Genomic DNA, 115,343 nt, shown 5'->3' on the forward strand with positions numbered 1-115,343 from the left:
ATCGGTGTTACTGATGCCAATGATTTTGAAATACCGGTTTTGGCATCTAAAGTAACATTAGTACATGGTGAAATTATAGAAAATGACATTGTTACCAACCGCCCTGCCCCTGTTATACCTCAGGCAGAGTTTATAAAAGATGGTGTATTTCTTGCCATCGTAACAGATCAGCACAGTAATTCTGTAGCACACTTTCATATCGTAAATGAAACGTCTTTCCAATTACTTGTTAGTTTAACTACTGAAAAAGGTGGAAATTTTAAAGGTGAGTTCGCAAACATTTTGGCTCCTCATTCAGCTAAAAAAATCTATTCAGATCAACTTGGCGACATACAGATCTGGCCTAAGTTTAATATTGAAGTGTTGTTTCATACAACAGCTAATGTTGAACCTAAACCTCCTATCGTTATAAATAGAAGCATAAAAGGCAAGGATCTTTCTGTTGCTAAAGAAGATATTAGTTTGCTGAAGCAAAAAGGATGGTTAATTCGTCTCGATGAGCCTGAACCATTAATTGATGCTCAAAAGCTGAAAGAAAGTTTTTTCAAAAGCCACTAAATAAAAGTAGCTGCGTCATGCTGCAGCACAAACCGTCATCTCGACGATAGGAAAGATTCTTGAATGAATATAACCAAGAGATCTCTCCTATCGTCGAGATGACGGCCGCTTTAAAAACAACCCATTATTAGTTTTTCTTCCATTTATTATTATCGTTATTCACATCGGGCAATAGATTCTCCGGATCCAAAACAACCGACACTACCTCTTCAGTTGTAGGGTAAGGTACGGTCCATACATTATTCCGCATCCAAACATCAACCGGGATTTTTACACGGTCAGTTTTACCACTTTTGGTTTTAATCTCCAAAATAATCGGCATTGGCATTTTTTCCAGATTGGCAACAACTATGTTATACCCTCTGGCCTCATCCCTGTTAGATTCTGTTACGCTAACAATAGCCTGATCCATTTTCCAGTTTTCAAGAAACCATCCTCTCCAGAACCACGAAAGGTCTTCTCCTGCACCATTTTCGATAGAACGGAAAAAATCATCTGGCATTGGGTGCTTAAAAGCCCAATGATCTATGTATTGTCTAAAAGCATAATCAAAACGATCCGCCCCTAGTATTACGTTTCTCAATATATTCAATCCCTGAGCGGGTTTATAGTATAAATTCCCTCCAATATTACGTTCTCTCATAGCATCGGGGCTCAGCATTATATATTCTACTTCCGGACTTTGCTGCTTGTCGGCAATCTTATGCATATCATCAGGAGTTTTTTTGTACTCGCCATTATTAAATGCAGCCGATGAAATTCCATTAATAAAAGTATTAAAGCCTTCGTCCATCCAGCCATATTTACGCTCATTACTGCCCACAATCATAGGAAACCAAGTATGCCCAAATTCATGATCTATAACTCCCCAGGCACTCCCTTTTTTGGCTTTCCAGCCACAAAAAACAATTCCCGGATATTCCATCCCCCCAACATTACTGGCAACATTTACAGCCATAGGGTACGGATATTCAAACCATTTATCGGAATAATGCTCTATTGATGTTTTAACATATTCAACCGCTCTGCCATAACCATCGCTGCCGTTACTTTCAACAGGATGAGCAGAAACAGCCAGTGCTTTCTTGCCACTTGGCAAATTGATACGTGCAGCATCCAAAACAAATGCTTTTGACGATCCCCAGGCAACATCCCTGGCATTTTTAATTTTAAATTTCCAGGTGAGTTTATCTTTAGCAGGGCGGGATTTTGGATCCTTAACTTCAGATTCAGATCTTATAGATATTGTTTTATCGCTAGCCTTTGCTTCATTCCATCGTTGTAATTGCACAGGCGTAAAAACCTCTTGTGGATTCAACAACTCACCAGATCCCATAACAATATGATTTGCTGGCGCGGTTACAGCGAAATCAAAATCACCATACTCGCAATAGAACTCCCCTGCTCCCCAATAAGGTAAGGTATTCCATCCTAGAACATCATCATACACACACATGCGAGGGAACCACTGCGCTATCGCGAATATTTCACCATTTTTAGTTGTTAAATGCCCCATACGATCAGATCCATTAATGGGAATAACGAAAGAGAAATTCATTTTTATTGTTACTACATCTCCTGCAGCAGCCATTGGTTCGGCTAGTCGTATTTGCATACGGGTATCTTCTATCAAAGAGGTAAACTTAACTTCTTTCTGTTTTTGCAATACAGTTAAGCCTTCTATTTTATATCCGCCGTTTAGCTTTTCACCTCTGGCCCCATACCTACTTCCTGCAGCGATAAGTGCATTTCCTCTAGAATCCGGTGCAAATAGATTTTGGTCAAGCTGTAGCCATAAATAAGGTAATTTATCTGGGCTATTATTTTTATACGTAATAGTAACGGTACCAGTTATTTTATTATTTCCTTCATCCAAATCTGCAGTAATAGAATAATCGGCATGATTCTGCCAGTATTTTGGCCCCGGATAACCACTTGCTGATCTGTATTCATTTCCATTTTTAGTATAAAAAAGTGGACTAAATGCAGCATGTGCATCGTAATTACCAGCATTTGGATCTGTTTGCTGCGCTACTGTAGTCAAAGCAAATGCGCACAACAATACCACTAGTATGGTTGACTTGTAAGACATATAAAAGTTTAAGTTTATAGATTTGGAAATAAAGGTATAAAATCCAACCTATCCCCTGGTAATGTAACGACTTTATTAATTTTTCTTTAACCTTGGTACCTGAGGTGGTTTTCTTTGAGATGGAGGCAATTTTAGCCACTTATGGTAGGCCTGAACAGTATAATATTTATAGTCGAATGGCCTGTTGCTTTGCACTGTTGCAACAGGTGGCCTGTACATGGTCATAAAATCTTTTAATTCCTGACCCTTTAACTTTACCAGATCTGAAACATAGGCTTCAGTAAAAACACTTTTTATCTCATTTTCGTATTGATCCTTCTCTTCCAGATCCTTTACTTTGGCCTGCTGCTCTTTATACTTGCCATATCCCAAATTTAGCTTAAGGCCACCAGCTCTTGAAACATTAGGTTTACCTTTATAATCATCCGCCTCAACCCTTTTAAATTCTTTAGCCTCAGGATCCGGAGCTAAAATTGTAGGATTTATTTTTGCACTTAAGATCTTTACCTCCTTTAAACTGGTTGAACTGCCAGGAAGGAATACTGTTTTTGGAGAAAGGTTGGTAAGATAAAGTGTGTCTTTATGATAACCATTTAAAGAAAACTCCAATACATCCCCAATCTTAGCTGCAAGCGAAAAATTACCCGAGGCTTTCGTTTTTGTGCTTTGGTTATTATTAAAATTCTTAACATTTACCTCCTGAAGCGGCAAAGTCTTTATCTCAAAATCATAAACAGTTCCCGAAACAACATCTTGCGCCCAAAGTGATAGAGGAGCCATTAAAATCAATGCAAACAAAAGTTTCTTAAGCATATTCAAATATAACGCTGTTTAAGTGTCACGTTAACTATTTAACAAACATTAACAGCAAAATGTTCCTTTATTAAGATGATTTTTTCGAAATACTATTTTAAAGCGTTTTGGTAATTTTCTTCACTAAAGCTAATTAAAATGGGCTTTCCATCAACTTCTATTATTGGACGTTTAATGGCACTAGTATAAATCATTAAAACTTTAATAGCACTTTCTTTACTGTTTACCTCTTGTTGTTCCTCGGTACTTAGTTTTTTCCAGGTAGTACCTTTTTTGTTAAGTACATTCTCCCAACCAAATGTATCACACCAGGTATTTAGTTTTTCGGCACTGATTCCCTTTTTTTTAAAGTCATGAAATTCAGGTTTAAATCCATTTTCAGTTAACCAGGTCATGGCTTTTTTAACAGTATTGCAATTTGGTATTCCGTATACGATCATAATGGCAAACTTAAAAAAAAGATTTCAAATCATAATTCGTCACATTTTTTAAAGGTTTCATCACATTTTAAATTTTGTAACCCATAGTCGTTGTACTATTGCATCAACAAAGTGTATTGAAAATTAAAAAATATTAATCAACAGCAAATGAAATTATCAGAACTAACGAAGGTTGAATTTTGGATAGCTACCAGCCTTTATGGGTTTGCCATCCTTTTACTGGTTTCAAATTCGGGAGACAGCACTCCAAGTCACCTGGAGTATTTAGCCAAAGGTGCCAATATGCAGTATTCATATGTTTCGAATTATCTTATTCCGGAACTGTTCCGTTTTTCAATACTATATTTTAGTTTTCTCTTATTGAATTTCTGCATTATACCTGCTCTTTTTAAACCAAATAACAGAGCCTTGTCGCTGGTTATTTTAGTAGGCCTGTTTCTGGGGATCGGATTAATCACCAGCATCACCTATACCTATAGCAAGGTATATATGTTCCCCGATTTCAATAGCACTCAGGATGCCTACAACCACTTCTTTTTTAAAGGATTTACGTACTCTGCATGGTTGATATTAGTCATTACCATCTATGTAGCTCTTAAAAAACTGATTGTTAGTATTAAGGAAAATGAAAACACAGGTAATGATCCGTATAACCGTACTAAGTTAGAGGCAGTTTTCGGAGCAGCATTTTGGTTTGTGGGCCTGTTGTTACTAATAGCTACATCATCGCCGTTTGAGGTTATAGTATGCTGGACACTTGTGATTTGTTCAACAATAGCTCTTGTTATCTTTTCATTATACTATCTTATCCCCCAGGTCAAAGAATCTGGAAAGCGCTTTTGGAACTACTTCTGGAAGATATTTTTCATTACCATCGCATCTTGTCTGCCACTTGCGCTTATTGCACTAATGTTTAGCAACCATGCCGAAATGGCTGGTGTTGTAATAGCCTTCCATATCCCTACCCAACTCATTATAAGCGCACCTCTATCTTGGTATATTTATAAAAAAAGGAATGATTCTAACATAGAGCTTAACAGCTTAAAAACTGAACTTGGAAAGTCTGATGCGAGCTTAAGTTTCCTGCGGTCGCAAATTAATCCACACTTTTTATTTAATGCACTAAACACGTTGTACGGAACTGCTTTGCAAGAAAAAGCCGAACGTACCGGCGAGGGTATTCAGAAATTAGGCGATATGATGCGGTTTATGCTTCAGGAAAACCTACAAGACAAAATTTCCCTGACCAGAGATGTGGATTACCTTAATAACTACATTGCTTTGCAGAAGTTAAGAACTTCCCGTTCAGCTTCGATTTCAATAGAAACTCAAATTGAAGAGCAACTAAACAGTCAGCAGATTGCTCCCATGTTACTCATCCCTTTTGTAGAAAATGCCTTTAAACATGGGGTTAGTTTACAGCATCCATCGCATATAAAAATCACATTGCAGACCAAAGAGAACACCCTGTATTTTGATGTAAATAACAGCATCCACATTAAACCGGATAATGACCCCGAGAAACTTAAAAGTGGTATCGGCTTACAAAATGTAAAACAAAGGCTTGCACTGCTGTATCCTAGGAAGCATGAATTGATCATTAGGGAAAGTGCCAATGAGTTTTTTATTCATTTAACACTACAATTATAATAATTACATCAAGGCAAACTTATTAAAGATGTGTTATATTGTGCCAACAAAAGCTCTACTATTAGATAACAAATGATATTAAAAAATGCTGGCAATAGCAATTGATGATGAACCGATAGCACTGGATATAATAGAATCGCATGCGTCTAAAGTTCCGTTTATTGAACTCAAAGCTACATTTGTAAATGCTTTTGAGGCTATCTCCTATCTGCAAAACAATAAAATCGATTTAATTTTTCTAGATATAAAGATGCCCGATATTAGTGGCATTGATTTTTTGAATAGCCTAACGAATCCTCCAATGGTTATTTTTACAACCGCATATTCTGAACATGCGGTTAAGGGTTTTGAACTAGACGCTGTAGATTATTTATTAAAGCCATTTTCACTTGCCCGCTTTTTAAAAGGATGCAACAAAGCTCAAGAATTCTATAATCTTAGAAATAAGACAGAAAATGAAGAGCAACCTGCTGCCATTTTTATTAAAGACGGCTATGAGCAAATAAAGGTACAAATTGAAGACATATTATATATAGAGGCTTCGGGTAACTATACCCTTATTCACCTTGCAAACAAGCCACTTCTTAGTACTCGGATCCCTATAAGTGAAATGCTCCTGTTGCTTCCTGCAAAATCATTTATTAGAACACACCGCGCTTTTATAGTTTCAAAGGACAAGATTAGTAAGTATGATCGCACTCAAATCTGGATTGGCGAGCAAATTATCCCAATTGGGGTAACTTATAATCAATGTTTAAGGGAATTACATTAAATTTATCTTACAATAGTTAGTCAACTTGTCTTAACAAGTACTATCATTGTATTTATTTTTTAAGAGCTTCAATATTTATTAACTTAATATATGTTTAAATTATCTTTTAAACAACAAGTGTTAACAGGATTTGCTGTATCCTTGTTATTTGTTTTGGTATCAGCAATCACATCCTATCTAAGTATTGATAAGCTAAATCAAGATACAAAATGGCAGAGCCATACTTACGATGTGATCAATCTGATAAAAGACGTCGAGTTTCAGGTTTTAAACTCAGAAACCAGCATCAGGGGGTTTGTTTTGTCTGGCGACAAACAATACCTTAAGCCTTACGATGCCAATGCATCAAAGATTCTACCTACAATAGCCGAATTAAAGAGGTTAACAAATGACAACGCTGAGCAACAGATCAGAATTGATTCTCTAAACCAATATGCACACGCTAAAACTGAAGAGATGAAAGGGGTGCTTAGCGCTTATGAATCAAATGGGAAAGAAGCTGCCGTATCCCGTGTAATGGCAGGGCTAGGCCAGCTTTATAAAACTCAAATCTTAAAAACAGGCAACAAAATAATTGAAACCGAGCTTAACCTCCTTGCCAAAAGAAAAGCCGCCATTGTAAATAGCAGCAAGCAAAGCGAAGGAGTGGTTATGATAAGTGCGGTAGTCATTTTTTGTTTAATCTTGTTTCTATTCTCCTATATTAGAAGAACTTTTGACCAGCAAAAACTAACAGAAAATCACATCAGAGACTCTAATATAGAACTGGAACGGATTTCGGCTGAAAACGAACAAAAAAACTGGTTGCTATCTGGCGCAACAGCTGTAAATGAGGCTATGCGTGGAGAGCAGGGGGCTGATGAGCTATGCACAAAAATAATAACCTCAATATGTAATTATATACATGCACCTGTTGGTTCAGTATTTCTGGTTAATCGTTCAAAAAAAACCATCAAATTTATTGGTGGTTATGCATTTGAAAATACAAAAGGAACCATAAAGGAATATCAATTTGGTGAAGGATTGGTTGGACAGGCAGCTCTTGAGCAGCAATCCAAACTGCTTAACAAAGTTCCTTCAGATTATATAAAGATTCAATCGGGGTTAGGCAGCACCCTTCCAAGCCATATCTTTCTGCTTCCAATACTATTCGAAAACGAAACGCTAGCGGTAATAGAGTTAGGTTTAAATAAAGAACCAGATTCATCTACGCTAGTGTTTTTAAACACAATTGCCGAAAGCATTGGTGTAGGAATAAACAGTGCAGTAGCACGTGTTAAATTAAGGGCCTTGTTTGAACAAACTCAACAGCAGGCCGAAGAGTTGGAAAGTCAGCAGGAAGAGCTTCGCACAACAAATGAAGAACTGGTGTATAAATCAGAACAGCTACAGGCATCAGAAGAAGAACTTAGGGTACAACAAGAGGAACTGCGCCAAACCAATGCCGAACTGGAAGAAAAAGCTCAATTGCTTGAAGAACGTAATATTCTAGTAAACCAGGCCCGGGAAGCAATGAGCTTAAAGGCTGAAGAGCTGGAAGTTTCAAGCAAATACAAATCTGAGTTTTTGGCCAATATGAGTCACGAGTTAAGAACTCCTTTGAATAGCATATTGATTCTGGCAAGAATATTAAAAGAGAACAGACCTGAAAATTTAAACGAAGATCAGATTAAATATGCAGGGGTTATACATAATGCGGGCTCCGACCTGTTAACGCTTATTAACGACATTCTTGATCTTTCGAAAATTGAATCAGGCAAAATAGATCTGACAATAGAACACGTCTCGCCTAAGGCCATTCAACAAGATATGGATGCATTGTTTAGCGAATTGGCCAGAAGTAAGAAAATCACTTTTAAAACCACTCTTGAACAAAACTTACCCGAATCTATATTTACTGATCAGGCAAGGCTGGAACAAATTGTGAAGAACCTCCTTTCAAATGCCTTTAAATTTACTCCAGAGCATGGAGAGATATCTTTAAATCTAAGCAGTGCGGCAAAAGGGACGAAGTTCTACTCTGAGCAGTTGAGAAACTTAAATAAGAATATAATAGCTATAACGGTAAAGGATTCTGGAATTGGAATACCGGAAGATAAGCAGAAGCTAATATTTGAGGCATTCCAACAGGCCGATGGATCGACAAGCAGAAAATATGGTGGCACGGGCTTGGGCTTATCTATTAGCAAGGAACTTGCATATATACTTGGAGGCGAAATTCAGGTAATAAGTGATCCTGGTTTAGGAAGCACCTTCACACTTTTTATCCCTGAGGAAAATACCTCAAATAATCCGAAAGAGATAATTAACCAAATAAATGAAGAGGCTAAAATTATTCCTTTAATTCCTGAGCCTGTACTACTTCCAGTCAAGAACGGCACAGTTCAAACATTACTAATAGTGGAAGATGACGTTGTCTTTGCAGACGTACTGAATGATTACGCTATAGAAAAGGGTTTTAAACCTCTTCTTGCTCATAGTGGAGATGTTGGATTGGAAATGGCTATATCTGAACTTCCAGATGCTATTGTTTTGGATATTATGCTGCCCGTTATGGACGGATGGACAATACTTAAAAAGCTAAAAGAAAACCCCAAAACAAAACATATCCCTGTACACATGATGTCGGCAGGTAATGAAAAGGAAAGTAAGGCAAAAAAAGAAGGCGCAATAGGCTTCCTCAAAAAACCTATTGAAAAGGATAGACTTGACGAGGCGTTTGAACTATTAAGTTCAGCGTACATAAAATATAATTTTAATACAGTCTTAGTAATTGAAGACCAGGAGCTTCATAGTAAAGTTTTAACCCAGCAGCTTACCGATAAAGGTGTTGATGTAAAACAAGCCTTTACAGGTAAAGAGGCATTAGCCCTGCTGGAAGAACATACATTTGATTGTATTATCCTCGACCTAAAGCTTCCAGATATTTCCGGATTCGATCTGCTGGATACGATTAAATCGCAACCGGCCCTTGCCCACGTGCCTGTAATCATAAATACAGCGATGGAATTAAGCGATGAAAAAATGGCTCATATCATGAGATATACAGAAGCCATGGTTCTGAAATCAAACAAATCAAATGACAGATTAATTGATGAGGTCAGTCTTTTCATGAACAAGCTTAAACAAAGCGACCGATCCACGATTCAAACACAAAATAAAAGTAAGGGCCTATCCACTATTGAAAAAGCATTAAAAGACAAAACCATTCTAATTACCGATGATGATATGCGTAATATTTTTGCTCTTTCCAGTGCCTTGCAACTCTACGATATAAATATTGTAATTGCAAACAACGGAAGAGAGGCGCTTGAACGATTGGCCGAGAACGAACAGATTGATTTGGTTCTAATGGATATTATGATGCCCGAAATGGATGGATACGAAGCGATGAAAGCAATTAGAAGCGAGAAGCGCTTTTCGAAACTTCCAATTATTGCTTTAACAGCAAAAGCCATGAAAAATGATAGGGAGAAATGTATTGAGGCGGGTGCCAATGATTACATATCTAAACCGGTAGATATGGATAAACTGCTATCAATGCTAAGAGTTTGGTTAAGCTAATATGGATCAATCATCAGACACAATAACGTACGAGCAACTAGCCGATCTGGTAGATTTTATCAGAAATGTTCATGGTTTTGATTTTGGAGATTATTCTGCTGCTTCTCTAAAAAGAAGGGTTACCAGAATTATGCAACTTCAAAGGCTATCGCTGTTTGACTTGCGCATATTATTAACAAATGATCCTGATTATTTTGAGAATTTTTTAGTTGAAGTGACGGTAAACGTAACTGAAATGTTTAGGGATCCTTTATTTTTCAAATCAGTAGCTACTAATGTAATTCCTTATTTAAGATCTTATCAAAGAATCAAAGTTTGGAATGCTGGATGCTCTACCGGAGAAGAACTTTATTCTTACGCCATACTTTTCTCTGAAGAAAACTTGTACGAACGATGCTTTTTTTATGGGACAGACATCAATGTAGATGTCCTGGAATATGCCCGGAATGGAATCTATGATTTGCAAAAAATGAAGCAATATTCTGAAAACTTCCATAAAACCGGCACAATACATACACTGTCTGATTATTATACGGCAAAATATGATGCTGCAAAAATTAATCATTCTTTAAAGAAAAATGTGCTATTCTCTGTTCATAATTTGGCTTCTGATGGGGTATTCAACGAATTTCAAGTAATATCCTGCCGGAATGTACTTATCTACTTTAATACAGACTTACAAAAAAGAGTAATTGAATTATTTTACAATAGTTTAGCTAATTTTGGCTTTTTATGTTTAGGATCCAAGGAAACACTAAGAAGCACTGAAATAGGCAGATTTAAAATCATAGACAAAAAAAACAACATTTACCAGAAAATAGGTTAACATTAACACTCAGATAAGATAAAACATGGAGAAGATTAATATATTGATTGTTGATGACAGGCCTGAAAACATAATAGCGCTTGAGGCACTGCTACAGAGAAATGATATTAATATAATTAGTACCACAAACCCAAATGAAGCACTTAGAATTTCCTGGGAAATGGATATTGCAATTGCTTTGGTTGATGTTCAAATGCCAGAAATGGATGGATTTGAACTTGTTGAAATACTAAAAAGTAATCCTCGAACAAAAGACATATTAATCATATTTGTAACAGCAATTTCTAAAGAAACAAAATATGCGGTAAAAGGATTAAATTCCGGCGCTGTTGACTATTTATATAAACCATTAGATCCGTTTATCACTTCAGCTAAAGTTGATTCTTTTATACAATTTATAAGAAACCAACGTGAGATAAAAACAAAGAACAAAGAACTGGAAGCTTATCAAAAGGAACTTATAAAAGCTAAAGAAGAAGCTGAGCAGGGCAAAAGAATAAAAGAAAATTTTCTTGCCAATATGAGCCATGAAATCCGCACTCCTATAAACGGGATCATTGGTCTTGCCCATCTGCTGGAAAGAACCACTTTAACCGAGGAACAAAGAGAGATGATTTCATTACTTGAAATATCTTCTAGTTCATTGTTGGGCGTTATTAATGACATATTGGATTTATCAAAAATTGAGGCTGGCAAATTTAGAATTAATAGAACTCCAACTGATATCCAAAACGTTTGCAATTCAGTTATTAATCTTTTACGTATAAGGGCAAAAGAGAAGAAACTGAATTTAGAAATGGAATTAGCCCCTGAACTTCCAGTCCATGTACTTGCAGATTCATTGCGTTTAAACCAGATTTTAATGAATCTGATAGGTAATGCAATTAAATTTACATCTCAAGGCAGTGTTACATTAAGGGTAGAAATTCTTAATAGCAAAGGGAATAATATTCAGGTTAAATTTTCTGTAATTGATACAGGCATTGGAATAGCTTCGGAAAACATTGAGAAAATATTCGAGACGTTTGAACAGGCCGATGAGCAAACTACGGTAAAGTTTGGCGGCACAGGTTTGGGGTTATCTATAGTAAAAAACCTTGCCAAACTCAAAGGCGGCTACCTTGAAGTATTTAGTGAAGAAAATAAAGGAAGCACATTCTGTTTTACAAACTGGTACGAAATTGTAAAAGAAACACTACCCATTCAGAAAGTAGCTAAAGAAAATTTCACTCCTTTCGATAATGTCAAAATTCTTGTAGCAGAAGATAATCCAATCAATAAATTTCTTATTGTGAAGATATTAAAGGATTGGATGATTGATGCAGACGTTGTAGAAAACGGGAAAGATGCAATAAACAAGCTAAAAGAGAATCATTATGACCTTATCTTGATGGATACCTTTATGCCTGTTTTAAATGGCTTAGACGCAATCAGGATGATTAGAAATGGTTATGCCAAAGGGAAAGAAAACATCCCAATAATTACATTTTCGGCTGCAGTTATGGAAACGGATACTAAAACTGCTATGGATGCGGGGGCAAATGATGTAATAAGCAAACCCTTTGAACTTGCCACCCTACATGAGAAAATAACCAAATATACTACAGTTACTTATTAAAGGCTGTCATAGTTTTTGCCGGGCCAATGGTTACAAAGCTTTTAATTAGTTCTACGCTTGTATCTATCAGTGCTGGCAATTCCGGCTGCTCTTCTTTATAAAAGTTTGAAAGGACATAATCGGCTTGTCTACCTTTGGGAAAATCATCACCAATCCCAAAGCGTAAACGAGGATATCCTTGTCCACCGCACAAACCTTCAATACTTCTTAAGCCATTGTGTCCTGCGCTGCTACCCTGCATCTTTAATCGCAGCTTGCCAAGTGGCAAGGCAAGATCATCTACAATAACCAGAACATTTTCTAAGGGGATACGCAGCTCCTGCATCCAATAATTTACTGCCTTACCACTTAAATTCATAAAAGTAGTTGGCTTTATTACGTGTAGCTTCTTGCCTTTAAACGAAACTTCAGAATAATAGGCAAGCCGTAAATTAGAAAAAGTACCACCCAGCTGCTTAACTAACTCATCAGCTATATTAAATCCAATATTATGCCTTGTATAAGCATATTCAGGTCCTATATTTCCTAAACCAACTATTAAGTATTTCATTGCTGCAAAGATAATAGTTTACGCGACATGCATTTTCTGTAATTCTATTTTCACAAAAAAAGCAGCACTAATTATCTTAGTGCTGCTTTTTATATTTAGCTAATTCGAATTATTTCTTGTTAGCTTCTTGCTCTGCTTGTTTTAATGCTCTTGACATACCTACAGAAACGATAGTATCTTCAGGAGTGTTAGTAATAACGTATGCGCCTTTTTGAAGGTCACGAACACGGAATAAATTACCCACTTCTAATTTCGCAATACTTACTTCAACTGTTTGAGGCATATCTTTAGGCAATGCTTTAACACGAAGTTTACGTAATTTTTGAACTAGTTTACCACCCATTTTAACACCTGGAGAAGTTCCGGTTAATTTAACAGGGATTTCCATTAGAATTTCTTTGTCATCAAATAACTGAAGAAAATCTACGTGTAATAATAAATCAGTTAATGGGTGAAATTGTAATTCTTTGATAATAGCTTTGATTTTCTTACCACCTAAGGTAATCTCAACAAAGTTAGCTTCTGGTGTATAAATAGCATCCTTTAATTCAGTTGTTACTACAGCAAAATGTGCTTGTTCTTTACCACCATACAATACTGCAGGAACTTTGCCTTCATAGCGAAGCTCTTTAGCATCGCGTTTCCCTACGTTCTCTCTTGGAGAACCGCTAATTGCGATTGTTTTCATTTTTTTGTTTTTTAAATGTTTTGAAACCTTAACGGCTTCATTATATATAGTTATTAATATTAAACGTTAAAAAGATCACTAATTGATCCATGCTCATTCACATTAGCAATTGCTTTTGCAAACAATGGAGCTGTTGAAAGCACTCTTATTTTTGGGCTATCTTGTTTCAAAGGAATCGTATCTGTTACAATCAATTCGGTTAGCATCGAATTTTCAACAGTTTCATATGCCTTGCCTGATAATACCGGATGTGTACAAACCGCTCTTACACTTTTCGCACCCTTTTCCATAATTAAAGCTGCAGCCTTAGCTAATGTACCTGCAGTATCACAAATATCATCAATAAGCACCACATCTAACCCTACTACGTCTCCAATTATAGACATAGATTCTATTTCATTAGCACGCTTACGGCGCTTATCGCAAATCACTACCTCAGCATTAAAGAACTTAGCAAAAGTACGCGCACGGTAAGATCCACCCATATCTGGTGATGCTATGGTTAAGTTTTCAAGCCCTAAACTCTTTATGTAAGGAACAAAAATTACTGAACCATCAAGGTGATCAACCGGAATATCAAAAAATCCCTGAATCTGAGCTGCATGTAAGTCCATGGTCATGATCCTGTGGATACCTGCAGATTTTAAAAGATTTGCTACTAATTTAGCTCCGATTGCAACCCTTGGTTTATCTTTCCTATCTTGTCTGGCTAATCCATAATAAGGAACAACCGCAGTTATATAATGTGCAGATGCTCTTTTTGCAGCATCAATCATTAATAACAGTTCCATTAAATTATCAGAAGGCTGATAGGTAGATTGGATAAGAAATACATCACACCCCCTTACAGTTTCATCATAAGAAGGCTGAAACTCACCATCGCTAAACTTGCTTAAGGTTACATTACCAAGAGGCTTGCCGTAACTTTCGGCAATTTTATGTGCTAAATCTTTAGTACCGGTTCCGGCAAAAAGTTTAACTGGGTTAAATTGCAATGGCATTATTGAAAAGTTTCAATACTGGTTAAAAAAAATCGGATTGCGGTTTAATTCACAATCCGAATATTGTTTAGTTGTCCGACCTGGATTCGAACCAAGACAAACGGTACCAAAAACCGTTGTACTACCCTTATACTATCGGACAATCTTCCATTAAAAAGGTTGCTTTGAAATGGAATGCAAATCTACGCACATTTTTCAATTTTGCAAGGGGCAAATAAAAAAAATATAAAATATTTTATATCAAATAGCCCACCCTGCTTATTACTCCCAATAAATCAATCAGTTAATCTAATCATATTTTTATAATTATTTTTTCACTACATGAACGTTACTTAAATAATGTATACAGAATACAGCATATACTAAGGAATAAAGCCATGTTTTAATCTAATCGTACATTTTTACAATAACTGAATTCATACAATATCGTCTATATTATAAGTAGTGATTATCTTAAGCAGGAACGTTAAATTTGTTAAACACAGCTTTAGATTATACGATTATCAATCTTATTCTTTATTTTCGGACGCAATTAATTGCCTTTACATTAGTAACTACTTGATAACGAAATGAATTATTCAAAAATCAATAACATTACCGGTTGGTTCTGTTTTGCCATTGCTACCTTAACCTATATTTTAACTCTAGAGCCCTCTGTTAGTTTTTGGGACTGTGGCGAATTCATAGCTTCTGCTCTAAAAATGCAGGTGGTGCATCAACCAGGAGCGCCTTTATTTTTAATGATCCAGAGATTCTTCTCTTTACTTGCTCTTGGCGATGTTACTAAAGTAGCATATTTCATGAACGTGGGTTCTGCAGTTGCAAGTGGTGCTACTATATTATTTTTGTTCTGGACAATTACTGCCCTAGCCAAAAAGATCTTAATAAAAGATAAAGAAGAGATTTCTAAAGCCAACCTAATCTCTATTATGGGAGCTGGTGTTGTTGGAGCCCTTGCTTATACATTCTCTGATAGCTTCTGGTTTTCGGCAGTTGAATCTGAAGTATATGCGCTATCTTCACTATTTACAGCTATAGTTTTCTGGGCTATATTAAAATGGGAAGCACATGCCGACGAACCTCGTGCTGACAGGTGGTTGTTATTTATCGCCTACATTATGGGGCTTTCAATAGGCATCCACTTACTAAACTTGCTAACCATACCTGCAATTGCTTTTGTTTATTACTTTAGGAAAACTAAAAAAGCTACTACTTCAGGTATTGTAAAAACGGGATTAATTGGCATTCTAATTTTAGCCTTTATACAATACGGCATCATTCAATACCTGGTTTCTTTCGGTGCTTATTTTGACTTGTTCTTTGTAAACACCTTAGGTTTTGGTTTTGGGTCGGGTGTTATTTTCTTTGCAATATTATTAATAGGTGGTATTGTTTGGGGTATTAGATATTCGATAAAACACCAAAAGAAGATCCTCAACCTTGCGCTATTATCTACAGTATTAATCATATTCGGATATGGCTCTTTTGCAATGATCATTATTCGTGCGAAGGCAGATCCTAATCTAAATAATAGTGATCCCGATAATGCTTTTTCATTTCTGGGATACCTTAACAGGGAACAATATGGCGATAGACCATTACTATTTGGGCCTAACTATAACTCACAAAAGGTTGATATTAAACAGGGTAAAACCCTATACAGAAAAGGTGCTGAAAAATATGAAGTAGCTGGAAGAAAAACTGATTACGAGTACGACAGAACTACCCCTTTTCCGAGAATGTATAGTGATGATGCGCGACATATAGGTTATTATAAGGATATGATGGGCTTTGATGATACCCATTTCCCTAATCTTATAGATAATATTGGATTCTTTTTTGGCTATCAGACCGGCCAGATGTACATGAGATACTTTATGTGGAACTTTGTTGGTCGTCAAAATGACGATCAGGGACAAGGAAGTTTGTACGAAGGTCAATGGTTAAGTGGGATTAAACCGATAGATGCTGCTCGCCTGGGCGATCAAACTCACCTCCCTCCAACTATAACCGACAATAATGCATACAATAGATTCTTCTTTTTGCCGCTTATATTAGGACTGCTGGGAGCAATATGGCATTTCCAACGTAATCAAAAAGATGCAGGTATAATAGCCTTGTTATTCTTCTTTACTGGTATGGCTATTGTATTGTATCTTAATCAAAAGCCTATGGAGCCAAGGGAGCGGGATTACGCCTATGCCGGATCCTTTTATGCCTTTGCTATATGGATAGGTCTGGGAGCATTGGCTTTAAAAGAGTGGCTATTTAAGAAGGTCACCCCTGCTACAGGTGCTGTTCTGGCAACAGTTGTTGGATTGTTTGCTGCACCCGTAATTATGGCGGCACAAGGATGGGATGATCATGATCGTTCTACTAAGCTTGTTGCTCATGATATAGCGGTTGATTATTTAGAGTCTTGTGCACCAAATGCAATTCTATTTACCTACGGTGATAATGATACCTATCCGCTTTGGTACATACAGGAAGTTGAAAATGTTAGACCAGATATCCGTCTGGTAAACCTAAGCTTATTTGATACTGATTGGTATATAAATGGAATGAAGCGTAAGCAAAATGAATCTGAGCCATTGCCGATAAGCATGAAAGAATCTCAATATGTACAAGGCAATAGAGATGTAATGTATTATCAGGATTATAAAATTGCAGGTTCAATTGAACTGAGTAAGATTTTTGAAGTATTAACTTCTGATAATGATGAAGATAAACTTCCCTTAAATGACGGTACAAAAGAAAACTTTATCCCAACCAAAAATTTTAAACTTACTGTAAACCGTGCTGACGTCATTAAAAACGGGGTAGTTAATGCCGCAGACTCAGCTAAAATTGTTCCTGCTCTTGAATGGAAATTTAATAAGAACTACGTTACTAAAGGTACTTTAGCAATGTTTGACATCCTTGTTCACAATAACTGGAAAAGACCAATTTATTTTGCCAGTACAGTGCCTTCAGAGCAATACAATGGCCTGGACAACTATTTATATAACGAAGGGCTTGCGATACGACTAATGCCTTTAAAAATAGATAGCGCCGCTGGAAAAAGCGATTTGGTAAATACGCCTGTTCTATACAATAACCTGATGAATAAATTCAAATGGGGCAATGTAAAGAATGCGCGTTATCTTGACACGCAATCATCAGACGATATCTCTATTTTTACAAGCATGTTTAATAATGCTATTACCGGTCTTGTTAAAGAAGGAAAAATTGAAGATGCTAAAAAAGTTGCGAACCGTTATTTCGAAGTAATGCCTGATAAGTTCTATGGTATGCGTTCTATGATGGGGGCATATTTTATGGCTGAGAATCTGTATACTTTGAATGACAGCAAGAGAGCCAATGCTCTAATCGAAAAATCTGCAGCCTATATACAAAAGGAACTTACTTACCTTGCCGATGTATCTAAGAGCAAAAACAAATTTATTGGCGGACAGAACGTACAACTTGGTATGTCGTTCCTAAATCAAATGGCAAAAATAACTGAGGCAAATAAGGAGACTAAATTAAGTCAGAGTTTGACAAAACAATTCAATGAATTAGAAGGAAGGTTTTCACAATATTTTGCACAACAATAAGAGGTAAGCTCTCATTCTGCTCCCCGGCTGCATTAATTTGGCTCAGAAAAAGAGCCAAATGAACGCTAGGTCGGTTCACAGAAAACTCGCTTACTACCAAACAAAAACAAATCAGGAATGAGTGCTGATTAATTAGCCAGATCCCTTTCCAAAATTTAGAAAATTATTAAAAAACATAACAGAAAAAGGCCCCGATAAAATTTCGGGGCCTTTTTCTGTTATTACAAATTTAATTATATAATCCTTTGATTATTTTAGGCGGTAGGAAGCGAGTTTTCTGTGAACCGACCTAGCGTTCATTTGGCTCTTTTTCTGAGCCAAATTAATGCAGCCGGGGAGCAGAATGCGAGCTTACCCTTCTACAACAACTCCCATTGTGCAGAATTTATCAATCCTAGTGGCAATCATCTTCTCAGTTTTCTCCTTAGTAAGCGTTTTCAAATCATCGAGAATCTGCTTTTTAATAGTTCCAGCCATTTGTTCTGGGTTTTGATGTGCACCACCAAGTGGTTCTTTTATAATACCATCGATAAGTTTGTTTTCGAACATATCATCAGAAGTCAGCTTTAAACATTCTGCGGCTCTTTCTTTATAATCCCAGCTTCTCCATAGAATTGAAGAACAAGATTCCGGAGAGATTACCGAATACCAGGTATGCTCTAACATATACACTTTATCTCCAATACCAATACCCAAAGCTCCCCCAGAGGCACCTTCACCAACAACAAAACAAAGGATTGGTACTTTTAGCACAGACATCTCTAATAAGTTTCTGGCAATTGCCTCTCCCTGTCCGCGCTCTTCAGCCTCAAGCCCAGGATATGCACCCATCGTATCTATAAAAGAAATAACAGGTTTGTTGAACTTCTCAGCCAGTCTCATTAGGCGAAGTGCTTTTCTGTAGCCTTCAGGATTAGCCATTCCGAAATTACGGTATTGACGCTCTTTTGTGTTTTTCCCTTTCTGATGGCCGATAATCATCACCGTTTTACCATCAATAGTAGCAAATCCACCAATAATTGCTTTGTCGTCTCCTACAGTCCTGTCGCCATGCATTTCAATAAAATCATCGCAGATCATGCTGATGTAATCTAAAGTCTGAGGCCTTTCCGGATGACGAGACATTTGAACTTTTTGCCAGCCTGTTAAATGGCTGTAAAGTGTCTTCTGCGTTTGTTCCAATTTTTCTTCAAGCTCTGCCAAGGTAGCAGACATGTCTACTTTTGTCTTATCAGCAACCTGTTTAACCTTTTCAATTTGCTGAACAAGTTCAGCTAAAGGTTTTTCAAAATCAAATGATGTTTTTATCTGTTCCATAAGCGGGCTGTAAAAATAGGTATTTTATTTTACCTGTTCAACTCCTTTTTATTGTAGATACAAGTTTACGGTAAGTTTATAATCAGGTCAACCTTTATGTTATAAATCTGTACTTACATGTTTAATAACCTTTGGATCAGTAATCAGAAAATTAGCCAACCCTCCGATAATTAATGAAGTGCCTGCAAGTAACATGGCATTAATGGCTTCCTTACCAAAAATTAAATGATAAAGAAAATTTAACCCTCCAGTTGCCGCTATAATTTGTGGAATAACAATAAACATATTAAAGATCCCCATATACATCCCCATTTTCTTTGCATGTATCGCACTTGAAAGCATCGCATAAGGCATAGAAAGTATACTACCCCACGAAATTCCGATTAATATAAAAGAATAAATCAGATATTCCGGATCACGAATAAAGTACATCGAGATAAACCCAATGCCACCTGCAAGCAAGCTAATCATATGAATATATTTTCTATTGATATCCCGCTTTGCCGCATATAGTGTTAATATTAAGGCAAAAGCCATCGATGATAAGCCATACATCCCCATATAAGAACCTACAAGATCAGCCGCATTGTTATATGCCTTACTGGCATCAGCAAACAGTGCTTTTGATGCAACATTACTCATATTATAGGCTTGTTCCATAGGCAATGGTGCTTTAAAAACATGATCAGTTAATGCGGGCGTAGCCAAACTCCACATAGCAAAAAAAGCGAACCAGCTAAAGAACTGTATTATTCCAAGAAGTGCCATAGTTTTTGGCATATTGGATATACTTTGAAAAATTTCCTTAACTCCGTTTAAAAGTCCCCTACTCTCATGGTTTGACTTCTTTAGTTCTGCGAGATCTTCCGGAGGATATTCTGAGGTCGTAAAAATGGTGTATAATATTGATAAGAGAAAGACTGCTCCTCCTATAGCAAATGCTATTTTAATTGAAAGAGGAACTATGCCAGGATCAGCAACATTTGATACACCTAATTTATTCACTAACCAAGGTAAATTACTAGCGATCCATGTGCCTACCCCGATAATTAAAGTTTGCATTACAAAACCGTAAGACCGTTGAGATTCAGGCAACTTATCGGCTACAAGGGCTCTAAAAGGCTCCATACTTATATTTATAGATGCATCCAGAACCCACAAACATCCCGCTGCAACCCAAAGTACAGGTGAATGTGGTAAAAAGAATAAGGTTAAGGTGCTTAAAATGGCTCCTATTAGAAAGAAAGGTTTCCTGCGTCCCCACGTTGGGTGCCATGTCCTGTCGCTTAAATAACCAATTATTGGCTGCACAAGTAAACCTGTTAGCGGCGCAGCTACCCAAAGCATCGGAATTTCGCCTTCGCTTGCCCCCAGGGTTTGGAAAATTCTTGACATGAACCCACCTTGTAATGCAAATCCAAATTGTATTCCTAAAAATCCAAAGCTCATATTGAAGATATTCCAAAAGGATAATCTTGGTTTAGCTAGTTTAATGCTACTCTTTTCCATATTAAAATTCAATCATTTGTGCAGATGAAGACATAACTTTAACTCTTATCATACCACTGTTCCATTATAAGAAATCACCTTTTCACCTTTGGGAATACTATATAATTCATTGAATATAAGCACTTCAAGGGTTTGCCCTGAATTGTTGGTGATGATAATTTGGCGTATAGTTATCTTTATTTTTAATTGTACTCCTCTAAAACCAATGGTAAACGAAAAAGAATCCCACTGTTTAGGTAAAAACGGACTGAACTTTAGTTGATTGTTTCTTACACGCATTCCTGCAAATCCTTCAACAATACTCATCCAGGTACCTGCCATAGAAGTGATGTGCAGGCCGTCTTCTGTATCATTATTATAATCATCCAAGTCCAAACGCGCTGTACGTAAGTAAAATTCATAAGCTCGTTGCTCGTCGTTAAGTTTTGCTGCTAATATGCTATGCACACAGGGTGAGAGCGAGCTTTCATGAACAGTTCTGCTTTCATAAAAATCGAAGTTCTTCCTTAAGGTTTCCAATTCATAATCATCTTCAAAGAAATACATTCCCTGTAGCACATCCGCCTGTTTAATGAAACCCGATCGTAATATTCTATCCCAACTCCATTTTTGATTAAGAGGCCGTTCTTCCGCCGCCAAGTCCTTAACCAGAATCTGCTCCTTATCCATAAAACCATCCTGTTGTAAAAATACTCCTGTATTTTCATCATAAGGATAATACATATTGGTAACTATTTTGGTCCAGTCGGCAAACTCCAGCTCCGCATTCAGATTTGCATTTAATATTACGTTCTGGTATTGCTCAGGGTATTTTTCCTTCACTATTTCCGCCACTTCAACAGTATATTTCAGGCACCACGCTGCTAGTGTATTGGTATACCAGTTGTTATTAACGTTATTCTCGTATTCGTTTGGCCCAGTTACCCCCAGCATTACATACTTATTCTTTTCTGTACTCCAATTAACCCTTTGTTTCCAAAAACGAGCAATGCCAATCAAAACTTCTAATCCATATTCACTTAAGTAACTTTCATCACCAGTATAACGGACATAGTTAAATATGGCAAATGCTATGGCTCCATTTCTATGAATTTCTTCGAAAGTTATCTCCCATTCATTGTGGCACTCTTCTCCGTTCATTGTTACCATCGGATATAGGGCGGCCCCATCTTTAAAACCAAGCTTTGATGCGTTTTCAATTGCCTTTTGAAGATGTTTATAGCGATATACCAATAAGTTTTTAGCTACTTCCTGAGGAGCTGTTGATAAATAGAAAGGAATACAATAGGCTTCGGTATCCCAATAAGTTGAGCCACCATACTTTTCTCCCGTAAACCCTTTAGGTCCGATATTTAACCTTGCATCTTTACCCGTATAAGTTTGATTTAATTGAAATATGTTAAATCTAATTGCTTGCTGAGCAGCAACATCACCAGCAATGACAATATCGCTTTCCTGCCATTTAACTGCCCACGCATCTGAGTGTTCTTTCAGCAACTGTTCAAAACCCTTGGCAGAAGCTTGATCGATTACTTGTTTTGATCTTTCAATTAGCACCTGCTTCTCGTGATTCTCGGAAGTTAGATTGGATACAATTTTATAAACATCAATCACATCGCCCTGCTTAACATTTACCTTAACTGTTTGGCCAAGGTATTTTTCACTCATAACCGGACTTAAGCTTACACTTTCATTATTTATCAGTATGGTTGATCTTGCACTCGTGCAAACATCAAAATCAGTTTTTTTTGTTTTTAGTAATAAATAATCGGTATTCTTATCCTGCTCTTTACTTACCTCATTCCAGAACTTTTCATCATAATTGGAGTCTTCATTCTTTACATCTCCATCAATAAAAGAAGTAACAGATAATACAATGTTTTCAAAGTTTAGTGGCACCAATTGATAATGTAATGCTCCCACTTCATCATCTATAATACTGCAAAATCGTTTGGCAATAACTTTAACAGCTTTCCCATTTTTATTTTCGGCAATAAATGAGCGTGTAAGATACCCCTCCTTCATATTTAATACACGTTTGAAGGCTGTAACCTTACAGTTATTGAGGTCAAGGGTCTCATCCCCAATCCTAATATCAATACCTACCCAGTTTGTGGCATTAAGAACTTTAGCAAAATATTCAGGATAGCCATTTTTCCACCATCCAACACGGGTTTTATCTGGATAATAGATTCCTGCCACATAATTTCCCTGAAGGGTTTCTCCTGAATAAGCTTCCTCAAAATTAGCACGCTGTCCCATCCGACCATTGCCGATGCTAAAAATGCTTTCTGATATTTTATTTAAATGTGGATCAAAGCCTTCCTCTATAATATTCCATTCATCTGGTTTTATATAATTCTTCATCGTCTATTCTTCTCTGGTAGTTAATGTTAATTGGCCTTATGCATTTTCAAATTAATTATTCCTTAGGGCAAGGATTTTACCAAGTGTAATCTCTGACAAGTCTTTTGCTATTAAGTGCGTTTCTTTCAGATGTTCTTCATCACCTATTCCAATAACTTTCATATTTCCAGCAAGTGCAGCCATTACCCCTGCTTGCGCATCTTCAAATACAACACAGTTTTCAGGTTCTGTATTTAACATTTCTGCCGCTTTCAAAAAAACTTCTGGATCTGGTTTGGAGGTTGTTACTGAATTACCATCCACAATTGCATCAAAGAAATGTGCAAGATTGGTACGCTGTAAAATAATAGATGAGTTTTTACTTGCCGATCCTAAAGCGATTTTTATACCTGAAGATTTTAATTCGGTTAATAATGTTAAAGAACCAGGCAGCACCTCATCTGTTGTCATTTTATTGATCATAGCTACATACCATGAATTTTTGAGACTTGCTAATTCTTCTTTTTCTTCAGCAGATTTCTGCATACCACCCCAATCCAAAATCATTTCTAATGAACGCATTCTGTTTACTCCTTTTAATTGCTCATTTTGCAATTGAGTAAAATCAAAGCCCAATGAATTGGCCAGCTGTTTCCATGCTTTATAATGATAAACTGCTGTATCTACCAATACTCCATCAAGATCGAATATGCAGGCTATTTGTTGTGTATGTTGCATCTAGTTTAATTCTAAAACAAGTGTTGTTTTTGCGGGAACTGAAATGGTTTTAATACTGCCTAATTTTTCTTTTGTGAGGACATTAGTGGCAGAAGTAAACTTTGAGAGACGCTGCTCAAAACGAGAGGTATCTAACTCTTTTACTTTATCTTCCGTGTTAACAACAATCATGACATCTTTTTTACCAACTTCAGTATATCTGAAATAAGTGTACAATCCATCTTCAGGTACAAATTGCATTAACTTACCTGTTTGCAATGCTATACTCCCTTTTCTATAGTTGGCAAGAATACTGATATGATTCCATGCTTCATTTTCCTGAACCGTGCGACCGTTCTTTGTAAATTTATCAGTCTTATCTCCCTCCCATCCACCTGGAAAATCAGAGCGCACCAATCCATCAGGGTTAGAAAAGTTTTTCATTAGTATTTCTGTGCCATAATAGATTTGAGGTATTCCGCGCATGGTTAATAAAATAGACATACCTGTTTTGAATTTATTAAGGTCTTCACCAACCATAGAATAAAACCTACTCATATCATGATTGTCAAGGAAGACTACATTCTGGTCTGCATCCTTATAAAGGAAGTCTTGAGCAATGGTGGTGTAAAGCCTAAAGATCCCATCAGTCCATCCCGACTTCCCATTCAAGGCTTCATAAATTGCATTTTTGATAACCGCATCGGTTATTCCTGGCAATTCGGTATCAAAGCCTGGCCTTACGGTGCTTCCCCCAGTAAAAAAAGCTTGAGCTGCAACAGAATTCACAAGCGTTTCACCAAAAATAGATAGGGTCGGGAATTCGGCCTTTAGTTTTTTAGCCCAATCTCTCATATATTCAGGTTCATTATACGGATAAGTATCTAATCTTAATCCATCAATACCTGCATATTCAATCCACCAGATGTGATTTTGAGTAATGTAATTTTGAACGTATAGGTTTTTCTGATTGAAATCTGGCATTGAAGGCACGAACCACCCGTCAAGCATTTTTTTCTTATCTGTTTCAGAAGCATGCGGATCCATTACAGGCTCATCACGATAGCTGGTTTGTGTATAAGTCGGCCATTGATTAACCCAATCTTTCATTGGCATATCATTATAGAACCAATGACCGGTTCCCATATGGTTATGCACAACATCCTTAATCACCTTTAGCCCTTTTTCGTGTGCTTTATTAACATATGTTTTGTAAAGCTCTAAGGTGCCATAGCGCGGATCAATTTTATAATGATCGGTAGCAGCATAGCCATGATATGAAGCAAGTGGCATATCATTTTCAATTTCCGGTGTCATCCAGATGGTGGTAATACCGAGGTCTTTTAAATAATCGAGTTTACCAATTAATCCTTGCAGGTCACCACCATGACGGTAATACATCGAATCGCGATTCAACTTAGTTTCGCGCATGCCCTTTATTACATCATTAGATTTATCACCATTTGCAAAACGGTCTGGCATTAACAGATAAATAAGATCTTTACTTGTTACTCCCTGAATTCGGGACGAAGATTGTTCTTTGTTTTTAAGTTCGTAAACATATTGCAGCTTCTTTTTGCCATTTTTATTAAATACAATCGGGAATTTACCTGCCTTAGCTTCTGCGGATATTTCAAGATCAAGGAAAAGATAATTTGGGTTTTCAACTTTATGAATTTCTGCAAGTTTCACTCCAGGATAGTTGATCTCTGCCTCTAAAGCAGCTATCTCAGTGCCATGTACAAGAAGTTGTAACTTGGGATTGTACATTCCAACCCACCAAAACATAGGTTCAACACGTTCTAGCTTTTGGGCATTAACCCTTGTCGTTAATAAGACTAGAAACAATAGAATAAATGATTTCCTCATTTTTTAAGTTTAATCGGTTATAAAAAATATGAGATTAGGCGATATATACCCCGCAAAGATTGAGCATTGCGGGGTAATATCTATATATGAAAGTTAGTTTTTAACCAGGGTATACTTCAAATTGTTTACGTCGAATGTAACGGTATAACTACCTCCCGAAGTAACTTTAATATTGCCTCCATTAAAAACTGCAGTTCCACCACTACCGCCATAGTTCACATCCCATTTATGATCTTGCCTGAATTTCATTTCACCAATTTTTAAATCAGCTGTAACTGTCCAAACGCCATGGGCATAGGCCATATCTGTATCTCCATCCCATCCTTTTGGTGTTGCATCTCCAATAAGTGCAAACACTATTGGAGTAATTTCTATTTGATTTTTGTTTAAATCAACAAAAAGCTGAAATGCACCTGCAGCAGGAGCTTTAAAATTATCACCTGCAGTCGGACTTATTTTACCACCCCCCGCATCTCCATAAGCAATATCCCATTTTTTAGCTGGCGTAATTTTAAATTCAAGATTACCCGGAGTAAATCCAATTACGCCCTTAAATTCACCATTCCCTGTAGGAGAAATTAGGCTGTCTGCTGTTTGTGGATTCCAGCCCTGATATGCACCAGGAACATAAATCCATGTAGTTAACGGGAACGGTCGTGCACTAAGTGTTAATGCATTACTGTAAACCGGCGCTACAGCACTGGAAATTGACGACTTAATCCTCATTTCTATTTCTGAATTTTCAGTAAATGATAAATTCAGTGCCAGCAACAAATTATTAAAATCAACACCCTTAAATACTTTAGAGAGTGCATTTGCTTCTAAGGCAACTTCTTTAGGTGTTTTAAAGTCCGTCCCTTTAACTGCCAATTGAAGCACATTTGTAATACCAGCCTGATATCCGAATGATGCATTAGTTAAATCAAGTGTAATTACATCGGTATTTAGCTTAGCCTTATCCAATACCAATGTAGATACAGATGACTTTAAAGTTCCCGGGGTACCCGAGGAGGCAACTACCTTTGTTTCCTCTTTTTTACAAGACCAAAGCCCTATGGTTATTAAACCTAAAGCAATGGATTTTATGATTAGTGATTTCATCTCAATAATTCTTCTTTATGTTAAATTAATAACCTGCGTTTTGGACTAAATTTGTATTAGCAATAAGATCTGCAGATGGTATCGGGAACAAATTCCTTGTATCAGATACTCCGGTACCAGCTTTAGCACCACCTTTAAATGGCCATACATACGAAGCATTTGTATATTTACCATAACGGATTAAATCTGTTCGACGAAAACCTTCCCAATACAACTCCCTGGCTCTTTCATCCAAGAAAAAAGGAATTGATAGAGAGGCCACATTTCCGGAAGTGTTACCATAAGCACGTTCACGTAGGTTATTTACATAAGTAAGGGCCTGAGCTGCATTACCGCCAGAGCCTCCTCTGGTAACAGCTTCGCTATAAATCAAATATTGTTCAGCCAGGCGGAATAATGGAAAATCAAGAGAAGAAAACTTGCCCTCAATCGAAGGAGCTGGAACCCCTGCTGAGTTTACATTTCTAAATTTAGTAACTCTTAAACCATCAGAGAAAACACCCATTTCATCGTTGGCAAGCTTTGTTCCAAAGAACATCGCTCTTTTATCAGTGTTACCGCTGTAATCTCCAAAAATCAGAGGAAGGGGGTTCTTAGTACGGTTGCCCGCCCACCCACCGGTTGGCACACCAAAAGAAGCCGGATTCATATCTCCATTGATAGCTGCGTTGATAAGATATGTTGTTCCTCCATCATTCTGAGTATGAATGCCATCATAATTAATGGTTAGAATTAATTCATTTTTACTTGTAACGTTATTATCTGTTAGAAATAGGTTTTTATAAGTACTGGCAAGAGAATAACCGCCATTAATAACTTTACTCGAATAGGTAATTGCTTCTGTGTATTTTGCCGTGCCGGTGTATATTTCTGCATTTAGATATAGCCTTGCCAATAGGGCCCAATCAGCACCTTTATCAGCTCTGCCGTATTCATTCGTTTGGGCATCAGCAAGATCAGATTCAATTGCTTTTAGTTCTGATTCAACATAATTAAACAAGTCTGTACGCTTGATTTGTTTAGGCGGAACTTTACCAATAACATCGTTTTCAGTTATAAACGGAGGATTCCCAAAACCATCTAATAATACCCAATACTGAAATGCTCTTAAGAATCGGGCTTCGGCGCGGTATTTCTGAATAGCCGTAGCATCAGCCCCTGAAATCCCTCTTGATGAAAGTTTCTCTGGTGTACTTTCACGAAGGAATTCATTACAAACAGTAATCTGATAAATACTGCGTGAATATAACCCTCTTAAAAATGTAGTTTCTGAAGTCCAGGTCATCTGATTCAAATCAGGAATTCCAGTATCATTCCAAGAACAAATTGCTTCATCTGAAGTTAGCTCTTGCGACATCCAGAACAATCTTAAAAAATCGGTAAAACCAGGATTCAGGCCACCTATATCACTTTCAGCAGTTGCGCCACTTGAATGGGTTAAGGCATAGCTTGCATACAATTTCACCAATTCTTGCTTATAACCTGCCGGTGTTGAATAAACGCTGGACGCTATTTGATCATTGGTGGGTGTTAAGTTCAAATCACTCTTCTTACATGAAGAAACAGACAGCCATACAATGGTTGAAACTGCTAATACTTTATATAAATTTTTCATTCTATTTCTCTAATTAAAAACCAACATTAAAACCTAAAGTATATGTTCTTGGTCGTGGATACAGGTTATAATCAATCCCTAGAATTGATTCCGGATCCAGGCCTTTATACTTTGTAACTACGAATACGTTCTGACAATTAGCCGATATACGCAAAGTCATATTATTACTTTTGGATATTCTTCCTGCGTCGAAAGCAATCCCGGCATTATCCATCTTTAAAAAAGATGCATTTTTTATATAATAATCACTTAGGTACTGGTTATTAGTAAAGTTTGTATTATAGATATCGGTAGTGGCATTGTTTATCAAACCTGTAGGGCTTAGGATATTTCTTTTAACACCAAAATTTGAAGAAACATTATCATAGATGTAATTGCCTAGATTAGCTCTTAGAACTGTGCTTAAAGTCCATTTTTTGTAATTGAAAGAAGTATTAAAACCAAATGTGAATTTAGGATCAGGTGCTTTGTAGAAATACTGGTCACCCGTATTAATAATACCATCTCCATTTAAATCTGCATAAACACCCTCCAGTGGTTTATCATTTGAGTCGTAAACTTGTTTATACACATAAAAAGAACCCGGAATCTGGTTGATTGCATTGTATTTTAGGTTTATTCCTGTACCACCTGTGATACCACCCGCATCAATTATAAACTTAGGGTCAGGGTTTAGAGAAAGATTGGTTACCTTTCTTTTATTGTAGGCAGCATTTACTCCAAAATCCCAGTTGGCATTTTCACCTTTGATTACCGAAAAGTTCAAATTAACCTCTGCTCCTCTTACATCCATATTACCAACATTGGTTAACAACCTGTTGTTAAAATTGGTTCCAGAAGGAATATCAACAGTCGATAATAGATCTTTTGTTTTTTTATAATAAACATCAATCCCACCATAAATGCGTCCATCAAAGAAACCGTAGTCTAAACCAGCGTTATAGGTTGTAGTGGTTTCCCATCTTAAATCAGGATCGTAAGCTGCTGGTGTATAATAGTCGTAAAGAGTATCTCCAATCTGGTATTGTCCTTGCCCGGTATTTGAATAGTACTTTGACAAATAATTATAGTTACCAATTCCATCTTTATTTCCGGTTTCTCCATAACTTAATCTCAATTTCAAGTCAGACAAAACTTTACTGTCTTTAAGAAAATCCTCGCCAATTATTCTCCAGGTAAAACCTACAGAAGGGAAATAACCCCAGCGATTTTCTTCTGCAAATCTCGAGGAACCATCGGCACGCATAGTTGCTGATAGAATATATTTATCTGCAAGGGTGTATACAAACCTGCCATAATATGAAAGCAATTTTTCACGCTCTACTGCAAACGGGAAAGTTGGCGTTGATATAACTTCTCCGGTACCTTTGTAACTAGCAAAGTTATATGTAGTAGATGAGTTGTCATAATATCCATAACCTGCAGTTACATCGAACTTGCTTTTAATACTTTCGACATATTTGGCATAATTTAAATAGAACTCCGAAACTTTATTTCTTTGAGTGCCTACTGATCGTGTAAATGAGCCTTGTGTGGCTGCACTCTGAGCTGCATATATTGGCACACGAACGGTTCCATAACCTTTTGAAACATCATAGCCTAAATTAAGGTTAGCGTGTAATTCAGGTAAAAAATGAAAAGAGTAATCAAATTGCGCGTTACCAAAGCTTCTCTCAGTTTTTCCGTTATTATCTTTTAATCTGATCAATCCAACTGGATTTCTTGGCGCATTCGGATTAGGAACATCCCCCTGAATCCATTCAAAATAGTTACCGTACTTATTCTCTGCATAAACTGATTGGGTAGGATCAAATTGGATAGCATTTTGTATCGCATCCTGATTTGCAAAATGAGCTTCTGTTAATGATCCTTTTAAATTCAGGTCAATTTTCAGGTGGTCACCAAATAACTTTGGTGAAATTCCGAACCCACCAGTAGCGCGTTTTAATCTGTCTGTTATTAGCAATCCTTTTTGGTCTAAATAGCCCCCAGAAACCCTATATGGCACTCCATGGAAAGCTCCAGAAAGACTTAAATTATTATCTGTTGTGAATGAATTATTATAGATTTCATCTTGCCAATCCGTATTGGAATTCCCTAGCAAAGCTTTAAATGTATGATCAGGATTGTCATCATATTTAACATCTGGATTATCATTAACAACTGTTCTTATCTGATCGGCAGAAAGTACTCCTACTTTTTTTGCAATAGTTGCATATGAATTATTTGTGCTGAAATTAATTACCGGCGTACCTGCAGAACCCTTTTTAGTAGTGATCAAAACTACTCCATTAGAAGCCCTTGATCCATAAATTGCCGTTGCATTTGCATCTTTTAGTACAGTAAAGCTTTCAATCTCATTTGGGTTTATTAACGCAAGTGGACTTGGAGCATTACCAATAGTATTACCACTTAATGGCACCCCATCAATTACAATAAGGGGGTCATTACTTGCATTAAGAGATGCCCCCCCTCTAATCCTAATAACACTTCCAGCACCGGGTGCCCCACCATTTGAGGTAATGTTTACACCCGAAACCTTGCCTTGGATTAACTGCTCTGGGGTAGTAATTGCTCCTTTCTGGAAATCTTTGGCACTAACAGTGGTAATTGATCCTGTTAGGTTCTTCTTCTCCGAAGTACCATAACCGATTACAACCACTTCGCTAAGATTTTGAGCGTCTGGCTTTAAATTAAAATCTACATTCGTGTTTCCGCTGATAGTAACCTGCTGATTAAGGGTCTCATAACCTATGTAGGTAACAGTAACAATTACAACACCATTCTTTAGCCCACCTAGCTGAAAAATTCCAGTGGCCGGAGTAGTGGTACTTTTATTTAAACTTTTGATCTGTATTGATGCTCCTGGCAAAGGCAATCCAGTTTCATCGAGCACTTTTCCAGTTAGTGAACTGGTTTGTGCATTTGCTGCAAAAACAGCTAGTGTTAAAAGCACCAGAAGACAGTGCTTCGTAAGGTAAAATACTTTCATATTTGGGCTCGTTTTTTAGTGTAATATTTGGTTAATGTTAACAGTATGTAACAGTTATGGTAAATTTACAAGCGCACTTGACAAATCAAAATTTTATATCATATTTTTTTTTAACACCATATTTTATACTTCAAAACAATAAAAATAGCTTTATAAATTTGCAAGCTAATTTTCCATAAAACAACCTAAAAAATTAATAATTATTTGATTATAAATAATTTACAAATTAAAATAAAGCTATTTAGTGTATATTTTACACTTACATATTTTTGATCATTTCTTCGGGAACGTTACCGGGAACGTTCCCGAAATTTTCAACATATTTTACTGCCGCTCCTTATGATTTGGAATGAAATTCTGCGTGAAATCAGAAAATCGCCATTTTTTTTTGAAAAAAAAAAGCAAAATAGACCATAAAAAGCAGCTCTGTTTTTTCGTTAAAAAGTATCGTTTTTTGGATGCTGGATCGTTACTCTTTTTATTCAGGTTTTACCTCAGATTTCGGTCGATCTTCTCTTGATTAGTTTTGAATTAAGGACGATCTTTTCATTTGGATTTACCGAGGATGGATCTTCTAGCATTTTAAACAAAAGCAAGGCTGCTTCGACACCAATTTTTGTAGCCGGCTGTGTAACTGTTGTTAATGAAGGGTTCAATAAAGGAGCAATCTCCAAACTAGAAAAGCCTATTACTTTGAGCTCCTCAGGAACAGAAATTTTTAAATCATAACAAGCGTAATAGGTTGCAAATGCAAGGCGCTCAACGGAAGTAAAAACACCGTCGGGTTTTAACTGTGTAAGTACCTTTTTCAAAATCACATTATTTTTTGGGTAGCTGTTTGTACAATCAATTATAAGGTCTTCATCGTAAGGTATCTTATATTTTACTAATGCATCTATATATCCCTGCATCCTAAATTTACCTATAGAAAGGTTTTTATTGATAACCAGATAAGCTATACGGGTACATCCTTGCTTAATCAAATGTTGGGTAGCAGAAAAACTACTGTCATAATCATTAGTAATTACTCTGGGTGTAATAATATCTTCGTAAACACGATCAAAGAAAACAAGAGGTAAACGTTTTTGCGTAAGCTCATTTAAATAATTATGGTCATTAGCCTCACCTGAAACAGACATTATAATTCCATCTGCCCTCCCATTATGTAAATGTCTGATAAAAGATACTTCTTTTTGGTAATCGTCATCTGTAGCATAGATCAGAATGTGGTAGCCCTTTTCTCTTGCTACACGCTCTATTCCATGTATAGCCTGAGAGAAAAAGTTATTTGCCATCTCAGGAACAATTACTGCAATAGTTCTGCTTCGCTGCTCTCTTAAATTGCTGGCATGGTGATTAGGCTGATAATTTAGCTCCTTTGCCATCGTTAATATCCGCTCTTTCGTCTCTTTACTAATATCGCTATTATCTCTAAAAGCTCTTGAAACTGTTGAAGTTGATAAATTTAGTGCCTTAGCTAATTGCTTTATATTAACGTTATCCATCCAATTTTAATGATTTATATAGAATCACTAATTCACGGTAAATATAGATGAAAATCTAAACTCATAGTATTAACGTAATTAAATAATATAACGTTTACACCATGTCTGCATATTTATGGTACATTAGCTGAATATCATAGGGATATAGACAATATTAAGAAGAGGGAGAACAATTCATGACGAAAAAGGTCAAGTTTACTAATGCCAATAAATCTGCATTTTATGCAACTGTACGTTCAAGAGTTGATGCTTACTTTACTGAAAACAATGTTTCTACCTATGCAAATGGACAAATGTGGTTTAAGGCTTATTTTTTTCTTACAGGTCTTGTAGGTACTTATTTATTAATTCTTACCGCTAGTTTAAGCCTCCCTATTATGCTTTTACTAGCTATTATTTTAGGTATGTTTGGTGCTTTTGTCGGGTTTAATGTTTGTCATGATGCCATCCACAAGGCACTTTCACCTCACTTGGCAGTTAATAAAATCTTCAGTTTTGTTTTTAATCTAATTGGTGCAAGCCCATATGTTTGGAATATATGCCACAATATTGTACATCATACCTATACCAATATTGCAGGACATGATGAAGATATTGATGTGGCGCCAGGTCTAATTCGTTTTTCAGATGCTGAAACTGTTAATAGAGTTCAGCGTTATCAACATTTTTATGCATTTGTACTTTACAGCTTTGCTATGCTATCTTGGGTATTTAGAAAGGACTATAAAAAATTCTTTCAAAAGAAAATAGGTGAGCATGTTTTAACACACCCAAAAATTGAATATTTTAAGCTTTTTTTTTACAAAGGAATCTATTATTTCCTATTTATAGTCCTACCGTTAATAATACTTGACGTCACCTGGTGGCAATTTCTAATTGGGTTTTTAGCAATGCAATTTTCACAGGGACTTGTATTAGGCCTTGTTTTTCAATTAGCGCATGTGGTTGAAGGCACAAGCTTTCCAAATCCGGATACCCATGGCAATATTGAAGAGGCCTGGGCTGAGCATCAAATGAGAACAACAGCCAACTTTGCAACAGACAGTAAATTAACTAGCTTTCTATGCGGAGGATTAAATAGACAAATAGAACACCATCTTTTTCCTAAAGTATGCCATATACATTATCCTGCCATTGGTGGGATTGTTAAGGAAACCGCAGCAGAATTTGGATTACCTTACATCGAAAGTTCCACTTTTGGCGCAGCATTGGTATCCCATTACAAGACACTTCGCAAATTGGGAAAAGAAACTTATGCTGAAAACAAATACATTAATAAATCTTCCTGCTTATTTACACGGAAAGTGTCTGCAGCATATCTATAGCATACTTTAATGTGGCTATATCGTAACCTTTAGTTTTAAATAAGTGGGAATCGTCATTCCGAAGCAAATTCAGAATGACGATATTATCCTATAGTAAGTATACCTTAAACAGTTATTTCTTTCTTATACTCAGTTCCAAAACGATCCTTAACTACCACTCTAACCCTTTTTACAGATGGTTTAAAATGAGCAACAAATAAGTGATCAGTCTGGTTTGGTTCAACAAACTTTCTCGGATTCGGCAATTCAGGTCCCTTGTAAAGTTCAATTGCCATAGGATCAAGGCCCAATTGATGCTCCATTAAGCCTAGAGTCTCTCCATCAAGATAATAACTTACAGTCCATTGAGGATCCCAATTCCACACATTCACAATCAATCGCATCTGATCTGTAAGTTTATCCACATACAATCGCATTTGTTCGTTTCTATCTTCTCCGGTAGCTTTATAATACCACTTTAACTGATTCCCTTCAACATTGTATACCCCATACCCCCTGGGTGTTCCGTCTCCACAGATCGGGCCAGTCCACCATGCTCCGCATACCGCTCCATGATTATGTTCAAAGATGCCATTGGAAATGTTATTAGCATTCACATGGGTGTGCCCAGACATAATGTGTACATTATCATATTCTTTTAAAAGAGCATAAAAATCAGTATTATTTTTCACTTGGTTATAAACCGGTATATGGAGGTTGATAATTAACAAACTGTCTTTAGATACCTGTTTAAGATCTTTCTCTAACCAGTTGAGCTGATCTTCTGTTATGAAACCATCGTATTCCCTCTCATTGCCCAGATAACGCACATCGTCCAGTACAACGTAATGTGCCTGTCCCCGATTAAATGAATAATAGGTTGGCCCATACATTTCCTTGAAGGTTTTATCCGAAGTTTCATCTCCTCCCATACGGTAATCCATATCATGGTTTCCTAGTGCCTGAAAAAACGGAATGTTCATCTGGCTCACCGCTTCATTATAATTTTTGAACAGTGTAAGATCGTCCCATACCAGATCACCTACACCGATGCCATGAACTAGGGTATCTTTTGGAAAAGACGCAATCAGCTGCTGAACATCAGGCACAGTAGTGTTCATCATCTGCGCCACATCCTTTTTATTCTTAACCTGAGGATCTGCCCAAATGATAAAAGTATGTTTATCATCTTTTACCTTTAGCGGTTGCAACACGAAATCATATTCATTTTTGCTGCCCAACTTCTCATATTGTCTGGCAACATTATAATCAGTTTTAAATTCATATCCTGAAGGGGTACTCATAAAGATACTGCTGGCTCTTTCATGAGGTGTAATCGAATAATTTCCACTTGAATCTGTAAGCACCACCGAAAATCCATCAGAAACAGCAACATTAGCAATTCCCTTCTTTCCCGAACTTACTTTGCCGCTTATAGTTTTATTTCGCTTTAAATTATCAAAAGCGCTTGATTTTAGTGTAATAAAGGCACAGCCCGTAATTAAGCCAAAGCTTTGTATAAAGGATCTTCTATTCATCTTCTATTTCAATCATTATAATTCAATTGGCTATTTATTTGATTACTGTAGATGGATAACCTTCAGGATTTTCTTCCGAGGGTCCTGGAAACACTCCTTCAATTTCACTAAGTGCTGAAGTTTTAGTTAATTCTATTGCAACCTGACGTCTTGCTTTCATCCATTTTCCTAATGCAACATCATAGATACCCCCTAACTTATTAAAGTAACCCTTATCGGCTTCAGTATAAATAAAATTCATCGTGTTTGTGCCACTGAGGTAAAAAGGAGTAGGTTTCAGATTATCTGACAAAACATCTACCTTATCATATAGGTCAGTATTGGCTACACGATAGCCCAAACCGGTTTCTGCATTGTATAAACTCCCTCCTGAACCAATAAACACAACATCTACAGGATCTGTATTCACGTCGATTTCTGTACCTTCAAAAATAGCAAAGCCTGAGGCATTGCCACTATTAGCAAATAAACCAGTGGTTTTTAGTCCGAAACCATCACCATCACTTTTTGTATAATCAAACGCCCGGATCCACTTACTACTGCTCATAGATGTAGACCCCGATCCATTGATCATTTTGCCGGCACCGCCTACATAAAAAAACTCTCCCTTGTTTACAGTTCCTGAGGTTAGGTTGAATTTAAATGTTCTTGAATTTCCAGTTGTAGCGCGACTACCAGTTGCCCAGCCTAAAGTTGGGAAGCCTGTTGGGTTCGTTGCACCGGCATTATTCGTAACAACTACAGAATAAGGTGTTACTGAAAAATCAATAAATTTAGTCGCCTTAAATTGCATATATTCATAATTTCCATCTCCACCTTTAACATCGGCCATGTAACCGGTAATAATCACCGGTGCAACCTCTGGCACTGAACTTAATGCTTTAACATCTTTTAAGGTACGTATCCGATGCTCAGGAGTAAGTTTTCCATTCACATCTTGTTTATTGAAAACAATACCGTAATAAACTGCATTAAAATTAAGATTCCCTGCATTGGCAAATGTCGCCGTAGCCTCGGTATGCAAGGTAATGTTATCAAAGCCATCATTAATAGGTTTATCCCCAGCATATGTTGCAGTGCTTTCTACTGCCGGGTCAAAACTTGCCTTTACAATAGCTACAAATGTACTTTCATAATCATTTGGATTTTCTTTGATTTTGCTACTCGCTACTCTGTTTTTTGGAATTGGCCTACCAGTTGCAATTTTCGTTATCGCACTAGAACTCACCCCGGTAATTTGCAATATACCATCTAAGCGTTTAAGCACACTACCAGCAATATTTATCTGGACCGAATCTCCAGGTGCATACTCTGCAGCTGCTGCTCCTATGGGTATAGAAATACCTCGTACCAAGCCTAGGCGTCTGTATTGTTCTATCACTAAAAGCCCCGAAGGTAGGTTATGTCCGGAGTGATCCGAAATCACAATCCCTTCTACACTTGTTGATCCAAACATATTATCTGCATTAAGGGTAAGATCTACTCCCTTATATAGATTTCTAAGATCATATATAGGAAGGTAAGAACTAACTGTTCCGCCCGGATAATTCTCTTTTTTGCATGCTAACCAGCCCAGGGTTACCGCGAGTAAAATGATGCTGTTAAATATTATTTTCTTCATGTGAGTATCTTCGATTTTTAGCTGGTCTATGGTTTTTGCCACCATACATTAGTAAATATTTCGTCTTGTCCTTGTGCAGCCACGGCAGCCTGATAATTGGTTGGATTAGCCGATTGCACATACACCGGATAAGTCATTCTGGCTGGCATTACACCTCCATTTTTCAATCCTGGTCCTTTAGGTAATACCGGATGACCTGTACGACGATATTCAAACCATTGTTGCATATCTACCAAAAACAAAGCATAATATTTTTGGATATGGATCTGCTCCATTTTTTCATCTTCCGATAGGCCGGCATTCCAGTCTATATCCGCCTCAGTTACATATTTTTTAAAAACAGCTGTCGATGGATCTGCGACGAATGTAGGTACCCAATAATTAATTGCATTAGCTATTCCTTTATTATAATAGGTCTCCGCAGATCCGCTGACCCATCCTTTCAATGCCGCTTCTGATAAGATAAATTGCAATTCAGCATAGTTCATTATTATTCCCGCTAATGGCGATTGTTGCAACGACCTTGCCCCTGCAGCCTTACCGCCTACTTCTTGATCGCTCGAGTAAAAATACGAGCGTTTAACAGCCCCGGCACCTATAGAATAACCACTTGGTACACCCGACATACCAGACCCTGTAGGGTTAATACCCAAACGGCAAACACTGTTATCACCATACGTAGAAATATCAACACGTGGATCCTGCCAATCACGAAGCCTGTTAATAAAGAAGCTGCACATAGCAGGGGTTCTGAAATCTTGAACCCTAATGCCGTTTACATAAGGGTTTACATAAGCACCTACTCCCGCTTCTCCTGTCCATTTTAATACCGCAGACTCGTTATTATTACTCATAATTGGGTATTTAGCTGCGTTAGTATCTACAATCTCCTTTATCTTAGCTATACTAGTAGGCGCAACATCAGCTTTTCCCGAAACACGGAGCAAAAGTCTTAGATATAGTGAATTTCCAAACTTGCGCCATTTGTCTATGTTTCCGTTATATACCGGATCACTTAAATTTTCAATTGAAGTGTTTTTAGCAAGCAAAATGTTAGCCTCCTCAAGTTTCTTAAACAGATCTAGGTAAATATCCTTTTGCTTATCAAAAGCAGGTTCAACAATACCATTTCTTCCTTCTCCTGCTTGTGCATAAGGTACATCGCCATAAGTATCTGTAAGCATTGAAAATACCCATACCTGACAAATAAGTGAGATACCCTGATATGATGGATTTAAATTCTCAGGTTCGCCTGCCAGATTGTATATGTCTTTAAAGTTGTTTATCTGTATGTACCAGCTATTCCATAGGTAGTCAGACCAGGTACGTCCAAATTCATACCGCATTACGGTAGCATCCCCATCACTTATGCTCACAGTCACCTGCATTAACTCGTTATTAAAATTACGATTGCGTATCATGTTTGCGCTCAAAGTATTCACAAGTGACGGTGCAAGAAGCTTTTCAGGTATAGTATTGATAATGTTAATAGGATCTGTATTTATCCCTTCAAAGTCTTTATCGCATGACGAAAGGGTAATAGTCGATAACAACAACAAACCTCCAAAAACTTTATATATGATATTTTTCATTTTTTAATAATTAAATTCCAACAACTAAATTAAATCCAAAAGTTCTGGTTGATGGAAATTGCCCAATCTCAAAACCCGTCACAATATCTGATCCGCTAAGGGTACCAAACTCCGGATCAAACATCGGCCATGGCGACCAAATAAATAGGTTACGACCATAAATACCCAATGTTACCGAGGATAATCCTGTATTTACTAACCATTTCGGATGAAATGAGTAGTTAAGGCTGGCTTCTCTGAATTTAATAAAATCTGTACTGAAAGTGCTACCCTCTGCATTCTCTGACCCCATGTGCGAACGATAATAATCATCAATATCATAAGCAATTACATCATTTGGCCGATAAGTCCCATCAGGATTCTGAATTACTCCTTTACCAATAATACCACTATACCTACCAGGAAGAGTACTGGCTAATTTGCCTTGCTCCACCATTTTATAGTTTAGCAAAGAATGCCCTACTGCACCTACCTGTGCATCAAATAGCACATTTAAACTAAATCTTTTGTAATTAAAATTATTACCAAAACTAAATTTAAATTTAGGTGTCGTATTTCCAATATAAACTACATCAGAAGTAATCTTTGCATTACCTGTTACCGGGTCATATACGATCTGCCCATCTGGCGAACGCACGTATCCTCTTCCGTAAAGGTCACCCATACTTCCACCAACCTTTGCTACAATCTGTCCCCCGGCAATCGGGCCGGTCCTTAGAATAATAGAACTGTCAGGCAAGGAAACAATTTTATTCCTATTCGCAGCAAAAGTCATATAGGTACTCCACATAAATCCACTCCGGTGTTTTATTGGAATAGCATTAAGTGCCACCTCAATACCCGAATTATTGATTTGTCCGGCGTTGATAATAGCAGTATTGTATCCCGAAGAACGGTCTACTGTACGGGTTAGGATCTGATTTTTAGTATTGCCTGCATAATATGCCACATCTAATCCCAAACGGTCACCAAAAAACCGCAAATCTGTTCCGAACTCATAAGTTGTGGTTTTTAACGGTTTCAAATTCGGATTGGGTAATGTTGATGGATTTACAAGGGCGCTATCAGGATATGTTCCGTTTGATGCCAGCGAGTAGGTATATGAAGTTCGGTAAGGTGTAGTACCTCCGCTACCCACTTGCGAAACCGACGCTCTTAACTTCGCCAGACTCACAGCTTTAGGCAATTTAAAGTAATCAGATAAAGAGAAGCTTAAGCTAGCTGAAGGATAGAAAAAGCCAACATTATCTGTCCTGTTTGGTGTGGCAAGTACACTGCTCCAATCCTTACGACCAGTGATATCCAGGTAAAGATAGTTCTTATAGCTTGTAGACAATACTCCGTAAAAGCTGTTAATTCTATACCTGCTGGTATCTGGGATTGAAACCAAGGGATACAAGTTATTTTCAAGGGTATATTCACCAGGTATCTTAAGTCCATCAGCTCTAAGATCTGTTTTGTTATATTTATTTCTTAACTGGCTCCCACCTACAGTTGCAATCATTTTCACATCCTTACTGATATTTTTATCGTACTTCAGTAAAAAATCTATATTGGTTTCCTGACCATAGATCTTCTGCTCACGATACGATCCAGTTGGAAGCCTGCTTCCCGCATCATATGGACGTTCCTGAGCACGACGCTCCGATGCCAAGTCCATTGTTGTACGCAACTGAAGGCTTAATTCATTCGTAAATTGATAACTCGCCTGCACGTTTCCAGTTAAACCATTACGACCACTTCTGTTGATGAATTCATGCGATATCGCATAAGGATTTTCAGGAAAACTGCTGAATGGATATTCAATTAACTTATTTTCGCTGCCATTAACCCAGTAGTTCTTTAACCAGTTCAGGTCCGCGCTTGGCTGCCAGAAAATGAACCAATACATTAAAGATTGGTTCCCATAACCATTACCTGGCAAATTATCACTAAACCTATTGTTGTAATTGACCTTGGCAGATATATTTAATTTAGATGTAATTTTTGAATTCAAAGACAAGGCTACTGAAGTTCGCTCCATGCCAGTTTCAGGAACAATCCAAGTATTATTCTGATTAGTAATAGATAACCGGGCTGCAGTATTTTTATAAGCACCATCCAGCGTCAATGAATTGGTTAAATTGGTACCTGTCTGGAAAAAATCACGTATCTGATTTTTGTATGGAACCCATGGTGTTCTTATTAATCCTTGTGTTTGAGTAACCGGATCATATTGATAGAACATCTGGCCATCAAAACGCGGTCCATATGCAGAGCTTGTACCACTGGTGCTTGCACCATCAGAGCTCGCTCCATAAGAATAATGAGCTGCACCATCAAGTCCCTGCCCATATTCGTATTGCAGATCAGGCCAACGATTTGGCGATTCTACCGAACCGTTAGAGGTAAATTTAATCCCTAGTCTTTTTTTCTTACTATTTCCAGATTTTGTGGTAATAATGATGGCACCATTTGCACCCCGCTGACCATACAAGGCTGCTGCGCCCGGGCCTTTTAATACCGTTACACTCTCTATGTCTTCAGGGTTAATGTCATTTACACTACTTCCATAATCCGCTGGCATGTTATCGCTTCCTGTCCCATAAACAGCGTCAGATGCGTTTGCTGTTCGCCTGCCCCCACTATTATTAATTACAACCCCATCAAGTACAATTAGGGCCTCGTTATCTCCTGTAAGATTATTTTCGCCACGAAGAATAATTTTATTGGAACCCGCCGGACCTCCGTTTGACCGTACCAGGTTTAATCCAGCAACTTTACCCGACAAAGCATCACTCCAGTTTGAAGAAACAGCATCAGTCAATTGATTACTGTCAATCTTAGTAACTGCATAACCTAAAGATTTCTCTTCTCTTTTGATTCCTAAAGCAGTAACTACAACTTCCGACAAATCATTTGAAGATGGCTTTAATGTTGCGTTTAAAGTAGTTAGGGAATTCGCTTTAATCGCAACGCTCTGTGCAATAAATTTTTCATAAGAAATAAAGCTTATTTCAACTGAATAAATACCCGGAGCAACGTTTAGGGCATATTTACCATCATCTTCTGTCTGTCCTACTACCCCGCCTACTATTCGTATAACAGCTCCCGGAAGTGCAGCGCCTGATTCATCAACCACCTTACCTGTTAGCTTTCCATTAGTTTGAGGCTTAGGTATGATAAGTATATTACTGGCACTGGATTGTTTGAAAGTAAAGGATGTACCATTTAGAAGAACGTTTAAAGTTTCTTTTACAGAACGATTTGCTTTATTGATCCTCACAATACGCTGATCATTTAATTGCGTATTGCTGTAGTTTATAGATAATCCACTTAATTTCTCCACTTGCAAGAAAGCATCTTTTAGTGTAATTCCTTGGGCTTCGAAGAAGATAGTCCTATCTATATTTGTTTGCGCCTGGGCTTTAAATATGCTGAACGAAAATTGTAAAAGCACCAGTATGGTCAACAACCATAACTTTTTCATATATTTACTTTGTTTATACTTATTTATTCTTGAGTTTAAATTTTGACTTGAATGCCTGGAATTGTTACCAGCAATTCCGGGCTATCTTTACTATACTTCAGGTAGATCTAATTCATAGTTTTTCCTCCTTTTTGATTAGCACGATATATATAAATGTTCCCGTTTTTCTTAGTATAAGTTAGGCCAGATAATACCATTAACTCGTCCATAACATTATTCAAAGGCATGTTTTTAAACTTCGCAGTTACCCTGGTATTTCCAATACCAGAATCAATAAACTCAATCCTAACACCGTAACGATGCTCCAACGATGACATAACTTCATGTATGGGTACACCATAAAAAACAAAGTGATTTTTGATCCATGAACTTACGTCTGTAGCTTCTGTGGCGTCAAAAGCATAAAGCCCGGTTATTGTGTTGATTTCAATCTGTTCATTAGGGGTCAGGTATCTAACTAAATGACTCTTTCCCTCAATGGTATTCATCACGCCCACTTTCCCACTATTTACTGTTACCGTCACTTTATGATCAGAAGCAAATGCCTTTATATTAAAAGAAGTTCCTAGTACAACTGTTGAAATCTCACCACTTTGTATAACAAAGGGCCTTCTGCGGTGCTTTACATCAAAAAATGCCTCTCCGTCCAATGAAACCGATCGCTTGTTGCCATTAAAATTCTTTCTATATTTTATTTTACTCCCCCCTGCGAGATAAATCACCGAACTATCTGGTAAAAGAATCTTAGACTGCTGACCTTCAGGATTGATAATCTCAGTATACTCTACTGCAGTACTTTCTTTATAAGAAGTGTGTTTATACCACCATAAAGACATGGAACCGACAATTAATATCGATGCAGCGTAAGCTAACCAATGTATTTTTCGGCCAACATTAACAATGTTACCTTTTTCTTCCTTTTGAATATGGATACTGATGAGCTTCCAACTAGTTGGCTCTATCTCATCAGCTTTTTTAAAGTAAGATTTTGAAGCTTCTAATATTTGCATGGTTTCCCTGAACTGCTCCTGATGATTTGGATGCAGTTCAAGCCACTCATGCAATTCGGTTAGCTCCTCATCACTGATTGTTTTTTCAAAATATGCAATTATTAACTGATAGCTATTGTCTTCCATTATACCTGTCTCTAAAATGAAAGACAGATTTTAAGCGCACAGTTACGTAGCGAAGTATATTAAAGTTATGTTAATAAATGATTAACCCCGGGAAGTAAGGTTAGTAGAATCCTTTAGCATTCTTCTTAATTCTTTTATTGATTGATATAGAGTGGTTTCTACCGTTCTTATAGAAATACCCAATACCTCTGAAATTTTCCTTTTATCAACCTGATCAATCCTGCTCATTAGCAAGATCTCCCTTTGTCTTTCAGGCAGTTTATCAATCAAACGTAGTATCTTGCTTACCGACTCCGTGCCAGACAGTATTCGAAAAGGCGTGTGGGTGTCCTCAAAAATGTGATTTTGAAAAGAAATATCTTCAATGGAATCAACCGGATCCTTTTTCTTCTGATTATAGTTTATAGAGAGGTTCCTTGCTGAAGTAAAAAGATAATTTTTAATGTTCAGGATAGAGCTATCACTTCGTCCGTCCCAAATTTTAATGAACAAGTCGGCAATGATCTCTTCTGCTGCTTCATAATCTTTAGTATAGACAGCACAAAAATGACATAATGGTTTATAATACCTATTAAAAAGAGTTTCAAGGGCTACCGAATCATTTTTTCTCAAAAGATCGGTCAATTCTTCATCTGTAAGTTTTAGATACATCCCTGGTTCTTCATTTTGCAAACAAAATTAAAGATGTAATGTTAGCCTAATGTTAAATAATCACTACTCACAGTGCCATCCAAATAGGGAATTTATTTTGAATGTGCTACTAAAGCAAATTTGGATAGTCAGAAATGATCCCATCAACATTTAAAAGTTTTAGTTTGGCAATATCCTCTTTAGTGTTAGCAGTCCAGGGAATCACCTTGATATTTGCAGCATGACATTTCTGTACAAGATCTTTATCAACTAATCTATATTCAGGGCTTAGGATAAATGGATTAAATCCAAGTTCTGCAATATTTTCCTCAAAAGTTTTCTTATTTGCTATCAGGTAAGAGGTTTTTATCTTTGGATATTTTTGATGCAAAATCTGCAGAGTTCTCTTATCAAAAGATTGAATAACTACATAGCTAGATATTCCCTTATTCTCTATCACGTCCATTAATAACTTTACAAATTTCTCGGGTTCAGGGTTTGAGATGTTATCACCCGCAGGACTGCATTTGGTTTCAATGTTATAGAACATTTGTTTTTTCCCCTTTGAATACTGTTGAACAGAATCAACCAAATCTGCTAACCGAGGGATATAAGATTTGATCTTTTTTTGTTCAGGGAAACCTGTATGCGGCTTGGTCCCCAAATCAAATACTTTAATCAAATCATAATCCATTTGATATACAACATACTTTTTCGAATCTGCCGAAGGTATTTCCTTACCTTCAGGAGTTAGCATAAACCCTGGGCTTAAATAATCGTCGTGAGTTACCACAACTTCACCATCTTTAGTTATATGCGTATCCATTTCTAAGGTTGTAACCCCAATATCTATAGCATTATGCATTGCAATAATTGTATTCTCAGGCATTAAGCCTCTGCCACCTCTATGTGCTTCAGTGCTAAATGCGGGAAATTCAGAAATTTTGTCAGAGCTGTTATTTTTGATGGTTTTACATCCAAGCAAGCACAGTAATGCTAAAGAGCTCATACAAATTATATTCTTCATTTTATCTATTTTAAAATGTTAAGGACCTCAGCAAATTTATTAATAAAGCAATTAAGCCTCTGTTAAGTATTCATTAAGCCAGAGCCCACTTTACATATTAAGATTCAATCTCACTCAATAAATATTGTTTCACCAGATTTTTGAACTCTAGGATCTGAGTTTCCACCCATTGCGTATCTCTTCCTAATTCTTTAGCCATCAAGCTGGCCACCTCTGGGGCAAGCAGTAACGCGCCTTTTGCATCAAGAAACAACAGCCGCATTCTACGAGAAAGTACATCCTCTATAGAGCGTGCCATTTCATTCCTCACCATCCAGATCACTTCTGCTTTTACGTAATCGTATCCCTTATATACAGGAACATTTAATTCTGGTTCATCTACCATCAGCGTCCTTATCCCTTCCGCATCTGCGCCATAAATCCCTAAAGCACCTTCATCAATTCCCGGAAGATAACCGTGAATCTTAACGCCTTCAGTAATACATTTGGCCGCCGGCAGCTTACCAAGCTCAATAGCCTTATTTACCACATCCATAGCCATTCTCCGATAAGTAGTCCATTTACCCCCGGTTATGGTAACGAGCCCCGATTTACTGATTATAAGCTTATGGCTTCTGGATATTTCCTTTGTACTATTGGTGTTTTTGCCTGGAGCGGCTAAAGGACGTAATCCGGCAAATGCAGCCAGCACATCAGACCGAGATGGTACCTTTTTCAGATATTTACCTGCCGTACTTAATATAAAATCAATTTCCTCGTCCAGTGGTTTAGGCTCCAAACTGTGCTCATCCAATGGCGTGTCTGTAGTACCTACAAGCACTTTCCCATGCCATGGAACAGCAAACAACACACGTCCGTCTGATGTCTTTGGAATCATTAAGGCGCTACTGCCTTGCAGAAACGACTTGTCGAGCACCACATGAGCACCCTGACTTGGTCGCACTATTGGATTACCAGAAGGCACATCCATCTTTAAAATCTCATCAACAAACACACCGGTAGCATTCACCACCACCTTAGCTTTTAACGAATAAGATTTCCTGCTTTCAAGATCAGTGAACGAAACGCCATTAACCAATTCCCCTTCCTTCACCAAACCAGTTACCTTCATGTAGTTAAGGAGAACACCTCCATACTCCGCAGTAGTCTGAGCCAAATTTAAAGCTAACCTTGCATCATCAAACTGACCGTCACTGTAACCAATACCTCCAATTAACCCATCCCGTTTTAAACCAGGAATTGCCTGCAAAACCTTATCAACAGATAGAAATGATGATTTTTTAAACCCACTTTTACCAGCAAGCAAGTCATAAAATTTTAATCCAACTAAATATTTGTATTTAGAAATCCATGAATAACATGGTATAATAAAATCCTGATCTTTCACCAAATGAGCAGCATTCTTTAAAAGCAGGCCGCGTTCATGCAGGGCCTCGTAAACTAAGGCAATATCACCTTGAGCCAAGTACCTCACACCGCCGTGGACTAACTTCGTGCTTCTGCTTGATGTTCCCTTTGCAAAATCAGACTGTTCCAAAAGCAAAGTACTGTATCCTCTGGAGGCTGCATCCAGAGCAGTTCCCAATCCCGTTGCGCCCCCACCTATAATGATAACATCCCAATCGCTTTTCCTATCAATGCGTTCAATAAATGCTGCTCTATTAAAAATCATTTCGTTTATTTTCTATTTAAGCCGCTATTATTTCATAAACTTTCGTTTAAACACACAATAACAACAAAACGAAACTAAACATAATTATTTTATAATGAAAACAAAATAATTAAAAAATTCAGACAACTATTTCTATTGCTTAGCTAACTTTACAGTTGAAAAATATCATTATATTAATAGCTCTTTATATTTTAGCTCTAATGATTAACATTGCAGAAAGACACCAATATATTTTAAATAAGATTCAAATAAACGGATCCCTCGATGTTCAAAGCTTATGCAAAGAACTCGATGTTTCGTCTGTTACAATACGGAAGGATCTGAAACTACTTGAAGATAAAAGTCTTCTTTTTAGAACCCATGGAGGGGCAACCTTAAACAATCCGTATACAGTAGATAAACCTGTAAATGAAAAAGAGCATCTTCAATCTGCAGAAAAAATCAGAATCGGAACACGCGCTGCCGAACTCATAGAAGATAACGATTCTATCATTATAGCATCTGGCACTACTGTCCTTGCACTAGCCAGATGCATTAAACCAAAAGGTTCATTAACGGTAATTACCTCAGCATTAAATGTTGCCCTTGAGCTTGTTCATCATTCAAACATAGAAGTAATTCAGCTGGGTGGATTACTAAGAAAAAGCTCATCATCCGTTACAGGCCCTTATTCTGATAATGTATTAGGAAATGTATTTTGCAGCAAATTGTTTTTAGGTGTTGATGGAATAGACCTGGAGTTTGGCCTAACTACAACAAACGCTTTTGAAGCTCACTTAAACCGACAAATGATAGATTCATCTCAAAAAATAATTGTCCTTGCCGATTCAACCAAATTTGGCAAACGTGGCTTCGGCAGAATATGCGGCATCGAAGAAGTAGATCATATCATTACTGACAGCGGTGTGTCCGAGCACACCATAAAATCAATTGAGAGTATGGGAATTAAAATATCAATAATTTAAAACACCTAATTTAAAGTTCACAATAGGTTAATATAGCTGATGTACATTTACTATATACATCATCCATATGAACAGCGTTTTCAAATTCTTTATCCCGCCCGACAAAAAATTCCAGCCCTTATTTGAGCAATCAGGCAAAAATCTGATCAGTATTTCCGAAACACTTTTACTCGCCCTTAGCACCAATGATCTTGATCAGCGGAATAAGCACATCAAAAAAATTGAACAGCTGGAGCGTAACGGAAATAAAATAAGGCATGCCGTTTTTCTAGGTTTAAGCAAAAGCATGATCACCCCATTCAGTAGGGAAGATATTCATACCCTGATTAGTGCGCTTTATGATATTGCAGACCATATCCGGGCCGCAGCCATTAGCATAGAAATGTTCAATATTCTTCAGCTCGATAAAACAATGATCAAGCTCGCCAACCTGCTCACAGAAATGTGCAGAGACCTCGATAGCGCCCTTAAAGAGCTAAGGAACTTCAAGAATAAAACCATTATATCAGATGTTTGTTTGAGGATATACAAAGGTGAAAGTAAAGCAGATCAGCTATGCAACCTTGCAGTCGCAGGCCTCTTTAAAACCGAATCCAACCCAATAGAGCTCATCAAGCAGAAAGAGCTATTGCAGACATTAGAAATGGCGACGGATAAGTGTGATGACGCCGCCAACGCCCTTGAAGCTATTCTCGTAAAAAACTCTTAACTGCTATCTTACTACCATCTCCATTCACCGGCAATCTTTAGTGGAACTTCCAGATTATTCTGTTTCAAGAACCCTTTTAGTTCATCGTCAGTTTGTTTTTTAACGGGTAATGCAGGAGTATTTGCAAGACCATACACCAGCATAGCACTAAAACGTACCGTATTTTTCAATTGCTGCTCATCAACTAACTTAAAAACGTCTCCATCCGAATGATAGAAAGGCCCCGAATTATTAGGTAACTCGCCTCCTGTTCCTCCACCAATAGGAATCCCCTGTAGCATAAAAGGCTGATGATCACTATGTAACCATGCTCCAGAATAAAATAAGTTTTTAAATCCTGTATCAATCTTAGTAATCTGGCTGCCCCACGAAGAAAATAGATCCTTCATCTCAACTCTGCTGGTGGCAAATCCTTTCGGATTATTGGTCATGTCGTAATTCAACATAAATTTTACCTGATCAAGCGTATTTAAATGCCTTGCAGCTTCAACGTAGGCTTTTGAGCCCAGCAACCCTTGTTCCTCTCCCATAAACAGCACGAACTCAATTGTTCTTTTATTTTCTAGCTTTAGTGCTTTGTACGTTCTGGCCATGTCTATCACCGCGAAAGAACCTATACCATTGTCAATTGCGCCTGTAGCCAAATCCCAACTATCAAGGTGACCGCCAACAACAATTTTCTCTCCCAATGTATCTGTACCTTTTAAAGTAGCTATTACATTTCTGGCTTTAATTATACCAGAGAAATTGGTCATATCTATGCTTGCAAACTGTTTCTGGTTTTTTAGTTTTTCCTTAATACGCATCCCATTTTCAAAACCAATGCAAACAGCAGGTATCGGAATTAATTTTCCCGTTACAGAGGCTGTACCGGTAAGCAATACACCCCCTTTTACGCCATTAATAATGATAATTCCAGCAGCGCCGTACTTTGTAGCAATAGCCGTTTTTTCTGAACGATGAAGCGATGGAGTACCTTCGGGAGACCCAGGAAGCACACCTAAAAATACCAATGCTATTTTCCCCTTCACTTTGCCCGAGTCCTGTTTATAATCTTCTTCAAGACCGTTGCCTAAATCAACCAGCTCCGCCTTTACATTTGCTTTTACAGGGGAATGAGCAAGGGTTACCGATGTTATTGTAATTAGGCTGTCTGCCGAATCACCAACTTTAGTTTCATTGGTTAAGCGGCTCCAGCTTTCTACTTCAAACCCTTGGAATTTTACATCATAGCCATAAGATTTCAACAATTTATAGGCGTACTCTTCGGCCTTCGCGCCGTTAGCAGATCCTGTTAACCTGTGCCCTATTGATTCAGTGGCATTTTTTAAATTTATATACGCTTTAGATCCACTCTGAACTTCTTTATTGATTTTATCGAAAGCGGATCCAAAATCATCCTGCGCCTGAACTTTAATAAAGGCACAAAAAACAAGTAAAAAGAGAGAAATTCTCATAAAGGATATTTATAGTTTATGATAATATCATAACAGAAAAAAACGAAAATTATTTCTTACGCTCGGTAGTGTATCTTACCAGTTGCTCCAATCCGGTCCGTGCCTCGCCAGGCTCAAAGCTGTGCAGAATATCGAAAGCTTCCTGCTGATACTGCATCATTTTCTGATTGGCATAATGTACGCCGTCTTTTGCATTTACAAAATCGATAATCTCCTGAATTTTCACAGGATCATCCTGATGGTTCTTTACAAGACTAACGATTCGTTTCTTTTCAGCTTTTTCAGCCCGGTTTAAAGCGTAGATCAAAGGCAGTGTAACCTTTTTTTCCTTGATGTCTATTCCTAGCGGCTTTCCAACATCATCAGTTCCAAAATCAAAAGTATCGTCCTTAATCTGAAAAGCTATTCCAACCTTCTCACCAAATAGCCTCATCTTTTCTATGGTCTCATCATCAGCACCTGCAGAAGCTGCTCCACAAGCGCAACATGAAGCGATTAAAGATGCCGTCTTCTGTCTGATAACATCAAAATACAACGCCTCACTGATATCCATGCGCCTTACCTTCTCAATCTGCAGCAACTCACCCTCACTCATCTGTTTTACCGCCTCAGATACTATTTGCAGCAATCGGAACTCACCATTATTTACTGATAGCAATAAACCCTTAGCCAGCAAATAATCGCCAACTAATACGGCTATTTTATTTTTCCATAATGCATTAATAGAAAAGAACCCTCTTCTTTCATAAGCATTGTCAACTACATCATCATGAACCAGTGTGGCAGTATGAAGTAACTCTACTAATGCAGCCCCACGATGAGTAGATTCGATAATACCACCACAAAGTTTTGCAGCAAAAAAAACGAACATCGGACGGATCTGCTTACCCTTTCTTTTTACAATATAATGGGTAATACGGTCTAATAATGGAGCATCGCTATGCATCGAGTCTTTGAATTTTTCTTCGAAGACATCAATATCTTTTACTATTGGTAATTTTATCTGATCTATTCCAGGCATTCAGGTAAAAAATGTGTGTGCAAACATAAATTAAATTCCTTTAAAACCGTACTTTTAGTAAAAAGTTTAAGGTGAAAATAACATTAATAGTACTATCCTCTCTGCTAGCCCTGGCAATTGTGGTCTATCTGTTAGGCCCAAAACCTCAGCATCCACTTTATTCAACAAATCTCCCCGCAATTCCCCCAGTTGATAAACTCGAAGATTATGTTAAAAGTATAGAAAGTCGACATAAAATAAAACCAAATAATGAAGCTGAAATTGTTTGGGCTGATAATGCTGTCCATCAGCAAACGGAGTATGCAGTAGTCTATTTACATGGCTACTCGGCTTCAAAAGAAGAAGGAAATCCCGTTCATATAAATCTTGCTAAAAAAATAAAAGCAAATCTTTATCTCTCCCGACTAGCAGATCATGGTGTAGACACCGTTTCGGCAATGGAATACTCAACTGCCGATCGTTTATGGGAAAGCGCCAAACAAGCTCTTGAAATAGGAAAAAGATTAGGTAAAAAAGTGATTCTTGTTGGCACCTCTACTGGTGGTACACTGGCATTAAAGCTTGCAGCCACTTATCCGGATATTTATAGCGTTATTCTAATTTCGCCTAATGTGGCAATTAACGATAAGCTTGCTTTTCTTGCCAATAACCCATGGGGATTAGAAATGTCGAGATTGGTAATTGGCGGGAAAGAAAAAATAGTAGAAGGCAAGTCTGAAGAATATAAAAAGTACTGGTATACCCAGTATCGTCTGGAATCTGTGGTACAACTGGAAGAGCTGGTTGAAACAAGCATGACCGAAGAAACTTTTAACAAGATTAAACAACCACTATTACTTTTATACTACTATAAAAATGAGCAGGAACAGGATCCTGTCGTAAAGGTCGATGCGATGTTAAAAATGTATGATGAATTAGGAACACCAGCCAGCTTAAAAGCCAAGGTAGCCATCCCTAACGGAGGAAGTCATGTTCTTGGCTCTCATATTACTTCCAAAGATATTGAAAGTGTACAGAGGGCTATTGACAACTTCATTACAAATACTTTAAAGATCAAAACAAACTAAAATCTCAGTCTTTCATGGCTTTAGATGGGCAGGCAAAATCTGTCCGCTTCAACCCGGTAGATTTGATGGCTCCATATCCTCCTGCAATATCCACAACATGATCAACCCCTCTCGCTTTTAGTATAGATGCCGCTATCATAGAACGGTAGCCACCGGCGCAATGAATATAATAGGTTTGCTTAGTATCAATTTCCTTTGTCCATTCATTAATATAATCCAAAGGACGGGCCAGCGTATTCTCTAAATGCTCTGCTTCATATTCTCCTGGCTTCCTTACATCAAGGGCGTTCACATCAGGATCCGCATTTACGATATCTTCAAACGCTTCAGCAGAAATAGAAGTAATGATGTCTATATCCTTACCACTTGCTTCCCATGCGGCAATGCCGCCTTTCAGGTATCCAATAGTATTATCATAACCTACACGAGATAAACGGGTAATCGCTTCTTCTTCTTTTCCATCCTCAACAATTAACAATAAAGCTTGCTTCAGATCTGTAATTAAGGCACCTACCCACGGAGCAAATTGCCCGTTAAGACCAATATTTACCGACGAAGGAATAAACCCCTTAGCAAAAACCTGTGGATCCCTCGTATCTAGAATCACAGCTCCCGCATGATTAACCATCGCTTCAAACTCATCTGGGTTTAAGGGATTAAAACCCTTTTCATAAACATCATCAAAGCTCTCGTAACCATGTTTATTCATCTCAGCATTCTTGGCAAAGTACTGGGGTGGTGGTAAAATACCATCGGTCACTTCTTTTATAAACTGCTCTTTTGTTGCCGCCTTAAGTGCATAGTTTACTTCCTTTTGATGCCCCAGAGTATCAAAAGTTTCCTTACTCATGTTTTTCCCACAGGCAGAACCAGCGCCGTGTGCAGGGTATACCAGCACATCATCTGGTAAGGTTAATATTTTATTATGCAATGAATCATATAGCGTAGCCGCCATGTCCTCAACAGTTAAAGAACCTTGCTGAGCCAGATCTGGCCTGCCTACATCACCAATAAACAAGGTATCACCTGTAAAAATGCAATAAGACTTACCTTCTTTATCGGTCAGCAAATAAGTTGTAGACTCCGGCGTATGTCCGGGTGTATGCAAAGCAGTAATCGTCAAATCCCCAACTTTAAATTGCTCTCCATCTTTGGCAATATGGGATTTAAAAGATGTTTTAGCAGTTGGCCCGTATACAATATCAGCACCAGATTTCTCTGCTAAATCTATGTGTCCGGATACAAAATCTGCATGAAAATGTGTTTCAAAAATATACTTAATCTTCGCTCTATCTTTCTCCGCTTTCTTTAAATATGGCTCAACTTCACGCAAAGGATCAATTATAGCAGCCTCGCCATTACTCTCAATATAGTAAGCCGCTTCTGCCAAACAACCCGTATAGATCTGTTCAATATTCATATACAAATTTAAGATTATAATCTTTCAGCATAAAACCTACGTCGCAAATTTACTTTAAACAGTTAATTCCCCTCTTAAAGGCTTTTCTATTAAGCGCACCAGTTCACTTTTTTCCAGACCCTGCCCCATAAGGTACATTAATTTGGTAGTGGTAGCCTCAAACGTCATATCATAACCGCTCACCACTCCCATCTGTTGCAGCTTTTTACTTGTTTGATACATTCCTAGCTCAACTGAGCCACGCTGACATTGAGTAATATCTATGATCACCTTACCCTTATTAATCGCTTTTTGCAGGCATTCAATAAACCAGTCGGCAGTAGTCGTATTTCCCGAGCCAAAAGTTTCTAAAATAATAGCATCTACCGGAGAATCGGTTATTGCTTTAACTGCCTGAGGTGAAATCCCCGGATACAGTTTCAAAACACCAATATTTGGATTAAATTTCAAATTTACTTTTAACGGCTTCTCCGGCTGAGGTAAAATATAGTTCTTAAAAAAAGAAAGTGTTACTCCTGCTTCTGCCAGAATAGGATAATTTGGCGATCGAAAAGCTTCAAATTTTTCAGCGTTGTATTTTATTGACCTGTTTCCTCTGAACAACTGATAATCAAAATAGATACACACTTCAGGGATCATTGCCTTTCCGTTTGTTTTGGTAGCAGCTATTTCCAGTGCAGTAATTAAATTCTCTTTTGCATCGGTCCTGATTTCTCCAATAGGGAGCTGAGAACCTGTAAGCACTACCGGTTTCCCAAGGTTTTCGAGCATAAAACTTAAAGCAGATGCGGTAAAAGCCATTGTATCTGATCCATGCAAAATCACAAAACCATCAAACTCGTCATATTTATCATAAATCAACTGAGCAATATCAGCCCAGATCTCCGGTGTCATGTTAGAGGAATCGAGGATAGGATCAAACGAATACACATCAAGATCATAGTTCAACCGCTTTAGTTCAGGAACATTTTGTTGAATTTGCTTAAAATCAAAAGGAATCAGCGTCCCGGTTTTGGGATCATTAACCATTCCAATTGTACCACCGGTATAAATAATAAGTATTCTGGTCATTACTAAACTTTAAAAATGCTGATGGAATTGGCTGTAGTTACTGAAGCAATCTCTTCTACACTTGTATTATAGATTTCAGCCAGCTTTTCTGCAATATGAATAAGGTAACTACTTTCGTTAGGCTTTCCTCTAAAAGGAACAGGGGCTAAATACGGAGAATCAGTTTCTAACACAATATTAGCAAGCGGGATATCTTTTAACACTTCGTCAAGTCCCGATTTTTTATACGTAACCACACCTCCTATACCTAAGTAAAACCCAAGTTCTATAGCATGTTTAGCCTGTTCCAGGTTCCCTGTAAAACAATGAAAAATCCCTCTTAGCTTTTTGTCCTTCTCTTGCTCCAATACTTCAAAAACCTCATTAAAGGCTTCCCTGCAATGAATAACGATAGGCAAATCAAGATCCTTAGCCCAATTAATCTGTTCTATAAAAGCAATTTTCTGAATCTCTAAAGTTGCTTTATCCCAGTAAAGATCAATCCCTATTTCGCCTATAGCATAAATCTCTCTATCCACAATACTTTGGCAAATTTCATCCAATACCAGTTCGTAATCCTCCTTCACCTCACAAGGATGCAGGCCTGCCATCGCAAAACAATTTTTAGGGTATTTCTTCACCATGGCATCTATACTTGCAATCGAAGCAATATCAACATTGGGCAGAAACAATCGCTCTATATTATTATCAAAGCAACGCTGCATAAGCAATGCTTGTTTCTCTTCGTCTGTTTCGTAATACAGGTGTGTATGGGTATCTGTTAAAAGCATGAGCAAAGTTAACAAAAAACCACAGTAAGCTGATAATAACAAAAAGGGGGTGTATCATAAAAATGACACACCCCCTTTTAATCTCGCTGTATATACAGCTAAAATATTATTTTTTCACTGGAGCTGCAGGAGTTATTGGAGCAATAGTTGCACCAGCCTGAGCTGTTGGTTTTTTAATATCTACAATCTCAATGTCAAAGCAAAGAGGAGAGAAAGGAGTAATTCCAGCTTGTGGCTGACCGCCTTCTCCGTAACCTAATGCAGAAGGAATAATTACAGTGATTTTTCCACCTTTACCAATTAATTGATAAGCCTCATCAAATCCTGGGATTGCTGCACCGATAGTAAACGGACGTGGAGCATATTTTGCCATAGCATTGTATTTTCCAGCTGCTTTAGCAACAGATTCAACCGAAGTGTCAAAAATATTGTCTTTACCGTCTGCTTTTTTATTAAGCAATTTACCAGTGTAGTTTAACATAATTGTATCACCCGCAACTGGTTTTTGAGCATTACCCGGAGCATTAATTACATACTGTAATCCTGATGCAGTAGTTTGCGTTTTAAGGTTATTGTCAGCAATGAATTTTTTGATTTTACCAGCTTCAGAATCTTTCAATTTAGCTATAGTAGCTTGATAATCTTTTTGGAAAAACTCCTGAGCTTTCTTTTGGAAAGTTGTATCTGCCTCGCCAGCAGCCTTTTTCAATACTTTTTCTATTTTAACAGTAAACACCATATAGGTATCTTTTGCATTTGCTGGTGGTTTTGGCTGACCAGAGTGCTTAGCCATAGTATCAAGGTTTAACTTAAACGTTGCACTATCACCTTCACCAAATAAATAAAGTACATCGTTCATATCGCCATCATAAGCTTTTTTCCCAACAGGAAATACTTGTGGCTGACCTAAATCGAACGTGCTTACAATTGTCGAATCTTTTTCAGTTTTTTGGATAAAGTTGATTTTAACAATATCACCTTCTTTAATTTTTTCGTTTCCTCCAGATTTGTGTATCTGATACATCAAACCTCCCGGTCCTTTTTTGTAGTTGTTACAAGCAGCTAACCCAAGTGTTGCTGCGAAAAGAATTACTATACCTTTCTTCATGTGGTTGTTTATAAATTATTTTTTGGTTTTTATTTATTGTAATAATTGTGTTTTATATTCTATCAATACCGATTTAAATTGCGCTATTGTATCCTCTAAATTCTTATCCGAAAATCCTCCTGCCGCATTCCTGTGTCCACCACCATTAAAATATTTCTTGCAAATTTCATTAGCAGGAAAATCCCCGGTGGAGCGCAAAGATAATTTAACTTTATCAGTTCTTTCAATAATAAATGCGGCAAGCCTGATCCCGTTTATAGATAAGGCATAGTTTACTATCCCCTCTGTATCTCCTGTAGCTATATTATATTCGTTTAATTCTTCTTTAGTAACAGAAATAATTGCGGTATTAAACTCTCGTAGTATCTCTAACTTGTTACTTATACAGTGGCCTAAAAATCTTAACCTGTTTTCAGTAGCATTATCATAAACCAACTGATGGATCTTCCAATGCTCCGCTCCCAGATCTATCAGATCAGCTGCCATGCGGTATACTGCAGATGTTGCTGATGGGAATCTGAAAGAACCAGAATCTGTCATTAAACCGGTATAAAGGCAGGTAGCAATGTCTTTGTTCATCCTTGCTCCATCTCCAAGCTCATCTACAATAAACTCATAAACCAACTGAGCCGCAGCACATGCACTAATACTCCAATGACGATAGTCGTCAAAATCTTCAGGCTCCAGGTGATGATCTATCATTAATTTATAAGCACTTGAAGCTCTAACCAACTCACCAAGTTCATTAATTCTGGTAAGGCTATTAAAATCCAGACAAAAGATCATTGCAGCATCGGCAACTAATTCTGCTGAGTGCTCAGGCTGTTCCGTATAAATGATTACATCAGAGTTATTAGGAAGCCAATGCAAAAAATATGGGTAATCAGTAGGTGTAATCACCTTAACGTGATGCCCCAATTGAATCAAATAAGCATATAAGCCCAAAGAAGAGCCCATTGCATCACCATCAGGTTTATGATGGGTAGTGATCACTATTTTTTGCGGCGTAGCCAGCAACGACTTTATTTCTGAAATGGATAACATAATTTTCGGTCGCAAAGCTAACGAATTAATATTTAATGATTAATTGAACCTATTATATTTCCTCTATAATCCAATTTATTTACAAGATAGAGGTGATATCGAATTGTTTTGTTTTATGCAACGGCAAGTATATATAAATTTCAAACTTTAATATTAACAGTATAAAACGTAATTTTGCAAAAAATTTGAAATAAAAAAATGACAACGAACAGAACTTTTACCATGATCAAGCCTGATGCTGTTGCAAACGGGCATATCGGCGCAATTATTAATGATATAACTACAGCTGGTTTTAAAATCATCGCACTAAAATACACTCAATTAACGCCTGAAACTGCTGGTAAATTTTATGAAGTACATAAAGAACGTCCTTTTTACGCAGATTTAGTAAGCTTTATGTCGTCTGGACCTATCGTTGCTGCTATTTTAGAAAAGGATAATGCAATTGAAGATTTCAGAACACTTATCGGAGCTACCAACCCTGCAGAAGCAGCTGAAGGTACTATCCGCAGAAAATATGCAAAATCTATCGATGCAAATGCTGTTCACGGTTCAGATTCAAATGAAAACGCTGCTATAGAAGGCGATTTCTTCTTTACCGCTGCTGAGCGTTTCTAGTAAGATCTTTTATTATCCTGCATGTTCAAAATTTTATTAACATGCAGGGTAATAATCATAAGTTTGTACCTTTCGGAACAAATTTATTAAAATGAAGAAGATCGCTATCGCACTTTTATTACCACTATGCTCAGTTGCAGCACTTGCTCAGACAAGCAAAAAGCCTACCACCACTACCAAAAAAGCTACCGCTACTAAAAGCGTACAAAAACCAATCGCCAAACCTGCATTTAAAACTACGCTAGACTCGGCAAGTTATTCTTTCGGAATAACAATGGCTAGCAGTATGAAAAAAGACGGTTTAAATGCCCTTAATTACGACTTATTAGTTCAAGGTCTGAAAGACGCCTTTAATGATAAGCCTTTCGCTTTAACAACACAAGGTTCACAATCTGCCATCAACAATCTATTTGCAACCTTAAGTAAAAAGAAGTTCGGACCAGCAATTGCCGAAGGCACAGCATTTCTGGAAAACAACAAAAAACAACCCGGAGTTCAGGTTACAGCAACTGGATTACAATACCAGGTAATTACAAAAGGCACAGGTATTATGCCCAAAGCTACAGACTCAGTTCTTGTACATTATAAAGGTACCCTATTAAACGGAAAACAGTTTGATAGCTCGTACGATAGAGGTGAGCCTATTTCATTCCCGCTTAACAACGTTATTGCCGGATGGACAGAAGGAGTACAATTAATGCCGGCTGGTTCAAAATATAAATTCTTTATACCATACAACCTTGCCTATGGCGAACGTGGGGCTGGTCAGGACATTCCTCCTTACAGCACACTGGTTTTTGAAATTGAGCTTCTTAAGGTAAACGGCAAGTAAATCTAAAACCATTATCATAAGATTTTGTTACATACATTAAAAACATAAAGCTTATGATGACCAAAAGATTTTTCCCACTCGCAATTATTGCATTTCTATCAACCACATTAGCCAGCTGTGAATTAATTCAAGGAATTTTTAAAGCAGGCGTTTGGACCGGAGTAATCGTTGTTGTTCTGGTACTGGCGCTAATCATTTGGTTGATCAGCAGAATATTTTAAGTTAAGTAAAAACACTACAGAAACACAATATCTGTAATCACCTCAGTGCCGGCATGTTCATTTATCTTTTGAATAATGCCGGCTCTAACCATCAGCAATTCATTTTTAACAACCGACGATTCGATTCTCACAAACAATTTCTTGTGTGCAATGTAAATCTGCGTAGTTCGGTTCGCTACAGCTTTACCCATTAATTCTGGCCAAAAAGCAACTACAGAGGTTTCATCAAACCGGCCTTTTAGTCTGTATACATTCAGTAATTTACCAATACCTTCTTTTAAGGTAATATCATTAGGTTTACGCATGATTTACTGATCCGTTATTTACTTCAAATAATGTTACCGGCACGTTTATCTTATTAAACAAAGCCAAAACTCTCTCTCTTCCTGTATCGGTTATAAAAATCTGTCCAAAGTCCTGATGAGAAACCATTTCCATTAATTTATGCATCCTGTTGTCATCAAGTTTATCAAAAATATCGTCTAACAACAGCAAGGGCTTAAACCCTTTATGTTTCTGAAGATAAGCATATTGCGCCAATTTTAATGCAATTAAAAACGATTTTTGTTGCCCTTGCGAACCAAACTTCTTTAAAGGCATTTCTGTAATGGTAAATATCAGATCATCTTTATGAATTCCGGTGGTAGTTCTCTCTAAAATCTTATCCTTTTCTATAGATTGTGCAAGCAACTGTTCAAAAGGAGTATCACTTAACTGGCTCTGGTATTGCAAACTTACCTGCTCATTATCATCTGTTAAAAACTGATAATACTTATCAAACAGTGGAATAAAATCAAGCATAAATTGTTTCCGCTTGGCAAAAATCTTTAGTCCCGACTGAACCAGTTGCTCATTATAAATCTCCAACAAAGTTGGATCATAGCTTCTTGTTATTCCTATCTGCTTAAATAGCGCATTGCGATTCAACAGATGGCGGTTATATAAAATAAGTTCATCTAAATAGTGGGTATCTGTTTGCGAGATCACATTATCCATAAAACGTCTCCGTTCCTCACTCCCATCAGTAATAATATTGGTATCGTAAGGAGAAATCATCACCAAAGGGAACAGCCCAATATGATCAGCTAATTTATCGTACTCTTTTTTATTTCTTTTAAACTGTTTCTTCTGGTTTCGTTTAACACCGCAGGTTATTTTCTCATTCTTCTCTTTCCGGTCAAAATCACCCTGTATTAAAAAAAGATCCTCGGCTGTTTTAATCTGTTGACTGTCAATTGGATTAAAATAACCCTTACAAAGGCATAAATAATGTATTGCATCCAGCAAATTAGTTTTACCGGCGCCATTGTTTCCCACAAACGCATTTACTGTTTTGGAAAAACTAATACTAGCATCTGCGTAGTTCTTAAAATTTAGGAGTGTAATATTCTTTAACCACATATTATCTGAAGCCAAAGTTACCGTTTAGCTTTGTTAAATCGGGTCGATACATGCCTATTTATTTACCCACAAACTTTCCCCATTTTGATGGCAGTTTAACATGCCTCAGCAACATATTGGTTCTAATTAACGCTCAGTTCATTAAACTTTATTTAAATACTCAAAAAAGAGGTTGATACTTTAATGTAAAAATGTATTTTTGCAGTCCTTAATTTTTTTAAATAAAATGTCCACAACAGAAAAAGAAATAAATCAACAGGTAAGAAAGGGTTCTTTTTTACAAGAAAACTCAAAAAGCCTTTTGTTCATTGCAGGTGCTATCATTGTACTAATTGGAATTTACATCTGGTATCAGAATGTTTATTTAAAAAACAGAGCGGAAGAAGCCTCAGCTAAAATGTATAAAGCAGAGCAATTCCTTGGTGTAGACTCATTAGCCAACAAAGCTATAAACGGCGAAGGTGGTTATCCAGGATTTGAAAAAATTGCTGATGAATACGCGAACACTAAATCGGCCAACCTTGCTAACCTTTATTTAGGCGGCATCTATTTACGTAAAGGTGAATACAAAAAAGCAATTGAATCTTTAGGTAAATACTCTGATACAGGAAGCCCTGTTGCAGATCCTTTAGCATTAGGTTTATTAGGTGACGCTTACAGCGAACTAAAAGACTACAAGCAAGCCATCACTTATTATAAAAAAGCTGCCGATAAAGCAAGCAACAAATTCACCTCTCCATTGTTCCTTAAAAAACTAGGTTTAGTTTATGAAGTTCAAAAAGACTACAAAGGTGCTGCTGATGCTTACAACAAAATTAAAACACAGTATCCTCAAAGTCAGGAAGCTCAAATGATAGACGAATATATTGCTCGTGCAGAAGCACAGGCAAAATAGTTTGCTACAAATATTCTACTAAAAGGCCAGTACATATGTACCGGCCTTTTTTTTTGACGTTTTACGTTTCCTCTATTTTTTATACCTTAATAAAAATTCTAACTCATGGATTTAATTAACGACCTCAGAAACGCGAAAATCATTACTGACAGAGAAGCAACACGAATAACCAGCTTCCTGAATAAAGCATCCCGTCAACATCCATTATTACCTTTCGAGGCTTTGTATTATTTTTTCTTAAACAGAGACTCAGAAGAAATAAATACCAATGTGGGAATTGTTATTGTACCAGACGAATCAGTTTCGGTGTCTTCAGATAAACAAAATAGTAATGAGTCCATTGCTTTTTTAGAGATCTTATTAAGATACAAATTGATTAGCAATGACATTCATCATAAACTGGATGAAAGGCTAAAACACTGCATTCTAAGCGAATTTCACATCTTACATCTGGCCAACGAACTAATTAAATTAAAAGCTGCTTTTACCATAGAAAAGCAATTAGAATTTGCCGATACGCTTACTCAAAAGTACTCCTATGGATTAATCAGTGGGTTACTAAATCCTGATGAGCTGGAAAAACTGCGGGCAGACATAACAGAAAGTAAACTCCAGGGCTATTTCGATTTCTTTAAGTACAGCAGATATTGCTCTGTTATTGATCTGTTGCATTACCCGGAGGGCCATAAAGAACTGCTTGCAGATCTAACTGAAATTGTAAATAGTTTAATCTATACTGTATTTAAGATTAAGGAAATTACGTTCTCAATCGGTGAGTTTTCAGGCGTGCCTATTCACCATTCTAAAAAATGGACAATAAATATTAATACCGGAGAGCAAGTCCATAAGTATGATCATACTGATTTTCATATACCTGAAAACAAGAGAAGTTATGATCAAATCCTTATTCAAAATATACTTAAATCTGTAAATATCCTGCTTGCTGATTTTAATTGCAGCCACAGATTTACTTCTTTAATCTCAAAATTACCCGGACTTTTATTCCCTGAGCATCACCAAAAAATCCTAATTTGCAGAGTAGATCGCGAAAACCAACAGATATTTCAGTTCTACAGGAAGGATGATCTATTTTTATACAACACACCTATACCCAATTTCCAATTACCCATTTCTTACAAACACATTGCCTATGCAATGCATCATTTTAAAGAAAGTGGTATTTTCTCATCTCTAAGTGAGGCGGAATTGAACACACGTATCACAGGCATTTACCAAAAAACGTATTACCTGGCTACAGAAATTTTATCATTATTCCCTGAAATTGTAATTCCTGTAATTACAGACCCGCTACCTGGCAAAAAGCCGTATAAAGAATTTCTCGAGACTCTAAATCACATTTCCAAAGGCATATTAAATTTTTCAAACATCGACGATGGTTTTCCTATTTACGAACCAGAAACTTTGTATTCCCGCTGGGAATTCAAAGTCTCATTTGAAATAGATGGAGAGCAGCACGCATTTACTTGCAATTATCTTGAAATGGGATTTAACAATCCGGTTATTTATGCCATTACAGAAATTATTAATCAAAGATATTCCAGCTATCAGTTAATAAGAGTGCCAACCGACCGCATCTATCATGATCTTTATCTTTTTACTCCAAAAGCAGCAATCTCTTACCTAGAATCAACAAAAGTACTTTAAGCACTTCCTTACTTTTCAATTAAAAAACTTTTATGATTTTTCCCTAGCTTTGCCCCATGGCAACACAATTAAAGAACCTGTCTGATTTTTCTCATACAACAGTACCAAACGGAAGCGCTTTTAAGATAGCTATAGCGGTAGCAGAATGGAACGCAGAAATTACCGGAAGCTTATACAATGGCGCTTTGGAAACACTAACTAAACATGGTGTTACCCAAGAGAATATCCTATCAATTGCAGTACCGGGTAGCTTTGAACTAACATCCGCAGCTGATCTGCTTTTACAAAAACATAAGGACCTTGATGCGGTTATTTGCCTTGGCTGTGTAATACAGGGAGATACCAAACACTTTGACTTTATTTGTGATGCAGTTGCAAACGGTATCACTCAGGTAAGTGTTAAACATAGTAAACCTGTAATATTTGGTGTATTAACTACCAATGATCAGCAACAAGCTATAGACAGAGCCGGAGGTAAACACGGAAATAAAGGTGATGAGGCTGCTATTACCGCTTTAAAAATGGCTGAGCTTTTGGCAACAGTCTAAAATTACTTTGATACTTTCTTCGAAAAGCTGTAGATTAGAAGAATATATCAATTAAAGATCATACAGATGAAGAAAGTAGCTATTTTATTACTTGGCGTATTTTTTGCCATATCTGTTTTAGAAGCATGTTCTAACAGGCTTTGTCCGGCTTACAATTCGTATCCGGAAGGCAAGAGAAGAAGATGATAACTAAGGCTAAACTTTAGAAAGATATTAGATGCAGTGGAAAAACATTACTGATTTAACTCAAATCAGCGAAATAAAACAAAAAGAAGGTTACAGTTTAATTTTTAAACACAGTACCCGCTGTTCGGTTAGCTCTATGGCTAAGCGACGTTTTGAATTGGACTGGGAAGTATTACCAGCTGATACTTCACTGTATTTTCTTGACCTGATCAGCTATCGCGACATCTCTGCAGAAATAGCTGAAATTTTTCAAGTGCACCATGAATCTCCTCAAATCCTTTTGATCAAAGATGGAGATTGTATTCTGGATGCTTCTCATAGTGACATCTCTGCAGACGAAGTTGCAGAAGTGATCAACAACTAGCAAATCTACTTTAGAAGTTAAAAGAAACCCTTTTCCGGGCAGGCTAACGCATGCCTTATATTGCCGTTACACATTGTTTATCAACATTTTACACATCGTTTATACAATCTTTTATTGCTTAAGCATTGGTTAACTATTGTTTGATCATTGTATAAGCATTGTATAAACCCCAATACAAATCTGATTATCAGATATTTATGTAGGGTTAAAAAATAACATTACACCAGGTAAACATTTCATTTTTGCAACAATTCAAACCTATTGCTTAACTTTGTACCATGATCGCACTTCCGGTTGTTTCAGAAAACCCAGTACAACGTAAACCAGATTGGCTTAGAGTAAAGCTTCCTGTTGGTAAAGAATATGCACAAGTTCGTAGTCTTGTAGACACTCATAAGCTACATACGATCTGCGAAAGCGGTAATTGCCCCAATATGGGCGAATGCTGGGGCGCAGGCACGGCTACCTTTATGATCCTGGGAAATATTTGTACACGTTCTTGTTCCTTCTGTGCTGTAGCCACAGGCCGACCTTTAGCCGTTGACCTTGACGAGCCAAACCGTGTGGCCAATTCAGTTAAACTGATGCAGGTAAAACATTGCGTTATTACCTCGGTAGACAGAGATGATTTAAAAGATGGTGGCTCTATTATCTGGGCAGAAACCCTACAGGCAATTAGAAGAGAAAGTCCTGAGACTACTCTTGAAACACTTATTCCGGATTTCAGAGGGGTATGGGACAACTTGTACCGTGTATTGGAAGAAAGACCTGAGGTGATGTCACACAATGTTGAAACAGTTAGACGTTTAACCAAACAAGTGCGTATCCAGGCAAAATACGATAGAAGTTTAGAATGTCTGAAACGCATTTCGGAATTTGGATTAAGAACTAAAACAGGCATCATGCTTGGTTTAGGTGAAACAGAAGATGACGTTTTAGAAGCAATGGATGACCTTGTAGCTAATGGAGTTCATATTTTAACACTGGGCCAGTATCTGCAACCTACACGTAATCATCACCCTGTGATAGACTGGATTCATCCAGATCAGTTTGCTAAATACAAAGAAATAGGATTGGCTAAAGGATTAAGGTATGTAGAAAGCGGCCCTCTGGTACGTTCTTCTTATCATGCAGAGAAACACTTATTTGATTTTTAACTCCCGGTTAATTAAAAACAAATTCTCCTTTCATCTTGTTGTAGTTTCTGTATATTAGCAAAACCCTTGGGAACTACAAAAAAAATATCGCTATCTGAAGAAGAGCTGGTTAGTAAACTGAAAAGTCGGGATACTATAGCTGTTCAGGCATTGTATGACATGTACTCTGGTGCATTGCTAGGTGTTATCTCAAGGATTATTCTGCAAACTGAAGTAGCTGAAGATCTGTTACAAGAAACCTTTATAAAAATCTGGAACTCTGCAGATAGCTACGACAGCTCTAAAGGCCGACTATTTACATGGATGATGAACATTGCACGCAACTTAGCTATAGACAAGTTACGCTCAAAAGATTTTAAAAATTCAGGTAAAAACCAAGATATAGAAAATAACGTAGATTTCATTGACGCACAAAAAGAGGTTACCTTTAATGCGGATATTCTGGGGATAAAAGATATGGTTACCGCGCTTAAACCCGAATTTAACGATGTATTAAATATGGTGTATTTTAAGGGGTACACACACGTAGAAACGGCAGAAGAATTAAATTTACCATTAGGTACTGTAAAAACACGTATCAGAATGGCTATTATGGAATTAAGAAAGCATTTTAACTAAAGTGGAAGAAGTAAAAGCATATATTGAATCAGGCATACTTGAACTTTACGTTCTGGGGCAATTAAATGCTCAGGAGCAGAAAGAAGTTGAAGCAATGGCATCAAAATATCCTGAAGTAAAACAGGAAATTGAAGCCATTGAGATTGCTATGGAACAATATGCGCTTGAAAATGCGATAAGTCCTTCTATTGATCTGGAGAGTAAAATTCTGGAAAAAATAGGCGTTACCAAAAGTCCGGAAAAAACCGAGTCTTTACCAGAGCCTGTTAAAGTAGTTGAACCGATAAAAGAAGCGGTAATTGTACCATTGAACACCGCTCCTTATGAGTCTAAAATAAAATCTTTACGAATTGCACTTGTAGCATGTATTGCGCTTTTAGCTGTAAGTATTGTTGCGCTTTACTCTGCACACAATCAATTAGGCGATGCCAAAGATCAGATTGCTGCCTTAAACCTTAACAACGAGAAATTTACAAGTACTGTTAATTTCATGAAGCAAAGCAATGCTGATCTGCAAAAGATCATTGATATGAACAATGATCCGGATTGGAAAACCGTAAAACTAGCTGGAACTGTTATGGATCCGAAAGCGAAAATGACGGTTTACTGGCATGCAAAAGGTAAACATGTAATGGTCGACAATTCTAAAATGGATTTACCTGCCAATGATCAGCAACATCAATATCAACTTTGGGCTATTGTAAATGGCAAACCTGTTGATTTAGGTGTATTTGACGTTAAAGCAGATTCTACTCATATTCTTGTGGCCATGAAAGAAATTGGCTCTGCTGCTGCATTTGCAGTAACGCTAGAGAAAAAAGGTGGCAGCGTAAGTCCTACCATGAATCAAATGATTGTAATAGGCAACGTTTCGATCTAACAATTTTAACCCAGAAAATCTTTTACAGTTTTTGGAAGTTGCATTGCAACCTGTGATGCAGTTACATTAAAAACATCTGCAGCCAAATCATCGCCTGCTTTGCCATGAAAATAGCATCCTAATATTGCGGCATCCTTTGCAGGATAACCTTGTGCAACATATGCGGTAATTATTCCGGTAAGCACATCCCCCATACCACCCTGTGCCATTGCCGGGTTACCAGTGGAATTAATAAGTACTTCACCTCGCTGGCTCACAATAAAAGTATATTGATTTTTAAGAACAATCACTATGCCTAGCTGTATCGCTTTTTTTCGTGCAGTCTGTAGCCTGTCCCACCAATTCGTATGCTTGCCAAATAAATTATCAAATTCCTTTAGGTGGGGTGTTATTATGGAGTGTTTTTCTATTACAGCCAACAGATCCGGACGCGAAGCTAATATATTTAAGGCGTCTGCATCTGCAATAAAGTCTCTTTTTAGGGCAAATAACTGCGCCAGTGTCTGTTCAGCTTTTGCTCCTTTACCTAAACCAGGGCCTATAGATATGGCATTATACTTAGTTAGTGCTTCATTTTTTAGCAGTGCCTTCCTTTTTACAAACATTACTTCCGGTAGGGATGTATTCAACGCCAACAGGCCGCTTTCGGGCATTGAAGTGGTAGTCAGCCCTGCTCCTGCATAAAGGCAGCCCTTAGAGGCCAGCAACGCAGCTCCCATAGTTTGGGGAGCACCTGCAATAATTAATGCATGCCCATAAGTGCCTTTATACGAAAATGCTGTTCTTTCTTTAAACAACTTTTTGATATCATCAGGCTGTATAAGGCGATATGGAGATGTTTCTTCTTCTTTAGTATTTTGTTTACCCAGACCCGTTCCTACCACCTGCACTTTGCTGTGCGGATCTGAGTCTGGAATGAAAGAATCTAAAAAGATAGCCATATGCTTAAAGTCCCATTTCTTTTTTTAAAAACTTACCGGTAAGGCTTATTGGGTTTTGAATTAATCCTTCTGGTGTGCCCTCAAAGATAATTCTGCCTCCACCTATACCGCCTTCTTCACCAAGGTCAATAACCCAGTCGGCAACTTTTACAACATCCAGGTTATGTTCAATAACAAGTACTGTATTTCCCTTTTCAACCAATTCGTTTAGTACACCTAACAATACATTGATATCTTCAAAGTGCAAACCCGTAGTTGGTTCATCCAGAATGTAAAAAGTTCTTCCTGTATCTTTTTTAGAGAGTTCTGTAGCCAGTTTTACACGCTGCGCTTCTCCTCCCGATAAAGTTGTTGATGATTGCCCCAGGGTGATATATCCTAAACCAACATCTTTAAGTGTTTTAATTTTGCGATAAATAGAAGGCATGTTCTCAAAGAAGTCGCATGCTTCTTCTATACTCATGTCCAATACGTCGCTGATAGATTTACTTCTGTAACGTACTTCCAGCGTTTCGCGGTTATATCTTTTTCCTCCACACTCTTCACATGGCACCTGTACATCTGGCAGGAAGTTCATCTCTATAACCTTCATTCCTCCACCCTGACAGGTTTCGCAACGCCCCCCCTTTACATTGAAAGAGAAGCGGCCAGGCTTATAGCCTCTTATCTTGGCTTCAGGCAGCTGAACGTACAGATTTCTGATATCTGAAAATACACCTGTATAGGTGGATGGATTAGAACGTGGCGTACGACCAATAGGTGCCTGATCTATTTCGATTACTTTATCTATTTCTTTTAAGCCGTTAATCCTTTCGTACGGAAGCGGATGTTTTTTTGCTCTAAAGAAGTGATGGTTTAATATGGGATACAGTGTTTCAGTAATTAAACTTGATTTGCCACTGCCAGATACTCCGGTAACTGCTATAAACTTGCCTAATGGAAAATCAACCGAAACATCTTTTAAATTGTGGCCGCTTGCCTTAATGATGGAAAGCTTGTGTCCATTTCCTTTTCTGCGTTTGGCAGGCACCTCTATCCCCTTTTTACCATTTAGATAAGCGGCAGTTAAGGTATCCGATTTCAGGATTTGAGCTGGTGTTCCCTGCGCAACAATTTGGCCACCATGGGCTCCTGCAGCAGGGCCTACATCAATTACATGATCTGCTTCCAGAATCATGTCCTTATCGTGTTCAACAACCAACACCGTATTACCAAGATCCCTAAGATTTTTAAGGGCTCCTATTAAACGCTCATTATCACGCTGATGCAAACCAATACTAGGCTCGTCCAGAATATACATTACATTCATTAACTGCGACCCGATTTGGGTAGCTAACCTGATTCTTTGTGCCTCACCGCCAGAAAGTGTACGTGCAGTACGATCTAACGACAGGTAATTTAAACCAACATCTGTAAGGAAGCCTAATCTGGCGCGTATCTCTTTAAGAATTTCTTTGGCAATAATGTTTTGCCGCTCGGTAAGTCTGCTCTCTACATCTACATACCAGTTTTTAAGGCTGATGATGTCCATTTCGGCAAGCTCAAATATGTTCTTACCATCAATTTTAAAGTTCAGACTCTCTTTCTTTAAACGCGCGCCATTACATACAGGGCAGGTTTTTAGTTTCCGGAAGCTCTCCATATCATCAACTCCTCCCTCACCCTTCCGCTCTTGCTGCTCTTCTAACAGCTTAATAATTCCATCAAATGAGATTTGATAGTTCTGAACGTTCCATTTATTATACTCTACGGCTACACTTAATAATTCGTGAGTACCATTTAGAAGAATATTAATATTCTCTTCTCCAAGTTTTTCAAGTGGAGTTGAAAGCGAGAAGTTATATTTTTTTGCAAGCGCTTTTAAAACCTGAAATACCCATACTTCTCGATATTCGCCTAACGGGGCTAATCCTCCATTTAGAATACTTAGTTTAGGATTCGGCATCACCGACTCTTTATCAATTACAAATATGTATCCTAAGCCGTCGCAATTCTCACAAGCTCCATAAGGAGAGTTAAAAGAAAAACTATTTGGCTGTGGCTCATCGTAAGAGATGCCCGTTGTTGGGCACATTAAAAAACGACTGAAATGAGACACATTGTTTGCCTTATCACTTATTTTGATGATTCCCTTTCCTAAACGCATAGCAGTTTGGAGTGAATCCTGAAGTCGTTTTATATCTTTCCGGTCTATTACAAGCCTGTCTACAACAATTTCAATGTCGTGGATCTTGTACCTGTCAACCTGCATTTTAGGTGTAATATCCTGTATATCGCCATCGATACGCACTTTAACGTATCCTTGTTTACGGATTTGTTCAAAAAGTTCCCGGTAGTGGCCCTTACGACCTTTAACAACGGGTGCCAGGATATTTACCGGCATGTCATCAAACTTATTGAATATGTTATTAAGGATCTGATCTTCGCTCATACGCTCCATCTTCTCACCTGTATTGTAAGAAAAGGCATCAGCTGCGCGGGCATAAAGTAAACGCATAAAATCATAGATCTCAGTAATTGTTCCTACGGTAGATCTTGGGTTCTTACTTGTCGTTTTTTGTTCAATTGCAATAACCGGGCTTAAGCCCGAGACTTTATCTACATCAGGTCTTTCCATCCCCCCCATAAACTGGCGCGAATAGGCACTAAAGGTTTCCATATACCTCCGTTGTCCCTCGGCATAAATGGTATCAAATGCCAACGAGGACTTGCCGCTTCCACTTAAGCCTGTAATTACAACAAGCTTATTTCTGGGAAAGGAAACATCTATATTTTTAAGGTTATGCACCCTGGCACCATACACTTCTACATCTTTTTGCTCGCCCAGGTCAATGGTATTTTTGCTCATATATATATTAAAAACAATATGGATATCTGATGATTAAGATAACAATTTTAAAGGCACAAAGGTAAGCCATTATAAGGAAAGATTATCTATTTACCAAACTATGGTTGTGTCATTTTCTGTAGGATGGCCTGTACAGACCAGCACCCTGCCGGCCGCAATTTCATCATCCATTAAAATTTCGTTATAATCCATACGTACACCGCCTTTAACGCAATTTGCAGTACATGTACTGCAGATTCCAGCCTTACAACTGTACGGCACATCTATATTTTGTTCAAGAGCGGCATTAAGTATCGTCTTATTATAGGGCACCGAAAGTCTGTATTCCTGCCCTCTAAGGTTCAAAACCACAGAGTAGGTATTTGTATCTTTTACTTCCTTTTCTGTAGTATCGTCTTCATCTACTTCATCCTCCGGCATTACAAAAGTTTCTCTTTTGATCTGACTGATATCGAATCCCAGGTTAAGCAGGGTAATGCGGCAGGTAACCATATAGTCTATTGGCCCGCAGGTATAGAATAAAGCGTCTCTTTCATTAAACTCCATGCATTCCTTAACTATTTTTTCTATAAGAAACACATTTAACCTGGCCATCATCAGATTCTGCGATTGGCTTGATACGTAAATAATCTTAAACCTATCGGGATAGTTTTTCTCCAGCTCATTAAGCTCATCGTAAAAAAGTGTTTCAGCTGGCGAGCGACTACTATATATAAGGATGAGCTTCGAATGGCTTTCTTTTACCAGAGCCGTTTTAATAATAGCGAAAAGCGGTGTAATGCCTACCCCTGCGCCAAAAAGGAAAACAGTTCTTTTTAGCTCATCTTGCGGCGGGTAAGTAAACAAACCATTGGGTTGCATAGCATACAGGATATCTCCAACTGCTGTTCTATGATGCAATAGTCTCGATATTTCACCGTTTTCTACTCGTTTTATAGCAATAGCAAGTGGTTCATCAACATCAGGAGAACTACATAGAGAATACGACCTCCTAAGCGCTCTTCCTTGAATATCAAAAACTAATGTTAAAAATTGGCCGGCTAAGTATTTTGGTTTTAATCCATCCAAAACATCGAATGTAAGAACCAGTGTTTCCCCCGGCCCATACTTCATATTTTGTATACGCAATTTCATCGCTCCCATCATAGGGCAGTAAATTAGTAATTTTCATATAAAACAAAAAGCCGTTCCAATAATTTGGAACGGCTTTCCCCATTTGCACGTGTCTTTTCTCTTTCTAATTTATAGAACTTTGGGCATTACCCCCGTTCAAAGCTAATAATGCTCTTGGAGCTCTATAGCCATGACGAACAGGATCTTCCACTATCTCTTTCATGGAAATCAATTTATAAACATAACCGCCTGTTTCACGGTTTAATTTCATTTTGAAATAATTATCCTGATTTTGTCTGTCTATTTGTCTTCTCATGTGGCCATCACCTACATTATAGGCTGCTGCAACAAGTGTCCAGCTATCAAAAATACCATAAAGCTCTTTGATGTATTTAGCCGCTGCTATAGTTGATTTACGTAAATTCTGACGCTCATCTACTCTTGAGTTAACTTTTAAACCGTATGTACGGGCAGTTGTAGGCATAAATTGCCAAAACCCTGAGGCACCTTTTGGTGACACACCCGCTTTTAATCCTGATTCTACTAAAGGAACATATTTAAAATCCTCTGGAATGCCGTAAGCGGCAAGGATTGGTTCTATCACAGGAAACCATTCTGCCGCTTTTCTATGCAGGCGATTGGTCTGTAAATTGTCGAAGCTAAATTCTGCTAGAATTCTCTTCATTTTGCGTTCCACTTTGGCATCCCCTAGTGGTAGTGTTTCTTCTGCGAAACTCAATTTAGCCATCAGAGATAATGGCTTTTCATTTTGTGTTACTGTTGTATCTTTTTTTGTTGTTTTTTCTTCTTTTGAAAGACTTTTTGCTGCTTGGGGCATGTTGTAAGCAAACACTTTTGCCATAACCAGTAATGAAATTATTACCGTACATGTTATTATGTGTTTCTTTATCATTTTCCTCCTTTTTTTGGTTAATAATATAAAACGCCTGCAAACATACAACATATTGACCTAATTATCAAGCTTTTATGAAAAACACTTCCAAAATCGAGGTTTAAACTGCCGTGAGGCTAGATTTTTTTGGTTCAGGTTACGCAAGAGAAAAAATGCGAAAAACTAAGCATTTTCGACTCCAAAACCAGTCAGTAAAACCTCCAAAACCAACCTATAAAGGAGCTCCGCATTTTCTGAAATATTACGGTTTATCTACACTTAAAATTGTGAATTAGAGCAATTTTAAGTAAGTTTGCACCCGCATAAATTATGCGGTTAAAAGCGTATCATGATAAAAAACAACAACAGGAACAGTCGGGATGACAAGTCCAAACCGGGAAACCGAAGCACAACTGGCAAAAGACCAAGTGGAACAGAGAGTTCTTACAAAGGAAAAAGCAAGTTTGATGATAGAGAAGGAAAAGATAATAAATTTGGTGCGTCGAAAGACTTTAAGCCAAGAACACCAAGAGACGGAGACAGCAACAGAGATTATAAGCCAAGAGAGGGCGACAGAAAGGATTTTAAACCTAGAGGAGGAAAAGACGGAGACTCTAGAGGCTTTAAACCAAGAACTGAGAACGACTCAAAAGATTTCAAATCAAGAGGCCCAAGAACATCGGGTAGTGATTTCAAACCAAGAACACCAAGGGATGGTGATTCAAAAGGATTTGCCCCTAGAGGTGCGGCAGGTAAAGACTTTAAGCCAAGAACACCAAGAGACGGAGACAACAGAGACTACAAGCCAAGAGCTTATAAAGAAGGTAGCTCAAGAGAAACTCCTCCAGGCGAAAAAACTCGCAGTTACATAAAGAAAGATAATTTTAGTCCTACTGGCGATAAGCCTTTCAGGAAGTTCGATGATAAAAAAGGACAATCGTCTAGAAGTACTGACAGCAGACCATTCAGGAAAAGAGAGGGAGATGGCGCGAAATCTGACTTTCAATCTCGCCCTGATCGTGCAGAGCGCGGCGGACGTCCAGAACGTTTCGATAAAGAAACGGTTATGCGCAGCAGGAAATCTCCTGTTATAAAAGACGACGGCTTAATCCGTTTAAACAGATACATCGCAAATTCAGGAATTTGTTCCCGTCGTAAAGCCGATGAGCTTATTGCTGCCGGCGTAGTTTCTGTTAATGGAGTAGTTGTTTCTGAATTAGGTCAGAAAGTTGATCCTTCGAAAGATGAGATCCGCTATAATGGTGAATTGTTAAAACGTGAGAAAAAGGTTTATGTGCTTTTAAACAAACCTAAAGATTACATCACCACTACTGATGATCCACAAGAACGCAGAACTGTGATGCAACTTGTTGAAAAAGCAAGTAGAGAACGTATTTATCCTGTTGGAAGATTAGATCGCAATACTACTGGTTTGTTATTAATGACAAACGATGGTGATCTTGCCGACAAACTATCTCATCCTAAAAATGGCATTACAAAAATCTATCACGTTGAATTAAGCAGGAGTTTAAGTCAGGGTGATTTGAATAAAATTCAGTTTGGGATTGAACTTGAAGATGGTATAATTAAACCAGATTCAGTATCTTACGTTGCCGGTGGCACCAAACGCGAGGTTGGTATCCAGATCCATAGTGGTAAAAACAGAATTGTGCGCAGGATTTTTGAACACCTGGGCTACGATGTTGTTAAACTGGATAGAGTTGTTTATGGTAATTTAACCAAGAAGGATCTTCCACGTGGAAGATGGCGTTTCCTTGAAGAACATGAATTAATCCAGATCAAACATCTGATTAAATAATTTAAACATGAGAAAATCTTTCCTTTTACCCATTATCCTTTTAGCGATGCAAAGTTGTGCACAGAAAAATGATTACAATTTAATAATTGGAACATATACCAATACGGGTAAGAGCGAAGGAATTTATACTTATGATTTTGACACCAATACTGGTGAATCTAAACAGTTAAGTGTTACAAAAGGTGTTGAAAACCCAAGTTACCTTACCTTAAGTGCAGATAACAAATTTGTTTACGCTGTAAACGAAACTGGAAAAACAAGCGCGGTAAGCGCATTTAGTTTTGACGCTGCAAAAGGTGACCTTAAGTTTTTAAACAAACAGGCTACGAATGGTGATGATCCTTGTTATATTGTTGCCGATGAGAAAAATGTAATCTCTGCCAATTATTCTGGAGGTAATGCTTCTGTTTTCGGCATTGAAAGCAATGGCTCATTGGGTGCATTAAAACAAATTGTTCAGCACTTTGGAAAAAGCGTTAATAAAGACAGGCAAAATAGTCCTCATGTGCACATGGTGTTTTTTACACCAGATCATAAATATTTAATTATTAATGACCTTGGAACAGATAAGGTTTACTTATATAATTACAATATCAATGGTACTAATGATGTTCTTACTCCTCATGATAGCGTAGCAATAACACCCGGTGCCGGACCAAGACACATCACCTTTAGTAAAGATGGTAAGTACGCGTACCTGATTCACGAAATGGATGCCGGAATAACAGTTTTTAGCTATACTAACGGATCACTAGAAAAAATACAGGAAACTAAAATAACTGAAGACGGGTTTAGCGGGGAAAATGGTGCGGCAGATATTCATATCTCTCCGGATGGCAAATTCTTATATGCAACTAACAGAGGAAGCGAAAACAACATCACTTTCTTTGCTATTGAAAAAGGAGGCTTGCTGAACAAAAGAGGTCAAATCAGCACTTTGGGTAAAGGTCCAAGAAATTTTTCGATTGATCCTACCGGAAAGTATCTGTTGGTTGCTCATCAGTATACAAACGATGTAGTGGTATTTGAACGCAATACACAAACCGGCGAATTAAAAGATACAGGAAAGAGAATTGCTGTTGGAGCTCCGGTTTGTTTGGTTTTTGCACCTAAGAAATAAAATCATTAAAAGAGGGTGATCATTATTTATGATATACCCTCTTTTACTTTTCAAGCTACTTCTATAATTAATTATACCGCTTTTAGTTTATGCTGCGCCTCAATAACCTTGTTATAATAGTTAATATAAGCTGGCAATATTTTCTTAAGATCAAAATCTTTCGCCCTTGTTAAAGCGTTTTCTTTGAACTGCTTTAATACATCATCATTTTCCAGGATATGAATTGCTTTTGAAGCCATATCATCAATATCACCAACATTACTCATATACCCGCAAAAGCCGTCAATATTTAATTCCGGTAATCCACCCGCATTTGAAGTAATAGCAGGGACTTTGCAAGCCATAGCTTCAAGTGCTGCCAAACCAAAACTCTCAGACTCTGAAGGCATTAGAAACAGATCAGAAACAGAAAGAATTTCTTCTATTGCATCTTGCTTTCCTAAGAATCGAACGTGTTCACAAATCCCAAGGTTTCTGCAAAGCTGTTCATCATATGCGCGTTCGGGCCCATCACCTACCATTAATAATTTTGAAGGAATTTTAGCCTGAATCTTTTGAAACATTCTAATCACGTCAGCCGTACGCTTTACTTTTCTAAAGTTCGAGGTATGAATTAATATACGTTCGTTGTTAGGGGCAATTGCTTTTTTAAAATGATCTTTTGGCTTTAAACTAAATCTCGAAAAATCAATGAAGTTCGGAATCACCTGAATCTCATTAGTAATTTCGAAATGCTTCTCTGTATCATCTTTTAAGCTTTGTGAAACAGTTGTAACCCCATCTGATTTGTTGATAGAAAAAGTAACTACCGGTTTATAGGTTGGATCTTTACCAACAAGTGTAATATCTGTACCGTGCAGCGTGGTTACAAATGGAATGTTAATGCCGTAAGTTTCTAAAATTTGCTTTGCCATAAACGCAGCGGATGCATGTGGAATTGCATAATGAACATGCAAAATATCCAGTTTTTCGAAACGCACTACATCCACCAGTTTACTGGCCAATGCTGATTCGTAAGGTGCATAATCAAATAATGGATAATCTCTAACTGATACTTCGTGATAGAATAAGTTTTCAGAGAAAAAGTCTAGCCTGGCTGGCTGACTATATGTGATGAAATGTACCTGATGACCTTCGTCGGCAAGCGCCTTGCCTAATTCAGTGGCAACTACACCACTACCTCCAAAAGTCGGGTAACAAACGATACCTATTTTCATGAATATTTTTTTACGATGCAAAGTACACTACTTAAATTGAGCTTTGTGTTAAACAATTGCAATTATTTAAGTTTTTGATCGGCTCAAAAGATTTGATTTAAGATTTCATCTCGGCTTGTATCACGAGATACATTTCATTAGGTCTTTGCGTACCAATGTAATATTCAAATCCATCAGTATCTGTAAGCACAACAGCGTCTTTCCCGGATGAATAAAAACGAATACTTCCCTTCCGGTGAAGGTTATAAACAGGGTTATTGAATAAGTAATTACTATAAGTATCTTTTCTTACTTTAACTATTGAATTCAGATCTATTTCTACTCTTTTAGCAGACCACAAGCCGTCTATTATGATTTTTTTATGCTCAATAATGGTTTTGTATTGAATTAGAAAAAGCAACGCTATTGAAACTCCAATGATACCAAATCCAACTACAAGAAATAAATCCTGGGTATTATCTCTATCTCGTTCATATACATAGGCAGCGAAGCAAAATGCAGCCATAACTAACCTGATACAGATCCTGATATAGTCACGTCCTATGTACTGTTTTTCAAAAAAAGCGTAGCGATTGCTCATTTATGTAAATTTCAATAAAGTTACTTTTTTTTTATTTCCGTAGTACCCCTATCTCAGTTAAGATTGTTTAAAAAATGTAATATGATTATTTCAGATCGAATATAGCCACTTTTTTTGTGGCCGATGTCACCTTGTATCTATCATCTTGCCGCATACCACCCAGCCAAATAATTTCGCCGTTTCCGTTTATCAGAATAGGGACACCAGCCTTCTCTGCAAGCGGGATTTTCTCATCAATAAAAAAATCGCTTAAGTTTTTAAAGAACTTCATACCTAGCGGCATAAACTTATCGCCAGATTGCCAGGTTCGCACCACTAAAGGAAACATGAGCTTATCAGCATCTACAAATGCCCTTTTGGTACTCTTTTCAAAATATGGTTCATCTATGAAAGACATTAATATCTTATGCTGCGACAGATTTACGCTTTGATCGTTAACATGAATAAATGCCAATTGCAGATTTTCTTCAACAATAGGATTTAATATCAAATCATCCCTATCGATGGTAATTCTATGAGAACTGCTATAGAAAGAGGTCCCACTTTGCTTGTTTAGCGCCTGCAGCAGTTCTATCACTACAAGTTCCGAGAAACCAAAGGGCCTAAGCAGTTCAAAAATTAACAACCGCTGCGGCTTCAATGCTTTGACCTTGGCAATTGACAAGTGCAAGCTATTTTGTTTTTCGACAAGCAAGTCCTCCCTTAGTTCGGAAACTGCTTTTTGCAACACAAGCTCCGTTTCAGAAAACCGCTGAATATTTTGTTCAAATGTTTGCTCCAGATTAGGATTAATCTCTTTAAGATGAGGGATAACCTTTAGGCGAATTTTATTGCGGGCATAGTCTACAGATAAATTTGAACTATCTTCTACAAAATCAATATTATGCTCTGCTATTAATTCATTAATTTGCTCACGCGAAAGAAATAGCAGGGGCCTGATGAGCTTATCTCTTTTAGGGAAAATGCCATGCAACCCGGCTATCCCTGTTCCCCTCGTTAAATTTAACAATACGGTTTCCATGGCATCATCCTGGTGTTGTGCAAGAGCGATGAAATTATAGTTATTAGATTCCCGTATCTCTTCGAACCAATTGTACCGCAAATCTCTGGCGGCCATTTGGGTAGATATTTTATGCGCTGCAGCGTAATTTTTAGTTTTGAAGTGGGTTACATAAAATGGCACTTCCAGGGAGTTGGCGAGCATTCGTACAAAGCTTTCGTCTCTTTGAGACTCATCTGCCCTTAAATTAAAATTACAGTGTGCTATACCAAAATCAAAACCAGCGAGTTTAAAGAGATGGGCCATTAAAACAGAATCCTTCCCGCCACTAACGGCAAGCAGTATCTTGTCGCTAGCAATGAAGAGTGAATTATGGCTTATAAAATCTTTAAAGTTTTGAATGGGTAACATCTTTCAAAAATATTTAATTAAAATGGTAAGCAAAAAACTAACTTTGTAAAGTGCAGAAAATACGCTTTTTCATTATCTTTTTCATGTTTCCTTTCTCTTTGCTAGCGCAACAGAGAACCAAGATTATTTTGAAGGATGCCAGAATAGGAAATACAGATGGAAAGAAAAACATTTCTTATCTGAAGTATCCAGTATTTATTCATGAAAATGCTACGTTAACTTGTGACAGTGCTGTTTTTTATCAAAACGACAATGTTTTTGAGGCATTTAAAAACGTCCATATTAATCAGGGAGATACCATAAATATCTACTCTGATCATTTAACATACAATGGAAATACTAAAATTGCCCACTTAACCAGTAATGTGCGTATGATCGACAAGGAGTCTGTTCTTACCACTAATGTGCTTGACTACAATATGGCCACCAAAGTTGGAACATATGTAGAAGGAGGCAAAATTGTTAATAAAGATGTGACCTTAACGAGTAAAAACGGCTACTACTTTTCTAATAGCCGAGATTCTTACTTTCGTTATAATGTTGTAGTGGTAACACCACAAAGCACAATTAAATCAGACACATTAAGGTACAATACCCTTACCAACTGGACCTATTTTTATGGCCCTACAAATATAAAAGGTAAAGAAGATAACCTATATACCGAAAATGGCGCATACAACACCAAAACTGAATATGCTTATTTTGGCAAGAAGAACTTATACACCAATGGGACTAAATCTTTAAAAGGAGATAGTTTATACTATGATGGTATAGCAGGATATGGTAAGGCTGTTAGGAATATCATCTTTAAAGATACTGCCGACAAAACGGTTCTTTATGGTCAATTGGGTTATTACTACAAAATAGACGAGCGTACTGTTGTAACCAAAAATGCGTATGTAGGTATGGGGACAAAAGACTCCATAACAGTAAACAACAAGTTACAGCCAGATAGCTTATGGTTGGGTTCGGATACATTAGAAACTCAAATGGTACTTCAAAAAACTTTGAAGTTAATTGAATCACCGGTACTCAAACAAAACAATGAATTGGGTGATCCTGAGAAACCACAGAAGAAAGGTGAATCACAAGCACCCGGGATGACGGCCGAGGAAATTGGAATAGCAAAGAAATCGGAGAAAAAAGAAGCAAAAGAAAAAGCGAAAACTGCTAAAAGAGATAACAAAAATACAAAACCTGTTGATTCTACGGCAATTAAAGCAGCTAAAGATAGCCTGCTAGCAAAGGTTTCCTTACCCAAGGATAGCCTTTCTAAGGATAGTATTGCTCAAAAGAAACCCGATACTTCATTAATTAAGGATTCTTTAAATGCGGCAAAAGACCCAGTTAAACCTATAAAGGCAGCGATTTCAGGTAAAAAACCTGATAGTCTAAGTAAAAAAGCCGATAGCCTGGCAAAATCAGGAAATGTAGCGAAGAAGATTAACGGGGCCATTAAAACCACGGATAGTTTAGTAAAGAAAAATATTAAGGATTCAATACCACCTAACCCTTTGGATACGGTAAAAACACGTTCCATTAAAGCTTATCATAATGTAAGGGTTTACAAATCCAATATGCAGGCTAAAGCAGATTCTCTATTTTATACAAGTGCCGATTCCACTTTAAGGTGGTACGGAGACCCTATTTTATGGTCGCAGAACTCTCAACAAACCGGAGACACTATTTACCTTCGCTTAAAAAACAATAAGCTTAATACGTTACAGGTAATTGATAATGCATTTCAGGTGAATGTAAATGCGGATTCCGCAAGGTTTAATCAGATAAAAGGAAAACTCATTACTGCTTTCTTTAAAGATGGAGAATTAAGCACCATGTTTGTGGATGGAAATGCAGAAAGTGTTTATTATAACAGGGGAAAAGACAGTGTATACACCGACATGAACCAAACTGTAAGCAGTAGAATAAAGATCTTGTTTAAAGACAAAGAAATAAGTCATATTCTTACTGTTAAAGAACCCGAGGGAATCAGGGTGCCTATTACTGAACTAAAAGAAGATGTTTTGTTAACAGGATTTACATGGAAACCTGAACTTAGACCGCTTTCTAAAAAGGAAGTAATAAGTGGGAAACCTAAAACAAAACCTGCTGCATCTAAAAGCCCGGCAGCAGGGGCAAAAAAACCTGGAAGCCCGACAGGCAAAGCACCCAATAAAGCTGAAGTAGCCAAAAAAGGATTAATTAAAACTGCTTCAAAAGAACTTGTTAAGGCTGCCTCCAAAATTGATTCAGCCGCAATAGATTCAGCAAAAGCTATTATTGCTCCAATTAAGAATATCTTACCCTTAAAGCCCGATACCAGTAAGAAACCTGATACTGCTAAAAAAATTACACCTGCTCCTTTAAAAAAGCAATAAGCTTTTTCATCGCAATTGCCCTGTGACTGATCTCATTCTTTTCCGTCATGCTCATTTGCGCAAAGGTCCTATCGTAGCCAATAGGCATAAATATTGGATCATAACCAAATCCTTCATCTCCTATTGGAGTTTGTGTAATGTTGCCATAAACAACCCCTTCAAAAAGATAGTTCTTATTATTTTGGTTTAAAGAAATAACGGTTTTAAAATGGGCCTTTCTATTCGTTTTACCTTCCATCTTTTTTAGTACAAGATTAAGGTTTTCAAGATCATCTCTAACTCCTGAGTACCTGGCCGAATAGATTCCAGGTTCATTGTCTAATGCCTCAATCTCCAATCCGCTATCATCAGCAAAACAATTCAACTTAAAATTATCAGTTACATAACTGCTTTTAAGCTCTGCATTCTCTGCAAATGAGTTCCCTGTTTCAGGGATATCAACATCACAGCCAATATCTTTAAGATTTAAAACTTTATATTGATTTACAAGGAGTTTACCAATTTCTTCTGTCTTATGCTTATTGTTGGTAGCAAACACCAATTCAGGTAGCATCATAGTCCCAGTTGTTTCAAACTACCCCATAATACTTTCTTTCCATTTGCATCTTCATCCAGTTTTTGGAGCGCCGAAGAAAAGATAAGCTTTACTTCTCCTTCAGTTACTACTGTGTTTTCAGGATGCTGCTTTAATCCAAGTTGCTGAGATGAAACACCAAATGCAAATACAATGACACTCGAAAAACGAGCCTTCAATTGCTCATAGCTTGCTTCTTTATACTTGGCGTAATTAAGCAACGCGAAATCACTAGCGGTTAGATTTATTGATTTTACGATCTTTCTTAACAATTCCCTACCCCTTTCATCACTAACGTCATTATGCTCATCGTATACCAAAATCAGTATATTACGGTTATTATTACCTAAAAATTTAAACTCAGGTTGTACTTTAACTAAGGGAATTATTGGTTCATTAACAATTAAAGGCTGAGCAGGTGAAGATGCTTCATCTTTTACATAAACTTGCACTTCTTCATTTAACGTCCCCTCAGGCTCTTTAACCAGGTAAATATCATCCGTAAAAAATAAACGCAGACCTTCTCCGTCAGTTGTAAGTTGGCTCACCATTAATGATAATTTTATTGAAAATCTTTTTTCTGTTAAAATTAGTTAAATATCTCATTATAGTACCTTTATTTATTACTTTTATGCCTTAAAATTATATACCATAAGTCTTTTGTGAGAAAAGTTTACTGTTCCATTATCATCAGTCTTTTTATTACCGGTGCATTTGCTCAAAATGTGGCTGTAGTTAATGGAAAACCAATAAGCAATAAAGAGTTTATGTGGGTATATAAGAAAAATCATTCCGGCAACGGAAATGCGACGGCTGAAGATTTACATGCTTATCTAACCTTATATGTAAACTTCAAACTTAAGGTTACTGAAGCCAGAGAGTTGGGTCTGGATACGGACACAGGCTATCTTGCCGAGGTAAAAAACTATGAACACGCATTGCGTACACAGAAAAGAATATCGAAAACAAAACCAGAATATCTTTTCATAATGAATGAATATAAAGAAGCGGTTTTAATGTTTAATATCTCTGAAATAAAGGTATGGAACCAGGCGCAGAATGATGAAAATCAGCTCCGCATTTTTTATGATAAAAACAAAAGCGTTTATTTGCAAAGTTCTTTTGATGAGGTTAGAGGGCAGGTAGTCACAGATTATCAGCAGGAACTGGAGAATGAATGGATAAAAGCACTAAGAAAAAAATATCCTGTAAAGATTAATCAGGACGAGATAAGAAAATTGGCTAAGCCATGAGCTTCACGCCAATAGCACAGATAATATTAGATTTGCAAAAGAATATAATTGAACAACCATAGAATGAGGAAATTTTTAGTAACAGCAAGCGGATTGATTTGTTTGTTTTTCAACGTACAGGCTCAAAAGAAAAATATAGATAAAGTTGTTGCTGTATTAGGTAATAACATCATTTTACTATCAGATTTAAATCAACAATATGCACAATACTTAAATTCAGGAAATCCTGATGATGATAAAGTAAAGTGCTATATATTGCAACAAATGCTTGCTCAGAAACTACTTAAACAACAAGCAGAAATTGACTCTGTTGTAGTTGAAGAAGCCCAGGTTGATGAGGAAGTTGAAAAACGTATGCGTTATCAGATCCAGCGCGCAGGTGGACAAGAAAGATTGGAACAGTTTTTAAATCGCTCTGTTCTTCAGTATAAAGATGAGATCAGACCTGACATTAAAGAGCAGTTGATCTCTAATAAAATGCAGCAAAAAATAACTCAGGATGTAAACATTACACCGATTGAGGTTAAACGTTATTTTGATTCTTATAAAAAAGATAGTCTTCCTGATATTCCTACTGAATTTGAAGTTGGAGAAATTGTACTTCATCCAAAACTTACAAAAGCAGAAAAGCAAAAATTCTATGATAAAATTGATGCATTAAGGTTAAGAGTGAAAAGTGGTGAGGATTTTGCATTCCTTGCTAAATCTTATTCTGAAGATACAGGTTCAGCTGCTGAGGGTGGTGACCTTGGATTCTTCGATCGTACCAGAATGGTGAAAGAATTTACAGCTTGGGCATTTAAATTAAAACCAGGTGAAATGTCGCCGGTATTTGAATCAGAACACGGCTTCCATATTCTTCAGGTTATTGAACGCCGCGGAGAACAGGTTCAGGCACGCCATATTCTTATACGTCCGGAAACTACACCGGCCAGCTTAGAAAGAACTAAATTACAAGCCGATACCATTTACAAAAATATCGTAGAGAAAAAACTTCCATTCTCTACCGCTGCTTCATTATATTCTGATAACAAGGAATCTCAATATAACGGTGGTATGATATTATATGCAGATAACGTTACTGCCAGAACTACATTTATCCCAGCGGATAAACTAGATCCAAAAGTATTTGTTGTTGTTGATACAATGAAAGTAGGCGAAGTTTCTCAGCCTGTTTCTTTCACAGATCCAGATGGCAAACAAGGATATAAGATTCTTTATTTAAAATCTAAAATCCCGCCACATAAAGGAAACCTGGAACAGGATTATTCTAAATTCAAAGAGAAAGCACAACAGGATAAAATCGATAGAATGTTAAGTGAATGGTTCGAAAAAAGAAGAGAAAACACTTACATCAGAATTGACGAAGATTATGATGATTGTGATGAATTGAAAATTTGGACTAAAAATTCAACTGCTAAAAAATAACGCGTATGCAGTTTGAAAATGATATAAAGGCAGTAGATGCGTTGCATCAAGCTTATAACAACATTAGAACCGAAATAGGGAAAGTTGTTATAGGTCAGGAAGAAGTGGTAAAATCTGTTTTGATTTCCATCTTCAGTAATGGTCATTGCTTACTGGTTGGCGTTCCAGGGCTTGCCAAAACGTTGCTTGTTCAAACTGTTGCAGACGTAATGGATCTTAACTTTAACAGGATTCAATTTACCCCAGATCTAATGCCCAGCGATATTATCGGTGCGGAAATATTAGGTGAAGACAGAAATTTTAAATTCATAACCGGACCTATATTTTCAAATATAGTTCTTGCAGACGAAATCAATAGAACGCCACCAAAAACTCAGGCAGCTCTTCTTGAGGCAATGCAAGAGAAGGCTGTCACAGCAGCGGGACAAAGGCATGTATTACCAAATCCATTCTTTGTGCTGGCGACTCAGAACCCTATTGAGCAAGAAGGCACATACCCTTTGCCTGAGGCTCAACTAGATCGATTCATGTTCAATGTTCTACTCAGCTATCCTACATTCGCTGATGAGCTTACAATAGTAAAGAACACGACCAGCAACAACGACGTTAAGCTTAAAAAGATAATAGACGCCAAACAGATTCAGTATTTCCAAAAATTAGTAAGAAATATTCCTGTTGCAGACAATGTAATCGAATATGCCGTAAAGCTGGCAAGTAAGACCCGTCCTCATACAGCCTTGGCTACTGAAGATATTAATAAATATATAAGCTGGGGCGCAGGCCCAAGGGCATCCCAATTCCTTGTTATCGGAGCAAAATGTCACGCCGCGATATCGGGGAAGTATTCACCGGATATTGAGGATGTTCAGGCTGTTGCTGAAGCTATTTTACGCCACCGTATTGTGCGTAACTATAGAGCTGAGGCTGAAGGATTATCAATTGAACAGATCATTAAAAACCTGTTTTAGGTTAATTTTCTTCCAGTACCTTTTTATAAATATTAGGGTAATCAGTAACAACCCCATCTACGCCCAACCCGATTAGGTACTTCATATCTTTGATTGAATTTACTGTCCATGGTATAATCTTAACACCCGCCTCATGGCAGCGTTCTACCAATCCCTTACCTACTAATACTGAATAAGGGCTATAAACAGTTGGCTTAAAGCCAAGGTCAGCTATATTCACCTCAAAATCAATCTTTTCATCAATTAGCAAAGCTGTTTTTATTTTGGGGTAATTTTCGTGCAGATATTGTAGCGTTCTCACATCAAACGATTGTATGGTTACTCGTTTAGTTAGTTTCTTTTTAATCACGATCTCCATAATCAAGTCAACAAATTCTGCCGGTTCCGGATGGAACTCATTATCTCCTTTAGGAATAGTTTTAGTTTCTATGCTAAAATTAGGTTTTGGCAATTTTTTCTTTTTTGCATAACTCTCTACAGAATCTATGGTCTCTTCCAAAAGTGGTTTATAAGCTTGCATTTTTTCCTGATATGGGAATCTGCTATGTACCTTACTTCCAACATCAAATTTTTTGATATCAGCATAATCCATTTTATACATGTTATAACTCTTTTGGTTTTTGAGGGTTATAGGTTTTCCATCAGGACTAGTACTAATTTCAAAATTAAAATAGGGCTCTTGAGACAGTACTACCTTTTTATCTTTAGAAATCACCACATTCATATTTAGGGCATTAACACCCAGATCCAATGCCCTTAGCATACCAGGGATTGTATTTTCAGGCATTATTCCGCGCGCACCGCGATTACCTTGCAGATCGAATTTCTGCGCCATTGTTTGAAGAACGGTAATTAATATTGCTACTGTTAGTATAATTTTTCTCATTTGCTTTACTATATAAAAGAAAAGGTTTCTTAAATCAACTCTTTAAGAAACCCTTTCGTGATAAATATGATTTATAAAATAACGCTTTCTCCCGCTACATGTTGTTAACGTTCTGCAGGTGCAAATACCATTGCAACAAGGTTCCAGTTAAAATCAGCCTGACGTTCATAAATAAATACATAGTTGAAGCTCTCTCTTAAATCAGCTTTATAATCTACTGTTGCAACACCATATGTATAGGCTAAATCACCTCCATCGGCTTTATCCACCTTTGTAGTTTTTAACGACACCTTACTCATCATGCTATTTAAAAATGCAATTGCTTTATCCTTGCCAATAATAGGTTCATAACCTGGAAACAAAACTCTTGCATCCGAATTTAAGAATCCCGCAAAAGCCGATACCCCATAAGATTTAAGGGTAGCACTTAGGGTCTTTTCTGTAGTAGCTATTATATTCGCTCCTGTTGCACGTTCTTTATCATTTAAAAACTTTGGTTTATGAAAATCCTTTGGTTCTATAAACTCTTCTGTTACCTTATTTAATGGTTTATTATGTGTTGTACCAAGGTCTAAGACAAGTTCCCATTTCCCATTAACGGCCTTCCATATTGAAAGGTATTGTCCATAAAGGGTTTCTTTCCCGGCTAAGGTAAAAGGTCCTGTGGTAAACCCCCAGTCTCCACTTCTTGATACTTTTGCGTACACTGGTGTCCAGCTTAAGTCTTTAGTATCGTCTTCAGTTGCATAAAATGTTCTGGCGTTTACAGGGTTGGGTCTGAAAACCAAGCCATCAGCGGCTGAATATGTAGTAAATGCAGTTTTTGCACCATTTTTTGCCAGGTTCGCGGCAAAATCTTTCTCTGCTTTAACAAGTGATTTAGTGCTTCCATCTGATTTTTGAGCGTAAGCACCAATCGTCATGGATGCAACAGCAATTGTATAAAGAAATTTATTCATCATCGTTTTTAAATAGTTTCTGTGCTAAGATAAGGGTTGAGTAATTTTTTCCTTTAAAAAGTAATTAACAATTACACAAAATTAGATTTTATTCCAGGTTGTTCCATCTTTACTGTCTTTCAGTTGGATACCCATGCTTTGTAAACCCAATCGTATCTTGTCTGATGTAGCATAATCTTTATTCTCCTTAGCCCCTTTTCTTATGTCTATAACGAGATCAAGAACTGAGTTTAATTCAGTGTTTGAAGTCTCTTCGTCCTTCAATCCAAAAACATCAAAAACGAAATCATTCATGAGTTTTTTTAATTTTTCCAGCTCAACCTCAGATATGTTGCCTTTTCCATCATGAACGGTATTAATAATACGTACTGCTTCAAATAACTCCGCAATAACAACCGGACTATTAAAATCATCGTTCATTGCTTTTACACAATTGTTAAATATTGGTTCTATCTCAAAATCACTATTTGCTGAAGGAGTTAGCTTTTCCAATAAATTCACGGCATTCATCAATCTTCTGAAACCTTTTTCAGAAGCATCCAAAGCTTCATTGGAAAAATCCAAAGTACTTCTGTAATGTGCCTGAAGGATGAAAAATTTAACCGTCATTGGGCTAAACCCTCTTTCAAGTAAAGGATGGTTTCCTGTGAATAGTTCCCCAGGTAAAAATCCATTGCCGGCACTTTTAGACATACGTGTGCCATTTACAGTAAGCATATTGGTATGCATCCAGTATTTTGCGGGTTGTTTATGACTGCAAGCCTCCGATTGTGCAATTTCATTGGTATGATGAGTAGCAGCAAGGTCCATACCGCCACCATGAATATCAAATTCATCTCCTAAGTACTTTGCACTCATAGCCGAACATTCTATATGCCAGCCCGGAAAACCAACACCCCATGGTGATGCCCAGCGCATGATTGTTTCAGGCTTAGCTTTTATCCATAACGCAAAATCTAACCTTCCATGCTTTTCGTCTTGCCCACCCAATTCTCTTGTATTGGCAAGCATATCTTCCAGATTTCTGTTGGTTAATATGGTATAATTATATTCCTCACTATATTTTTCTACATCGAAATAAACTGTACCGTTTATCTCATAAGCATAGCCGTTCTTTATGATCTCCTTAATCATTTCAATCTGCTCAATAATATGACCAGTTGCAGTAGGTTCAATACTTGGAGGTAGTGTATTAAACATCCTTAATACATCATGGAAACCCAGCGTATATTTCTGAACAATCTCCATTGGTTCCAATTGTTCAAGTTTAGCTCTTTTAGCAAATTTATCATCTCCTTCATCCCTATCCCCTTCCAAATGGCCGGCATCAGTAATATTCCGTACGTAGCGTACTTTATAACCACTGTATTTCAAATATCTGAATATTAGGTCGAAAGATATAAAAGTGCGACAATTCCCTAAATGAACGTCACTATAAACAGTAGGGCCACAAACATACATTCCTACATTAGGGGCATTAAGGGGTTCAAAAAGTTCTTTCTTACGTGATAAGGTATTATAGAGCTGTAAGCCTGTATTCATTTTGCAAATGTAAAAATTTTAGGGGTTTAATCTCAAATCGCTGCGAACGGGAAAATGATCAGATAGTTTAGCATCAATAATGCGGTAATTGATCACTTTAATATCTTTAGTTGTAGCAATATAATCAATTTGAAAATTAGGGAATTTACCGTTATATGTTCTTCCAAGGCCAGTGCCTTGTTCTTTAAAAGTATTATTTAATGATTTTGTAAGTTGCGTTACTGCGTAAGATGCTGGAGTATCATTAAAATCACCTGCAATTAAGAAAGGGGTTTTACATGTTTCCATGTGATCTTTCATAATATCAACCTGGCCACTTCTCTTAACAAAAGCATTTTTAAGAAGCGTTAAAATTCGTTTCGAAGGCACAAGATCCGCATCCATCTTTTGCGTAACCTTATCTATATAACTATAATCTTGCTTATCGAATGAAATGGACTGCAGGTGCACGTTGTAAACCCTCAGTTTTTGCTTTTTAATCATTATATCAACAAAAATACTGGCATTGCCTCCAAAATTTTCGCCGAAGACAATGGTACCTTTGTCCTTTATGGGATATTTTGAAAATATAGCTAAACCAGTCGCCTCGTAATCGTTCGCAGAAGAAGGCACAAAATAATAGTATGGTGTTTTTAATATTCTTTTTAAGCTATCAGTGATATCATAAGGGCCTTTACGACGGGTAAAATACTCCTGAAAGCAAATGATGTCTGGATTTTCATTTCTTATAAGTTCCAGCATCTGTTGTTTCACCGATTCAATATTATCTAGCCCATAAGGTTTAAAGCTATGAACATTATAGGTCATCATTCTTATATGCTCGGGTTTCTCTTTGGCTTGTTCACCTGACTTGCCAAAGACCCCTATTGTTGCTGTTAAAGCTCCCCAGCCTACAAAAATCAATACAATCGTTCCAATCGCAAAGGTCCATCGCTTTCTAATACACCACCATACGATCATGAAGATATTGAAGAGCAGAATAAAAGGATATGCCAAACCAAAGAAGGGAATGTATTTATATTCACGCGGATCAAATCTACCAGCTAAAAAACCAAGCACTAAAGTAATTGCCAAAACAACAGCTGCCAGGCGAACTACTTTATCAATAAATGTTGGTTTATTTTTCTTCATTAATCTATACTTTACCCCTTCTATAAGCCCTATTTAATGTTTACTGGCTTTAAATAAAGTCTCCTTTTCTTCTTTTGTTAATTTATCATATCCCGACTTAGAAATTTTATCTAAAATCGAATCTATTTCTCGTTGATCAACCGATGACTCTTTTTTCTTAGCAGATGGTTTAGCTCCATTATTTTTAACCACTCTTAACTTAGGCTTTTTCTTAAAAAGATTACTCCAATCTGTTCCCTTCTGAAGTACTTTAATATATGTAAAACCTATAATCGCTCCTCCAATATGAGCAAAGCTACCACCTGCATTCGCAGAAGTGGTTCCTATTAAATCTAACACGATGTATGCTATTGCAAGATATTTCAATTTAACATCGCCAAATAACAATAACCTAATACTATAATCAGGTACTAGTGTAGCTGTTGCTACAATAATAGCCATAACTGCCGCTGATGAACCAATTATAACTTGTCCGGAAATCCCACTAATAAATACCGGAAAGATATTAAAAGCCAATGCGAACAATATGGCTCCTGCAAAGCCGCCCGCTAAATACACAAAGTGGAATTGACGCGGTTTCAGAAAATCTAAGAAGATTCTTCCAACCCAATACAACCACAACATATTAAATAGCAAATGGAGAAAACCTCCGTGAAAAAACTGATAGGTAAGGATGGTATAAAACCTTACAGGAAGCTTTGCTAATGAAGCAGGAAAACCAAAGTACTCTCCTATTATTGCATCGAAATTAACACCATTGCCTGAAAGAAAAAACGGAACATTTATGATCGCGACAATTACAAAAACAAACGTATTTAAACCTATATATAAATACGAAGGATTGCCAGAGTGAAATACTTTGTTCTTTAAGTCCTGAAATATACTGTTATTCATAATATCTATAGAATCTATTATTGTCCTTATCTTTCCAAAGCTTAACTAAAATAAAGCCAATTAATGCCCCACCCAAGTGAGCATAATGCGCAACTGAATCTCCTTGAACTCTTGCTACCCCCATACTTAGTTCAAAAAGAATGTATACCGGAATAATGTACTTTGCTTTTATCGGAACTGGGATAAACAGAATATACAATTCTGTATTTGGGTAGAGCACACCAAAGGCTACCAGCAGACCAAATACCGCTCCAGAAGCACCAAGCATTGGTCCATTGTATATTCCTATAAGAGTTTGAACTTGTGCTTCGGTAAGGTTTTGTAAGTGATAAAGCGCCTGACCTGGCATAGCTGTCCCTGCGATCTGATATACCTCAAATGCCTGTACAGCCCATTGAAGTGCCAATGCCCCTAGACCGGTTATCAAATAAAAATTAAGAAAACGCTTAGCTCCCCATCTTGACTCTAATACTCCTCCAAACATGTATAAAGCAAACATGTTAAAGAAAATATGCATAAAAGTCCCAGGACTATGCATAAACATATAAGTAATCGGTTGCCAGATCTTAAAAAATGGAGAATCGAAATAAAATACGGAAAGCTTTTCTACTAGTAAATAACCACCCTGACTATCTTTAAACATAAAAGTTGCAGCAAAGAAAATCACATTGATAATCAACAGGTTCTTTACAACAGGTGGTATATGGATGTTATTCATTCTTTATTATTTATCAAATTTTTTATCAAGTTCTGTTAGTCCAATTGTTTGAATAACCGGCTTTCCACTTATGCTAAAGTTAGGAGTTTTACACGCAAAAAGCTGCTCAATAAGCATATTCATTTCTGCTTGCCCTAATACTGTTCCACTTTTGATAGCACTGTTTCTTGCCATACTTCGTGCCAATGCATCTCTTTTATCCAGCTTCAATTCCTGTTGCGAATTTTTAAACCCCTCTATCAGATGTTCAAATAATTGAGTTTCATTTATATTACTGCTTCCAAGATCAACAGGAATCCCTTCAATAACTAACGTATTTTTACCAAATTCTCTTACCTCAAAACCCAAACTTTTTATGTCATCAAGTAAACTTTTTGCCAACTCATAATCATTAGGGCTTAAAGTAACCGTTTGCGGGAATAAGCTTTGCTGTGATGCCCCTTTTCTATCTTCAAGATGCAAAATAAAACGTTCATACAAAACCCTTTCGTGTGCCGACTGCTGATCTATTAGCATAAGACCAGATTTAATCTGCGATATAATATAGCGGTTATGAAGCTGCATCAGTTGCTTCTGCACAGGAACAAATTGATCATCGCCCTCATTACCAGGCAAATCAAGAGACGACTGCTGAGCAGGATTGTGATTTGCGATTTCATAAAGCGAACCCCAATTTTTTGTACTTGTCGGCATTTTACCACCTCCCGATCCATAGCTTTTAGGAAAACTTGCATAAGAAGAATCCTGACTATAGGATGAATCTCTTGCTGCCGGTTTATCTGCCGCAAAAGGGTTAAAATCAGGATTAAAGCTAATGCTCGGTGGTACTATCTCTTCGGGCGCTTTATGGGTTATCATACTGCTAAATCCGGTTTCCTGATCAAAATCTATGGTTGGACTTATGTTAAACCGCCCTAATGATCTTTTTACAGCAGAGTGCAAAATCGCATATATCGACTTCTCATCCAGGTATTTAATTTCTGTTTTTGTAGGGTGCACATTCACATCAATCTTTGAGGGATCGATATCAATAAATAACACATACAAAGGGAAGTTATCATCCGGTAATAATTCTTCATAAGCCCTGTTCACCGCATGATTAAGGTAAGCATCCTTAATAAACCTATTATTTACAAAAAAGAATTGCTCACCACGTGTCTTTTTAGCAAACTCGGGTTTACCAATAAATCCTTTTAAGTTAATTATAGAGGTTTCCTCTTCAACAGGGATTAACCGTTCATTATAATTATTACCAAATAAATGAACTATTCTTTGTTTTAAAGCAGAAGCTGGCAGTCTATAAATTTCAACGCCGTCATGATGAAGGCTAAAAGCAATACCTGGACTTGCCATTGCTACCCGTTGAAACTCATCAATAATATGACGCATTTCTGCCGGATTACTTTTTAAGAAATTCCTTCTGGCGGGCGTATTATAGAATAGGTTTTTTATACTGATACTTGTTCCCTCAGCCGAAGCCACTGGTTCCTGCTTAATAAAGGTGGCACCTTCAATCTCAATTAAAGTCCCTATTTCATCTTCATGCTTGCGGGTTTTCATTTCAACTTGTGCAATGGCCGCAATAGATGCCATTGCTTCCCCTCTGAAGCCCATGGTCCTGATCGCAAAAAGATCTTCGGCTTTACGTACTTTTGAGGTAGCATGACGCTCAAAGCACATACGGGCATCTGTAACGCTCATCCCGCACCCGTTATCTATAACTTGTATCAATGCCTTTCCGGCATCTTTAACAATCAATTGGATTTTATTAGCTCCCGCGTCTATAGCGTTCTCTAATAGCTCTTTTACTGCCGATGCCGGGCGCTGCACCACCTCTCCTGCTGCAATTTGATTGGCAACACTATCGGGTAAAAGTTTTATTATATCTGACATTTATATTCCTTGGTAAAGGTTGCTAATTTATGCAAAATAAGCCTCATATCGGCTCTTCTTTTCAGATAATTGATGAGCATTGACCAGATATTACCATAAAATTACCATTATATTTACATCGCGATCCGCGCATCAAAAAGTTAAAAATTACGTTTGTAAGAACAAAACTACATTAAGGGAGAAAATACACCTATGAGAAAAAATAACCTGGCAGGTATCATTGCAATTAGTTTCCTCGCCCTATTTACATTCACAGCCTGTGCTCAGGACCATAAACAAAACGAACAAACACTTGCTATTTTAAATAGTATCGAGAGCAACACTACCCTCTTAAATAACTATGAAAATGTAATCCCCCTGCTAAATCTTGACAAAAAAAATATAGCATCTGTTAACCTCGGATTTGCCAGTCAAACTATATTTGACAGTCTTTTAAATAAATACGCCAAAATTACCTCACTCTCTTCTGCCAATTATCAGAATTCAGCCGCTTTAAACGACCTCGAAGATGATCTGAAATATTTCAATATCGTTATTATTTCTCTTCCGTCCGCAGCAGCTAATGACGCCCGTAACATTAATTTCATTCAAAGTTTAAGCAGTAACAAACAGGTTATTGTTTCTTTATTCGGGGATGGACGAGCCCTTTCTTCCCTTGATGCAATTAAAGCCCCAATTGTGTGGACTGATCAAAGCACACCTTTGGCAGCTGCTATTACACCTCAGGTAATTTTTGGAGGAATTGGTGTTACCAAAAAGCTTACCGCCAACTTTTCAGCCAAGTACACTGCAAACTCAGGATTCACGACCCTTCCAATCCGTTTAAAATATACACTCCCGGAAGATGCGGGTATAAATACTGATAACTTAAGAGAGATTGACAATATTGCCAGTGAAGCTATTAATGCACGGGCTACTCCGGGGCTTGTAGTATTGGTAGCTAAAGATGGGAAAGTGGTTTTCAATAAAGGTTACGGGACACACACTTATGATGACAAAAGCCCGGATAAGGTTACCGACATATTTGATCTGGCCTCTATAACCAAAATTACAGCAACTACTCCAACTGTAATGCGCCTGTTTGAAGAAAAAAAGCTTAAACTGGATACAAATATAGGAGCCTATATCCCTAAGGCCAGAACAACGCCAATGAACAACATCCAGGTAAGAGAGGTTATGCTTCATCAGGCAGGGTTCATTCCATATATTCCATTCCATGATGCCATCAAACCCACTGATCATAGTCCAGATTCTTCGGCTGCCTATCCAACAAAAGTGGCCGATGGATATTATGTAAGAAAGGATTATTTTAAAGACATAATGTGGCCTAAAATGTTAAATGCCCCAATCAGAACCAGAGGCAAATACGTATACAGTGATATTAGCATGTATGTAATGAAGGATATTGTAGAGCGCATCAGCGGAAAACCGCTAAACGAATACGTTAGCGAGAATTTCTATCAACCCCTCGGCATGCAAACAGCAGGTTTTCTACCTCGAAACAGATTCAGCAGAGAGCAAATCATCCCAACTGAGAACGACACTTATTTCAGAAAAACCTTATTAGTAGGATATGTTCATGATCAGGGGGCGGCATTAGTTGGTGGCGTGTCAGGACACGCAGGTTTATTTGCAAGTTCAAATGATATGGCTATTATGTACCAAATGCTGCTTAACAAAGGCACCTATGGAGGTCAGCAGTATTTTAAACCTGAAACAGTAGATATGTTTACTCAAAGACAATCAGCAGTTAGCAGACGTGGATTAGGATTTGATAGATGGGATCCGGATTTGACAAAGAAATACCCTTCAGAACTTGCATCCTCACAAACTTATGGACATACAGGTTACACCGGTACGTGTGTATGGGTTGATCCATCAAGAGGCCTTGTTTACATATTTCTTTCAAACAGAGTAAACCCTTCTGTAACCGATAAACTAAGCACAATGAAAATCAGAGGAAGAATTGAGGATGCAATAATTAAGGCGGTTGACAAGGGCGTAAAATAGCCAACTAACCTTCTGAATCTCAAATAAATGTATAAATCACTACACAACTTTGTACATTTAAATACCACAGCTCATATAGAGGCGTTTTTTTCGTAAATTAGGTATAACCTAAAATCATATAGTTATGAAAAAAGTATCAATTATTGCGGTTCTGCTAATGCTTATCGCAGTAGGCAGAGCCCCAGCTCAGGACGACGCCATGATGAAAGCCTGGGAGGCCTACATGACACCCGGTGATGTACATAAAATGATGGCCAAAGATGATGGCACATGGAATGCAGAGGTAAGCATGTGGATGAGCCCCGATGCCCCGCCAGCAAAAAGTACAGGCTCTTGCACAAACACCATGATCATGGGTGGACGTTATCAGCAGTCGGCCTTTAAAGGAACCATGATGGGAAAGCCTTTTGAAGGTATGGGACTTATGGGATATGATAATGCAAAAAAAACATTTGTTAGTTCCTGGGTCGATAATATGGGCACTGGAATTATGAATATGGAAGGAACATGGGATGAGGCTACAAAGTCTATTACGCTTAAAGGAAAAACTGCTGATCCAATGACAGGCAAGGACCTGGATGTTCGAGAAGTATATAAAGTAATTGACGATAAAAACCATCTGATGGAAATGTACATGACCACTGATGGCAAGGAAATGAAAACCATGGAGATTAAATTTACCAGAAAATAAGAATTTAATCCGGGTGATATTCCACAATAAGGGCCGGTTTTGCTTTGAAAGATTGCAAAACCGGCCCTTATTGTGGAATATCTAATTTATTTTTTTAATCCAATTTCTCTCAATCTTTCATCAAGATACTCCCCCGCAGTCATGTCATCATAAACCTTGGGATGCTCAGCATCTATGCAGGATTCCAGACTTGTTAAATCCATATCAGAACGAGGATGCAAAAAGAAAGGAACCGAAAACCGCGAAGTTTTCATCAGTTCTCTTGGAGGATTTACAACCCTATGTGTTGTAGAACGAAGTTTATTGTTTGTTAACCTTTGCAGCATATCTCCTACATTTACCACAATATCAGTATGGCCAGCTTTAATAGGCAGCCATTCGTCACTGCGTGTTAACACCTCCAGACCATCTGCACTTGCCCCAATCAACAAAGTGATAAGGTTTATATCTTCATGAGCACCTGCACGAACTGCATCATCCGGTAAAGCATCCGGATCCTGAATAGGAAAATAATGAATTCCTCTTAAAATTGAATTACCATTATGAACATGCTTATCAAAATAATCTATTGGAAGCCCTAGATAAGTAGCAATTGCACGCAACAAATGCTTTCCATTCCCCTCCAGACGTTGGTAGATCTCTCTTGTAACTTCATTAAATTCCGGGATCTCTTCAAGATACTCATTATCCGGATATTGACTTTTAATAGGATCACCATCCATAACCTCCTGTCCAATTTGCCAGAATTCTTTTAAGTCAGCTGTTTTAGCTCCTTTTGCTGTTTCTTTACCGGCGCTGGTATAACCACGTTGACCAGCAAGTTCAACTCTTTCATATTTTTTCTTTTGCTCAACAGAAAGATTAAACATAGATTGTATATTCTTATACAGCTTTTCGATTAATTCCTGACTTACCCCATGATTAGTGATGGTTACAAAACCAGAATCATTAAATGCCCTGCCCAATTCGTCAGAGAATTTTTTACGCTGTTCTTCATTTCCATTGATGTATGAACCAAGGTCCAGACAAGGAATATAAGGTGTTGACATAGTGATTTATTTTTATGAGTAATAACAATCTAATTTAAGAAACAATTGTTAATAAACAGTAAAGGCACATCGGCAACACATATAACATTCTGCAAGTAAATACCTTAAGTTATTCACAAGATCAAGGACAAAATAAGATTATCAGGTAATTGTAAACTTAGAATCAAATCAAATTAATTAAAAACTATGTACCTTCCTGCTACGTAATTTTACATGAAAGATGATTTTCAAAATTGTATTCGAATTATGAGAAATATATTAATTATGGCTATAATCCTTTTGTCGGCAGGCGGTGCCAATGCGCAATCTAAAGGCCTGCAAAAAGCGACATTTGGTATGGGATGCTTTTGGTGCTCAGAAGCGCTATTTCAGCGTTTAAATGGAGTTACAAATGTTAAATCAGGTTTTGAAGGGGGTAATGTTGCTAATCCATCATACGAAGATGTATGTACCGGAGCTACTGGTCATGCTGAAGTAATTGAGGTCACTTATGATCCTGCTAAAATAAAATACGATGAACTTCTTGAAGTATTTTGGAAAAGTCATGATCCAACTACCTTAAATCGGCAGGGCGCAGATGTTGGCACTCAATATCGCTCAGTTGTCTTTTATCATAATGAAGAGCAAAAAGCGCTGGCAGAAAAATATAAAAAGGAATTGAATGATACCAAAGCCTTTGGCAAGCCAGTTGTAACAGCTATCAATAAGGCATCTACATTTTATGTAGCAGATGGATATCACCAGGATTATTTTAATAAAAATGGGAATCAACCGTACTGCCGTCTTGTAATTTTACCAAAGGTGGAAAAACTCGAAAAGATATTTAAAGCAAAGCTGAAACATTAAAAAGCTTTTTCTAATAATTGAGGAGAGTGTCCAAAATGTAAGGTCGACATGACGGCAGAATGTCGACCTTACACTGGAATATAGTAATACTATATTCCAATTTTAAGTCCAACGTTTAACCCTAATCCACCAATGTTAATATACGAGCGTAAATCATCTGAAGGTTTAGTAGGATCATAATTAGGCTGTCCTTTAACATTCATTGTAGAATTAATGGTTTTATGATAGTTAACCTCTCTATCTCCTTTTGGTTGATCCTCTAGCGTCAGTTGTTTTGACCCCGCCGGAGTGTTTGTGGCATTAACAACTACAGTTGCTGTTCCATCGTAACTTCTAAGTTCTTTATCTTTACCGCCAACCGAAATATTACGATACTCTATTTCTGAGAATAAACTTATATTATTTCCAATCTTATAATCAAATCCTAAAGCGCTTTGAAATCCTATTGTTGGTTTCGGATTGATGTGCTCTTCTCTTGCCAGAACAAGAGTTGTACGAGTACCCGGAGGAGACACCGTTCCTTGAGAAGCTGCAATCTGACCAGTCTGATCATTAACTGAAGTATTGATTTGTAAATATCCTCCAACAGGAATGATCACCCCAATTTTACTATATGGCTGGAATTTCCCTGTATTCGGAATTCGGAAAACTAATGCTGGTGTTACGTCAAATGCTTTTACTTTACCCACAGCATGCAGACTTAACACATTTGTTCCGTTATTTATTACCGTTTGCCTCAGCATATCCTGCTCTTCACTCTTAAAATAATTAACTCCCACTTCCAGACCAATAATTTTATTAAACTGATAACCGCCAACCAGACCTGCCCTAAAACCTTGTCCAAAAGACCCTGTCAATGCTGTTTCTGAGGTTGTTGTCGTTGCACTTGCACCAGTTCCGGTAACGGTTGTTGTTTTGTCTCTTGCTAATTGCCCGTTTATTGCTGGAAACTCAACAGGAGTAACTTTCATAAAGTAACTACCCGTCGGTTTAATGTAAAAGCCTTTTTCTTGTGCTAATGAAGACAGAGAGGCAGTGGCTAGTAATACTGCTGATAGAAGTAACTTTTTCATAGTAGATTAAATTTGGTATATGCATTCACTTTTATCTATGCATGCATAGTAATTAACGTATGAAACCAGAAAAAAGTTTGTTATCATTTTAAAGTCATAAGCTTCAGTATTTTTTTTTGTTTTGACTAACGTAACTACATTTGCTAACACTGTTATTTTTAAAGCTCATGTTAGAGTTAAAAATAAGTGCTAAACGATAAAAAAATAAACTAAGATTTTCAATATGAGCTCAATAGAAGCCTTAAACTGGCGATATGCCACAAAAAAAATGAATGGTGAAAAAGTTTCACAAGATAAAGTTGATCAGATTCTTACAGCCGCACATTTAGCTCCAACATCGTCAGGCTTACAACCATTTAAAATTATTGTAGTTACCAACCCTGAACTAAAAGAAAAAATTAAGGCCGTAGCTTACGGACAATCTCAGATTACTGATTGTTCTCACTTATTAATCTTTGCTGCCTGGGACAATTACACCGAAGAACGTATCAAAGCGGTTTTTAACCATACCAATAATGAGCGCGGATTACCTGAGTCAGCAACTGCTGACTATGTAAATAAACTGATAGGTATCTATACCTCAAGAACCGAAGAAGAAAACTTTAACCATGCAGCCAAACAATCATACATTGGCTTTGGAGTTGCTTTAACCGAAGCTGCTTTTCTAAAAGTTGACGCTACTCCAATGGAAGGCTTTGACCCTGCAGAACTTGATGAATTATTAGGTTTAAGAGAACGGGGATTACGTAGTACGACCTTACTTCCATTAGGATATAGAGATGCCGGTGGCGATTGGTTAGTAAACCTTAAAAAGGTTCGTACCCCCTTACAAGATTTTGTAATTGAATTCAAATAACATAGTTAAGTTGCGGAATTAGATTCAGCGTAACAAAAAAATTAAGGAGATCCTGAAACCATATTCAGGGTCTTTTTTTTGTCTTAATACCCAGTATTAAATAGCAATGATATGTCAAAATATGTTAAAGATGCACTGTAACTAACCTATTCAATTCATAAATGAATATATTAGCATGATTAACAGCATACCATTTTGATGAGATTCGTAAAATTTGTAATTGCCCTAATATTATTTTCAACTGCACTGCAGCTTTCTTCATATGCACAGCAAGACAGTATTGTTTTAGATAACATCATGAATAAATCTAAAAAACTTGCGGAAGAACGTCCGACAGAAAGGGTTTATGTTCATTTTGATAAACCTTATTATAGCGTAGCTGATACCATATGGTTTAAAACGTATTTAACAATGGAACAAAATCTTCCTTCCATACTAAGTAAAATCGTTTATGTTGATGTAATAAACAGTAGGGATTCTTTAGTTCAAACCATAAAACTACCCGTTGTAAAAGGAGTGGCCGCTGGGAATATACCTCTCACCCCTGGTACTTATAAACAAGGAAACTATTATATAAAAGCATATACTTTATGGATGCTAAACTTTGGAGAAGACTTTTTCTTTAGCAAAACCATCCCTGTAGGTGAGGCAATTGATAAACAATTGATTACTCATTTTAGCTATAAAACTACTCAGACGGATAAAAACCAAAACATTGAAGCAATAGTCCAATTCAAAAACAGTGAGAACATTGCTCAGGCAAATAAAACAGTAAACTGGAAGGTAACTTCTAATTTTGATGTGGTTAGTAAAGGCAAAGGCACAACCGACCAGAATGGGATTTTAAGGATAAAGATTGATTCCCGTAAAGAACCTATTACAAGTGGCGAACTTATAACCGACATGACTTTAAGCGAAACGAATATAGTTACTTCGAACTTTAAGCTTAAACCAGCTAAAAGTGACAACGATGTTCAATTTTTCCCGGAAGGTGGAGATTTAATTAACGGCGTAGCCACAAGAATTGCTTTTAAGGCCATCAACGGATCTGGACTTGGTGTTGAATTAAAGGGTACAATTACCGACAATGGAGGCAATACGCTTACCAACTTTACTTCAAGCCATTTAGGTATGGGCTCCTTTTATCTGAATCCAGAGAATAATAAAGTCTATACAGCAAATGTTACGTTTAAAGACGGTACCACCAAGAGCATTGAATTGCCAAAGCCAGTTGCTTCGGGCATTACACTTCAGGTAAGCAATACAGATCCATTAGCTTTAGGCATCAAAATATTTGCCAACGAAACATATTTTGAAGCGAACAAAGGAAAAATGGTATTTATTGTAGGATCCAATGGTGGAATTGTTTACTACGCAGCAAAAACCAAGTTAAATAGCCTGGTTACAAATGCCAAAATTCCGAAAGACAAATTCCCGGCAGGCATTACTCAAATTACGCTTTTCTCTGAAGCAGGTGATCCAGTTAGTGAGAGATTAGCATTCAATTATCCAAAAAGTACCATAAGCGTATCCTTAAAAACTGATTTAGCAGCCTATAAACCCAGACAAAAGGTAAAAATGACCGTAACAGCAAAGAACGGCGCAGTACCTATTGAAGGAAATTATTCTATTTCTGTTACCGATGACCAAAAAGTTCCTGTTAATGAAGATAATGAAATAACTATTTTAAGCTCACTGTTATTAACCTCTGATTTAAAAGGCTACATTGAAAAACCAAACTATTATTTCAATAAGCCGGATGAGAAAAAGATAAGTGATCTGGATGTACTTATGCTTACGCAAGGTTATCGCCGTTTTAATTTTAAAGATATCATGACCGCGCCGTTCCCACCGCTTACCTTATTGCCTGAACAGGATATGAGAATCACAGGTACATTAAGAGATCGTACGGGTATGCCTGTTAGAAAAGGTGCATTAAGACTAACTGTCACAGGAAGTAAATATTCTGCAGAGGCATTAACCAATAACACAGGTGTATTTGCGTTCCCTAACCTTAACATCCCAGATTCATCAGAAGTAGTAATAAATGCAAAATATAACGCCAATGGCTCAAGCTTAATGATATTGCTTGATGGACAAATGGCCCCTCCTGTTTCCAAAAACCCTAAACAGATTGATGAGGTTGTTAATATAGACAGCGCGTTAGCGCCCTATTTAAATAACAGTAAAAAGCAGTATAGCTACCTCCGCACACTTAAAGAGGTAAAAATTGAGGGTGCTAAGGCCAAAAGGCCAAGCCATGCAGATTATCCATCTTTATCCGGGTTGAGCAATATTACAGGAACAACAATAGATGGTGATCGTTTTCAAGGATGTAACACATTCGCACTATGTTTGCAAACACAGGCAATGGGCCTAACATTTTTTGAGAACAATTTCTATGTAACCAGAGATTATAATCAAGGTAACAAAACACCGGTTCAAATTTTTATTAATGGTACACCTAGCGATTATTTTGCGTTAACTGCTGTTCAATCTTCTGAAGTTGAGTCTGTAGAGATATTTCCAAGGGATGAATTAGGAACAGTAAACAGACTTTATGGCACCAATGGAGTATTAGTCGTGAATATGAAAAAAGCTCCTAAAGGCACAAAAATGAGTTTAGCTGAATTTAAAAAACTTATGCCCGAAGCTAACCTGTTAAAGTTTAGCCCTAAAGGATTTAGTACACAAAGAGAATTCTATTCACCTAAATATGTAAATGCAGCCAGCACCTATAATTTTAATGATTTGCGCAGTACAATTTACTGGAACCCTAAAGTAGTTACAGATACAACAGGGGTATTATCGCTAGATTATTATAATGGTGATGGAAACGGAACCTATAGAGCTGTAATTGAAGGGGTAGACAAAGATGGAAATATATCCCGCTCCGTCTACCGCTATACGGTTAAGTAATTAGGATTATTCCCCGCTGTTTTCTGTCTCTTCGTGTTCGCATTTGATACCGGCGTCGGTCATTTTCCAAACGGTGAACTCACTGTTTGAATCATGATCACAATCCCAATAGCCATAACCATCCAGATAACGGCTAAAGTTTTTGCTTATGTTTAACCTGGTTCCAACAGGAACTTTTAATGTAAGCTCAACCTCTTGTCCGCGCCAATTACCTGCTTTAACAAATTGCAACATTGGGCTAAAGGTTAGCAAAGAATCATGTTGCAGGAAATCGTAGTGGATATTCTGCGCATTTTTTAATGCCATTTCAAAGGTTTTACCCCTCGCTTTATAATATTGGCTTAATGAGGGCTTTCCATTTTCACTTTTCTCAATATTTAACCTGATGTTTCTTGGCGCATCAAAGTTATGATCAAGATCAGTCAAAATTCTGCGTCCATTATAATTTCCTGGATCTATGCTGTAACGTAAGCTGTCTTCTTTTGTAAAGAATCTTGTTCTATCAATATTTAATGTATACGTCTGAAATGGTTTTACTTCACTCACTTGTGTAAATTCAGCACCTTCTTTAAACTCAGACCCAATTTTAACTACATAAAATGAAGTTACTGCTACTCCTGCAAGCCAGATTATCAATAGTCCAAATGAAAGTGACTTATTAACTGGTCTGCTGTTAAAAGCTACCCTAATAGAAAAAAGAACCAGCGCTAAAACCGGAATCATAAAAACCAAAAAGGCTGCAATAGCCGATGCAGTTATATACTCATGATTTATAATGTTGAGCGGGAACATCTGATAAACATTTGAATCCCACATACCTAATAAAGCTGCCAGGGCTACAATAAGGAATAAGATAATTAATGATCCAAAAGCAATAATACCAGCAGCAATAATTTTGAATATAACCTTACCGGTTCCATTAATAAAATTACCCAAAACATCAAGAAACTCAGCTATAAAGCCTCTGGACTGATGCACCAAAGGCTGCAGATAACTATTAGCAAATCCTTTTAAGTTTGCCTCCTCGCCCCTCATTGTCATTTTCTCAGCCTTAGTAACAGCCCTCGGTATCATAATCCACAATACAACGTAAGCTAATATTCCAGATCCACCCAGAAAAATTGTAGCAATAGCGATAAGTCTAACCAAGCGTGATTCTACATCAAGGTAGTGGCTCAAGCCAGAACATACACCAGCAATCATTGCCTGATCAGTATCTCGGTAAAGTTTTTTCACACTAAAATGAGGAGGGCTAGCGTACTCTTGAGTTTCCTCTTCTTCTTCTTCCGACGATTCAAAATCTTTAACTGAACCCATCTGGGCAGTAACTATCTGAACGTCCTGAATATTAATCACCTGCCTTTGCTGATTGGTCAATATTTCTGCAAACATCTCTGCAATTCTATTTTCTATATCAGTTACAATTTCAAAATCATCTGCATTCTTCGCGAAATGCTGTTTTACTTCATTTAAGTAAACTGTAAGCATTTCATAGGCGTCCTCTTCTATATGAATGATGGAGTTGCCAATATTTATGTTGAGTGTCTTCTTCATTACTTATTAATATTTATTTGGTCGTTGGTATCATTATCTGCAACTTTCTTTGAAGTATTTATTGCGTACGACAGTTCCTGCCACGTAGCGTCGAGTTGGCTAAGTATAGATTTGCCTTTTTCTGTAAGCAAATAGTATTTTCTGGGTGGACCAGAGGTAGATTCTACCCAATTATAGCTCAACAAGCCATTATTTTTTAAGCGGGTCAGCAAAGGGTACAATGTCCCCTCAACAACAAGCAATCTTGCTGATTTCAACTCAGCTATAATATCCGAGGCGTAAATTTCACCTCTGGATATGATAAGAAGCACACAGTATTCCAGTATGCCCTTTCGCATTTGCGTTTGCGTATTTTCTGCTATCATAATACAAAGTTATATGTTTTATATAGTAATATGCAATACATAGTACTATATAAAAACAAATTTAAGGTACATCTTTCTGATTTACAGATAAATAATTTTAAAACGAAGAGTAGAATATAACTGAAAACGGAAAATATGAGTAGAGATATCAACCAAAAATCAAAGTTATTAACATTTTATCCTCTAAGCGCTAATTTGGCTCACAGTTTGCAATAATCAATACATCTACTTGAAAACCATCTATCTATGTTAACAAAAACTTTTTCCTTATTTAATATATTCGCCAGGCGAAAAGAGGAGGCACCCCCTAAAGAATTGACCAGAAAACAATGGATAGATGCAGATCGGATTGTAATGATCGTTCTATTTCTAAGTGTTATTATTGGCGCAATTATTTTTTCTTAATTTACAACAACAGCGTATCTATTCTGTGAGCCTGTACCCTATCCTGATATTCGGACCAGGTATAAATGGTAAAATGACCATCCTGAGAAGCAACTAATGCTGTAGCATCTCTTTGATCATGAACAAATTGAGCAGCTGAAAGATGCCTTGTTCCGCCTACCTTAGAAGGATGGATTACTACGGCATCACCACCGGTTATCGGTTCTGAAAAAGAAATCTCATCAACATTATCCTTTCCTTTTGCCCGTCCTATTTTGGCTCCAAAAGCCAGCAGTTCATATTGATTGCTGATAACAGTTGCTCCATCCACGGCAGTTAAACCCGCAAGATGTTCTACTTCTCTTTTCAATGCAGTTTGCCAGAAAATCTGACTAGCCTCTTTACGATCTTGTTGCAACAACTTGGATAGACCTGTAAAAGACGGCTGCACATAATATTGAATAGGTTTGATAATGGATTGCAACCAATTACTGGTTTCACCTGGCACTACCAGCAAAGTCCCCCCTCTTCCATGTGCCCTCATAGAAACAGCAAGCTGGATTAGTACATTAACAGAATCATTCCAATAAGAAGGGGCGGTAAGATCCAGCAATGATAAAAGCATTGGCGGGCAATCCGGTACACTTGTACTTTGTCCGTCAACCATTTTGACCTGGTCACCCTTAAGAACTGCAATGTTTGTAAATTTTCCAAACCCATAAATCCTTCTATGCTTAATTACAAGCAATGCAGGTTCAGAAACATCAAGTACAAAACAAAAATTAGGAATACTAACGGTAGTTCCCCAAATATAAAGTGCCCCATCCTCTTCCCAAACGCCAAGATGTATCCCCGCACGCTCTATGCCCGGTGCCAGCTTAGTTAAGGTGCCCGGATTTAAAGGCAATCTATTTTTAAATAATAATGGGTTGCCCGCTTGCTGCGGAGGTAAAAATGCCAATGATATTTTTGGAGAATGTCCTTCTTCTTTACGTAAACTTGCCCAAAAAGTCGCATCAATTATAGCTTCAACTATATCTGCTGTAGGTAAAGGTGCGAGATCGTCCTCTCCACTATCTCTGGCAGCAGCAAGATGTGCGGCAAAAATAGCCTCAACTTTAGGGGCAATAATCCGTGCTGCCTGATAGGTAGATTGATAGATCATGCCATAAAGTTAAGGTATTCGATTTATTTAATTGTATATCTAATGCCAAAAAATCCCCGTATTCCTTGATTCGGGCCGTAAACATAACTTGGATCAAAAGTAAGCCCATATGGGTTTTCAGCAGTAACCATTACCTGGCCGTTTTTGTCGAGTTCCACATGTTTATCAAAGGGATCATTAGCTCTCGCAATTATGAAAGGATTGCCTTTGTTTGGAGTCCAGTTTAATAGATTTTTTATTCCACCATATAGTTCAAATCTATTGAATCCACTAAATGTGAATTGAATATTTTGTATGCTCCAGACTGGTGAAAATTCTTTCCTTGGATCAAGATCACTTAGCAATGGTAAACGCATAGGGCTGTAAACATTTCCTGTGTAGTCAATAGCAAGATTAAATGGTTTGATTTTGTATGAAATGGCCCAGTTTCCTGAAAATTTTTCTGTAAGAATTTGCTGCTTCTTAATTCCATGTTCAAAACTGGCAACATCCTGATAAGTTGCCCCAACTATAACCTTCAGTCCGTTGTTAAAAGCCACATCAACATTAGCACTTAATCCTTTACTTACGGCATAACCATCTAAATTATCATAAATAATCTTATTAGGATCTGTATCAAAATCGCCTATGATCCTGTTGTTAAAATAAGTATAAAATGCTGAGCCTTCAATACCTAAAAAAGTCCCGTTATCTGTATATATTTTCTTTAAATAATTAAGATTTACATTATATGTCTTTTCAGGTTTAAGCTCATTCGGTATCTCTACAGTTCTGGCGCCTGTTAAGGCAGCATGATCTTCAGTAAAGATGTTTACCACTCTAAAGCCGGTCCCTGCATTTAATCTAAGAATATTATTATCATCTATGCTCCATTTATAAGCAACTCTGGGCGTAAAAATATTTCCATTAACAGAATTATAGTCATACCTAAATCCTGCAAGAAATTTATGCTTTGCGCTTAGTGTTATTTCATCCTGAATAAAAATTCCCGGGAGCCAGGTATTTTTTGCAATCTCCTGGTTAAGGCCAGTGGTTGCCGCAGTATTATCATCATAAAAAGTATACCTTAAAGCTGTCCCAAGCAAAAGATCATGATTGTGAATCTTCTTATCCCAGGTAAGTTGGGCAAACCCTATTTTCTGTTCGGCAATATAAGATGTTGTTCCATACCTGCTATCCTGATTATGTTCATTATACGAAAAAGCCAGAAATATCTTCTCTTTTACCGGCAACTGATAATTTCCAATTAATTCCCAGCGTTTGGTATAAATGCTTTCACCATAAACCTGATCTCCTCCCCTAAATGACTTGTTCCATTGCATTTCTCCTCCCCATCTGTCCTCATACATATACCTTGCGCCAAGCGTAAATATTCGTTTGTTTTTCCTTTCAAAACTCCATTTCTGGAATACAGAGATACGATCCTGAAGCGTCACATCTGTGAAGTTATCATGATTGTGATCTACCGGATTGCCATATTTAAAATAATTCACCCCTGTTAATGCGATGGCCTTTTTCCCGAGGTTGAATTTAAATCCAAGATCAGCATTGTATTCCTGATAATCGGTGGCAAAAAAATCTGCAGAGAGCAGCGGTGCATTTTCAGGCTTTTTAGTAATGATATTGATTAAGCCTCCAACTGCCTCGCTACCATATAAAGACGATGCAGGTCCTTTAACAATTTCAATCTGTTCTACCAGTGAATTCGGAATTCCTGAAAGTCCATAAACAGTCGAAAGGCTACTTACTATTGGCATTCCATCAATTAAGATCATGGTATAAGGTCCTTCAAGACCATTAATATGAATATCACCGGTATTACAAATATTGCAGTTTAGCTGTGGCCTTACTCCATTTACGTTCTGGAGCGCCTCAAAAATACTAGGTGTAGGATTCTTTTTAAAGTACCCTGGCGTATAGACTTCTACCGGAACCGGACTCTCCAATCTCTTTACTTCCTTTAAAGTTCCCGTAACTACAACCTCATCTAAATCATTTTGAAGGTTGCTGAGATCAAAATTTAAAACTGATGACTCATCATTCCTTAATGTAATGGTTTTAACCATTTTCCTAAACCCTATTGCCGATGCCTGAATCCTATAAGTGCCCGATTTAACTTTACTAAGTGTATAATTCCCCATACTATCAGTTTGAGTGATTAGTTGAGTCCCCTCTATCTTAATATTTACGAGAGCTAAGGGTAGCGCTTCAGAAATAATTTTACCACTAATGCTTCCGGTTTGGCCCATGGCATTAATAACAAACAACATAGAAAGAATTGAAAGTAAAGTTTTGCTAAACATATTTTTATATTAATCTAATAGTTAAATAATTTCAACAAAACTAATAAAGTTAGATTAGTCTAACAAATATAATTTGACATTTATTATTTTTATTTCCTTTATAAAGCGATAAGTTTGTACTATGCTATCTTATACAGAAGAAAACTATTTAAAAGCTTTATTAAAACTGAGCTTTCAGAACGAAGAAAGGCCCGAGGCAGGCACCAATGAAATGGCAGCTTATTTAGGTGTTAAACCTGCTACTGCCACAGATATGTTAAAAAAGCTGAAAGAGAAAAATCTGGTTACTTACAAAAAGTATGGCAAAATATTACTTACAGATATCGGCAGAAAAAACGGCATCGCCATTTTAAGAAAGCACAGACTCTGGGAAACATTTTTATATGAGAAACTGGATTTTAGCTGGGATGAGGTCCATGAAGTTGCTGAGCAACTGGAACATATACAATCAGCTAAATTGGTAGATAAGCTGGAAGAGTTTCTTAACTTCCCGGAATTTGATCCACATGGCGACCCAATTCCAAAAGCAAACGGGGACATGCCCGCCATTGCAAAAACGTTATTATCAGAGTTAAATGCTGGCCAAAACTGCAAAGTGGCAGCTGTTAAAGATACTTCTACTCTATTTCTTCAATATTTGGAGAAATTGAAGATAACCATTGGTACCAGGATAAAAGTACTTGAAGTGATTGCTTTTGATGGGTCATTGAATATTCAGATTGAAAACGAAGAGCCCAGAAGCGTATCTATGAAATTTGCAGAAAGTTTATTTATTAACCAACTTCCATAACACCCATTATATGTCAACCGAAATAAAATGTCCTAATTGCGCGCATACTTTTCCCATTGAAGAGGTGATGGCTGAGGAATATAAAAAAGACCTCAGAGAGAAGATGGTTACCTTTACCAAACAAAAGGAAGATGAATTTGCTAAAAAGCAAAATGAATTTCAAGCGTTGCAAAAACAGCAGGAACTTGCTTTTGAGCAGCAGCAAAAAAAACAAGCGGCAGCTTATGAGCAAAAATTAAGCGAAGAAAAAAAGCAGCTACAAACCGTGCTCGAAGAAAGCTTGCGCAAAAGTATAGCAACAGATTTCGAAAACAAGCTGCAAATACTTGATAATGCCAACAAAGAGAACGAAGAAAAATTAAAATCTGCCCGCGCTAAAGAGCTTGATTTCCTGAAAAAGGAACAGGCAATGAAGCAAAAGGAAGAAGAAATGGAGCTTCAGCTACAGCGTAAACTACAAGAGCAGCGCGCTGATATGACGGAACAGATCAGAAAGCAAGAGGCCGAAAAAAACAGCATAAAAGAGACCGAACATCAACTGAGGGTAAAAGAACTGGAGAAACAGCTCGACGATCAGAAAAAACTGGCAGAAGAGATGAAGCGTAAAGCAGAACAAGGATCTATGCAGTTACAAGGCGAAGTACAAGAACTAATTTTAGAAGAATTACTTAGAAATGCATTCCCTTTTGATCTGGTATCTGAAGTAGGTAAAGGAGTAAGAGGAGCCGACTGCGTTCATCATGTCAGAAATCAATTTGGGCAGGAATGCGGTAAAATTATCTATGAAAGTAAGCGCACTAAAGATTTCTCGATGGAATGGATTGAGAAATTAAAGAAAGACATGCGCAGTATGGGAGTTGATGTTGCAGTTATAGTTACCCAAACCTATCCAAAAGGAATGGACTGTTTCGGCGAAAAAGATGGTGTTTGGATCTGTTCGTTTGATGAAGTTAAAGCCGTTTCCTATATCCTTAGAGATGGAATTGTGAAGCTGTTCAGCGCTTCAAAATCTCAAGAAAACCGTGGAGATAAAATGCATATGCTGTATGATTATTTAACCAGCAATGAGTTCTCTGAGCAATGGAAAGCCATTAGAGAAGGTTTCATGAGCATGAAATTATCTATCCAAAGAGAACGCGATGCTATGGAAAAACTATGGAAAGCCAGAGAAAAGCAACTAGAAAAAGTACTGCTAAATGCAGCACACATCAGAGGTTCAATTGAGGGCATTGCCGGAACAGATAGTATACAGCTAAGCCTTACTGATGACGAGGACGACCCTTTATTGTTAGAATAAATCTGGCTTATGATATACGCAAAAAAGAAAGTACAACAGACTGCTCATTTGGCCGCCCAAACGGCCAAAATTATTGCAAATGTAAAAGAGCTTCAGGAAAAGAATCTAATAAGGATTGAAGGAAACGAGGTATATGTATATCCTGAAATCCTTAAGGATAAACCAACAGCATTAAATTGGATTAAATGCCTTCATCTGTATTGTATGCTAAAAAAGCGTTTTAAAGAAAGTGATTCACTTTTCTTTAAAGATTATACCACTGGAGAACAAATTGGCGCTTACAAAAACAAGAAGGCGAGCGTCACTATTTTCACTTAAATCCAGTTACAACCATCTGCTTTTGCGCCAGTTTTCTTGTTTCTCAAAATCCATAAACGTCCAGGCCACAAACCGACTGATCTTTTGTCCTTGCGCCATTTCTATTGTTCTAACTTCAAATGCGTTAAAATTCTGAATCGCTTTATAAATAAAAGGAAGGTTACCGCTCTTTGAAACTAAGGTCGAGAACCATAAACATTGATTTGCAAAAGAAGCACTCTCCTCTATCATTTTTCTAATAAATCCGACTTCCCCTCCTTCATACCAAAGCTCTGTATTTTGTCCCCCAAAATTCAGTGTTACCTCTTTGCCTTTTTGCTTACCCAAATTTTGCAATTTCCGTCTTGTGCCAGATTGAGCCTCTTCGGCAGAAGAATGAAAAGGTGGATTACACATGGTGAAATCAAACAGATCCTCTGGCTTGATAACCCCTTTAAAAATATGATGTTTATTGCTCTGTGGCCTGCAAGTTATAGCATTTGTCAGTTCCGGATTTGATGCAATAATTGCTTTAGCCGCTTTTATGGCTCCGGAATCTATTTCGCTCCCCACAAAGCTCCAACCATAGTCCTGATGACCAATAATCGGATAAACACAATTAGCACCCAATCCAATATCTAACCCTCGAACTGATTTTCGCGTTGGTATTATCCCATCATTAACAGAAGCGAGCAAATCTGCCAGATAATGCACATAATCTGCCCTACCCGGTATAGGTGGACAAAGATATCCGGCCGGAATATCCCAATACGAAATACTATAGAAATGCTTAAGAAGTGCTTTATTAAGACTTTTAACAGCCTCAGGATCAGAAAAACATATAGATTCGTCTCCATATGAATTAACTGCAACATAGTTTTTCAATTCCGGATAGCTTTTAATCAACTCGGGAAAATCGTACCTGAAGCGATGTTTATTTCGTGGATGGAGGGGTGTTTTTTCTGCTGACATTCGTATAAAAATTATCCAAAGTTAAGCGTTCTGAGTAAACAATTGGATATATTAGAAAGCATGACGTACTTTGCATGTATAATTTTTCAATTTTGAAGGTACTATGCTAAAGTTTATCAAGGGATTTGGGTATGCGTTTTCGGGTATTGGTTATGCCTTTAAAACACAGCTTAATTTTAAATTTCATATTGCGGCCCTCCTTGTAACGGCCATTGCCGGGTGGTATTTTGCATTATCTATAAATGAATGGCTTTGGATAATTGCCGCTGCCGCTATTGTTTTAATAACAGAATTGTTGAATACCGCTATAGAAGTACTTGTTGATTTGGTTTCGCCAAACTTTAATCCCAAAGCAAAGATCATTAAAGATGCAGCTGCCGGGGGTGTATTGATTGCAGCTATTGGTGCAGCTATAATTGGCTTGATCATCTTTATTCCTAAAATTTTTTAGGTCATGTTGCATAAAACCAGGGGGATTGTTTTAAAAACTACACTCTATAGTGAAAGCAGTGTAGTTGTACAAATCTTTACCGAAAAGTTTGGCATCCAATCGTACATGATCAATGGCGTTAAAAAACCCAGGGCAAAGATCAGAATGAATATGCTCCAGCCATTGCATCTTGTAGATATGGTGGTTTATCATAAAACCAATATTAGTATACAGCGTGTTTCTGAGCTCAGGCCATCTCCTGTTTTTAGTAGTATTCCTTATGATATCATAAAAAGTACAATGGCAATCTTCCTAAATGAAGTATTGTATAAGAGCATAAGACAGCAAATGGCAGATGAGCATCTATTTGATTTTATATTTAGTGCTATTTGCTGGCTCGATGAAAACAGCGAAACAAACGTAAATTTCCACCTTGCATTTTTGCTTAAACTATCAAGGTATTTGGGATTTGCGCCCAGTATGCAAACTAAAAGCGACCAGAGTTATTTTGATTTACAGGAAGGAGAATTTAAGTCGATGCTCCCTGTACACCCCCACTATTTGGAAAAATCTGATGCAATTCTCTTTATTTCCCTGTTTACTTCACCTTTTGAAAAAATAAATCAAATAAAATTAGAAAATAAAACAAGAAGATTCATTTTAGATAAAATATTGATTTACTACACTTTACACACAGCATCTTTTGGAGATATTCGTTCGCATCAAGTTTTAGAGGATGTGCTCTCTTAAAATATTACAAAAGTTTTGGAGTTTTAAATTAGAGGTGTATATTTGCACTCCCTAACAATTAGGGATTAATACAGCTTACTCAGCTGGCCTTTTAGCAAAAGAGTAGAACCAAAGGGGAGATTAGCTCAGCTGGTTCAGAGCACCTGCCTTACAAGCAGGGGGTCACTGGTTCGAACCCAGTATCTCCCACCAAAACCTAACGAGGATTCGAAGGTTATTAACAACAGCTTACTCAGCTGGTTTTTTAAACAAAAGAGTAGAACTAAGGGGAGATTAGCTCAGCTGGTTCAGAGCACCTGCCTTACAAGCAGGGGGTCACTGGTTCGAACCCAGTATCTCCCACCATAATGGACAACCTCGATAATTCCGGAGTTGTCCTTTTTTTTGGCTGTTTTAAAACTTTTGTGATATCGGCAATAAGCTTCTTTAGCGTTGCAAGGGTCAGCCGCTTTCTCCGAAATAACAATTGCTCCTTCTTTATTTGAAATTAAATTACGACATTTAATAGTCTGCATCAACCACCCTAAAATTATACTTGAAGGCAGGCAATTCGGAACAATAAACCAAACACAGATTTCGCTTCGTAATTATCGCTCTTCATGAAATTAATACCCTTCTTATGTGCTTTCTTAATCACGGCGAGCTCCTTTGCTCAAAAAACCACTAGCTTCCTGCTTAAAGGAAATGTAAAGAATTTGGATGACACCTTTTTTGAATTGGCCACTACAGGGTATTTTAACAATACTGTGAATGCTGTATTAGTAGATAAAAAAGGTAATTTTTCTAAACACATTTACATAGACGGTATTCAGGACTTTTATCTGTATCTGAATAATGATGCCATCACTGCTTTTGCTGTGCCTGGTGACACCATAGAAGTGAATTGGGATCAAAAGAATTTTAAAAACACCTTCAAAATCAATAGTCCATCGCCAGAGCGCGCTCAGGATTTGTCTATCATGATGGCGATTTATAACAAGAGAAGACAACCCTTTCTTGATTTGAATAGGAAACTGTATGAAGAAAAAGAGCTTGCAGATTCTTCTAAATACAGGTTAATTAATGACTCGTACAATGCAGAGTTAAACATCATATTTAGTGCTCCCCATACCAAATACAGCATCACTAAGACTTTTTATGATGCATACTTTAAACATGTGGGATTATTGAGGGGATTACGTGGCAACTTGTTAAATATCTATAAACTCAAAACAGACGACCGCTACTCCAGTCCTGAGTATGCTAAATTTGATCATACCTACTTATCAGAAGAAATTTTCATACAATCTGCACCTTACCGCGATTTTCTTTTTGATCAGGTCCGATTTCACCAACCTTTTAAATATTATACAGCAATAAATGGCTCAGGCTATGCTGCTTTCAATCCAGCAAAAAAAGACTATCAGTCGGGACAGGCTTTTTTAAATATCATTCCTATTAGAGACTGGTTTTCGGCAAAAGCGATCATGTTTGGTTTTGAGCACTATGATTTTAAAGATGTCAAGTCAGTTTATGATGACTACCTGGCACACGGGAGTACGCCAGCTTACCTTGATACGGTCAAAACATTTTATGACAATGCCAGAAAGTTAGCGCCCGGGCAGCCTGCGCCCGCATTTAACCTGAAAGATATGAAGGGTAACTCCGTTTCGTTAAGTGATTTTAAGGGCAAATTAGTTTACATTGATTTCTGGGGGGTATACTGTGGCCCTTGTATTGGTGATATCAAAGAAAACGGGACAAAGATGCATGAGAAATATAAAGACAAAGATGTTGTATTCTTAAACATCTGTGTGGATGAAAAAGGAAGTACCTGGACAGATAAGGTAAAGGAATTAAAACTTGATGGAGTGAACCTTGTTGCTGAGGGCTGGACCACCAA

Annotated in this window: 93 protein-coding genes and 2 tRNA genes (2 of these 95 only partly in view); 40 read left to right on the forward strand and 55 right to left on the reverse strand. The window is 37.3% G+C overall.

Features of this window, described 5'->3' with window-relative positions:
* Positions 1 to 558: the 3' portion of a hypothetical protein gene (locus AC1DDK_RS07920; protein ID WP_288882859.1), read on the forward strand. It extends 84 nt beyond the left edge of the window; 558 of the gene's 642 nt are visible here — the last part of the coding sequence; its start codon lies beyond the left edge, outside the window; it ends in the stop codon at positions 556 to 558.
* A gap of 127 nt (positions 559 to 685) precedes the next feature.
* On the opposite strand, the gene AC1DDK_RS07925 is transcribed toward AC1DDK_RS07920, so the two are convergent.
* The 3 genes from AC1DDK_RS07925 to AC1DDK_RS07935 all read right to left on the reverse strand — a co-directional run bounded on the left by AC1DDK_RS07925 (position 686) and on the right by AC1DDK_RS07935 (position 3,903).
* Complete coding sequence (locus tag AC1DDK_RS07925; protein WP_288882857.1) at positions 686 to 2,650, reverse strand: M1 family metallopeptidase; 1,965 nt, start codon at positions 2,648 to 2,650, stop codon at positions 686 to 688.
* A gap of 75 nt (positions 2,651 to 2,725) precedes the next feature.
* Complete coding sequence (locus tag AC1DDK_RS07930; protein WP_288882855.1) at positions 2,726 to 3,463, reverse strand: hypothetical protein; 738 nt, start codon at positions 3,461 to 3,463, stop codon at positions 2,726 to 2,728.
* 92 nt (positions 3,464 to 3,555) lie between these two features.
* Positions 3,556 to 3,903, reverse strand: a complete 348-nt coding sequence (locus tag AC1DDK_RS07935) for a Spx/MgsR family RNA polymerase-binding regulatory protein (protein ID WP_172661524.1) — start codon at positions 3,901 to 3,903, stop codon at positions 3,556 to 3,558.
* Positions 3,904 to 4,050: 147 nt separating this feature from the next.
* Between AC1DDK_RS07935 and AC1DDK_RS07940 the strand changes: the two genes are divergently transcribed.
* From AC1DDK_RS07940 to AC1DDK_RS07960, 5 genes are all read left to right on the forward strand, one after another.
* Entirely contained in the window at positions 4,051 to 5,553 is a 1,503-nt protein-coding gene (locus AC1DDK_RS07940; RefSeq protein ID WP_288882853.1) for a sensor histidine kinase, read from the forward strand.
* An 85-nt stretch (positions 5,554 to 5,638) separates the two neighbouring features.
* Positions 5,639 to 6,325 (forward strand): LytR/AlgR family response regulator transcription factor, encoded by a 687-nt coding sequence (locus tag AC1DDK_RS07945; RefSeq protein ID WP_288882852.1) that lies wholly within the window; start codon positions 5,639 to 5,641, stop codon positions 6,323 to 6,325.
* A gap of 90 nt (positions 6,326 to 6,415) precedes the next feature.
* Positions 6,416 to 9,889 carry a hybrid sensor histidine kinase/response regulator gene (locus AC1DDK_RS07950; RefSeq protein ID WP_337717216.1) on the forward strand — a complete coding sequence of 1,158 codons (3,474 nt, stop codon included), beginning with the start codon at positions 6,416 to 6,418 and terminating at the stop codon, positions 9,887 to 9,889.
* 1 nt (position 9,890) lies between these two features.
* Positions 9,891 to 10,715, forward strand: coding sequence for a CheR family methyltransferase (locus AC1DDK_RS07955; protein WP_288882848.1), 825 nt, complete (start codon positions 9,891 to 9,893; stop codon positions 10,713 to 10,715).
* Between the two features lie 25 nt (positions 10,716 to 10,740).
* The gene (locus tag AC1DDK_RS07960; RefSeq protein ID WP_172661529.1) at positions 10,741 to 12,333 is read left to right on the forward strand and encodes a response regulator; all 1,593 of its coding nucleotides are present in this window, start codon (positions 10,741 to 10,743) and stop codon (positions 12,331 to 12,333) included.
* Here AC1DDK_RS07960 and pth read toward each other — a convergent pair.
* The 3 genes from pth to AC1DDK_RS07975 all read right to left on the reverse strand — a co-directional run bounded on the left by pth (position 12,323) and on the right by AC1DDK_RS07975 (position 14,572).
* Positions 12,323 to 12,883, reverse strand: a complete 561-nt coding sequence (gene pth, locus AC1DDK_RS07965) for an aminoacyl-tRNA hydrolase (protein WP_172661530.1) — start codon at positions 12,881 to 12,883, stop codon at positions 12,323 to 12,325. The genes AC1DDK_RS07960 and pth overlap by 11 nt on opposite strands.
* A gap of 109 nt (positions 12,884 to 12,992) precedes the next feature.
* Complete coding sequence (locus tag AC1DDK_RS07970; protein ID WP_172661531.1) at positions 12,993 to 13,571, reverse strand: 50S ribosomal protein L25/general stress protein Ctc; 579 nt, start codon at positions 13,569 to 13,571, stop codon at positions 12,993 to 12,995.
* Positions 13,572 to 13,630: 59 nt separating this feature from the next.
* Entirely contained in the window at positions 13,631 to 14,572 is a 942-nt protein-coding gene (locus AC1DDK_RS07975) for a ribose-phosphate pyrophosphokinase (protein ID WP_172661532.1), read from the reverse strand.
* Positions 14,573 to 15,141: 569 nt separating this feature from the next.
* Here AC1DDK_RS07975 and AC1DDK_RS07980 point away from each other — a divergent pair.
* Positions 15,142 to 18,168: a glycosyltransferase family 117 protein gene (locus tag AC1DDK_RS07980; RefSeq protein ID WP_337717218.1), complete on the forward strand. Its 3,027-nt coding sequence runs from the start codon at positions 15,142 to 15,144 to the stop codon at positions 18,166 to 18,168.
* A gap of 351 nt (positions 18,169 to 18,519) precedes the next feature.
* Here AC1DDK_RS07980 and AC1DDK_RS07985 read toward each other — a convergent pair whose 3' ends face one another.
* The 9 genes from AC1DDK_RS07985 to AC1DDK_RS08025 form a co-directional block, all read right to left on the reverse strand.
* The gene (locus tag AC1DDK_RS07985) at positions 18,520 to 19,485 is read right to left on the reverse strand and encodes an acetyl-CoA carboxylase carboxyltransferase subunit alpha (RefSeq protein WP_288884399.1); all 966 of its coding nucleotides are present in this window, start codon (positions 19,483 to 19,485) and stop codon (positions 18,520 to 18,522) included.
* A gap of 99 nt (positions 19,486 to 19,584) precedes the next feature.
* A complete protein-coding gene (locus AC1DDK_RS07990; protein WP_288884398.1) occupies positions 19,585 to 20,994 on the reverse strand; it encodes an MFS transporter in 1,410 nt (469 codons plus the stop codon).
* Between the two features lie 48 nt (positions 20,995 to 21,042).
* Positions 21,043 to 23,361: a glycoside hydrolase family 65 protein gene (locus AC1DDK_RS07995; protein ID WP_337717220.1), complete on the reverse strand. Its 2,319-nt coding sequence runs from the start codon at positions 23,359 to 23,361 to the stop codon at positions 21,043 to 21,045.
* Positions 23,362 to 23,412: 51 nt separating this feature from the next.
* On the reverse strand, positions 23,413 to 24,078 hold the full coding sequence (pgmB, locus tag AC1DDK_RS08000; protein WP_288884395.1) for a beta-phosphoglucomutase: 666 nt from the start codon (positions 24,076 to 24,078) through the stop codon (positions 23,413 to 23,415).
* Positions 24,079 to 25,926, reverse strand: coding sequence for a glycoside hydrolase family 13 protein (locus AC1DDK_RS08005; protein ID WP_337717222.1), 1,848 nt, complete (start codon positions 25,924 to 25,926; stop codon positions 24,079 to 24,081).
* A gap of 93 nt (positions 25,927 to 26,019) precedes the next feature.
* Positions 26,020 to 27,027 carry a SusE domain-containing protein gene (locus tag AC1DDK_RS08010; protein WP_172661539.1) on the reverse strand — a complete coding sequence of 336 codons (1,008 nt, stop codon included), beginning with the start codon at positions 27,025 to 27,027 and terminating at the stop codon, positions 26,020 to 26,022.
* A 25-nt stretch (positions 27,028 to 27,052) separates the two neighbouring features.
* Positions 27,053 to 28,642, reverse strand: coding sequence for a RagB/SusD family nutrient uptake outer membrane protein (locus tag AC1DDK_RS08015; RefSeq protein ID WP_172661540.1), 1,590 nt, complete (start codon positions 28,640 to 28,642; stop codon positions 27,053 to 27,055).
* A 13-nt stretch (positions 28,643 to 28,655) separates the two neighbouring features.
* Complete coding sequence (locus AC1DDK_RS08020; protein ID WP_172661541.1) at positions 28,656 to 31,634, reverse strand: SusC/RagA family TonB-linked outer membrane protein; 2,979 nt, start codon at positions 31,632 to 31,634, stop codon at positions 28,656 to 28,658.
* Positions 31,635 to 32,128: 494 nt separating this feature from the next.
* Positions 32,129 to 33,139, reverse strand: a complete 1,011-nt coding sequence (locus AC1DDK_RS08025; protein WP_172661542.1) for a LacI family DNA-binding transcriptional regulator — start codon at positions 33,137 to 33,139, stop codon at positions 32,129 to 32,131.
* Positions 33,140 to 33,315: 176 nt separating this feature from the next.
* Here AC1DDK_RS08025 and AC1DDK_RS08030 point away from each other — a divergent pair, with 176 nt between their 5' ends.
* Positions 33,316 to 34,464: a fatty acid desaturase family protein gene (locus AC1DDK_RS08030; protein WP_288882037.1), complete on the forward strand. Its 1,149-nt coding sequence runs from the start codon at positions 33,316 to 33,318 to the stop codon at positions 34,462 to 34,464.
* A 104-nt stretch (positions 34,465 to 34,568) separates the two neighbouring features.
* Here AC1DDK_RS08030 and AC1DDK_RS08035 read toward each other — a convergent pair whose 3' ends face one another.
* From AC1DDK_RS08035 to AC1DDK_RS08070, 8 genes are all read right to left on the reverse strand, one after another.
* Positions 34,569 to 35,981 (reverse strand): calcineurin-like phosphoesterase C-terminal domain-containing protein, encoded by a 1,413-nt coding sequence (locus tag AC1DDK_RS08035; RefSeq protein WP_172661544.1) that lies wholly within the window; start codon positions 35,979 to 35,981, stop codon positions 34,569 to 34,571.
* Between the two features lie 34 nt (positions 35,982 to 36,015).
* Positions 36,016 to 37,602: a DUF5689 domain-containing protein gene (locus AC1DDK_RS08040; RefSeq protein WP_288882036.1), complete on the reverse strand. Its 1,587-nt coding sequence runs from the start codon at positions 37,600 to 37,602 to the stop codon at positions 36,016 to 36,018.
* 26 nt (positions 37,603 to 37,628) lie between these two features.
* Positions 37,629 to 39,194 carry a SusD/RagB family nutrient-binding outer membrane lipoprotein gene (locus AC1DDK_RS08045; protein ID WP_288882033.1) on the reverse strand — a complete coding sequence of 522 codons (1,566 nt, stop codon included), beginning with the start codon at positions 39,192 to 39,194 and terminating at the stop codon, positions 37,629 to 37,631.
* 10 nt (positions 39,195 to 39,204) lie between these two features.
* Positions 39,205 to 42,663 carry a SusC/RagA family TonB-linked outer membrane protein gene (locus tag AC1DDK_RS08050; RefSeq protein WP_337717224.1) on the reverse strand — a complete coding sequence of 1,153 codons (3,459 nt, stop codon included), beginning with the start codon at positions 42,661 to 42,663 and terminating at the stop codon, positions 39,205 to 39,207.
* A gap of 107 nt (positions 42,664 to 42,770) precedes the next feature.
* Complete coding sequence (locus AC1DDK_RS08055; protein ID WP_337717226.1) at positions 42,771 to 43,799, reverse strand: FecR family protein; 1,029 nt, start codon at positions 43,797 to 43,799, stop codon at positions 42,771 to 42,773.
* A gap of 81 nt (positions 43,800 to 43,880) precedes the next feature.
* A complete protein-coding gene (locus tag AC1DDK_RS08060; RefSeq protein ID WP_172661549.1) occupies positions 43,881 to 44,450 on the reverse strand; it encodes an RNA polymerase sigma factor in 570 nt (189 codons plus the stop codon).
* Positions 44,451 to 44,559: 109 nt separating this feature from the next.
* Positions 44,560 to 45,456: a glycerophosphodiester phosphodiesterase family protein gene (locus AC1DDK_RS08065; protein WP_172661550.1), complete on the reverse strand. Its 897-nt coding sequence runs from the start codon at positions 45,454 to 45,456 to the stop codon at positions 44,560 to 44,562.
* Between the two features lie 97 nt (positions 45,457 to 45,553).
* The gene (locus AC1DDK_RS08070) at positions 45,554 to 47,128 is read right to left on the reverse strand and encodes a glycerol-3-phosphate dehydrogenase/oxidase (RefSeq protein ID WP_288882026.1); all 1,575 of its coding nucleotides are present in this window, start codon (positions 47,126 to 47,128) and stop codon (positions 45,554 to 45,556) included.
* Between the two features lie 200 nt (positions 47,129 to 47,328).
* On the opposite strand from AC1DDK_RS08070, the gene AC1DDK_RS08075 reads away from it, so the two are divergent.
* Positions 47,329 to 48,093 (forward strand): DeoR/GlpR family DNA-binding transcription regulator, encoded by a 765-nt coding sequence (locus AC1DDK_RS08075; protein ID WP_172661552.1) that lies wholly within the window; start codon positions 47,329 to 47,331, stop codon positions 48,091 to 48,093.
* Positions 48,094 to 48,160: 67 nt separating this feature from the next.
* The gene (locus tag AC1DDK_RS08080) at positions 48,161 to 48,802 is read left to right on the forward strand and encodes a DUF47 domain-containing protein (RefSeq protein WP_172661553.1); all 642 of its coding nucleotides are present in this window, start codon (positions 48,161 to 48,163) and stop codon (positions 48,800 to 48,802) included.
* An 11-nt stretch (positions 48,803 to 48,813) separates the two neighbouring features.
* On the opposite strand, the gene AC1DDK_RS08085 is transcribed toward AC1DDK_RS08080, so the two are convergent.
* Together AC1DDK_RS08085 and AC1DDK_RS08090 are read right to left on the reverse strand one after the other, a co-directional pair.
* A complete protein-coding gene (locus AC1DDK_RS08085; RefSeq protein WP_172661554.1) occupies positions 48,814 to 50,259 on the reverse strand; it encodes a M28 family peptidase in 1,446 nt (481 codons plus the stop codon).
* Positions 50,260 to 50,308: 49 nt separating this feature from the next.
* Complete coding sequence (locus AC1DDK_RS08090; protein ID WP_337717228.1) at positions 50,309 to 51,280, reverse strand: polyprenyl synthetase family protein; 972 nt, start codon at positions 51,278 to 51,280, stop codon at positions 50,309 to 50,311.
* A gap of 71 nt (positions 51,281 to 51,351) precedes the next feature.
* Here AC1DDK_RS08090 and AC1DDK_RS08095 point away from each other — a divergent pair, with 71 nt between their 5' ends.
* Positions 51,352 to 52,347, forward strand: a complete 996-nt coding sequence (locus AC1DDK_RS08095; RefSeq protein ID WP_288882024.1) for an alpha/beta hydrolase — start codon at positions 51,352 to 51,354, stop codon at positions 52,345 to 52,347.
* A 4-nt stretch (positions 52,348 to 52,351) separates the two neighbouring features.
* Here the strand turns inward: AC1DDK_RS08095 and AC1DDK_RS08100 are convergent, their stop codons facing one another.
* From AC1DDK_RS08100 to AC1DDK_RS08120, 5 genes are all read right to left on the reverse strand, one after another.
* Positions 52,352 to 53,767, reverse strand: a complete 1,416-nt coding sequence (locus AC1DDK_RS08100; protein WP_172661557.1) for an MBL fold metallo-hydrolase — start codon at positions 53,765 to 53,767, stop codon at positions 52,352 to 52,354.
* 54 nt (positions 53,768 to 53,821) lie between these two features.
* Complete coding sequence (locus AC1DDK_RS08105; protein ID WP_172661558.1) at positions 53,822 to 54,838, reverse strand: asparaginase; 1,017 nt, start codon at positions 54,836 to 54,838, stop codon at positions 53,822 to 53,824.
* Between the two features lie 2 nt (positions 54,839 to 54,840).
* Entirely contained in the window at positions 54,841 to 55,608 is a 768-nt protein-coding gene (locus AC1DDK_RS08110) for a TatD family hydrolase (RefSeq protein WP_172661559.1), read from the reverse strand.
* Between the two features lie 106 nt (positions 55,609 to 55,714).
* Positions 55,715 to 56,716: an FKBP-type peptidyl-prolyl cis-trans isomerase gene (locus AC1DDK_RS08115; protein WP_172661560.1), complete on the reverse strand. Its 1,002-nt coding sequence runs from the start codon at positions 56,714 to 56,716 to the stop codon at positions 55,715 to 55,717.
* A 33-nt stretch (positions 56,717 to 56,749) separates the two neighbouring features.
* Positions 56,750 to 57,760: a DHH family phosphoesterase gene (locus AC1DDK_RS08120; RefSeq protein WP_172661561.1), complete on the reverse strand. Its 1,011-nt coding sequence runs from the start codon at positions 57,758 to 57,760 to the stop codon at positions 56,750 to 56,752.
* Between the two features lie 198 nt (positions 57,761 to 57,958).
* Here AC1DDK_RS08120 and AC1DDK_RS08125 point away from each other — a divergent pair, with 198 nt between their 5' ends.
* The 3 genes from AC1DDK_RS08125 (at position 57,959) to AC1DDK_RS08135 (ending at position 59,431) form a co-directional block, all read left to right on the forward strand.
* A complete protein-coding gene (locus AC1DDK_RS08125; RefSeq protein WP_048907485.1) occupies positions 57,959 to 58,378 on the forward strand; it encodes a nucleoside-diphosphate kinase in 420 nt (139 codons plus the stop codon).
* Positions 58,379 to 58,469: 91 nt separating this feature from the next.
* Positions 58,470 to 59,210: an FKBP-type peptidyl-prolyl cis-trans isomerase gene (locus AC1DDK_RS08130; RefSeq protein WP_288882016.1), complete on the forward strand. Its 741-nt coding sequence runs from the start codon at positions 58,470 to 58,472 to the stop codon at positions 59,208 to 59,210.
* A gap of 53 nt (positions 59,211 to 59,263) precedes the next feature.
* A complete protein-coding gene (locus AC1DDK_RS08135) occupies positions 59,264 to 59,431 on the forward strand; it encodes a hypothetical protein (protein ID WP_172661564.1) in 168 nt (55 codons plus the stop codon).
* Positions 59,432 to 59,445: 14 nt separating this feature from the next.
* Here the strand turns inward: AC1DDK_RS08135 and AC1DDK_RS08140 are convergent, their stop codons facing one another.
* Together AC1DDK_RS08140 and recF are read right to left on the reverse strand one after the other, a co-directional pair.
* A complete protein-coding gene (locus AC1DDK_RS08140; RefSeq protein ID WP_068891393.1) occupies positions 59,446 to 59,736 on the reverse strand; it encodes a DciA family protein in 291 nt (96 codons plus the stop codon).
* On the reverse strand, positions 59,729 to 60,832 hold the full coding sequence (gene recF, locus AC1DDK_RS08145; RefSeq protein ID WP_172661876.1) for a DNA replication/repair protein RecF: 1,104 nt from the start codon (positions 60,830 to 60,832) through the stop codon (positions 59,729 to 59,731). Before recF ends, AC1DDK_RS08140 begins: the two co-directional genes overlap by 8 nt.
* Before the next feature lie 226 nt (positions 60,833 to 61,058).
* Here recF and AC1DDK_RS08150 point away from each other — a divergent pair, with 226 nt between their 5' ends.
* From AC1DDK_RS08150 to AC1DDK_RS08180, 7 genes are all read left to right on the forward strand, one after another.
* Positions 61,059 to 61,727 carry a tetratricopeptide repeat protein gene (locus AC1DDK_RS08150; RefSeq protein WP_337717230.1) on the forward strand — a complete coding sequence of 223 codons (669 nt, stop codon included), beginning with the start codon at positions 61,059 to 61,061 and terminating at the stop codon, positions 61,725 to 61,727.
* 105 nt (positions 61,728 to 61,832) lie between these two features.
* Positions 61,833 to 63,392 (forward strand): hypothetical protein, encoded by a 1,560-nt coding sequence (locus AC1DDK_RS08155; protein WP_337717232.1) that lies wholly within the window; start codon positions 61,833 to 61,835, stop codon positions 63,390 to 63,392.
* 56 nt (positions 63,393 to 63,448) lie between these two features.
* Positions 63,449 to 63,940, forward strand: coding sequence for a 6,7-dimethyl-8-ribityllumazine synthase (gene ribH, locus AC1DDK_RS08160; RefSeq protein ID WP_172661566.1), 492 nt, complete (start codon positions 63,449 to 63,451; stop codon positions 63,938 to 63,940).
* Between the two features lie 217 nt (positions 63,941 to 64,157).
* Complete coding sequence (gene ytxJ, locus AC1DDK_RS08165) at positions 64,158 to 64,490, forward strand: bacillithiol system redox-active protein YtxJ (RefSeq protein WP_099440663.1); 333 nt, start codon at positions 64,158 to 64,160, stop codon at positions 64,488 to 64,490.
* Positions 64,491 to 64,768: 278 nt separating this feature from the next.
* Positions 64,769 to 65,647: a lipoyl synthase gene (gene lipA, locus AC1DDK_RS08170; protein ID WP_108205081.1), complete on the forward strand. Its 879-nt coding sequence runs from the start codon at positions 64,769 to 64,771 to the stop codon at positions 65,645 to 65,647.
* Positions 65,648 to 65,713: 66 nt separating this feature from the next.
* Positions 65,714 to 66,265 carry an RNA polymerase sigma factor gene (locus AC1DDK_RS08175; RefSeq protein WP_172661567.1) on the forward strand — a complete coding sequence of 184 codons (552 nt, stop codon included), beginning with the start codon at positions 65,714 to 65,716 and terminating at the stop codon, positions 66,263 to 66,265.
* Between the two features lies 1 nt (position 66,266).
* On the forward strand, positions 66,267 to 67,145 hold the full coding sequence (locus tag AC1DDK_RS08180; protein ID WP_288882004.1) for an anti-sigma factor: 879 nt from the start codon (positions 66,267 to 66,269) through the stop codon (positions 67,143 to 67,145).
* A 5-nt stretch (positions 67,146 to 67,150) separates the two neighbouring features.
* Here the strand turns inward: AC1DDK_RS08180 and AC1DDK_RS08185 are convergent, their stop codons facing one another.
* From AC1DDK_RS08185 to AC1DDK_RS08200, 4 genes are all read right to left on the reverse strand, one after another.
* Complete coding sequence (locus AC1DDK_RS08185) at positions 67,151 to 68,086, reverse strand: NAD(P)H-hydrate dehydratase (protein WP_288882001.1); 936 nt, start codon at positions 68,084 to 68,086, stop codon at positions 67,151 to 67,153.
* A 4-nt stretch (positions 68,087 to 68,090) separates the two neighbouring features.
* Positions 68,091 to 70,934 carry an excinuclease ABC subunit UvrA gene (gene uvrA / locus AC1DDK_RS08190; protein ID WP_172661570.1) on the reverse strand — a complete coding sequence of 948 codons (2,844 nt, stop codon included), beginning with the start codon at positions 70,932 to 70,934 and terminating at the stop codon, positions 68,091 to 68,093.
* 90 nt (positions 70,935 to 71,024) lie between these two features.
* Entirely contained in the window at positions 71,025 to 72,068 is a 1,044-nt protein-coding gene (locus tag AC1DDK_RS08195) for a ferredoxin--NADP reductase (RefSeq protein WP_337717234.1), read from the reverse strand.
* Positions 72,069 to 72,171: 103 nt separating this feature from the next.
* The gene (locus tag AC1DDK_RS08200; protein WP_288881998.1) at positions 72,172 to 72,960 is read right to left on the reverse strand and encodes a lytic transglycosylase domain-containing protein; all 789 of its coding nucleotides are present in this window, start codon (positions 72,958 to 72,960) and stop codon (positions 72,172 to 72,174) included.
* A gap of 328 nt (positions 72,961 to 73,288) precedes the next feature.
* On the opposite strand from AC1DDK_RS08200, the gene AC1DDK_RS08205 reads away from it, so the two are divergent.
* Positions 73,289 to 74,758, forward strand: a complete 1,470-nt coding sequence (locus AC1DDK_RS08205; protein ID WP_337717235.1) for a pseudouridine synthase — start codon at positions 73,289 to 73,291, stop codon at positions 74,756 to 74,758.
* Positions 74,759 to 74,765: 7 nt separating this feature from the next.
* On the forward strand, positions 74,766 to 75,878 hold the full coding sequence (locus tag AC1DDK_RS08210; protein WP_288881993.1) for a lactonase family protein: 1,113 nt from the start codon (positions 74,766 to 74,768) through the stop codon (positions 75,876 to 75,878).
* A 71-nt stretch (positions 75,879 to 75,949) separates the two neighbouring features.
* Here AC1DDK_RS08210 and bshA read toward each other — a convergent pair whose 3' ends face one another.
* From bshA to tilS, 3 genes are all read right to left on the reverse strand, one after another.
* Positions 75,950 to 77,095, reverse strand: a complete 1,146-nt coding sequence (gene bshA, locus AC1DDK_RS08215) for an N-acetyl-alpha-D-glucosaminyl L-malate synthase BshA (protein WP_172661574.1) — start codon at positions 77,093 to 77,095, stop codon at positions 75,950 to 75,952.
* Between the two features lie 97 nt (positions 77,096 to 77,192).
* Positions 77,193 to 77,675, reverse strand: a complete 483-nt coding sequence (locus tag AC1DDK_RS08220) for a hypothetical protein (protein WP_172661575.1) — start codon at positions 77,673 to 77,675, stop codon at positions 77,193 to 77,195.
* An 85-nt stretch (positions 77,676 to 77,760) separates the two neighbouring features.
* Positions 77,761 to 79,086, reverse strand: a complete 1,326-nt coding sequence (gene tilS / locus AC1DDK_RS08225; RefSeq protein WP_337717237.1) for a tRNA lysidine(34) synthetase TilS — start codon at positions 79,084 to 79,086, stop codon at positions 77,761 to 77,763.
* Between the two features lie 50 nt (positions 79,087 to 79,136).
* Between tilS and AC1DDK_RS08230 the strand changes: the two genes are divergently transcribed.
* Positions 79,137 to 81,464: an OstA-like protein gene (locus AC1DDK_RS08230; RefSeq protein WP_288881987.1), complete on the forward strand. Its 2,328-nt coding sequence runs from the start codon at positions 79,137 to 79,139 to the stop codon at positions 81,462 to 81,464.
* Here AC1DDK_RS08230 and rdgB read toward each other — a convergent pair.
* Positions 81,436 to 82,017: an RdgB/HAM1 family non-canonical purine NTP pyrophosphatase gene (rdgB, locus tag AC1DDK_RS08235; protein WP_216854428.1), complete on the reverse strand. Its 582-nt coding sequence runs from the start codon at positions 82,015 to 82,017 to the stop codon at positions 81,436 to 81,438. The genes AC1DDK_RS08230 and rdgB overlap by 29 nt on opposite strands.
* Positions 82,017 to 82,589 carry a DNA polymerase III subunit psi gene (locus AC1DDK_RS08240; protein ID WP_172661579.1) on the reverse strand — a complete coding sequence of 191 codons (573 nt, stop codon included), beginning with the start codon at positions 82,587 to 82,589 and terminating at the stop codon, positions 82,017 to 82,019. The genes rdgB and AC1DDK_RS08240 overlap by 1 nt, the downstream gene beginning before the upstream one ends.
* Positions 82,590 to 82,700: 111 nt before the next feature.
* On the opposite strand from AC1DDK_RS08240, the gene AC1DDK_RS08245 reads away from it, so the two are divergent.
* The 3 genes from AC1DDK_RS08245 to AC1DDK_RS08255 all read left to right on the forward strand — a co-directional run bounded on the left by AC1DDK_RS08245 (position 82,701) and on the right by AC1DDK_RS08255 (position 85,687).
* Positions 82,701 to 83,291, forward strand: a complete 591-nt coding sequence (locus tag AC1DDK_RS08245; protein ID WP_172661580.1) for a hypothetical protein — start codon at positions 82,701 to 82,703, stop codon at positions 83,289 to 83,291.
* Positions 83,292 to 83,354: 63 nt separating this feature from the next.
* Positions 83,355 to 84,719: a peptidylprolyl isomerase gene (locus AC1DDK_RS08250; protein WP_172661581.1), complete on the forward strand. Its 1,365-nt coding sequence runs from the start codon at positions 83,355 to 83,357 to the stop codon at positions 84,717 to 84,719.
* 5 nt (positions 84,720 to 84,724) lie between these two features.
* A complete protein-coding gene (locus AC1DDK_RS08255) occupies positions 84,725 to 85,687 on the forward strand; it encodes an AAA family ATPase (RefSeq protein ID WP_172661582.1) in 963 nt (320 codons plus the stop codon).
* A gap of 1 nt (position 85,688) precedes the next feature.
* On the opposite strand, the gene AC1DDK_RS08260 is transcribed toward AC1DDK_RS08255, so the two are convergent.
* The 7 genes from AC1DDK_RS08260 to mutL all read right to left on the reverse strand — a co-directional run bounded on the left by AC1DDK_RS08260 (position 85,689) and on the right by mutL (position 93,710).
* Complete coding sequence (locus AC1DDK_RS08260; protein WP_288881980.1) at positions 85,689 to 86,573, reverse strand: glycerophosphodiester phosphodiesterase family protein; 885 nt, start codon at positions 86,571 to 86,573, stop codon at positions 85,689 to 85,691.
* 104 nt (positions 86,574 to 86,677) lie between these two features.
* Entirely contained in the window at positions 86,678 to 87,535 is an 858-nt protein-coding gene (locus AC1DDK_RS08265) for a nuclear transport factor 2 family protein (RefSeq protein WP_172661584.1), read from the reverse strand.
* 78 nt (positions 87,536 to 87,613) lie between these two features.
* Positions 87,614 to 89,074, reverse strand: coding sequence for a cysteine--tRNA ligase (gene cysS, locus AC1DDK_RS08270; protein ID WP_288881978.1), 1,461 nt, complete (start codon positions 89,072 to 89,074; stop codon positions 87,614 to 87,616).
* Positions 89,075 to 89,092: 18 nt separating this feature from the next.
* A complete protein-coding gene (locus tag AC1DDK_RS08275; RefSeq protein WP_288881976.1) occupies positions 89,093 to 90,205 on the reverse strand; it encodes an endonuclease/exonuclease/phosphatase family protein in 1,113 nt (370 codons plus the stop codon).
* Positions 90,206 to 90,238: 33 nt separating this feature from the next.
* On the reverse strand, positions 90,239 to 91,099 hold the full coding sequence (locus AC1DDK_RS08280; RefSeq protein WP_337717239.1) for a rhomboid family intramembrane serine protease: 861 nt from the start codon (positions 91,097 to 91,099) through the stop codon (positions 90,239 to 90,241).
* Positions 91,092 to 91,817 (reverse strand): rhomboid family intramembrane serine protease, encoded by a 726-nt coding sequence (locus AC1DDK_RS08285; RefSeq protein WP_288881971.1) that lies wholly within the window; start codon positions 91,815 to 91,817, stop codon positions 91,092 to 91,094. The genes AC1DDK_RS08280 and AC1DDK_RS08285 overlap by 8 nt, the downstream gene beginning before the upstream one ends.
* Before the next feature lie 6 nt (positions 91,818 to 91,823).
* Positions 91,824 to 93,710 (reverse strand): DNA mismatch repair endonuclease MutL, encoded by a 1,887-nt coding sequence (gene mutL / locus AC1DDK_RS08290; protein WP_288881969.1) that lies wholly within the window; start codon positions 93,708 to 93,710, stop codon positions 91,824 to 91,826.
* 192 nt (positions 93,711 to 93,902) lie between these two features.
* Between mutL and AC1DDK_RS08295 the strand changes: the two genes are divergently transcribed.
* Both AC1DDK_RS08295 and AC1DDK_RS08300 read left to right on the forward strand, forming a co-directional pair.
* On the forward strand, positions 93,903 to 95,720 hold the full coding sequence (locus tag AC1DDK_RS08295; protein ID WP_288881967.1) for a serine hydrolase domain-containing protein: 1,818 nt from the start codon (positions 93,903 to 93,905) through the stop codon (positions 95,718 to 95,720).
* Positions 95,721 to 95,844: 124 nt separating this feature from the next.
* A complete protein-coding gene (locus AC1DDK_RS08300; RefSeq protein WP_172661591.1) occupies positions 95,845 to 96,411 on the forward strand; it encodes a DUF1579 domain-containing protein in 567 nt (188 codons plus the stop codon).
* A gap of 86 nt (positions 96,412 to 96,497) precedes the next feature.
* Here AC1DDK_RS08300 and AC1DDK_RS08305 read toward each other — a convergent pair whose 3' ends face one another.
* Positions 96,498 to 97,460 carry an isopenicillin N synthase family dioxygenase gene (locus tag AC1DDK_RS08305; protein ID WP_172661592.1) on the reverse strand — a complete coding sequence of 321 codons (963 nt, stop codon included), beginning with the start codon at positions 97,458 to 97,460 and terminating at the stop codon, positions 96,498 to 96,500.
* A 213-nt stretch (positions 97,461 to 97,673) separates the two neighbouring features.
* Here AC1DDK_RS08305 and msrA point away from each other — a divergent pair, with 213 nt between their 5' ends.
* Positions 97,674 to 98,306 (forward strand): peptide-methionine (S)-S-oxide reductase MsrA, encoded by a 633-nt coding sequence (msrA, locus tag AC1DDK_RS08310; RefSeq protein WP_448104846.1) that lies wholly within the window; start codon positions 97,674 to 97,676, stop codon positions 98,304 to 98,306.
* An 89-nt stretch (positions 98,307 to 98,395) separates the two neighbouring features.
* On the opposite strand, the gene AC1DDK_RS08315 is transcribed toward msrA, so the two are convergent.
* On the reverse strand, positions 98,396 to 99,379 hold the full coding sequence (locus tag AC1DDK_RS08315) for an outer membrane beta-barrel protein (protein ID WP_172661593.1): 984 nt from the start codon (positions 99,377 to 99,379) through the stop codon (positions 98,396 to 98,398).
* A gap of 223 nt (positions 99,380 to 99,602) precedes the next feature.
* On the opposite strand from AC1DDK_RS08315, the gene AC1DDK_RS08320 reads away from it, so the two are divergent.
* Together AC1DDK_RS08320 and AC1DDK_RS08325 are read left to right on the forward strand one after the other, a co-directional pair.
* Positions 99,603 to 100,235 carry an NAD(P)H-dependent oxidoreductase gene (locus AC1DDK_RS08320; protein ID WP_172661594.1) on the forward strand — a complete coding sequence of 211 codons (633 nt, stop codon included), beginning with the start codon at positions 99,603 to 99,605 and terminating at the stop codon, positions 100,233 to 100,235.
* Positions 100,236 to 100,433: 198 nt separating this feature from the next.
* Entirely contained in the window at positions 100,434 to 103,154 is a 2,721-nt protein-coding gene (locus AC1DDK_RS08325) for a carboxypeptidase-like regulatory domain-containing protein (protein WP_172661595.1), read from the forward strand.
* A gap of 6 nt (positions 103,155 to 103,160) precedes the next feature.
* Here AC1DDK_RS08325 and AC1DDK_RS08330 read toward each other — a convergent pair whose 3' ends face one another.
* From AC1DDK_RS08330 to AC1DDK_RS08345, 4 genes are all read right to left on the reverse strand, one after another.
* The gene (locus AC1DDK_RS08330) at positions 103,161 to 104,708 is read right to left on the reverse strand and encodes a PspC domain-containing protein (protein ID WP_172661596.1); all 1,548 of its coding nucleotides are present in this window, start codon (positions 104,706 to 104,708) and stop codon (positions 103,161 to 103,163) included.
* Positions 104,708 to 105,073 (reverse strand): PadR family transcriptional regulator, encoded by a 366-nt coding sequence (locus AC1DDK_RS08335; RefSeq protein WP_048907523.1) that lies wholly within the window; start codon positions 105,071 to 105,073, stop codon positions 104,708 to 104,710. The genes AC1DDK_RS08330 and AC1DDK_RS08335 overlap by 1 nt, the downstream gene beginning before the upstream one ends.
* 406 nt (positions 105,074 to 105,479) lie before the next feature.
* The gene (locus tag AC1DDK_RS08340) at positions 105,480 to 106,622 is read right to left on the reverse strand and encodes a putative sensor domain DACNV-containing protein (protein ID WP_172661598.1); all 1,143 of its coding nucleotides are present in this window, start codon (positions 106,620 to 106,622) and stop codon (positions 105,480 to 105,482) included.
* A gap of 23 nt (positions 106,623 to 106,645) precedes the next feature.
* On the reverse strand, positions 106,646 to 108,925 hold the full coding sequence (locus AC1DDK_RS08345) for a TonB-dependent receptor (protein WP_337717241.1): 2,280 nt from the start codon (positions 108,923 to 108,925) through the stop codon (positions 106,646 to 106,648).
* Between the two features lie 121 nt (positions 108,926 to 109,046).
* On the opposite strand from AC1DDK_RS08345, the gene AC1DDK_RS08350 reads away from it, so the two are divergent.
* From AC1DDK_RS08350 to AC1DDK_RS08360, 3 genes are read left to right on the forward strand one after another with little or no spacing between them, the layout of a single operon-like run.
* Positions 109,047 to 109,715 carry a metal-dependent transcriptional regulator gene (locus tag AC1DDK_RS08350; protein ID WP_172661600.1) on the forward strand — a complete coding sequence of 223 codons (669 nt, stop codon included), beginning with the start codon at positions 109,047 to 109,049 and terminating at the stop codon, positions 109,713 to 109,715.
* A 10-nt stretch (positions 109,716 to 109,725) separates the two neighbouring features.
* On the forward strand, positions 109,726 to 111,012 hold the full coding sequence (locus tag AC1DDK_RS08355; RefSeq protein WP_288881952.1) for a DUF2130 domain-containing protein: 1,287 nt from the start codon (positions 109,726 to 109,728) through the stop codon (positions 111,010 to 111,012).
* 9 nt (positions 111,013 to 111,021) lie between these two features.
* Positions 111,022 to 111,330 carry a hypothetical protein gene (locus AC1DDK_RS08360; RefSeq protein WP_337717243.1) on the forward strand — a complete coding sequence of 103 codons (309 nt, stop codon included), beginning with the start codon at positions 111,022 to 111,024 and terminating at the stop codon, positions 111,328 to 111,330.
* 6 nt (positions 111,331 to 111,336) lie between these two features.
* On the opposite strand, the gene rlmF is transcribed toward AC1DDK_RS08360, so the two are convergent.
* Positions 111,337 to 112,281: a 23S rRNA (adenine(1618)-N(6))-methyltransferase RlmF gene (gene rlmF / locus AC1DDK_RS08365; protein ID WP_337717245.1), complete on the reverse strand. Its 945-nt coding sequence runs from the start codon at positions 112,279 to 112,281 to the stop codon at positions 111,337 to 111,339.
* 103 nt (positions 112,282 to 112,384) lie between these two features.
* Here rlmF and AC1DDK_RS08370 point away from each other — a divergent pair, with 103 nt between their 5' ends.
* From AC1DDK_RS08370 to AC1DDK_RS08390, 5 genes are all read left to right on the forward strand, one after another.
* On the forward strand, positions 112,385 to 112,732 hold the full coding sequence (locus AC1DDK_RS08370) for a diacylglycerol kinase family protein (RefSeq protein ID WP_172661604.1): 348 nt from the start codon (positions 112,385 to 112,387) through the stop codon (positions 112,730 to 112,732).
* Between the two features lie 3 nt (positions 112,733 to 112,735).
* Positions 112,736 to 113,461 carry a DNA repair protein RecO gene (recO, locus tag AC1DDK_RS08375; protein WP_172661605.1) on the forward strand — a complete coding sequence of 242 codons (726 nt, stop codon included), beginning with the start codon at positions 112,736 to 112,738 and terminating at the stop codon, positions 113,459 to 113,461.
* 114 nt (positions 113,462 to 113,575) lie between these two features.
* A tRNA-Val gene (locus tag AC1DDK_RS08380) sits at positions 113,576 to 113,653 on the forward strand.
* A 75-nt stretch (positions 113,654 to 113,728) separates the two neighbouring features.
* A tRNA-Val gene (locus AC1DDK_RS08385) sits at positions 113,729 to 113,806 on the forward strand.
* A 254-nt stretch (positions 113,807 to 114,060) separates the two neighbouring features.
* Positions 114,061 to 115,343: the 5' portion of a TlpA family protein disulfide reductase gene (locus AC1DDK_RS08390; RefSeq protein ID WP_337717247.1), read on the forward strand. The gene runs 160 nt beyond the window's last position; the window shows 1,283 of its 1,443 coding nt (coding positions 1–1,283); the start codon lies at positions 114,061 to 114,063; its stop codon lies off the right edge, out of view.

This window comes from Pedobacter sp. 05T44 (genome assembly GCF_056395985.1).

Coding starts and splice junctions, on each gene's coding strand:
- AC1DDK_RS07925 (WP_288882857.1), bottom strand. CDS start 2,650: ATGTCTTACAAGTCAACCATACTAGTGGTATTGTTGTGCGCATTTGCT.
- AC1DDK_RS07930 (WP_288882855.1), bottom strand. CDS start 3,463: ATGCTTAAGAAACTTTTGTTTGCATTGATTTTAATGGCTCCTCTATCA.
- AC1DDK_RS07935 (WP_172661524.1), bottom strand. CDS start 3,903: ATGATCGTATACGGAATACCAAATTGCAATACTGTTAAAAAAGCCATG.
- AC1DDK_RS07940 (WP_288882853.1), top strand. CDS start 4,051: ATGAAATTATCAGAACTAACGAAGGTTGAATTTTGGATAGCTACCAGC.
- AC1DDK_RS07945 (WP_288882852.1), top strand. CDS start 5,639: ATGCTGGCAATAGCAATTGATGATGAACCGATAGCACTGGATATAATA.
- AC1DDK_RS07950 (WP_337717216.1), top strand. CDS start 6,416: ATGTTTAAATTATCTTTTAAACAACAAGTGTTAACAGGATTTGCTGTA.
- AC1DDK_RS07955 (WP_288882848.1), top strand. CDS start 9,891: ATGGATCAATCATCAGACACAATAACGTACGAGCAACTAGCCGATCTG.
- AC1DDK_RS07960 (WP_172661529.1), top strand. CDS start 10,741: ATGGAGAAGATTAATATATTGATTGTTGATGACAGGCCTGAAAACATA.
- pth (WP_172661530.1), bottom strand. CDS start 12,883: ATGAAATACTTAATAGTTGGTTTAGGAAATATAGGACCTGAATATGCT.
- AC1DDK_RS07970 (WP_172661531.1), bottom strand. CDS start 13,571: ATGAAAACAATCGCAATTAGCGGTTCTCCAAGAGAGAACGTAGGGAAA.
- AC1DDK_RS07975 (WP_172661532.1), bottom strand. CDS start 14,572: ATGCCATTGCAATTTAACCCAGTTAAACTTTTTGCCGGAACCGGTACT.
- AC1DDK_RS07980 (WP_337717218.1), top strand. CDS start 15,142: ATGAATTATTCAAAAATCAATAACATTACCGGTTGGTTCTGTTTTGCC.
- AC1DDK_RS07985 (WP_288884399.1), bottom strand. CDS start 19,485: ATGGAACAGATAAAAACATCATTTGATTTTGAAAAACCTTTAGCTGAA.
- AC1DDK_RS07990 (WP_288884398.1), bottom strand. CDS start 20,994: ATGGAAAAGAGTAGCATTAAACTAGCTAAACCAAGATTATCCTTTTGG.
- AC1DDK_RS07995 (WP_337717220.1), bottom strand. CDS start 23,361: ATGAAGAATTATATAAAACCAGATGAATGGAATATTATAGAGGAAGGC.
- pgmB (WP_288884395.1), bottom strand. CDS start 24,078: ATGCAACATACACAACAAATAGCCTGCATATTCGATCTTGATGGAGTA.
- AC1DDK_RS08005 (WP_337717222.1), bottom strand. CDS start 25,926: ATGAGGAAATCATTTATTCTATTGTTTCTAGTCTTATTAACGACAAGG.
- AC1DDK_RS08010 (WP_172661539.1), bottom strand. CDS start 27,027: ATGAAATCACTAATCATAAAATCCATTGCTTTAGGTTTAATAACCATA.
- AC1DDK_RS08015 (WP_172661540.1), bottom strand. CDS start 28,642: ATGAAAAATTTATATAAAGTATTAGCAGTTTCAACCATTGTATGGCTG.
- AC1DDK_RS08020 (WP_172661541.1), bottom strand. CDS start 31,634: ATGAAAGTATTTTACCTTACGAAGCACTGTCTTCTGGTGCTTTTAACA.
- AC1DDK_RS08025 (WP_172661542.1), bottom strand. CDS start 33,139: ATGGATAACGTTAATATAAAGCAATTAGCTAAGGCACTAAATTTATCA.
- AC1DDK_RS08030 (WP_288882037.1), top strand. CDS start 33,316: ATGACGAAAAAGGTCAAGTTTACTAATGCCAATAAATCTGCATTTTAT.
- AC1DDK_RS08035 (WP_172661544.1), bottom strand. CDS start 35,981: ATGAATAGAAGATCCTTTATACAAAGCTTTGGCTTAATTACGGGCTGT.
- AC1DDK_RS08040 (WP_288882036.1), bottom strand. CDS start 37,602: ATGAAGAAAATAATATTTAACAGCATCATTTTACTCGCGGTAACCCTG.
- AC1DDK_RS08045 (WP_288882033.1), bottom strand. CDS start 39,194: ATGAAAAATATCATATATAAAGTTTTTGGAGGTTTGTTGTTGTTATCG.
- AC1DDK_RS08050 (WP_337717224.1), bottom strand. CDS start 42,663: ATGAAAAAGTTATGGTTGTTGACCATACTGGTGCTTTTACAATTTTCG.
- AC1DDK_RS08055 (WP_337717226.1), bottom strand. CDS start 43,799: ATGGAAGACAATAGCTATCAGTTAATAATTGCATATTTTGAAAAAACA.
- AC1DDK_RS08060 (WP_172661549.1), bottom strand. CDS start 44,450: ATGTATCTAAAACTTACAGATGAAGAATTGACCGATCTTTTGAGAAAA.
- AC1DDK_RS08065 (WP_172661550.1), bottom strand. CDS start 45,456: ATGAAGAATATAATTTGTATGAGCTCTTTAGCATTACTGTGCTTGCTT.
- AC1DDK_RS08070 (WP_288882026.1), bottom strand. CDS start 47,128: ATGATTTTTAATAGAGCAGCATTTATTGAACGCATTGATAGGAAAAGC.
- AC1DDK_RS08075 (WP_172661552.1), top strand. CDS start 47,329: ATGATTAACATTGCAGAAAGACACCAATATATTTTAAATAAGATTCAA.
- AC1DDK_RS08080 (WP_172661553.1), top strand. CDS start 48,161: ATGAACAGCGTTTTCAAATTCTTTATCCCGCCCGACAAAAAATTCCAG.
- AC1DDK_RS08085 (WP_172661554.1), bottom strand. CDS start 50,259: ATGAGAATTTCTCTCTTTTTACTTGTTTTTTGTGCCTTTATTAAAGTT.
- AC1DDK_RS08090 (WP_337717228.1), bottom strand. CDS start 51,280: ATGCCTGGAATAGATCAGATAAAATTACCAATAGTAAAAGATATTGAT.
- AC1DDK_RS08100 (WP_172661557.1), bottom strand. CDS start 53,767: ATGAATATTGAACAGATCTATACGGGTTGTTTGGCAGAAGCGGCTTAC.
- AC1DDK_RS08105 (WP_172661558.1), bottom strand. CDS start 54,838: ATGACCAGAATACTTATTATTTATACCGGTGGTACAATTGGAATGGTT.
- AC1DDK_RS08110 (WP_172661559.1), bottom strand. CDS start 55,608: ATGCTTTTAACAGATACCCATACACACCTGTATTACGAAACAGACGAA.
- AC1DDK_RS08115 (WP_172661560.1), bottom strand. CDS start 56,716: ATGAAGAAAGGTATAGTAATTCTTTTCGCAGCAACACTTGGGTTAGCT.
- AC1DDK_RS08120 (WP_172661561.1), bottom strand. CDS start 57,760: ATGTTATCCATTTCAGAAATAAAGTCGTTGCTGGCTACGCCGCAAAAA.
- AC1DDK_RS08125 (WP_048907485.1), top strand. CDS start 57,959: ATGACAACGAACAGAACTTTTACCATGATCAAGCCTGATGCTGTTGCA.
- AC1DDK_RS08130 (WP_288882016.1), top strand. CDS start 58,470: ATGAAGAAGATCGCTATCGCACTTTTATTACCACTATGCTCAGTTGCA.
- AC1DDK_RS08135 (WP_172661564.1), top strand. CDS start 59,264: ATGATGACCAAAAGATTTTTCCCACTCGCAATTATTGCATTTCTATCA.
- AC1DDK_RS08140 (WP_068891393.1), bottom strand. CDS start 59,736: ATGCGTAAACCTAATGATATTACCTTAAAAGAAGGTATTGGTAAATTA.
- recF (WP_172661876.1), bottom strand. CDS start 60,832: ATGTGGTTAAAGAATATTACACTCCTAAATTTTAAGAACTACGCAGAT.
- AC1DDK_RS08150 (WP_337717230.1), top strand. CDS start 61,059: ATGTCCACAACAGAAAAAGAAATAAATCAACAGGTAAGAAAGGGTTCT.
- AC1DDK_RS08155 (WP_337717232.1), top strand. CDS start 61,833: ATGGATTTAATTAACGACCTCAGAAACGCGAAAATCATTACTGACAGA.
- ribH (WP_172661566.1), top strand. CDS start 63,449: ATGGCAACACAATTAAAGAACCTGTCTGATTTTTCTCATACAACAGTA.
- ytxJ (WP_099440663.1), top strand. CDS start 64,158: ATGCAGTGGAAAAACATTACTGATTTAACTCAAATCAGCGAAATAAAA.
- lipA (WP_108205081.1), top strand. CDS start 64,769: ATGATCGCACTTCCGGTTGTTTCAGAAAACCCAGTACAACGTAAACCA.
- AC1DDK_RS08185 (WP_288882001.1), bottom strand. CDS start 68,086: ATGGCTATCTTTTTAGATTCTTTCATTCCAGACTCAGATCCGCACAGC.
- uvrA (WP_172661570.1), bottom strand. CDS start 70,934: ATGAGCAAAAATACCATTGACCTGGGCGAGCAAAAAGATGTAGAAGTG.
- AC1DDK_RS08195 (WP_337717234.1), bottom strand. CDS start 72,068: ATGAAATTGCGTATACAAAATATGAAGTATGGGCCGGGGGAAACACTG.
- AC1DDK_RS08200 (WP_288881998.1), bottom strand. CDS start 72,960: ATGATAAAGAAACACATAATAACATGTACGGTAATAATTTCATTACTG.
- AC1DDK_RS08205 (WP_337717235.1), top strand. CDS start 73,289: ATGATAAAAAACAACAACAGGAACAGTCGGGATGACAAGTCCAAACCG.
- AC1DDK_RS08210 (WP_288881993.1), top strand. CDS start 74,766: ATGAGAAAATCTTTCCTTTTACCCATTATCCTTTTAGCGATGCAAAGT.
- bshA (WP_172661574.1), bottom strand. CDS start 77,095: ATGAAAATAGGTATCGTTTGTTACCCGACTTTTGGAGGTAGTGGTGTA.
- AC1DDK_RS08220 (WP_172661575.1), bottom strand. CDS start 77,675: ATGAGCAATCGCTACGCTTTTTTTGAAAAACAGTACATAGGACGTGAC.
- tilS (WP_337717237.1), bottom strand. CDS start 79,086: ATGTTACCCATTCAAAACTTTAAAGATTTTATAAGCCATAATTCACTC.
- rdgB (WP_216854428.1), bottom strand. CDS start 82,017: ATGCTACCTGAATTGGTGTTTGCTACCAACAATAAGCATAAGACAGAA.
- AC1DDK_RS08240 (WP_172661579.1), bottom strand. CDS start 82,589: ATGGTGAGCCAACTTACAACTGACGGAGAAGGTCTGCGTTTATTTTTT.
- AC1DDK_RS08250 (WP_172661581.1), top strand. CDS start 83,355: ATGAGGAAATTTTTAGTAACAGCAAGCGGATTGATTTGTTTGTTTTTC.
- AC1DDK_RS08255 (WP_172661582.1), top strand. CDS start 84,725: ATGCAGTTTGAAAATGATATAAAGGCAGTAGATGCGTTGCATCAAGCT.
- AC1DDK_RS08260 (WP_288881980.1), bottom strand. CDS start 86,573: ATGAGAAAAATTATACTAACAGTAGCAATATTAATTACCGTTCTTCAA.
- AC1DDK_RS08265 (WP_172661584.1), bottom strand. CDS start 87,535: ATGATGAATAAATTTCTTTATACAATTGCTGTTGCATCCATGACGATT.
- cysS (WP_288881978.1), bottom strand. CDS start 89,074: ATGAATACAGGCTTACAGCTCTATAATACCTTATCACGTAAGAAAGAA.
- AC1DDK_RS08275 (WP_288881976.1), bottom strand. CDS start 90,205: ATGAAGAAAAATAAACCAACATTTATTGATAAAGTAGTTCGCCTGGCA.
- AC1DDK_RS08280 (WP_337717239.1), bottom strand. CDS start 91,099: ATGAATAACAGTATATTTCAGGACTTAAAGAACAAAGTATTTCACTCT.
- AC1DDK_RS08285 (WP_288881971.1), bottom strand. CDS start 91,817: ATGAATAACATCCATATACCACCTGTTGTAAAGAACCTGTTGATTATC.
- mutL (WP_288881969.1), bottom strand. CDS start 93,710: ATGTCAGATATAATAAAACTTTTACCCGATAGTGTTGCCAATCAAATT.
- AC1DDK_RS08295 (WP_288881967.1), top strand. CDS start 93,903: ATGAGAAAAAATAACCTGGCAGGTATCATTGCAATTAGTTTCCTCGCC.
- AC1DDK_RS08300 (WP_172661591.1), top strand. CDS start 95,845: ATGAAAAAAGTATCAATTATTGCGGTTCTGCTAATGCTTATCGCAGTA.
- AC1DDK_RS08305 (WP_172661592.1), bottom strand. CDS start 97,460: ATGTCAACACCTTATATTCCTTGTCTGGACCTTGGTTCATACATCAAT.
- msrA (WP_448104846.1), top strand. CDS start 97,674: ATGAAAGATGATTTTCAAAATTGTATTCGAATTATGAGAAATATATTA.
- AC1DDK_RS08315 (WP_172661593.1), bottom strand. CDS start 99,379: ATGAAAAAGTTACTTCTATCAGCAGTATTACTAGCCACTGCCTCTCTG.
- AC1DDK_RS08320 (WP_172661594.1), top strand. CDS start 99,603: ATGAGCTCAATAGAAGCCTTAAACTGGCGATATGCCACAAAAAAAATG.
- AC1DDK_RS08325 (WP_172661595.1), top strand. CDS start 100,434: ATGAGATTCGTAAAATTTGTAATTGCCCTAATATTATTTTCAACTGCA.
- AC1DDK_RS08330 (WP_172661596.1), bottom strand. CDS start 104,708: ATGAAGAAGACACTCAACATAAATATTGGCAACTCCATCATTCATATA.
- AC1DDK_RS08335 (WP_048907523.1), bottom strand. CDS start 105,073: ATGATAGCAGAAAATACGCAAACGCAAATGCGAAAGGGCATACTGGAA.
- AC1DDK_RS08340 (WP_172661598.1), bottom strand. CDS start 106,622: ATGATCTATCAATCTACCTATCAGGCAGCACGGATTATTGCCCCTAAA.
- AC1DDK_RS08345 (WP_337717241.1), bottom strand. CDS start 108,925: ATGTTTAGCAAAACTTTACTTTCAATTCTTTCTATGTTGTTTGTTATT.
- AC1DDK_RS08350 (WP_172661600.1), top strand. CDS start 109,047: ATGCTATCTTATACAGAAGAAAACTATTTAAAAGCTTTATTAAAACTG.
- AC1DDK_RS08355 (WP_288881952.1), top strand. CDS start 109,726: ATGTCAACCGAAATAAAATGTCCTAATTGCGCGCATACTTTTCCCATT.
- AC1DDK_RS08360 (WP_337717243.1), top strand. CDS start 111,022: ATGATATACGCAAAAAAGAAAGTACAACAGACTGCTCATTTGGCCGCC.
- rlmF (WP_337717245.1), bottom strand. CDS start 112,281: ATGTCAGCAGAAAAAACACCCCTCCATCCACGAAATAAACATCGCTTC.
- AC1DDK_RS08370 (WP_172661604.1), top strand. CDS start 112,385: ATGCTAAAGTTTATCAAGGGATTTGGGTATGCGTTTTCGGGTATTGGT.
- recO (WP_172661605.1), top strand. CDS start 112,736: ATGTTGCATAAAACCAGGGGGATTGTTTTAAAAACTACACTCTATAGT.